Source organism: Caballeronia temeraria (assembly GCF_001544795.2).
Lineage (GTDB): Bacteria > Pseudomonadota > Gammaproteobacteria > Burkholderiales > Burkholderiaceae > Caballeronia > Caballeronia temeraria.
Window position 1 is genome coordinate 114,820 of record NZ_FCOI02000011.1, and the last position, 115,343, is coordinate 230,162.

General features: G+C 63.9%; 103 protein-coding genes and 1 other RNA gene (1 of these 104 running past the window's edge). 58 read left to right on the plus strand and 46 right to left on the minus strand.

Annotation, left to right across the window (positions count from 1 at the left end):
- Together AWB76_RS17665 and AWB76_RS17670 are read right to left on the minus strand one after the other, a co-directional pair.
- Positions 1-49, minus strand: partial view of an MFS transporter gene (locus tag AWB76_RS17665; protein ID WP_061161431.1) — the start only. The gene continues 1,130 nt to the left of window position 1, outside the view; the window shows 49 of its 1,179 coding nt (coding positions 1-49); its start codon is at positions 47-49; its stop codon lies beyond the left edge, outside the window.
- 12 nt (positions 50-61) lie between these two features.
- Positions 62-439, minus strand: coding sequence for a VOC family protein (locus tag AWB76_RS17670; RefSeq protein ID WP_061161432.1), 378 nt, complete (start codon positions 437-439; stop codon positions 62-64).
- 104 nt (positions 440-543) lie between these two features.
- Here AWB76_RS17670 and AWB76_RS17675 point away from each other — a divergent pair, with 104 nt between their 5' ends.
- The 14 genes from AWB76_RS17675 to AWB76_RS17740 all read left to right on the plus strand — a co-directional run bounded on the left by AWB76_RS17675 (position 544) and on the right by AWB76_RS17740 (position 15,405).
- Positions 544-1,515, plus strand: a complete 972-nt coding sequence (locus tag AWB76_RS17675) for a LysR family transcriptional regulator (protein WP_061161523.1) — start codon at positions 544-546, stop codon at positions 1,513-1,515.
- Positions 1,516-1,629: 114 nt separating this feature from the next.
- Entirely contained in the window at positions 1,630-2,991 is a 1,362-nt protein-coding gene (gene miaB / locus AWB76_RS17680; RefSeq protein ID WP_061161433.1) for a tRNA (N6-isopentenyl adenosine(37)-C2)-methylthiotransferase MiaB, read from the plus strand.
- 23 nt (positions 2,992-3,014) lie between these two features.
- Complete coding sequence (locus AWB76_RS17685) at positions 3,015-4,133, plus strand: PhoH family protein (RefSeq protein WP_061161434.1); 1,119 nt, start codon at positions 3,015-3,017, stop codon at positions 4,131-4,133.
- Complete coding sequence (ybeY, locus tag AWB76_RS17690; RefSeq protein WP_061161435.1) at positions 4,133-4,594, plus strand: rRNA maturation RNase YbeY; 462 nt, start codon at positions 4,133-4,135, stop codon at positions 4,592-4,594. The genes AWB76_RS17685 and ybeY overlap by 1 nt, the downstream gene beginning before the upstream one ends.
- A 62-nt stretch (positions 4,595-4,656) precedes the next feature.
- Positions 4,657-5,331 carry a gamma-glutamylcyclotransferase gene (locus AWB76_RS17695; protein WP_061161436.1) on the plus strand — a complete coding sequence of 225 codons (675 nt, stop codon included), beginning with the start codon at positions 4,657-4,659 and terminating at the stop codon, positions 5,329-5,331.
- 199 nt (positions 5,332-5,530) lie between these two features.
- Positions 5,531-6,436: a CorC family transporter gene (locus AWB76_RS17700; protein ID WP_061161437.1), complete on the plus strand. Its 906-nt coding sequence runs from the start codon at positions 5,531-5,533 to the stop codon at positions 6,434-6,436.
- Positions 6,437-6,516: 80 nt separating this feature from the next.
- A complete protein-coding gene (lnt, locus tag AWB76_RS17705) occupies positions 6,517-8,184 on the plus strand; it encodes an apolipoprotein N-acyltransferase (protein WP_061161438.1) in 1,668 nt (555 codons plus the stop codon).
- A 177-nt stretch (positions 8,185-8,361) separates the two neighbouring features.
- Complete coding sequence (gene glyQ, locus AWB76_RS17710; protein ID WP_074171370.1) at positions 8,362-9,381, plus strand: glycine--tRNA ligase subunit alpha; 1,020 nt, start codon at positions 8,362-8,364, stop codon at positions 9,379-9,381.
- Between the two features lie 17 nt (positions 9,382-9,398).
- Positions 9,399-11,498: a glycine--tRNA ligase subunit beta gene (gene glyS / locus AWB76_RS17715; RefSeq protein WP_061161439.1), complete on the plus strand. Its 2,100-nt coding sequence runs from the start codon at positions 9,399-9,401 to the stop codon at positions 11,496-11,498.
- A gap of 7 nt (positions 11,499-11,505) precedes the next feature.
- Complete coding sequence (gene gmhB / locus AWB76_RS17720) at positions 11,506-12,078, plus strand: D-glycero-beta-D-manno-heptose 1,7-bisphosphate 7-phosphatase (protein ID WP_061161440.1); 573 nt, start codon at positions 11,506-11,508, stop codon at positions 12,076-12,078.
- Between the two features lie 12 nt (positions 12,079-12,090).
- Complete coding sequence (locus AWB76_RS17725; protein ID WP_061161441.1) at positions 12,091-12,864, plus strand: lysophospholipid acyltransferase family protein; 774 nt, start codon at positions 12,091-12,093, stop codon at positions 12,862-12,864.
- Between the two features lie 82 nt (positions 12,865-12,946).
- Positions 12,947-13,864, plus strand: coding sequence for a M48 family metallopeptidase (locus AWB76_RS17730; RefSeq protein WP_061161524.1), 918 nt, complete (start codon positions 12,947-12,949; stop codon positions 13,862-13,864).
- Between the two features lie 78 nt (positions 13,865-13,942).
- A complete protein-coding gene (gene gloA, locus AWB76_RS17735) occupies positions 13,943-14,329 on the plus strand; it encodes a lactoylglutathione lyase (protein WP_061161442.1) in 387 nt (128 codons plus the stop codon).
- 146 nt (positions 14,330-14,475) lie between these two features.
- Positions 14,476-15,405, plus strand: coding sequence for a DMT family transporter (locus AWB76_RS17740; protein WP_061161443.1), 930 nt, complete (start codon positions 14,476-14,478; stop codon positions 15,403-15,405).
- Here AWB76_RS17740 and AWB76_RS17745 read toward each other — a convergent pair whose 3' ends face one another.
- Positions 15,406-16,419: a DedA family protein/thiosulfate sulfurtransferase GlpE gene (locus AWB76_RS17745; RefSeq protein ID WP_061161444.1), complete on the minus strand. Its 1,014-nt coding sequence runs from the start codon at positions 16,417-16,419 to the stop codon at positions 15,406-15,408.
- 152 nt (positions 16,420-16,571) lie between these two features.
- Here AWB76_RS17745 and AWB76_RS17750 point away from each other — a divergent pair, with 152 nt between their 5' ends.
- Positions 16,572-17,432, plus strand: coding sequence for an MBL fold metallo-hydrolase (locus AWB76_RS17750; protein WP_061161445.1), 861 nt, complete (start codon positions 16,572-16,574; stop codon positions 17,430-17,432).
- Here AWB76_RS17750 and AWB76_RS17755 read toward each other — a convergent pair.
- Positions 17,429-18,142, minus strand: coding sequence for a FadR/GntR family transcriptional regulator (locus AWB76_RS17755; RefSeq protein WP_061161446.1), 714 nt, complete (start codon positions 18,140-18,142; stop codon positions 17,429-17,431). The genes AWB76_RS17750 and AWB76_RS17755 overlap by 4 nt on opposite strands.
- Before the next feature lie 101 nt (positions 18,143-18,243).
- Between AWB76_RS17755 and dgoD the strand changes: the two genes are divergently transcribed.
- On the plus strand, positions 18,244-19,392 hold the full coding sequence (gene dgoD, locus AWB76_RS17760; RefSeq protein ID WP_061161447.1) for a galactonate dehydratase: 1,149 nt from the start codon (positions 18,244-18,246) through the stop codon (positions 19,390-19,392).
- Here dgoD and pabB read toward each other — a convergent pair whose 3' ends face one another.
- The 4 genes from pabB to grpE form a co-directional block, all read right to left on the minus strand.
- Entirely contained in the window at positions 19,393-21,171 is a 1,779-nt protein-coding gene (gene pabB / locus AWB76_RS17765) for an aminodeoxychorismate synthase component I (RefSeq protein WP_061161525.1), read from the minus strand.
- A gap of 37 nt (positions 21,172-21,208) precedes the next feature.
- Positions 21,209-22,345 (minus strand): molecular chaperone DnaJ, encoded by a 1,137-nt coding sequence (gene dnaJ / locus AWB76_RS17770; RefSeq protein WP_061161448.1) that lies wholly within the window; start codon positions 22,343-22,345, stop codon positions 21,209-21,211.
- A gap of 237 nt (positions 22,346-22,582) precedes the next feature.
- Complete coding sequence (dnaK, locus tag AWB76_RS17775; protein WP_061161449.1) at positions 22,583-24,538, minus strand: molecular chaperone DnaK; 1,956 nt, start codon at positions 24,536-24,538, stop codon at positions 22,583-22,585.
- Between the two features lie 232 nt (positions 24,539-24,770).
- A complete protein-coding gene (gene grpE, locus AWB76_RS17780) occupies positions 24,771-25,361 on the minus strand; it encodes a nucleotide exchange factor GrpE (protein ID WP_061161450.1) in 591 nt (196 codons plus the stop codon).
- 363 nt (positions 25,362-25,724) lie between these two features.
- Here grpE and AWB76_RS41635 point away from each other — a divergent pair, with 363 nt between their 5' ends.
- Complete coding sequence (locus AWB76_RS41635; protein WP_167354124.1) at positions 25,725-25,886, plus strand: hypothetical protein; 162 nt, start codon at positions 25,725-25,727, stop codon at positions 25,884-25,886.
- Here the strand turns inward: AWB76_RS41635 and AWB76_RS17785 are convergent.
- The 3 genes from AWB76_RS17785 to hrcA all read right to left on the minus strand — a co-directional run bounded on the left by AWB76_RS17785 (position 25,858) and on the right by hrcA (position 28,495).
- Positions 25,858-26,265 carry an Hsp15 family ribosome-associated heat shock protein gene (locus AWB76_RS17785; RefSeq protein WP_061161451.1) on the minus strand — a complete coding sequence of 136 codons (408 nt, stop codon included), beginning with the start codon at positions 26,263-26,265 and terminating at the stop codon, positions 25,858-25,860. The genes AWB76_RS41635 and AWB76_RS17785 overlap by 29 nt on opposite strands.
- A 25-nt stretch (positions 26,266-26,290) precedes the next feature.
- The gene (hemH, locus tag AWB76_RS17790; RefSeq protein ID WP_061161452.1) at positions 26,291-27,358 is read right to left on the minus strand and encodes a ferrochelatase; all 1,068 of its coding nucleotides are present in this window, start codon (positions 27,356-27,358) and stop codon (positions 26,291-26,293) included.
- Positions 27,359-27,478: 120 nt separating this feature from the next.
- Positions 27,479-28,495 (minus strand): heat-inducible transcriptional repressor HrcA, encoded by a 1,017-nt coding sequence (hrcA, locus tag AWB76_RS17795; RefSeq protein ID WP_061161453.1) that lies wholly within the window; start codon positions 28,493-28,495, stop codon positions 27,479-27,481.
- Between the two features lie 152 nt (positions 28,496-28,647).
- Here hrcA and AWB76_RS17800 point away from each other — a divergent pair, with 152 nt between their 5' ends.
- Both AWB76_RS17800 and recN read left to right on the plus strand, forming a co-directional pair.
- A complete protein-coding gene (locus AWB76_RS17800; protein WP_061161454.1) occupies positions 28,648-29,544 on the plus strand; it encodes an NAD kinase in 897 nt (298 codons plus the stop codon).
- A 30-nt stretch (positions 29,545-29,574) separates the two neighbouring features.
- Positions 29,575-31,227, plus strand: coding sequence for a DNA repair protein RecN (gene recN, locus AWB76_RS17805; protein WP_061161455.1), 1,653 nt, complete (start codon positions 29,575-29,577; stop codon positions 31,225-31,227).
- A 6-nt stretch (positions 31,228-31,233) separates the two neighbouring features.
- Here the strand turns inward: recN and glnE are convergent, their stop codons facing one another.
- Positions 31,234-34,032 carry a bifunctional [glutamate--ammonia ligase]-adenylyl-L-tyrosine phosphorylase/[glutamate--ammonia-ligase] adenylyltransferase gene (gene glnE / locus AWB76_RS17810; protein ID WP_061161456.1) on the minus strand — a complete coding sequence of 933 codons (2,799 nt, stop codon included), beginning with the start codon at positions 34,030-34,032 and terminating at the stop codon, positions 31,234-31,236.
- 182 nt (positions 34,033-34,214) lie between these two features.
- Between glnE and AWB76_RS17815 the strand changes: the two genes are divergently transcribed.
- From AWB76_RS17815 to aroG, 4 genes are all read left to right on the plus strand, one after another.
- Complete coding sequence (locus AWB76_RS17815; RefSeq protein ID WP_061161457.1) at positions 34,215-38,513, plus strand: YhdP family phospholipid transporter; 4,299 nt, start codon at positions 34,215-34,217, stop codon at positions 38,511-38,513.
- Positions 38,514-38,572: 59 nt separating this feature from the next.
- Positions 38,573-39,403, plus strand: a complete 831-nt coding sequence (locus AWB76_RS17820) for a carbon-nitrogen hydrolase family protein (protein ID WP_061161458.1) — start codon at positions 38,573-38,575, stop codon at positions 39,401-39,403.
- A gap of 127 nt (positions 39,404-39,530) precedes the next feature.
- Positions 39,531-40,997 (plus strand): metalloprotease TldD, encoded by a 1,467-nt coding sequence (gene tldD / locus AWB76_RS17825; protein ID WP_061161459.1) that lies wholly within the window; start codon positions 39,531-39,533, stop codon positions 40,995-40,997.
- A 344-nt stretch (positions 40,998-41,341) separates the two neighbouring features.
- Positions 41,342-42,415: a 3-deoxy-7-phosphoheptulonate synthase AroG gene (aroG, locus tag AWB76_RS17830; RefSeq protein ID WP_061161460.1), complete on the plus strand. Its 1,074-nt coding sequence runs from the start codon at positions 41,342-41,344 to the stop codon at positions 42,413-42,415.
- Positions 42,416-42,656: 241 nt separating this feature from the next.
- On the opposite strand, the gene AWB76_RS17835 is transcribed toward aroG, so the two are convergent.
- Entirely contained in the window at positions 42,657-43,211 is a 555-nt protein-coding gene (locus tag AWB76_RS17835) for a cob(I)yrinic acid a,c-diamide adenosyltransferase (protein WP_061161461.1), read from the minus strand.
- A gap of 246 nt (positions 43,212-43,457) precedes the next feature.
- Between AWB76_RS17835 and AWB76_RS17840 the strand changes: the two genes are divergently transcribed.
- The 6 genes from AWB76_RS17840 (at position 43,458) to proC (ending at position 50,488) form a co-directional block, all read left to right on the plus strand.
- Positions 43,458-44,876 carry an FAD-binding oxidoreductase gene (locus tag AWB76_RS17840; protein WP_061161462.1) on the plus strand — a complete coding sequence of 473 codons (1,419 nt, stop codon included), beginning with the start codon at positions 43,458-43,460 and terminating at the stop codon, positions 44,874-44,876.
- Positions 44,877-44,977: 101 nt separating this feature from the next.
- Positions 44,978-46,489: an FAD-linked oxidase C-terminal domain-containing protein gene (locus tag AWB76_RS17845; RefSeq protein ID WP_061161526.1), complete on the plus strand. Its 1,512-nt coding sequence runs from the start codon at positions 44,978-44,980 to the stop codon at positions 46,487-46,489.
- Positions 46,490-46,597: 108 nt separating this feature from the next.
- Entirely contained in the window at positions 46,598-47,686 is a 1,089-nt protein-coding gene (glcE, locus tag AWB76_RS17850; protein WP_061161463.1) for a glycolate oxidase subunit GlcE, read from the plus strand.
- Between the two features lie 8 nt (positions 47,687-47,694).
- Positions 47,695-48,921: a glycolate oxidase subunit GlcF gene (glcF, locus tag AWB76_RS17855; RefSeq protein WP_061161464.1), complete on the plus strand. Its 1,227-nt coding sequence runs from the start codon at positions 47,695-47,697 to the stop codon at positions 48,919-48,921.
- Positions 48,922-48,965: 44 nt separating this feature from the next.
- Positions 48,966-49,661: a YggS family pyridoxal phosphate-dependent enzyme gene (locus tag AWB76_RS17860; RefSeq protein ID WP_061161465.1), complete on the plus strand. Its 696-nt coding sequence runs from the start codon at positions 48,966-48,968 to the stop codon at positions 49,659-49,661.
- A gap of 14 nt (positions 49,662-49,675) precedes the next feature.
- Positions 49,676-50,488: a pyrroline-5-carboxylate reductase gene (gene proC, locus AWB76_RS17865; RefSeq protein WP_061161466.1), complete on the plus strand. Its 813-nt coding sequence runs from the start codon at positions 49,676-49,678 to the stop codon at positions 50,486-50,488.
- Positions 50,489-50,543: 55 nt separating this feature from the next.
- Here proC and ubiA read toward each other — a convergent pair whose 3' ends face one another.
- The 6 genes from ubiA to recG all read right to left on the minus strand — a co-directional run bounded on the left by ubiA (position 50,544) and on the right by recG (position 57,409).
- Positions 50,544-51,401 carry a 4-hydroxybenzoate octaprenyltransferase gene (gene ubiA, locus AWB76_RS17870; RefSeq protein WP_061161467.1) on the minus strand — a complete coding sequence of 286 codons (858 nt, stop codon included), beginning with the start codon at positions 51,399-51,401 and terminating at the stop codon, positions 50,544-50,546.
- Positions 51,402-51,507: 106 nt separating this feature from the next.
- Positions 51,508-51,996, minus strand: coding sequence for a Dps family protein (locus AWB76_RS17875; protein WP_061161468.1), 489 nt, complete (start codon positions 51,994-51,996; stop codon positions 51,508-51,510).
- 179 nt (positions 51,997-52,175) lie between these two features.
- A complete protein-coding gene (locus tag AWB76_RS40980; protein ID WP_157696158.1) occupies positions 52,176-52,328 on the minus strand; it encodes a hypothetical protein in 153 nt (50 codons plus the stop codon).
- Positions 52,329-52,360: 32 nt separating this feature from the next.
- Entirely contained in the window at positions 52,361-53,833 is a 1,473-nt protein-coding gene (locus tag AWB76_RS17880; protein WP_061161469.1) for a catalase, read from the minus strand.
- Positions 53,834-54,132: 299 nt separating this feature from the next.
- The gene (locus AWB76_RS17885; RefSeq protein WP_061161470.1) at positions 54,133-55,092 is read right to left on the minus strand and encodes a hydrogen peroxide-inducible genes activator; all 960 of its coding nucleotides are present in this window, start codon (positions 55,090-55,092) and stop codon (positions 54,133-54,135) included.
- 130 nt (positions 55,093-55,222) lie between these two features.
- A complete protein-coding gene (gene recG, locus AWB76_RS17890) occupies positions 55,223-57,409 on the minus strand; it encodes an ATP-dependent DNA helicase RecG (RefSeq protein ID WP_061161471.1) in 2,187 nt (728 codons plus the stop codon).
- A gap of 81 nt (positions 57,410-57,490) precedes the next feature.
- Here recG and queA point away from each other — a divergent pair, with 81 nt between their 5' ends.
- The 5 genes from queA to secF all read left to right on the plus strand — a co-directional run bounded on the left by queA (position 57,491) and on the right by secF (position 63,445).
- Entirely contained in the window at positions 57,491-58,525 is a 1,035-nt protein-coding gene (queA, locus tag AWB76_RS17895) for a tRNA preQ1(34) S-adenosylmethionine ribosyltransferase-isomerase QueA (RefSeq protein ID WP_061161472.1), read from the plus strand.
- Positions 58,526-58,572: 47 nt separating this feature from the next.
- A complete protein-coding gene (gene tgt / locus AWB76_RS17900; protein WP_061161473.1) occupies positions 58,573-59,733 on the plus strand; it encodes a tRNA guanosine(34) transglycosylase Tgt in 1,161 nt (386 codons plus the stop codon).
- Between the two features lie 208 nt (positions 59,734-59,941).
- Positions 59,942-60,268, plus strand: coding sequence for a preprotein translocase subunit YajC (gene yajC, locus AWB76_RS17905; RefSeq protein WP_061161474.1), 327 nt, complete (start codon positions 59,942-59,944; stop codon positions 60,266-60,268).
- Positions 60,269-60,389: 121 nt separating this feature from the next.
- Positions 60,390-62,468 carry a protein translocase subunit SecD gene (gene secD / locus AWB76_RS17910; protein ID WP_061161475.1) on the plus strand — a complete coding sequence of 693 codons (2,079 nt, stop codon included), beginning with the start codon at positions 60,390-60,392 and terminating at the stop codon, positions 62,466-62,468.
- A gap of 26 nt (positions 62,469-62,494) precedes the next feature.
- Positions 62,495-63,445: a protein translocase subunit SecF gene (gene secF / locus AWB76_RS17915; RefSeq protein ID WP_061161476.1), complete on the plus strand. Its 951-nt coding sequence runs from the start codon at positions 62,495-62,497 to the stop codon at positions 63,443-63,445.
- Positions 63,446-63,524: 79 nt separating this feature from the next.
- Here secF and AWB76_RS17920 read toward each other — a convergent pair whose 3' ends face one another.
- The 3 genes from AWB76_RS17920 to AWB76_RS17930 form a co-directional block, all read right to left on the minus strand.
- Positions 63,525-64,058: a YceI family protein gene (locus AWB76_RS17920; RefSeq protein WP_374729932.1), complete on the minus strand. Its 534-nt coding sequence runs from the start codon at positions 64,056-64,058 to the stop codon at positions 63,525-63,527.
- Between the two features lie 102 nt (positions 64,059-64,160).
- Positions 64,161-64,718: a YceI family protein gene (locus tag AWB76_RS17925; protein ID WP_061161478.1), complete on the minus strand. Its 558-nt coding sequence runs from the start codon at positions 64,716-64,718 to the stop codon at positions 64,161-64,163.
- A 116-nt stretch (positions 64,719-64,834) separates the two neighbouring features.
- Entirely contained in the window at positions 64,835-65,404 is a 570-nt protein-coding gene (locus tag AWB76_RS17930; RefSeq protein WP_061161527.1) for a cytochrome b, read from the minus strand.
- A gap of 436 nt (positions 65,405-65,840) precedes the next feature.
- Here AWB76_RS17930 and AWB76_RS17935 point away from each other — a divergent pair, with 436 nt between their 5' ends.
- From AWB76_RS17935 to AWB76_RS17955, 5 genes are all read left to right on the plus strand, one after another.
- On the plus strand, positions 65,841-66,500 hold the full coding sequence (locus tag AWB76_RS17935) for a paraquat-inducible protein A (protein ID WP_061161479.1): 660 nt from the start codon (positions 65,841-65,843) through the stop codon (positions 66,498-66,500).
- The gene (locus AWB76_RS17940) at positions 66,497-67,177 is read left to right on the plus strand and encodes a paraquat-inducible protein A (RefSeq protein WP_061161480.1); all 681 of its coding nucleotides are present in this window, start codon (positions 66,497-66,499) and stop codon (positions 67,175-67,177) included. Before AWB76_RS17935 ends, AWB76_RS17940 begins: the two co-directional genes overlap by 4 nt.
- On the plus strand, positions 67,170-68,852 hold the full coding sequence (locus tag AWB76_RS17945; RefSeq protein WP_061161481.1) for a PqiB family protein: 1,683 nt from the start codon (positions 67,170-67,172) through the stop codon (positions 68,850-68,852). Before AWB76_RS17940 ends, AWB76_RS17945 begins: the two co-directional genes overlap by 8 nt.
- Complete coding sequence (locus tag AWB76_RS17950; RefSeq protein WP_061161482.1) at positions 68,849-69,553, plus strand: PqiC family protein; 705 nt, start codon at positions 68,849-68,851, stop codon at positions 69,551-69,553. The genes AWB76_RS17945 and AWB76_RS17950 overlap by 4 nt, the downstream gene beginning before the upstream one ends.
- A gap of 149 nt (positions 69,554-69,702) precedes the next feature.
- Entirely contained in the window at positions 69,703-70,311 is a 609-nt protein-coding gene (locus AWB76_RS17955; RefSeq protein WP_061161528.1) for a glutathione S-transferase N-terminal domain-containing protein, read from the plus strand.
- A gap of 274 nt (positions 70,312-70,585) precedes the next feature.
- Here AWB76_RS17955 and AWB76_RS17960 read toward each other — a convergent pair whose 3' ends face one another.
- The 3 genes from AWB76_RS17960 to AWB76_RS17970 all read right to left on the minus strand — a co-directional run bounded on the left by AWB76_RS17960 (position 70,586) and on the right by AWB76_RS17970 (position 72,900).
- Positions 70,586-71,143, minus strand: a complete 558-nt coding sequence (locus AWB76_RS17960; protein WP_061161483.1) for a TetR/AcrR family transcriptional regulator — start codon at positions 71,141-71,143, stop codon at positions 70,586-70,588.
- Positions 71,144-71,282: 139 nt separating this feature from the next.
- The gene (gene mnmA, locus AWB76_RS17965) at positions 71,283-72,410 is read right to left on the minus strand and encodes a tRNA 2-thiouridine(34) synthase MnmA (protein WP_061161484.1); all 1,128 of its coding nucleotides are present in this window, start codon (positions 72,408-72,410) and stop codon (positions 71,283-71,285) included.
- A gap of 7 nt (positions 72,411-72,417) precedes the next feature.
- Positions 72,418-72,900 carry an NUDIX hydrolase gene (locus AWB76_RS17970; RefSeq protein ID WP_061161529.1) on the minus strand — a complete coding sequence of 161 codons (483 nt, stop codon included), beginning with the start codon at positions 72,898-72,900 and terminating at the stop codon, positions 72,418-72,420.
- A gap of 223 nt (positions 72,901-73,123) precedes the next feature.
- On the opposite strand from AWB76_RS17970, the gene AWB76_RS17975 reads away from it, so the two are divergent.
- From AWB76_RS17975 to ruvB, 12 genes are all read left to right on the plus strand, one after another.
- Complete coding sequence (locus AWB76_RS17975; RefSeq protein WP_061161485.1) at positions 73,124-74,269, plus strand: Re/Si-specific NAD(P)(+) transhydrogenase subunit alpha; 1,146 nt, start codon at positions 73,124-73,126, stop codon at positions 74,267-74,269.
- 14 nt (positions 74,270-74,283) lie between these two features.
- A complete protein-coding gene (locus tag AWB76_RS17980; protein ID WP_061161486.1) occupies positions 74,284-74,604 on the plus strand; it encodes an NAD(P) transhydrogenase subunit alpha part 2 in 321 nt (106 codons plus the stop codon).
- On the plus strand, positions 74,604-76,046 hold the full coding sequence (locus tag AWB76_RS17985; RefSeq protein WP_061161487.1) for an NAD(P)(+) transhydrogenase (Re/Si-specific) subunit beta: 1,443 nt from the start codon (positions 74,604-74,606) through the stop codon (positions 76,044-76,046). The genes AWB76_RS17980 and AWB76_RS17985 overlap by 1 nt, the downstream gene beginning before the upstream one ends.
- Positions 76,047-76,193: 147 nt before the next feature.
- A complete protein-coding gene (locus tag AWB76_RS17990) occupies positions 76,194-77,498 on the plus strand; it encodes a THUMP domain-containing class I SAM-dependent RNA methyltransferase (RefSeq protein ID WP_061161530.1) in 1,305 nt (434 codons plus the stop codon).
- Positions 77,499-77,624: 126 nt separating this feature from the next.
- Positions 77,625-79,022 carry an aminopeptidase P N-terminal domain-containing protein gene (locus tag AWB76_RS17995; protein WP_061161488.1) on the plus strand — a complete coding sequence of 466 codons (1,398 nt, stop codon included), beginning with the start codon at positions 77,625-77,627 and terminating at the stop codon, positions 79,020-79,022.
- A gap of 2 nt (positions 79,023-79,024) precedes the next feature.
- The gene (locus AWB76_RS18000; protein ID WP_061161489.1) at positions 79,025-80,215 is read left to right on the plus strand and encodes a UbiH/UbiF/VisC/COQ6 family ubiquinone biosynthesis hydroxylase; all 1,191 of its coding nucleotides are present in this window, start codon (positions 79,025-79,027) and stop codon (positions 80,213-80,215) included.
- A 213-nt stretch (positions 80,216-80,428) separates the two neighbouring features.
- Positions 80,429-81,523 carry a tRNA dihydrouridine synthase DusB gene (gene dusB, locus AWB76_RS18005; RefSeq protein ID WP_061161531.1) on the plus strand — a complete coding sequence of 365 codons (1,095 nt, stop codon included), beginning with the start codon at positions 80,429-80,431 and terminating at the stop codon, positions 81,521-81,523.
- Positions 81,520-81,753, plus strand: coding sequence for a Fis family transcriptional regulator (locus AWB76_RS18010; RefSeq protein ID WP_040052966.1), 234 nt, complete (start codon positions 81,520-81,522; stop codon positions 81,751-81,753). The genes dusB and AWB76_RS18010 overlap by 4 nt, the downstream gene beginning before the upstream one ends.
- A 64-nt stretch (positions 81,754-81,817) precedes the next feature.
- On the plus strand, positions 81,818-83,383 hold the full coding sequence (gene purH, locus AWB76_RS18015; protein WP_061161532.1) for a bifunctional phosphoribosylaminoimidazolecarboxamide formyltransferase/IMP cyclohydrolase: 1,566 nt from the start codon (positions 81,818-81,820) through the stop codon (positions 83,381-83,383).
- Between the two features lie 91 nt (positions 83,384-83,474).
- Positions 83,475-84,017 (plus strand): crossover junction endodeoxyribonuclease RuvC, encoded by a 543-nt coding sequence (gene ruvC / locus AWB76_RS18020; RefSeq protein ID WP_061161490.1) that lies wholly within the window; start codon positions 83,475-83,477, stop codon positions 84,015-84,017.
- Positions 84,018-84,039: 22 nt separating this feature from the next.
- The gene (ruvA, locus tag AWB76_RS18025; RefSeq protein ID WP_035497690.1) at positions 84,040-84,621 is read left to right on the plus strand and encodes a Holliday junction branch migration protein RuvA; all 582 of its coding nucleotides are present in this window, start codon (positions 84,040-84,042) and stop codon (positions 84,619-84,621) included.
- Positions 84,622-84,688: 67 nt separating this feature from the next.
- The gene (gene ruvB, locus AWB76_RS18030) at positions 84,689-85,750 is read left to right on the plus strand and encodes a Holliday junction branch migration DNA helicase RuvB (RefSeq protein WP_061161491.1); all 1,062 of its coding nucleotides are present in this window, start codon (positions 84,689-84,691) and stop codon (positions 85,748-85,750) included.
- On the opposite strand, the gene AWB76_RS18035 is transcribed toward ruvB, so the two are convergent.
- From AWB76_RS18035 to tyrS, 3 genes are read right to left on the minus strand one after another with little or no spacing between them, the layout of a single operon-like run.
- Positions 85,747-86,397, minus strand: coding sequence for a histidine phosphatase family protein (locus AWB76_RS18035; protein ID WP_061161492.1), 651 nt, complete (start codon positions 86,395-86,397; stop codon positions 85,747-85,749). The two genes, ruvB and AWB76_RS18035, sit on opposite strands and share 4 nt — an antisense overlap.
- Entirely contained in the window at positions 86,394-86,837 is a 444-nt protein-coding gene (gene dtd / locus AWB76_RS18040) for a D-aminoacyl-tRNA deacylase (protein WP_061161493.1), read from the minus strand. Before dtd ends, AWB76_RS18035 begins: the two co-directional genes overlap by 4 nt.
- 4 nt (positions 86,838-86,841) lie before the next feature.
- Positions 86,842-88,080, minus strand: a complete 1,239-nt coding sequence (gene tyrS, locus AWB76_RS18045; protein WP_061161494.1) for a tyrosine--tRNA ligase — start codon at positions 88,078-88,080, stop codon at positions 86,842-86,844.
- A 320-nt stretch (positions 88,081-88,400) separates the two neighbouring features.
- Here tyrS and AWB76_RS18050 point away from each other — a divergent pair, with 320 nt between their 5' ends.
- Positions 88,401-89,531, plus strand: a complete 1,131-nt coding sequence (locus AWB76_RS18050; protein ID WP_082864462.1) for an anhydro-N-acetylmuramic acid kinase — start codon at positions 88,401-88,403, stop codon at positions 89,529-89,531.
- Between the two features lie 54 nt (positions 89,532-89,585).
- Here the strand turns inward: AWB76_RS18050 and erpA are convergent, their stop codons facing one another.
- From erpA to rplM, 3 genes are all read right to left on the minus strand, one after another.
- Positions 89,586-89,951 carry an iron-sulfur cluster insertion protein ErpA gene (gene erpA, locus AWB76_RS18055; RefSeq protein ID WP_061117816.1) on the minus strand — a complete coding sequence of 122 codons (366 nt, stop codon included), beginning with the start codon at positions 89,949-89,951 and terminating at the stop codon, positions 89,586-89,588.
- 194 nt (positions 89,952-90,145) lie between these two features.
- Positions 90,146-90,538 carry a 30S ribosomal protein S9 gene (gene rpsI, locus AWB76_RS18060; RefSeq protein ID WP_061161495.1) on the minus strand — a complete coding sequence of 131 codons (393 nt, stop codon included), beginning with the start codon at positions 90,536-90,538 and terminating at the stop codon, positions 90,146-90,148.
- 11 nt (positions 90,539-90,549) lie between these two features.
- Positions 90,550-90,978: a 50S ribosomal protein L13 gene (gene rplM / locus AWB76_RS18065; protein WP_008351572.1), complete on the minus strand. Its 429-nt coding sequence runs from the start codon at positions 90,976-90,978 to the stop codon at positions 90,550-90,552.
- Positions 90,979-91,561: 583 nt separating this feature from the next.
- Between rplM and AWB76_RS18070 the strand changes: the two genes are divergently transcribed.
- Entirely contained in the window at positions 91,562-91,984 is a 423-nt protein-coding gene (locus AWB76_RS18070; protein WP_061161496.1) for an OsmC family protein, read from the plus strand.
- A gap of 66 nt (positions 91,985-92,050) precedes the next feature.
- On the opposite strand, the gene rnpB is transcribed toward AWB76_RS18070, so the two are convergent.
- From rnpB to pyrC, 3 genes are all read right to left on the minus strand, one after another.
- Positions 92,051-92,464: RNase P RNA component class A (rnpB, locus tag AWB76_RS18075), an RNA gene on the minus strand.
- 19 nt (positions 92,465-92,483) lie between these two features.
- Positions 92,484-93,365, minus strand: a complete 882-nt coding sequence (locus AWB76_RS18080; RefSeq protein WP_374729933.1) for a DUF3025 domain-containing protein — start codon at positions 93,363-93,365, stop codon at positions 92,484-92,486.
- Positions 93,301-94,374 carry a dihydroorotase gene (gene pyrC, locus AWB76_RS18085; RefSeq protein ID WP_061161498.1) on the minus strand — a complete coding sequence of 358 codons (1,074 nt, stop codon included), beginning with the start codon at positions 94,372-94,374 and terminating at the stop codon, positions 93,301-93,303. The genes AWB76_RS18080 and pyrC overlap by 65 nt, the downstream gene beginning before the upstream one ends.
- Before the next feature lie 181 nt (positions 94,375-94,555).
- Here pyrC and AWB76_RS18090 point away from each other — a divergent pair, with 181 nt between their 5' ends.
- A complete protein-coding gene (locus tag AWB76_RS18090) occupies positions 94,556-95,458 on the plus strand; it encodes a class II glutamine amidotransferase (RefSeq protein ID WP_074171372.1) in 903 nt (300 codons plus the stop codon).
- A gap of 84 nt (positions 95,459-95,542) precedes the next feature.
- Positions 95,543-95,875, plus strand: a complete 333-nt coding sequence (locus AWB76_RS18095) for a YegP family protein (RefSeq protein WP_061161500.1) — start codon at positions 95,543-95,545, stop codon at positions 95,873-95,875.
- 74 nt (positions 95,876-95,949) lie between these two features.
- On the opposite strand, the gene AWB76_RS18100 is transcribed toward AWB76_RS18095, so the two are convergent.
- The 6 genes from AWB76_RS18100 to AWB76_RS18125 all read right to left on the minus strand — a co-directional run bounded on the left by AWB76_RS18100 (position 95,950) and on the right by AWB76_RS18125 (position 101,722).
- The gene (locus tag AWB76_RS18100; RefSeq protein ID WP_061161501.1) at positions 95,950-96,675 is read right to left on the minus strand and encodes an amino acid ABC transporter ATP-binding protein; all 726 of its coding nucleotides are present in this window, start codon (positions 96,673-96,675) and stop codon (positions 95,950-95,952) included.
- Complete coding sequence (gltK, locus tag AWB76_RS18105; RefSeq protein ID WP_061161502.1) at positions 96,672-97,349, minus strand: glutamate/aspartate ABC transporter permease GltK; 678 nt, start codon at positions 97,347-97,349, stop codon at positions 96,672-96,674. Before gltK ends, AWB76_RS18100 begins: the two co-directional genes overlap by 4 nt.
- Positions 97,349-98,089 carry an amino acid ABC transporter permease gene (locus AWB76_RS18110; protein ID WP_061161503.1) on the minus strand — a complete coding sequence of 247 codons (741 nt, stop codon included), beginning with the start codon at positions 98,087-98,089 and terminating at the stop codon, positions 97,349-97,351. Before AWB76_RS18110 ends, gltK begins: the two co-directional genes overlap by 1 nt.
- Before the next feature lie 68 nt (positions 98,090-98,157).
- Positions 98,158-99,051, minus strand: a complete 894-nt coding sequence (locus tag AWB76_RS18115) for a glutamate/aspartate ABC transporter substrate-binding protein (RefSeq protein ID WP_061161504.1) — start codon at positions 99,049-99,051, stop codon at positions 98,158-98,160.
- Positions 99,052-99,328: 277 nt separating this feature from the next.
- Positions 99,329-100,642 (minus strand): Glu/Leu/Phe/Val family dehydrogenase, encoded by a 1,314-nt coding sequence (locus AWB76_RS18120; RefSeq protein WP_061161505.1) that lies wholly within the window; start codon positions 100,640-100,642, stop codon positions 99,329-99,331.
- A 108-nt stretch (positions 100,643-100,750) separates the two neighbouring features.
- Positions 100,751-101,722: a LysR substrate-binding domain-containing protein gene (locus AWB76_RS18125; protein ID WP_061161534.1), complete on the minus strand. Its 972-nt coding sequence runs from the start codon at positions 101,720-101,722 to the stop codon at positions 100,751-100,753.
- Between the two features lie 275 nt (positions 101,723-101,997).
- Between AWB76_RS18125 and AWB76_RS18130 the strand changes: the two genes are divergently transcribed.
- Positions 101,998-103,386 (plus strand): MFS transporter, encoded by a 1,389-nt coding sequence (locus AWB76_RS18130; RefSeq protein ID WP_061161506.1) that lies wholly within the window; start codon positions 101,998-102,000, stop codon positions 103,384-103,386.
- A gap of 9 nt (positions 103,387-103,395) precedes the next feature.
- On the opposite strand, the gene AWB76_RS18135 is transcribed toward AWB76_RS18130, so the two are convergent.
- Positions 103,396-105,279 (minus strand): ABCB family ABC transporter ATP-binding protein/permease, encoded by a 1,884-nt coding sequence (locus AWB76_RS18135; protein WP_061161507.1) that lies wholly within the window; start codon positions 105,277-105,279, stop codon positions 103,396-103,398.
- A 245-nt stretch (positions 105,280-105,524) separates the two neighbouring features.
- Here AWB76_RS18135 and AWB76_RS18140 point away from each other — a divergent pair, with 245 nt between their 5' ends.
- On the plus strand, positions 105,525-105,920 hold the full coding sequence (locus AWB76_RS18140) for an acyl-CoA thioesterase (RefSeq protein ID WP_061161508.1): 396 nt from the start codon (positions 105,525-105,527) through the stop codon (positions 105,918-105,920).
- A 90-nt stretch (positions 105,921-106,010) separates the two neighbouring features.
- Here AWB76_RS18140 and AWB76_RS18145 read toward each other — a convergent pair whose 3' ends face one another.
- Complete coding sequence (locus AWB76_RS18145; RefSeq protein ID WP_061161509.1) at positions 106,011-109,133, minus strand: sensor domain-containing protein; 3,123 nt, start codon at positions 109,131-109,133, stop codon at positions 106,011-106,013.
- Between the two features lie 183 nt (positions 109,134-109,316).
- Complete coding sequence (locus tag AWB76_RS18150; protein WP_061161510.1) at positions 109,317-109,796, minus strand: nitrate reductase associated protein; 480 nt, start codon at positions 109,794-109,796, stop codon at positions 109,317-109,319.
- 191 nt (positions 109,797-109,987) lie between these two features.
- On the opposite strand from AWB76_RS18150, the gene fdhD reads away from it, so the two are divergent.
- Positions 109,988-110,815 carry a formate dehydrogenase accessory sulfurtransferase FdhD gene (gene fdhD / locus AWB76_RS18155; RefSeq protein ID WP_061161511.1) on the plus strand — a complete coding sequence of 276 codons (828 nt, stop codon included), beginning with the start codon at positions 109,988-109,990 and terminating at the stop codon, positions 110,813-110,815.
- 6 nt (positions 110,816-110,821) lie between these two features.
- On the opposite strand, the gene AWB76_RS18160 is transcribed toward fdhD, so the two are convergent.
- The 3 genes from AWB76_RS18160 to AWB76_RS18170 are packed head-to-tail and all read right to left on the minus strand — an operon-like array spanning position 110,822 to position 115,282.
- Positions 110,822-111,586 carry an enoyl-CoA hydratase gene (locus AWB76_RS18160; RefSeq protein ID WP_061161512.1) on the minus strand — a complete coding sequence of 255 codons (765 nt, stop codon included), beginning with the start codon at positions 111,584-111,586 and terminating at the stop codon, positions 110,822-110,824.
- A gap of 56 nt (positions 111,587-111,642) precedes the next feature.
- Positions 111,643-112,842 carry an acetyl-CoA C-acyltransferase gene (locus tag AWB76_RS18165; protein ID WP_061161513.1) on the minus strand — a complete coding sequence of 400 codons (1,200 nt, stop codon included), beginning with the start codon at positions 112,840-112,842 and terminating at the stop codon, positions 111,643-111,645.
- A 10-nt stretch (positions 112,843-112,852) separates the two neighbouring features.
- A complete protein-coding gene (locus tag AWB76_RS18170; RefSeq protein WP_061161535.1) occupies positions 112,853-115,282 on the minus strand; it encodes a 3-hydroxyacyl-CoA dehydrogenase/enoyl-CoA hydratase family protein in 2,430 nt (809 codons plus the stop codon).
- Positions 115,283-115,343: the final 61 nt, after the last annotated feature.

Here is a 115,343-nt window from a genome sequence, read left to right on the forward strand (position 1 = left end):
TGCCGATGGCGAACGCGCTGATCGCCAGCGCGAGAAGGGGAAGTGGCATGATGACTCCGGATCAGAATTGAGCAGTCACGAATTCGACGACCACGCTTGAGGCCAGCCGCACGAAGAGCTGACGTTCGCGGGCGAGCGGCACGTCGGCGAGCTGGTAGGCGTAGCCGTGACAATCGAGACGTTCGAGCAACGCGCGCCATTCGGCCTCGTCGTCGGTGCGCAGCGCCAGATGGTCGATGCGCGGCGACGCCGGCTTGTCCACCGGCGAAGCGACGCCCGATGCGATCAGATGCACCGCCGGCCGCGCGCCGAGATACAGCCAGTAGCCGCCGACGCCGAACGGCGGCCGCGGCCCGACGCGCATGCCGGCGATATCGACGAAGAAGCGCATGAACGCATCGCAATCGGGCGCGACGAGGGTGACGTGATCGAGTTGCATGGTTCGAACTCCCGAAACGACTGATCGGCATTTTCCATAGGCGGCAATCTTTTGAGAATTGGTCTACGCTTTGAATCATTATCAAAGCGGATTTGAAAATGACGATGGATCGGCTCGGCGACATGCGCCTTTTCGTGGAAGCGGCGGCGGCGGGCAGTCTGTCGGCGGCGGGGAGAAAGCTCGGACTGTCGCCGGCGGCGGCGAGCGCGCGGCTGATCAAGCTGGAAAAAGCGCTGCACACGCGGCTTTTCGAGCGCACGACGCGTCAGTTGCGCGTCACCGACGAAGGCCGCATGTATCTGCAGCATTGCCGGATCGCGCTGCAGGCCATCGACGACGCGGAAGCCGCGCTGCAGGCGGGTCAGAACGTCGTGCGCGGCAAGGTGCGCATTTCGGCGACATCGAATTTCGGACGTGCGATGCTGCGCGGCTGGCTCGACGAATTCAGCGCGCTGCATCCCGACGTGAAATTCGCACTGACGCTATCGGATTCGGTGTCGAATCTTTTGCAGGAGGAAATCGATCTCGCGATCCGCTTCGGCGCGCCGCCCGACAGCGGGCTCGCCGCCCGCGTGCTCGCGCCGAATCGCCGCGTGCTGTGTGCATCGCCTGGCTATCTCGCGCGCAAAGGCGTGCCGGAAACGCCCGCCGATCTGGTCGGGCACGATTTCCTCGTCGTGGTGACGGCCAACGGCCCGCTCAACGAGTTCGGCTTCGTGCGCGGCGACGAGCGTTACGCGTACACGATTCCGCTCGCCGACGCGTGGGAAACCAACGACGGCGCGCTGTTGCGCGAATGGGCGCTCGCGGGCCACGGCATCGCGCATAAATCGATCTGGGATATCGCCGCCGACGTGCGCGCCGGCACGCTGCAAATGGTGCTGCCCGACTGGTGCACGCACGAAGCTGCCGTGCACGCCCTTTTCCACGCCAACCGCTACATGGCGCCGCGCGTGCGCGTGCTGCTGGACTTTCTGGTCGAGCGCTTCGAAAAGACCACGAACGAGCTGCTCGGCGATCTCGCGTATCCGCCCGACAGGCGCGGGCAGCGTCGGGAATGGCAGCCAGAGCTATAATAATGGGCCAAATACAGTAAAAAGCGGTGCAGATCAGCGTAATTGCGCCGCAATTTCCCTTTTCAATCTCTTAGACAGCGCCCCCAGGTTAACCACTGCGACCGGCGACGATTCATGACCAAGAAAGTTTATGTAAAGACCTTTGGCTGCCAGATGAACGAGTACGACTCCGACAAGATGGTCGACGTGCTCGGTGCAGCCGAAGGACTCGTGAAGACGGACACGCCCGAAGACGCGGACGTCATTCTGTTCAACACGTGCTCGGTGCGCGAAAAAGCCCAGGAGAAAGTGTTCTCCGATCTCGGCCGCGTGCGCGAACTCAAGGAAGCGAACCCGAATCTGCTGATCGGCGTCGGCGGTTGCGTCGCGAGCCAGGAAGGCGCGTCGATCGTGGCGCGCGCGCCGTACGTCGATCTCGTGTTCGGCCCGCAGACGCTGCATCGCCTGCCCGCGATGATCGATCAGCGCCGCGCCACTGGCCGCGCGCAGGTCGACATCACGTTTCCGGAAATCGAAAAGTTCGATCATCTGCCGCCCGCGCGCGTCGATGGTCCGAGCGCGTTCGTGTCGATCATGGAAGGCTGCTCGAAATACTGCAGCTATTGCGTCGTGCCGTACACGCGCGGCGAAGAAGTGTCGCGTCCGCTCGACGACGTGCTCACCGAAATCGCCGGCCTCGCCGATCAGGGCGTGCGCGAAGTCACGCTGCTCGGCCAGAACGTGAATGCTTATCGCGGCGCGCTGACGCTCGGTTCGGGCGAAATCGCGGATTTCGCGACGCTCATCGAGTATGTCGCGGAGGTGCCGGGCATCGAACGTATTCGCTATACCACGTCGCATCCGAAGGAATTCACGCAGCGCCTCATCGATACCTACGCGAAAGTGCCGAAGCTCGTCTCGCATCTGCATTTGCCGGTGCAGCACGGCTCAGATCGCATTCTGATGGCGATGAAGCGCGGCTATACCGTGCTCGAATACAAGTCGGTCATCCGCAAGCTGCGCGCCATTCGCCCGGACTTGTCGCTGTCGACGGACTTCATCGTCGGCTTTCCCGGCGAAACCGAGGACGATTTCAACAAGATGATGGCGCTCGTCGACGAGATGAGCTACGACACGAGCTTTTCGTTCATCTACAGCCCGCGCCCCGGCACGCCGGCCGCGAATCTGCACGACGACACGCCGCGCGAAGTCAAGCTCAGGCGTCTGCAACATCTGCAGGCGACGATCGAGGAAAACGTGCAGCGCATCAGCCAGTCGATGGTCGGAAACGTCGAGCGCATTCTGGTCGAGCGCCCCGCGCGCAAGGACCCGAACGAGCTGGCCGGACGCACGCAGAACAACCGCGTCGTCAACTTCCCGGCGCCGGCGGAATCGCACGCGCGGCTGATCGGCCAGATGATCGACGTGAAGATCGTGCACGCGTATCCGCATTCGCTGCGCGGCGAACTCGTCATGACGCCCGAGCTTGCGCACTAAAGACATAGGAACCCAGGTTCACTTTGAAGAACGCTCCTACGCAGCATCTGGAATTCACCGCACCGCGCGAAGATAACGCGCGGCTCGCCAACCTCTGCGGCCCGCTCGATGAAAACCTGCGGCAGATCGAGCAGGCGCTCGATGTGACGCTTTCGCGGCGTGGCCACAAGATCGCGATTCGAGGCCGTGGCGCGAAGGTCGCGCTCGCGGCGCTCGAAAACTTCTACAACCGCGCGCGCGATCCGATTTCCGTCGACGACATCCAGCTCGCGCTCGTCGAAGCCCGTCATGCGACGCGCCGTGCGAGAGACGCGCGCGAAGCGAACGGCGAGGAAGGCGAAGTCGATCCGCGTTTTCGCGGCGATCCCGATCATCCGTTCGATGAACCGAGCGCGACCATCGATCTCGGCGACGACGAAGATCACGGGCCGAAGCTCTACACGCGCCGCGCGGATCTGCGCGGACGCACGCCGGCGCAGCGCGAGTATCTGAAGCAGATCATCGCGCATGACGTGACGTTCGGCATCGGACCGGCGGGCACGGGCAAGACGTATCTCGCCGTCGCGTGCGCGGTCGATGCGCTCGAGCGCGATCAGGTCAAGCGCATCGTGCTGACGCGTCCGGCTGTGGAGGCGGGCGAGCGGCTCGGCTTTCTGCCGGGCGATCTCGCGCAGAAGGTCGATCCGTATCTGCGCCCGCTTTACGACGCGCTCTACGATCTGCTCGGCTTCGACAAGACCGCGAAGATGTTCGAGCGCCAGATGATCGAAATCGCGCCGCTCGCGTACATGCGCGGGCGCACGCTGAACCACGCGTTCATCATTCTCGACGAGGCGCAGAACACCACGCCCGAGCAGATGAAGATGTTCCTGACGCGTATCGGCTTCGGCTCGAAGGCGGTCGTCACCGGCGACACGACGCAGGTCGACTTGCCGCGCGGCCACAAGAGCGGGCTGATCGAGGCGCAGCACGTGCTGTCGGAAGTGCGCGGCATCGCGATCACGCATTTCACGTCGGCGGACGTGGTGCGGCATCCGCTCGTCGCGCGCATCGTCGAGGCTTACGACGCGCAGTCGCAGAAAGACGCGGCGCTCGCCGAAGCCGCGCGAGTCGCGCAACAGCAATTGCAGAAGCCCGAATAATGCCGCGCCTCACGCTGACCTTGCAGTTTCCCGCGTCGAAGGCGTATCCGTCGCACAAGGCGATCCTGCCGCGCGCGACGGTCGCACGCTGGATCAAGGCGTCGCTTTTCGCCGACGCCGAGCTGACCGTGCGCTTCGTCGACGAAGAAGAAGGCCGCATGCTCAACCGGACGTATCGGCAGAAGGATTACGCGACGAACGTGCTGACCTTCGCCTACGCCGAATCGGAGGACGATCCCGTCGCGGGCGATCTGATTCTGTGCTGTCCGGTCGTCGAGCGCGAGGCCGCCGAACAGGGCAAGCCGCTCGCCGCGCACTACGCGCATCTGATCGTGCACGGCACGCTGCATGCGCAGGGCTACGACCACGAAGTCGAAAGCGAAGCGCAAGAGATGGAATCCATCGAGACGGATATCATGCAGTCTCTGGGATTTTCCGATCCTTACGTGCCTTTGACCTGAAGCCGGCCCGATGTTTTCGATGCCCTCGATGTCCTCGATGTCCTCGATGTCCTGAACGCGCCGTGAACGACAAGCTGCCCGAACCCACGCAACCCGATTCGTTTTCCGAGACCGCATCCGCGCCCTGCGAAGGCTATCCGCCCGCGCTCGGCGAATCGGCGCTGTGGACGGACGCCGAACTCGCGGCATCGCGCGAGGCGGCATTCGCGCATTGGGACGGCCAGTCGGACGTGTGGCTATTCGGCTACGGATCGCTGATCTGGAACCCCGGCCTGCCGACGGTCGAAGCGGTGCGCGGCAAGGTGCACGGCTATCATCGCGGGCTTTATTTGTGGTCGCGCGTGAATCGCGGCACGCCGGAGCAGCCGGGCCTCGTGCTCGCGCTCGATCGCGGCGGCTCGTGCACCGGCATGGCGTTTCGTCTGGAGGGCGCCGGCGCGATCGAACATCTCGATGTTTTATGGCGACGCGAAATGGCGATGGGCTCGTACCGGCCCGCGTGGCTGCCCTGCACGCTCGCGGACGGACGGCGCGTCGATGCGCTCGCGTTCGTCATGCGGCGCGATGCGACGTCGTACACGGGCAAGCTCGCCGATCCGGTCGTGCGCACGGTGCTCGGCTGCGCGAGCGGCCGCTATGGGACGACGCTGGATTATGTGAGCCGGACGGTCGAAGCGCTGCGCGAGAGCGGAATGCCGGACCGGGCGCTGGAGGCGCTGCTGAAGCGCTGTCAGTGATGCGCGGTCTGCGCATCCGTATGACTTTTGCGCCGGGGATCGTCCGTTTGGCTAACGTTTTTGGATGGACATACTTCTCCCACATTAATCGGCTAGCATGGCTGAAGACATGCGCGCCGCGCCACGCAGCCCGCGTTTTTTCATGGTGTATGCTTAACTTTCCGCTAACCTGCGCCCGGGAACTCCCGGGCGCTCCGCTATGAACGAACCCTATCCCAGTCGACGCCACACCGACAAACCGCAAGAAAAGCGCTCGCTTCTCGAACGCTTGACCGATTTCATCTCGCACGAGCCCGAATCGCGCGACGAACTTCTCGAAGTGCTGCAGGATGCGCACGAGCGCAACCTGCTCGACGCCGACTCGCTCTCGATGATCGAAGGCGTCTTCCAGGTGTCCGATCTCTGCGCGCGCGACATCATGGTGCCGCGCGCCCAGATGGACGCCATCAACATCGCGGAAACGCCCGCCGAGTTCATCCCCTTCGTGCTCGAAAAAGCACACTCGCGCTATCCTGTGTACGAAGGCAATCGCGATAACGTCATCGGCGTGCTGCTCGCAAAAGACCTGCTGCGCTATTACGCCGAAGAAGAATTCGACGTGCGCGGCATGCTGCGCCCCGCCGTGTTCATCCCCGAGTCGAAGCGCCTCAACGTGCTGCTGCACGACTTTCGCGTGAACCGCAATCACATTGCGATCGTCGTCGATGAATACGGCGGCGTCGCCGGACTCATCACCATCGAGGACGTGCTCGAGCAGATCGTCGGCGATATCGAGGACGAGTACGACTTCGACGAAGAAGCCGGCAACATCATCGCGACGCCCGACGGCAAGTATCGCGTGCGCGCGCTGACCGGCATCGAACAGTTCAACGAGGAATTCGGCACCGATTTCTCCGACGACGAAGTCGATACCATCGGCGGTCTCGTCACGCATCGCTTCGGGCGCGTGCCGCATCGCGGCGAAAAGGTGCGCATCGACGACTTCGCGTTCGAGATCCTGCGCGGCGACGCCCGGCAGATTCACGTTCTTCTCGTGCGGCGCGTGCCGAATCTCGCGCAGCACCATCACCACGCGGGCGACGACGAAGACGAACTGCGCGACTAAGCGCTTCGCGGGCGTCGGCATCGAACGGCGCCCGCCCTCCTTCCTTCGCCCGCTTCTCCGTTTCATCTCGACCGTCATCAATGGCCGATTCATCGTTCCGCTCGCTCTTCCGTCAACGTGACGCGTCCCTGGCATCCGACGCGCCGCGCGCCTTGCCGTTCTGGCATTACCTCGTCGCCGCCGTGCTCGGCGCCGTCAACACGCTTTCGTTCGCGCCGACGCCGCATGGCGGCTGGATCGAGCTCGTCATCTTCGCGTCGTTCTTCGCGTGGCTCTCGCGCACGAACGGCTGGAAGAGCGCCGCCGCGACCGGCTGGGCATTCGGCTTCGGCAATTTCGTGACGGGCGTGTGGTGGCTGTACGTCAGCATGCATGTCTACGGCGGCATGGCCGCGCCGCTCGCCGCCGCCGCCGTCGCGCTGTTCTCGCTGTATCTCGCGATCTATCCGGCGTTGTCGAGCGTGGCCTGGTCGCTCGTCGCGGGACGCGCGCGCTTCGGCGATGAAGACGCCGCCACCGCACGCGACATCGATGCATCGCCTCGCCATGCGCCGACCTGGCACGGCGCGTTCGCATTCGCGAGCGCGTGGGCGCTCGGCGAATGGCTGCGCGGGCTCGTGTTCACCGGCTTTCCGTGGCTCGCGAGCGGCTACGCGCAAGTCGATGGCCCGCTCAAGGGCTTCGGCGCGATCGCCGGCGTGTACGGCGTCGGCTGGGTGCTCGCGCTCGTCGCCGCGCTGATCGTGCAGGCCGTCTATCACTTGCGCAAGACGCGGCGGCTCGCGTTCGCGCCGGGCATCGTCGCGATGGCGCTGATCGTCGCGGGGATGCTGCTCTCGCTCGTGCAATGGACGACGCCCGCCAACGCGCCGCTCGACGTGCGCCTGTTGCAAGGGAATGTGAAGCAGGAGATGAAGTTCGAGCAGTCGGGCGTCGACGAGTCGCTCGCGCTCTACAAACGGCTCATCACCGAAAAGCCGGCCGATCTGATCGTCACGCCGGAAACGGCGCTGCCGGTGCTGTCGGTGCAGATTCCGCAGGACTTCGCCGTGGCGATCCGCAATTTCTCCGACGACACCAACTCATCGATACTCTTCGGCGCGATCGGCGTCACGATTCTCCCCGATGGCCGCGCCACCGATTTCACCAACAGCCTTTTCGGCGTCACGCCGCATGTGAACGGCGTGTATCGCTACGACAAGCATCATCTCGTGCCCTTCGGCGAATTCGTGCCGCTCGGCTTTCACTGGTTCGTGCGCATGATGGGCATTCCGCTCGGCGATCTCGCGCGCGGGCCGATTGCGCAGAAGGCGTTCGTCGTGCACAACCAGCCGGTCGCCGTCGATATCTGCTACGAGGACATCTTCGGCGAGGAGATCGCGCGCACGATCCGCGAGCAGGAAACGCCCGCGGGCATTCTGGTCAACTCGACGAATCTCGCGTGGTTCGGCAACACCATCGCGCTCGATCAGCACTTGCAGATCGCGCGCATGCGTTCGATCGAAACCGGCCGGCCGATGCTGCGCGCGACCAACACCGGCATGACGGCGGCCATCGCGGCCAACGGCGATGTCATCTCGAAGCTGCCGACATTCACCACGGGCGTGCTCGAAGCGCGCGTGCAAGGCACGTCGGGCGCCACGCCGTATGTGACGAGCGGGAACATGACGGTGATCGCGGTATCGCTGATTTTGCTGGCGTTCGGGTTCGCGTTCGCGCCGAATCGGAAACGTTCGGGCACGCGTTGAACATCGACTGAAACGAAGCCGCGTCGCACCGTGCGACACGGCTCGCGCGCCCCGCCTTCTTCCCAAAAAGCCGCACCCACCCCTCCGTTCGGCTAAAATTCCCCGTTTCAGCACTTCGGCCGCGCCCCCGAGTCATCACGACGATGGCCGCGCCGCGTTCGCCCGCAAAAGGCAATCATGCTCACTTTCCAGCAAATCATTCTGACGCTGCAGTCCTACTGGAACGAGAAGGGCTGCGCGCTCCTCCAGCCGATCGACATGGAAGTCGGCGCAGGCACCTCGCACGTCCACACGTTCCTGCGCGCGATCGGCCCGGAGCCGTGGCGCGCGGCCTACGTTCAACCGTCGCGCCGCCCGAAGGACGGCCGCTACGGCGAGAACCCGAACCGCCTGCAGCACTACTATCAGTATCAGGTCGTGCTGAAGCCGGCGCCGGAAAACATCCTCGATCTGTACCTCGGCTCGCTCGAAGCGCTCGGCTTCGATCTGAAGCAGAACGACGTGCGCTTCGTCGAGGACGACTGGGAAAATCCGACGCTCGGCGCGTGGGGCCTCGGCTGGGAAGTGTGGCTCAACGGCATGGAAGTGACGCAGTTCACGTACTTCCAGCAGGCGGGCGGCATCGATTGCAAGCCGGTGCTCGGCGAAATCACTTACGGTCTCGAACGCCTCGCCATGTACCTTCAAAAGGTCGAGAACGTCTACGACCTCGTCTGGACCGAATGGGAAGAAGACGGCCCGAACGGCAAGGTGCTGCGTCAGCTGAGCTACGGCGACGTCTATCACCAGAACGAAGTCGAGCAGTCCACGTACAACTTCGAGCACGCGAACGTCGAGCTGCTTTTCACGTTCTTCAAGAGCTACGAAGAAGAAGCGAAGAAGATGATCGACGCGAAGCTCGCGCTGCCCGCGTATGAACTCGTGCTGAAGGCCGGCCACACGTTCAATCTGCTCGACGCGCGCGGCGCCATTTCCGTGACGGAGCGCGCGGCGTACATCGGCCGCATTCGTGCGTTGTCGAGACTGGTGGCGCAGGCTTATTACGATTCGCGCGAGGCGCTCGGCTTCCCGATGCTCGGCAATCCGGTCAAGGGCGACCGCGATCTCATCAGCGACGAGCAGGAAGCGCAGCGTCCCGCATGGGCGCCGCCGCTGAAGGTGGAAAGCTCGCCCACGGGCAATAACGAACAGGTTTGACGAGGCTCGACAGAACAATGACGCAATCCAAACACGCTTCCCTGCTCGTCGAGCTGCTCACCGAAGAACTGCCGCCGAAGGCGCTCGCGCGTCTCGGCACCGCTTTCGCCGAAGGCATCGTCGAACGTCTCGCCGCGCGCGATCTGATCGACGGCGCGCCTTCGTTCGACAAGTACGCGACGCCGCGCCGCCTCGCCGTGCTCATCCGCAACGTGCGCGATGTCGCGCCGGAAAAGCAGGTGCGCGAAAAAGTGCTGCCGGTAACGGTCGGGCTCGACAAGGAAGGCAATCCCACGCCGCCGCTCGCAAAGAAGCTCGCGGCGCTCGGCTTTCCTGATTTCCCCATCGCCGAACTCGAACGCGCGCAGGACGGCAAGGCCGAAGCGTTCTTCCTGCGCTATGCCGCGCCCGGCGCAACGCTCGCCGACGGCCTGCAGGCCGCGCTCGACGAAACCCTCGGCAAGCTGCCGATTCCGAAGGTCATGACGTATCAGCGTCCGGACGGCACCAGCGTGCAGTTCGTGCGTCCGGTGCAGCGCCTCGTCGCGATGCACGGCCGCAACGTCGTGCCGGTCAGCGCGCTCGGCATCGATTCGGGCGATACGACCATCGGGCATCGCTTCATGTCGCACGGTTTCGTCGCGATCGCGAATGCCGACGACTACGCCGACACGCTGCGCCACAAAGGCCACGTCGTCGCGAGCTTCGACGATCGCCGCGAATCCATCCGCACGCAATTGCAGGCCTTCGCGGGTGAAGACCGCGTCGTGATGCCCGAAGCGCTGCTCGACGAAGTGAACGCGCTCGTCGAATGGCCGGTCGTCTACGAATGCCGCTTCGACGAAGCGTTCCTGCAAGTGCCGCAGGAATGTCTGATCCTGACGATGCAGACGAACCAGAAATATTTCGCGCTCACGGATCAAAACGGCAAGCTGCGCTCGCGCTTTCTGATCGTCTCGAATATCGATACGAAGACGCCGGGCGAGATCGTCGAAGGCAACGAGCGCGTCGTGCGCCCGCGCCTCGCCGACGCGAAGTTCTTCTTCACGCAAGACAAGAAGAAGCGCCTCGAAGATCGCGTGCCGCTGCTCGCGAACGTCGTCTATCACAACAAGCTCGGCTCGGCCTTGCAGCGCGTCGAGCGCCTCGAAGCGCTCGCGGGCGAGATCGCGCCGATGGTCGGCGTCGATCCCACGCTGACCCGCCGCGCCGCGCGTCTCGCCAAGGCGGACCTGCTGACCGACATGGTCGGCGAATTCCCCGAGCTGCAAGGCACGATGGGCACGTACTACGCGCGTCACGACGGCGAGCCGGAAGAAGTCGCGCTCGCGTGCTCGGAGCACTATCAGCCGCGCTTTTCGGGCGATGACACGCCGTCGACGGGCGTCGGCGCGGCGGTCGCGCTCGCTGACAAGCTGGAAACGATCGTCGGCATCTGGGGCATCGGCCTTGCGCCGACGGGCGAAAAAGATCCGTTCGCGCTGCGCCGTCACGCGCTGGGCGTGCTGCGCATCCTGCTCGAAAAGAAGCTGCCGGTCGATCTGCGCGATCTCGTCGGCGCGGCGCAGCGTCAGTTCGCGGGCATGCCGCAAGTCGCGGATTCGACCGAAGCGGTCTACGCGTTTTTCCTCGATCGCCTGCGCGGTCTGTTGCGCGAGCGCGGCTTCGAAGCGAATGACATCGAAGCGGTGCTGAGCCTGAACCCGACGCGCCTCGACGACATCGTCGCGCGCCTCGATGCCGTGCGCGAGTTCGCGGCGCTGCCGGAAGCCGCGGCGCTCGCGGCGGCCAACAAGCGCATCTCGAACATTCTGAAGAAGTCGGAGCAAGGCGCGCCGTCGACGGTGAACAAGGCACTGCTCGTCGAAACGGCGGAGAAGAACCTGTACGCGCAGATCGAGCACGTGACGCCGCGCGTGCAGAGCCAGCTCGCCGCGCGCAACTATACGGAAGCGCTTTCGGCGCTCGCCGCGTTGCGCGATTCCGTCGATACCTTCTTCAACGACGTCATGGTGAATGCGGAAGATGCCGCGCTGCGAAACAATCGTCTCGCGTTGCTCGGCGCACTGCATCAGCAGATGAACTGCGTCGCCGACATTTCCAAGCTCGCCGCCTGACGCCGCCATGGTCATGAACCGGAAACTCGTCATCCTCGATCGCGACGGCGTGATCAACGTCGATTCCGATGCGTTCATCAAGTCGCCGGACGAATGGGTCGCCATTCCCGGCAGTCTCGAAGCCATCGCGCGGCTGAATCAGTCGGGCTATCGCGTGGCGATCGCATCGAATCAGTCGGGCATCGGGCGCGGTCTCTTCGACATGGCCGCGCTCAACGCGATGCATCAGAAGATGAATCGCGCGGTCGCGGCCGTGGGCGGGCGTATCGACGCGGTGTTCTTCTGCCCGCACACGGCGGAAGATCAGTGCGATTGCCGAAAGCCCAGGCCGGGCATGTTGCAGCAGATCATCGAGCGCTTCGAGATCGATCCCGAGGACACGCCCGTCGTCGGCGACTCGCTGCGCGATCTGCAGGCGGGCGCGGCGCTCGGCTTTCCCGTGCATCTCGTGCTCACCGGCAAAGGCGAAAAGACGCTCAAGGAAGGCCAGTTGCCCGAAGGCACCATCGTTCACAAGGACTTGCGCGCGTTTGCGCTCGACTTCCTCGCGCGCCATCAGGACCGCTCCGCAGCCCAGTAACACCGACACTCCATGCGCTTCATCCGTTCGTTGCTGTTGATGCTTTACTTCATCGTGTACACGGTGCCGTACGCGATCGCCTGCTTCATTGCGTTTCCGTTCATGCGCGCCGACAAGCGTTACTGGATGGCCGCCGGCTGGTGCAAGTCGACGATTGTCGTGCTGCGGCATCTGATCGGCATTCGCTACAGGATCGAAGGCATGGAGAACCTGCCGAATGGTCCGGCCGTGCTGCTGTCGAAGCATCAGTCCGCATGGGAGACGCTCGCGTTTCCCGCGCTGATGCCGCGGCCGCTCTGCTACGTGTTCAAGCGCGAGCTACTGTACGTGCCGTTCTTCGGCTGGGCGCTCGGACTCCTGAAGATGGTGCACATCGACCGCAAGCAGGGCCGCGACGCGTTCGTATCGGTCACGCGCCAGGGCCGCGCGCGCATGGACGAAGGCGCGTGGGTCATCATGTTTCCCGAAGGCACGCGCACGCGCGTCGGCAGCCAGGGCAAGTACAAGACGGGCGGCGCGCGCTTCGCCGTGGCCACCGGCGCGCCGGTCGTGCCGATCGCGCACAACGCCGGCCATGTCTGGCCGCGCAATTCCTTCATCAAATATCCGGGTATAGTCACGGTGTCGGTTGGCAAGCCTATCGATACCGCCGGCCTGACTCCGGAGGAAGTGAACGCGCGCGTCGAAAGCTGGATCGAAACGGAAATGCGCCGTATCGATCCGCACGCGTACGCCGCGCCGGATGCGCAGGCGCATCAAGCCGGCGCCGCGGGCGCGGGCCGCTGACGCGGCCGCGTTCGAATCGAGCCGAGGCGTGCCCTACTCTTTCTTCTCGTCATTCCTGCGCCGTGAGCGCAAAGCGGAGCCGATGCAGAAAGCCCCATCGCGACAGCGCCCCGCCGTCGCGCTCGATACCCTGCAACTCGATCTGCCGTTCGAACATGCGTCGGCATACTCCGGCGCGCCTCCCGCGAACGGACCGGCTCCGCTGCGCGTCGACGTACCCAGCACCGATCCCGTTCCCGTCTTCACACCCGCCGCGCCCGCGGCGCCGCTGCCCGATGGCGTGCGCCTGCGCCGCATCGTGCTCAAGGCGGGCGCGCTCGAATATCGGTTGCGGCGTTCGTCGCGGCGCACGATCGGTTTTTGCATCGACGGAACCGGGCTTGCGATCACCGCGCCGCGCTGGGTGACGATCGCCGATATCGAAAGCGCCATTCTCGACAAGCAGAGCTGGATCGTCAGGAAGCTGACCGAATGGCAGACGCGCGTCGAGCAGCGCGCGCTGCCGCGCATCGAATGGAAGGACGGCGCGCAGTTTCCGTTTCTCGGCAAGACGATCAGCGTGTCGCTCACGGCGGCGAGCGCGCTGTCGTTCGACGACCGAACCAGCGTGCTCACGCTGCCGCTGCCCGCGCTCGCGGACGCGCAGCAGATCAAGGATCGCGTGCAAGGCTGGCTGCAAAGCGAAGCGAAGCGCATCTTCGGCGAACGGCTCGCGGTGTATGCGGCGAAGCTCGGCGTCGAGTATCGCGCGTATGCGCTGTCGTCGGCGGCGACGCGCTGGGGCAGTTGTTCCAGCGACGGCAAGATTCGCCTGAACTGGCGGCTCATCCATTTTCCGATGTCGATCATCGATTACGTCGTCGCGCACGAGCTCGCGCATCTGCGTGAAATGAACCACAGTCCGCGCTTCTGGCAGACGGTCGAGTCGATCTTTCCCGAGTTCCGCGAGGCGCGGCATACGCTCAAGCATCATCCGCCGGACCTGCTGCCGGCGCTGTGACCGTCGTCAGCGCGCAAAAAGCGCCGACGGTACAATTTGCTCCTGTCCCCTCGCAAACACACATACAGGAACCCCACCATGCGACTCCTCCACACGATGCTGCGCGTCGGCGACCTGCAGCGGTCCATCGATTTCTACACGCGCATTCTCGGCATGCACGTGCTGCGCCAGAGTGAAAACACCGAGTACAAGTACACGCTCGCGTTCGTCGGCTACGGCCCGGAAAGCGAGAACAGCGTGCTCGAACTCACCTACAACTGGGGCACCGACAAGTACGATCTCGGCACGGCCTACGGTCATATCGCGCTCGAAGTCGAGGACGCCGCCGACGCGTGCGAGCGCATCCGTCAGGCGGGCGGCAAGGTCACGCGCGAAGCCGGTCCCGTCAAGGGCGGCACAACGGTGATCGCGTTCGTCGAAGATCCGGACGGCTACAAGGTCGAGCTGATCGAAAAGCATTCCTGATTCACGGCTGACTCACGCTCCAATCCGCGCGCCGCGCGCTCGTCGCGGCGCGCAATCTCCACGGGCCCGTCCCGACCTTTCACTCCTCGCAGCGGTTCGCTGGCACAATCGACGCTCCAAATCAGTGCGCGCGTAACCGACCGCCGATGAGCACACCGTCCCTCGCCCTGCGCCGCGCCCCCGACGCCACCGCCATCATCGTGATGATCGCGCTGTGCGGCGCGTGGGGATTCCAGCAAGTCGCGATCAAGGAAGCGAACGCATCGATTCCGCCGATGCTGCAAGCCGGCATCCGCTCGCTGATCGCGACCTTGCTCGTCTGGATCTGGACGCGCACGCGCGGCGTGCCGCTCTTTCAGCGCGACGACACCTTGCCCGCCGGATTGCTCGCGGGCCTGCTGTTCGGCGGCGAATTCGTCTGCATCTTCTTCGGCCTGAGTCTCACCACCGCGACGCGCATGGCCGTGTTTCTCTACACCGCGCCCTGCTTCACCGCGCTCGGGCTGCACTGGTTCGTCGCGGGCGAGCGCCTTTCGCGCACGCAATGGAGCGGCATCGCGCTGGCGTTTTGCGGCATCGCGCTCGCATTCGCCGATGGCTTCCTGCACGGCAATCCGCACAGCGCATCGACGTGGCAAGGCATCGCGGGCGACGCGCTCGGCATCATGGCCGGCATCTTCTGGGCCGCGACGACGGTCGTCGTGCGCGCATCCGCGCTCTCGCATGCGAGCGCGAGCAAGACGCTGTTCTATCAGCTGGCGGTGTCGGCGGTGCTGCTGCTCGTGCTGGCGGCGGGCATCGGACAGACGCACGTCGAAGCCGTGTCGCCGATCGCGATCGCGAGCCTCGCGTATCAGGCGATCGTCGTCGCGTTCATCAGCTATCTGACATGGTTCTGGCTGCTCACGCGCTATATGGCGTCGCGGCTGTCGGTGTTCTCGTTTCTCACGCCGATCTTCGGCGTCACCTTCGGCGTGCTCTTGCTCGGCGAGCATTTCACCGCGCGCTTCATGGTCGCTGCCGCGATGGTGCTCGCGGGCATCGCGCTGGTGAACCGTCCGCCGCGTCAGCGCTAGTCATTCCGGCGCGGTCGCGCGGATCGTCACCATGTCGTGATCGATGTCGTCGTGATCGACCGGCGCGCGCAGATGCTCCGCCGGAATCGGCTCGACCGGATAGCCGTGCTTTTCCCACGCGTCCAGCCCGCCCTTGAGCGGCCGCACGTGCCTGAAACCCTTCGCCCGCAACTGCCGCGCGATGGTCTTCGCCGTCGCCTCGTTCGGGCACACGCAATACACGACGACCTCGTGCTCCGCATACAACTGATCGATGCGATCCGGCGAATCGAGATCCAGCGCGATCGCGCCCGAGATGCGGTACGGCTCGCGACGGCGAATGTCCGCCGGGCGCGCGTCGTAGATCACGGGCGGCGTTTCGGAATGCATCATCGTGTCGAGCTGATCGGGCGTGATGTGATACTTCGCGAGCCACTGGCGAAACTGCTCGCGCCGGATCCATCGATACAGCAGGAAGCCGAGCGCGATCATCACTAGAATGTCGATCAGCGTGGTGCCGTTGGCGCGCACGAGCACGACAATCCGTCCGATCTGTTCCTCCAGCGCCGCGCCGCCGAGCATCCAGAAGCTCGCCCACGCCGTCGCGCCGATGAGATCCCACAGCACGAAGACGCGCACCTCGATCTGCGTGGTGCCGAGCAGCGGCGGCGACACGAGCCCGAGCCCCGGCACGAACTTCGACAGCGCGAGCAGCGGCACGCCGAAGCGTTCGAACCAGCGGCGCGCGGTGCGCAGCGTGGTATCGATCGACAGCGAGAAGCGCACGAGCGAATTGAGAAAGCTGCGGCCATAGAGACGGCCCGCGGTGAACCACAGGGAATCGGCGATGAGCACGGCGAGCACCGCAGCCAGGAGCATGTGCCAGAACGGCACGTTGCCCGCGGCGACGAGCGTGCCGGCGAGAATGAGCATCGGCGCGGCGGGGACCGGCACGCCGAGTTGCGTCGCGAGGACGCTGACGAAGACGGCCCACGCGCCCCATGACGACGCAAGCGCAGTCGGGACGTGCGGCATTCGAACCTCTTGATGAAGCTTTCGTGGAGGCAGCGGCCGGCGCATCGACGCCCGGCGCAAAGGGTTACACTGTATCGCGATCCTGACAAACACGCCCAATCCATCCGGGCGACACAAGCACAGGACAGCGTGACGCAACCGGGGGAATCAACGTGCAAGCGATCATTCAGCCCTTCTTCGATATCAACACCGGCACGATGACGTATGTCGTCTACGAAGCGCCCGGCGCTGCCGCGGCTATCGTCGATCCGGTGCTCGACTACGATCCCAAAGCCGCGCGCACATCGACGAAATCCGCCGATGCGGTCGTCGCGTTCGTGCGGGAACAGCGGCTTTGCGTCGAATGGATTCTGGAGACGCACGCGCATGCCGACCATCTTTCGGCGGCGCCGTACCTGAAGCGCACGCTCGGCGGGATGATCGGCATCGGCGAGTCGATCCGCACGGTGCAGGGCGTGTTCAAGAAAATCTTCGATCTCGAACCGGAGTTTCAGCTCGACGGCTCGCAGTTCGATCATCTCTTCGCCGACGGCGAGCGTTTCAGGATCGGCGATCTCGACGCCACCGCGCTCTTCGTGCCGGGACATACGCCGGCCGACATGGCGTACCGCGTCGGCGATGCGGTGTTCGTCGGCGACACGCTCTTCATGCCGGATGTAGGCACCGCGCGCTGCGATTTTCCCGGCGGCGACGCCCGCGCGATGTATCGCTCGATTCAGCGCCTGCTCGCGCTCGATCCCGACACGCGGCTTTTCGTGTGTCACGACTACCCGCCCGAGACGCGCGCGCCGCAATGGCAAGCCACCGTGCGCGAACAGCGTGAGAAGAACATTCACGTCGGCGGCGGCAAGACCGAGGACGAGTTCGTCGCAATGCGCGAAGCACGCGACGCGACGCTCGGCATGCCGACGCTGATCCTGCCCGCGATTCAGGTGAACATCCGCGCGGGCCACTTTCCAGAAGCAGCGAGCAACGGCACGACGTATCTGAAGATTCCGCTGAACGCGTTCTAGGCTTCGATCCTGCCGCGCGTCACGCCGAGCAGACCGGCCATCGCGCGGCGCGCACCGGCCGCATCGCGCGCGATGATCGCATCGAAGACCGCCGTATGTTCCGCGAGCGACGCGTTGTAGACATCGGCGCGCTTCGCGTTCAGGCGCAACTGGCCTTCGAGCGTGCGCTCGATCAGCGCGCCGAGCGGTATCAGCAATTCGTTGCTGCACGCGGCAAGCACGCCCAAGTGGAAGTCGAGATCGGCGCGCACCCATTCATCGACGTTCTGCGCATCCGTCATGGCCCGATGCGCGCGCGTGAGGCGTTCGCGCGTGAGGTCCTCGTGGTTATCGGCGGCAAGCGCGGCGGCGTACGGCTCGATCATCTCGCGCATTTCCTGGAGCTTGAGCGCGAATTGCAGCGGCGGCGCGACGCGCGAGTACCAGTCGAGCATGTCGGCGTCCAGCAGATTCCACGACTCGCGCCGGCGCACGCGCGTGCCGACTTTCGGACGCGATTCGATCAAGCCTTTCGACGTAAGCGTGCGCAATGCCTCACGCAGCACCGTACGGCTCACGCCGAAGCGTTCCATCAGTTCCGCCTCGCGCGGCAATGGCGAACCCGGCGCGAAGTCGCCGCGCAAGATCGCCATGCCCAGTTCATGCGTTACACGGCCATGCAGATCGCGGTAAATGATGGTCTCCCAATTTTGAGCGTGATTATCGGGTATTCGACTGATGTTTCGTAAGTCCCAATTTCTGTCGAATAGTACTATTAATATGCTCAGTGACGGCTTTTTGCTACCATGTAAAACCCTTCAGGAGACGCTCAATGAAAATCACGAAACTCGAGACCTTCATCGTTCCGCCGCGCTGGTGCTTCCTCAAGATCGAAACCGACGAAGGCATCACCGGCTGGGGCGAGCCTGTCGTCGAAGGCCGCGCGCATACGGTCGCCGCCGCCGTCGATGAACTCGCCGACTATCTCGTCGGCAAAGACCCGCGTCATATCGAAGACCTGTGGCAGGTGATGTACCGCTCGGGTTTCTATCGCGGCGGTCCCATCGGCATGAGCGCGATCGCGGGCGTCGATCAGGCGCTGTGGGACATACTCGGCAAGCATCACGGCGTGCCGGTGCATGCGCTGCTCGGCGGGCAGGTGCGCGACAAGATCAAGGTGTACTCGTGGATCGGCGGCGACCGTCCGAGCGACGTCGCGAACAACGCGCGCGCCGTGGTCGAGCGCGGCTTCAAGGCCGTGAAGATGAACGGCTCGGAAGAGTTGCAGATCATCGATACCTTCGACAAGGTTCAAGGCGTGATCGACAACGTGCGCGCGGTGCGCGAGGCGGTCGGGCCGAACGTGGGCATCGGCGTGGACTTTCACGGACGCGTGCACAAGCCGATGGCGAAAGTGCTCGCGAAAGAGCTCGATCCGTTCAAGCTGATGTTCATCGAAGAGCCGGTGCTTTCGGAGAACGTCGAGGCGCTGCGCGATATCGTCAACCAGACGAGCACGCCGATCGCGCTAGGCGAGCGGCTCTATTCGCGCTGGGATTTCAAGCACATTCTGGCGGGCGGTTACGTCGATATCATTCAGCCGGATGCGTCGCATGCGGGCGGCCTCACCGAATGCCGCAAGATCGCGACGATGGCCGAAGCCTACGATGTCGCGCTCGCGCTGCATTGCCCGCTCGGTCCGATCGCGCTCGCGACCTGCCTGCAGATCGATGCTGTCAGCTACAACGCGTTCATTCAGGAACAGAGCCTCGGCATTCACTACAACAAGGGCAACGACCTGCTCGATTACATCAGGAATCCGGAAGTCTTCAAGTACGACGACGGGATGGTGTCGATTCCGCAAGGGCCGGGGCTCGGGATCGAGGTGAACGAAGAGAAGGTGCGAGAAATGGCGAAGATCGGACACCGCTGGCGCAATCCGGTGTGGCGTCACGCGGATGGCAGCGTCGCCGAGTGGTGATCACCGCCTGAGTCGCGCTTTGACTGCGCCTCGCAGGGCGTTGCTGATCAGCAGGCCCTGCGCGTTGTCGAGTTCGTTCGGCGTCAGCGTGCGCTCGACGGCGCCCAATTTTTCCATCAACACCGCGCGCATCACGCCGGGCAGCACGCCGGCGTCGATGGGCGGCGTGAACCACTTGCCGTCGAGTTTCACGAAGGCGCTCGAACGGCCGCCTTCGGTCAGCTCGCCGCGCTCGTTGACGAAGAGCATGTCGAACGCGCCTTCGGTTTCGGCGGCTTTCCACGCGCGGTCGTAGTCGGCGCGGCGCGTCGTCTTGTGCCTGAGCAAGGCATCGGCGGAATGCTGCGGCGCGAATCCGCGCTCGGATGCCAGCAAAACGTCTACCGTATCCGATTGCAACGGCGCAAGCGGTGCGCTCGTGATCGCGATGCGCCCGCCTTTGTCCAGCGCGATGCGCACGCGATACGGCTTCTCACCTTCGAAGCCCGCGGTATGTTGCGCGGTTTGCTCGTGCAACGAAGCTTCGTCGAGCATGAAACCGAGATACGCCGCGCTCGCCTTCAACCGCGCGACGTGACGGGCGTAATGGCGAATGCCGTCACCGCGCGTGGCGTAGCAGGTTTCGAAGAGCTCGAAACCGGGGTCCGCGCCGGTCAGGAAGCGTGCTTTCAACAGACACTCCTCATATTCGTCGGCGGCGACGCTATCCAGCACGATGCCCGCGCCGATGCCGAGCACGCCGCGCTTCTGCGATGCATCGACGACGAGCGTGCGGATCGCCACCGACATGCAGAAGTCGCCGCTCGCATCGAGCCAGCCGATCGCGCCGGTGTAGAGACCGCGCGGCGTGTTCTCGATTTCGTCGATGAGCTGCATCGTCCGATACTTCGGCGCGCCGGTAATCGAGCCGCACGGAAAGAGCGCGCGCACGATGCTCGCGAACGACGTGCCGGGAATCACGCGCGCTTCGATCGTCGATGTCATCTGCCACACCGACGCGTAAGGCTCGACCGAAAACAGCGCGGGCACGTTCACCGAACCCGTGACCGCGACGCGCGACATGTCGTTGCGCAGCAGATCGACGATCATCACGTTCTCGGCGCGATTCTTCGGGTCGAGGCGCAGCGTTTCGGGATCGGCGTCGCGCGGCGCGGTGCCTTTCATCGGCCGCGCGCGCAGCAGATCGCCGTGTTTTTCGACGAACAACTCCGGCGAGCACGACACGACCGTCCTTCCGTCCGGCAACGCGATGAACGCGCCGAAATGCACGAGCTGCCGGTCACGCAAACGCCGATACAGCGCGAGCGGCGTGCCGAACACGTCGAAATTCAGCCGATACGTATAGTTGATCTGATACGACTCGCCTTCGCGCAACGCGTCCTGCACGGCGCCAATGGCCGCGTCGAACTCGTCGCGCGTGACGCTCGGTTCGATGCCCGCGATGCCTGCCACTTCGTCGTCGGCGAGCCAGGCGCTCGCTTCCTCGCGCGACAGGAACGCACACGAGCGAAACATCAGCACGCGAAACGCATGATCGTCGCCGCGCCCGATCGATCCGAACTGGAGATTGCGCCCGAACTCGTAATCCGCGACGACGAGCGCATGCAGGCCGTCTTGCAGATCGCGCCCGATGTCGGCGCAAACCGAATCGAGATCGCGCGCGTTCACGCACACGCGTTCGCGCACGAAGTCCGTGTACAAACGACTCGACCGCCTTTCGGCGGTCGAGTCGCAATCGTCGAGCAGCGCGAACACCGCGCTGCGCTCTTCGGTTTTCATCGTCATGCTCGCACGACGTACGACTCACTCGACCGCATCAGTCGAAAAAGCTCTTCACGCGGTCGAACCAGCTCTTGCTTTGCGGACTATGCCGCGCGCCGCCCTGCTCCAGCGACTTCTCGAACTGCTTCAGCAGATCGCGCTGAGACTCGGTGAGCTTGACCGGCGTTTCCACTTGCACGTGAACATACAGATCGCCCGCGATGCTCGAACGCAAGCCCTTGATGCCCTTGCCGCGCAGACGGAACGTCTTGCCCGACTGCGTGCCTTCCGGCACCGTGAAGCTCGCGCGGCCCGCGAGCGTAGGCACTTCGATCTCGCCGCCGAGCGCCGCCGTCGTGAACGGAATGGGCATCTGGCAATGCAGGTCGTCGCCGTCGCGCTCGAACACCGAATGCTGCTTGATGTGGATTTCCACATACAAATCGCCGCTCGGACCGCCGTTGATGCCCGGCTCGCCGTTGCCCGCCGAGCGGATGCGCATGCCGTCGTCGATGCCCGCCGGAATCTTCACTTCCAGCGTCTTCGTTTCCTTCACCTTGCCCGCGCCGTGGCAGTTCGCGCACGGATCGGGAATGTAGCTGCCGCTGCCGTGACACTTCGGGCACGTCTGCTGGATGCTGAAAAAGCCCTGCGACATGCGCACCTGGCCCTGACCGTGACAGGTCGGGCAGCTTTCGGGCTTCGTGCCCGGTTTCGCGCCCGAGCCGTGACAGACATTGCAGTTGACCCAGCTCGGCACGCGAATCTGCGTGTCGTAGCCGTGCGCCGCCTGCTCCAGCGTGATTTCCATGCTGTAGCGCAAGTCCGCGCCGCGATACACCTGCGGACCGCTGCGCCCGCGCGCGCCGGCGCCGCCCGCTGCCTGTCCGAAGATATCGCCGAAGATGTCGCCGAAGGCATCGGCGAAACCGCCGAAGCCTTGCGCGCCCGCGCCCGCCATGTTCGGATCCACGCCCGCGTGACCGTACTGATCGTACGCGGCCCGCTTCTGCTGGTCGGAGAGCATTTCGTAGGCTTCCTTCGCCTCCTTGAAATTCTCTTCCGCCTTCTTGTTGTCCGGATTGCGGTCAGGGTGATACTTCATCGCGAGCTTGCGATACGCCTTCTTGATCTCGTCGTCGCTCGCGTTTTTCGCGACGCCCAGAACGTCGTAGTAATCCCGTTTCGCCATGTCGGTTCGATGCCGCCGCGCGTCACGCGGACGGTTCCTGTCAGATGCTGCGGGTATCAGACTGCAACCCGCGCGTAAAACCTTGTGCGCCTCGCCTGAAGCAACGCGCCTCTAAAAACAACGTGCCCGGAGAGCTCGAAAAGCTCGCCAGGCGCGTTCCACGTAAGACGCCAACGCGTCCCGGTGATACCACCGAAAAGGTGCGTGAATGTCGCCATTCACGCGCCCGGTCCGGCGTCAGTCCTTCTTCACTTCCTTGAAGTCGGCGTCGACGACATCGTCGTGCTGCTGGCTCGCGCCCGCATCCGCCGAAGCACCCGCGCCTGCCGCACCCGCGGCTGCGCTCGCCGCGCCTTGCTGCGCCTGCATGTCGGCGTACATCTTTTCGCCGAGCTTCTGCGAAGCCTGAGCCAGCGTCTCGATCTTCGCTTCGATCGTGGCCTTGTCGCTCGCGCCGCTCTTCAGCGTGTCTTCGAGGTCCTTCAGCGCCGCTTCGATCTTTTCCTTCTCCGAAGCGTCGACCTTGTCGCCGTACTCCGCGACGGCCTTCTTCGTGCTGTGAACCAGCGCGTCGCCCTGGTTGCGCGCGTCGGCCAGTTCACGCAGCTTGTGATCTTCCTCGGCGTTGGCTTCGGCGTCCTTCACCATCTTGTCGATTTCCGCGTCCGTCAGACCCGAGTTCGCCTTGATGGTGATCTTGTTTTCCTTGCCCGTTGCCTTGTCCTTCGCGCCTACGTGCAGAATGCCGTTCGCGTCGATGTCGAAGGTCACTTCGATCTGCGGCGTGCCGCGCGGTGCGGGCGGAATGCCTTCGAGGTTGAACTCGCCGAGCAGCTTGTTGCCCACGGCCATTTCGCGTTCGCCCTGGAACACCTTGATCGTCACGGCGCCCTGGTTGTCGTCCGCCGTCGAATACACTTGCGAGTGCTTCGTCGGGATGGTCGTGTTCTTGTTGATCATCTTCGTCATCACGCCGCCGAGCGTCTCGATGCCGAGCGACAGCGGCGTCACGTCGAGCAGCAGAACGTCCTTGCGGTCGCCCGACAGAACCTGACCCTGAATCGCGGCGCCCACGGCGACGGCTTCGTCCGGATTCACGTCACGGCGCGGGTCCTTGCCGAAGAACTCCTTCACCTTTTCCTGCACCTTCGGCATACGCGTCATGCCGCCGACGAGAATCACGTCGTCGATTTCGCCGACCTTCACGCCCGCGTCCTTGATCGCGATGCGGCACGGTTCGATCGTGCGCTCGATCAGCTCTTCGACGAGCGCTTCGAGCTTGGCACGCGTGAACTTGAGGTTCAGGTGCTTCGGACCCGATGCGTCGGCCGTGATGTACGGCAGGTTGATGTCGGTCTGAGCCGTCGACGACAGTTCGATCTTCGCCTTTTCAGCGGCTTCCTTCAGGCGTTGCAGCGCGAGCACGTCCTTGGAAAGGTCGACGCCCTGCTCCTTCTTGAACTCGCCGATGATGTAATCGATGATGCGCTGGTCGAAGTCTTCGCCGCCGAGGAACGTGTCGCCGTTCGTCGAGAGCACTTCGAACTGCATTTCGCCGTCCACGTCCGCGATTTCGATGATCGAGATGTCGAACGTGCCGCCGCCCAGGTCGAACACGGCGATCTTGCGGTCGCCCTTTTCGGCCTTGTCGAGACCGAACGCGAGCGCGGCCGCGGTCGGCTCGTTGATGATGCGCTTGACTTCCAGACCGGCGATGCGGCCCGCGTCCTTCGTTGCCTGACGCTGGCTGTCGTTGAAGTACGCCGGAACCGTGATGACGGCTTCCGTCACCGGCTCGCCGAGGTAGTCTTCAGCGGTCTTCTTCATCTTGCGCAGCACTTCGGCCGAAACCTGCGACGGCGCGAGGCTCTTGCCGTGCGCTTCGACCCATGCGTCGCCGTTGTCGTGCTTGACGATCTTGTAGGGCATCAGGTTGATGTCCTTCTGCACTTCCTTCTCTTCGAAGCGGCGGCCGATCAGGCGCTTGACCGCGTACAGCGTGTTGCGCGGATTGGTGACCGACTGACGCTTCGCCGGCGCGCCGACGAGGATCTCGTTGTCATCCATGTAAGCGATGATCGACGGCGTGGTGCGCGCGCCTTCCGAGTTCTCGATGACCTTGACCTGATTGCCTTCCATCAGCGCCACGCACGAGTTCGTGGTGCCGAGGTCGATACCGATGATTTTGCCCATTTTTTATACTCTCCTAGCTTTGATCGCAGTGGCGTTGCGGCCGGCCTTTCTACGCCGGCTTGTGCCGATTTACCGGGCCGAACGCCCAAAATTCATACCTGTACGCAAGATAAGAGCGTCAGTTTCGATTTCAAGACCCTGCAAACGATGCGGTCTATAGTTTTTTTCGCGGCGGTCCGGCCTGAGACCGCCGTCGAGCGCGCGGATAGGCGCGCTCGCACGCGCGGCGCGCTTACTTCGGCGCGGCAACGGTCACGAGCGCCGGACGCAGCACGCGGTCAGCGATCACATAGCCCTTTTGCAGCACGTTGACGACGGTATTCGGTTCCTGATCGGCCGGGACCATCGAAATGGCCTGATGGCGATGCGGATCGAATTTCTCGCCGACCGGATTCAGCGCGATCACGCGGCCTTTTTCCAGTGCGCCCGTAAGCTGGCGCAGTGTCAGTTCGACGCCTTCGCGGACCTTGGCGAGATCCGTCGACTGATCGGCGAGCGCGGCTTCGAGGCTGTCGAGCACCGGCAGCAGGTTTTCCGCGAAATTTTCGATGGCGAATTTATGCGCCTTCGCGACGTCTTCCTGGCTGCGGCGGCGCACGTTCTCCGTCTCGGCCTTGGCGCGCAGAAATTCTTCCTTCAACGCGGCGATGGTGGCCTGCGCTTCGGCGAGCGCAGCCTCGGCGTCGTTCGGCGCGGCGGCCGCGTCTGCCGGTGCGCCCTGAGGCGCCTGGCTGGCGGCATTGGTGGTGTCGGCGGCCTGGCGCGCGTTATCGTCGGCGGGGGCCGGGTTCTGGCTCGCTGGATTCTCTTGCGTGTTTTCCATGTCGCTGAATAAGTATTGCTGTAGGTTGAACCGGCTGCGAAGACGGCCGGATGAAAGGCCGGGCCGTGTTTTTCGCACTAACGGCCGAAATTGGGGCGCCGGAGACATTTTCAAGCCTTCAAGGCGAATTTTTCGGACTAATTCCAACGCCCGGACGGCGCCGAAATGGCCGGTAACACAGCCTTCGCCGCAGCGCGCAATTTTAAGATTGAGGGGAAGCGCTGAGTCGCCTACACTTCAAAAAAGCAGCGCAGGACGCACGTTTACCCTAATCCTACGAATTGCTACAAACCGCTTTCAGCCCTTGCCCGTTTCCTGATCCGGCCGCTGTCTGACCGGGCAACCCGCTCTTCCGGGGACACCATGAAACTGACCTTTGCTATCGCGGTGGTCGCCCTGGTACTTGTTGCGGGAACGACCACCATCTGCATGTCCGGCGTCGTGACCGACCGAACCACCGAGTACGGCGGCGTTCACGCGACCATCGAAAGCTACTTCAATCCGAACGAGAAAATTTGTCGATAGTGCGCCGGTCGCGCTTCGTCGGCCTGCCCTGCAAGCCCGCCGCGGGCTCGCGGAAATTCTTGCGGCGCTCGGTTTCGGCCATGCGTTTCGCGCGGCCTTCCGCGGTTTCCGCATAGAGCGTCTGCGCGACCGTCGCCGGGCCGCGCACGTCGCAGATTCCGAGCACTTCGATCTGCCACACCAGCCGCTCGATATCGATTTCGACGATATCGCCGACACGCACGTCTTTCGACGGCTTCACGTTCGCGCCGCCGATCTTCACACGGCCCTTCTCGACCGCATCGCTCGCGAGCGAACGCGTCTTGAAGAAACGCGCCGCCCAAAGCCATTTATCGATGCGCAAACGCGCGCCAGGTTCCGTCGAAATGGTGTAGTTCATTGGTGAATGCCTGGAAAAACCGTGCTCAGGCTACTGCTGTGAGCGGCTGCACGGCCTGCACGGGCCAGCCCTGCAAATGCTGCGCGGCGATTTCGCCCAGCGCCCTGATCCACGCGGGCGAGGCGTTCAGGCAGGCGATCCGGTGGAAATGCTTCCCGCCGGCCTTCAGAAATTCGTCGCGCACTTCGATGCCGATTTCCTCAATCGTCTCCAGGCAATCCGCCGTGAAGCCGGGACAGAACACGTCCACGCGCGAGACGCCGCCCGCGCCGAGCTCCGCGACGGTCGGCGCGGTGTACGGCTGAAGCCATTCGGCGCGGCCGAAACGCGACTGGAACGTCACGCGGCATTCGACCGGCGTGAGACCGAGCGCCGACATGAGCAGAGAACCGGTCAACTGGCACTGGTCGTGATACGGATCGCCGAGATCCATCGTGCGCTTCGGCACGCCGTGGAAACTGAGCACGAGTTTGTCGCCGGCGGCGAAATCCGGCTGGCCGTGATGCCGCCAATAATCGCGCACCTGTTCCGCAAGCGCCCCGATATATGCCGGATGATCCGCGTAATGGCGAATCGTGCGGATTTCCGGCTGGCTGCGCACGCGTCTGAGCGCGGCGAATGCGTCGTCGAACGCGGTGGCGGTCGTGGACGACGAGTATTGCGGGTACATCGGCAAAAGCAGGATGCGGTCGGCGCCTTCGAGCTTGAGCTGATTGAGCATTGCGCCGATGCCCGGCGTGCCGTAGCGCATCGCGTAGTCGACGATCACGTGATAGTCGTTCGCCGCGAACAGCCGCCGCAGACCGTCGACCTGCTTTTCGGTGTGCACGCGCAGCGGCGAGCCTTCCGGCATCCACACCTGCGCATATTTCTTCGCCGACGCGCGCCCGCGCAACGGCAGAATCAGCCCGCGCAAGATGAACTGCCACACGAACGAGGGAATTTCGACGACGCGCGGATCGGACAGGAATTGCGCCAGATATTTACGCACTGCCCGCGGCGTGGGCGCGTCCGGCGTGCCGAGATTGATCAGCAGCACCGCGACGCGATGCGAAGCGCTGGGCTGCGAGGGCAACTCGAGGTCGAAACGCATAGAGGAAGCGGGCTAGAAGGGTCGTCGAAAAGGTGAGGACCATTATAGCGGCGCGCCCGAATGCGCATCATTGGCCGAATGGCCGAGTGGCGCGGCCTTGCGCGGCACGTCAGGATGGCGTTACTGATGACTGAGCGACATCGACAGCAAACGCGCGGTGATGTCCACGATCGGAATCACGCGGTTGTATGCCATGCGTGTCGGGCCGATCACGCCGAGCGTGCCGACGATCTTCCCGTTGACCTCGTACGGCGCCGTCACGACGCTCATTTCCTCGATCGGCACGAGATTGCTCTCCCCGCCGATGAAAATCTGCACGCCTTGCGCGTGACTCGACACATCCAGCAATTGCAGGAGGCTCGTCTTTTGGTCGAACAAATCGAAAAGCTTGCGCAGCCGCGCCATGTCGGACGAAAGGTCCGCCACTTCGAGCAGATTGCGCTCGCCGGAAATGAGCACGGTGTCCATGGGATCCGTCTCGGCGGTGCTCGCGACCACGGCGGCCTGCATGAGCGTGGTCATGTCGCCGCGCAACTGGTCGATTTCCTCGCGCAGGCGGCGGCGCACTTCGTCGAAGGACAGGCCCGCGAAATGCGCGTTGATGTAATTGGAGGCTTCCGTGAGCTGCGAAGGCGAATAGTCGCGCTGTGTCGCCATCATGCGGTTCTGCACGTCGCCTTCCGGCGTCACGATGATGAGCAGAATGCGCTTGTCCGACAGCCGCATGAACTCGATCTGCTTGAACATGTGGCTGCGGCGCGGCGTGAGCACGACGCCTGCGAACGACGACAGATTGGACAGCACGCTCGCCGCCGCCGCGACGATCTTTTGCGGTTCCTCGCCCTGCAAACGGGTCTTGACCGCCGTGGTCATGGCTTCGTCTTGCGGCGCTTCTACAGTCAGCATCGTGTCGACGAAGAGCCGGTAGCCGCGCGGCGTGGGAATGCGCCCTGCCGACGTATGCGGACTCGCGACGAGCCCGAGCTCTTCGAGATCCGACATCACGTTGCGGATGGTCGCCGGGCTCAGTTCGAGGCCGGAATGGCGTGATAACGTGCGCGAACCGACCGGCTGACCTTCGGCGATGTAGCGCTCGATCAACGTTTTCAGGAGGGTTTGTGCACGTGGGTCTAGCATGGGGAAATTTTAGCTCAACGTGTCGTATAGCGGCGCGCCGCGCCGGGGGTCTCTCGTTCAACGTCCGCTCCATTCTAGCGATAAACGGCGGGCGCGCCCGGGGGCCATCTTCCACGGTTCTTTTCGCTCTCTGACTATGGTGTAATGCCGGCATGGAAATTGGCCAATTCAAGACCGTCGCGCTCGTGGGGCGCACCAACACGCCAGGCATCGAGGCGCCGCTGAGATCGCTCGCCGATCTCCTGGCGAAGCAGGGCTTCGAGGTCGTGTTCGAGGCGGGCACCGCGAAGGACGTCGGCGTGACGGAGTTCCCCGCGCTCTCCATCGCGGAGATGGGCGCGCGTGCGGACGTCGCGATCGTGCTCGGCGGCGACGGCACGATGCTCGGCATCGGCCGGCAGCTCGCACCGTACAAGACGCCGCTCATCGGCGTGAATCATGGCCGGCTCGGCTTCATCACCGACATTCCGCTCAAGGCGATGCAGGAAATCGTCCCGCAGATGCTCGCCGGCCAGTTCGAGCGCGAGGAGCGCAGCCTGCTCGAAGCGCGCATCGTCCGCAACGACAAGCCGATCTACCACGCGCTCGCGTTCAACGATGTCGTGGTGAATCGCAGCGGTTTTTCCGGCATGGCGGAGCTGCGCGTGTCAGTGGACGGCCACTTCATGTACAACCAGCGCTCGGACGGGCTGATCGTCGCGACGCCTACCGGCTCGACCGCGTATGCGCTGTCGTCGGCGGGGCCGATCCTTCATCCGCAACTGCAAGGCTTCGTGCTCGTGCCGATCGCACCGCACTCGCTCTCGAACCGGCCGATCGTGCTGCCCGACGATTCGAAGGTGACCATTCAGATCATCGGCGGGCGCGACGTCAATGTGAACTTCGACATGCAGTCGTTCACCGCCGTCGAGCTGAACGACGCCATCGAAGTGCGGCGCTCTAAGCACACGGTGCCGGTGCTGCATCCGGTCGGCTACAGCAGTTACGCCACGCTGCGCAAGAAGCTGCACTGGAACGAGCATCCGTCGCAGGACGCCTCGTCTCTCTGAGCTACCGAATACCCCTTCCCCGAAGCGTCCATGCTCCGTCATCTTTCGATTCGAGATTTCGTCATCGTCGCCACGCTGGATATCGATTTCGATCCAGGCTTCACGGTCTTTTCGGGTGAAACCGGCGCGGGCAAGTCGATCCTGATCGACGCCCTCGCGCTCACGCTTGGCGCGCGCGGCGACGCGAGCGTCGTGCGCACCGACCAGGCGCGCGCGGACATCACCGCCGAATTCTCGACGCATCCGCTCGTCGTGCAATGGCTGGACGAGCACGCGCTCACGCAGGACGCCGACTCGGTCATGCTGCGCCGGGTCATCGATTCGAACGGCCGCTCGCGCGCATTCATCAACGGCACGCCCGCGACGCTCGCGCAGTTGCGCGAAGTGGGCGAAATGCTCGTCGATATCCACGGCCAGCACGCGCACCAGTTGCTGATGCGCCCCGACGCGCAACGCGAACTCTTCGATACGCACGCACAATTGCTCGACACCGCCGGCGCCGTGAATCGCCTGTGGCGCGCCATGCGTGACGCGCAGCAGGCCGTCGAGACCGCGCAAACGCGCGACCGCGAACTGCAACTGGAACGCGAGCGTCTCGCGTGGCAACTGAGCGAATTCGACAAGCTCGCGCCGCAACCGGGCGAATGGGAAGAAGTGAGCGCGGAGCATCATCGGCTGTCGCATTCGGCGAGTCTCATCGACGGCGTGCAGGGTGCGCTCGGCGCGCTCTCCGAATCCGACGAGGCGATGATCTCGCAGCTCGGCGCGATCATCTCGAAGGTGCGCGGTCTGGCCGATATCGATCCGGCGTTGAACGACGTGCTCGCCTCACTCGAACCGGCGGAGATTCAGTTGCAGGAAGCGTCGTATTCGCTGTCGCACTACGCGCAGCGGCTGGAGCTCGATCCGGACCGGCTCGCGCAGGTCGAAAGGCGCATGGATCAACTGCATTCGACCGCGCGCAAATTCCGCCTTCAGCCCGAATCGCTGCCCGAGGAACACGACGAGCGCCGCCGCCAGCTCGCCGCGCTGGACGCCGCCGCCGATCTCGACGCGCTCAACGCCGCCGCTGAAAAAGCGCAGGGCGAATATCTCGCGCAGGCCAAGGTGCTGTCGAAGGCGCGCGCGAAGGCTGCGAAAAATCTGTCGAAGGCGGTGACCGAAGGCATGCAGGAACTGTCGATGGCAGGCGGCAGCTTCGACGTCGCGCTCGTGCCGCTCGCCGAAGGCGGCGCGAACGGGCTGGAGCAGATCGAATTTCGCGTCGCGGGCCACGCGGGCGTTGCGCTGCGGCCGCTCGCGAAGGTCGCGTCGGGCGGCGAGCTGGCGCGTATCAGCCTCGCACTCGCGGTGATCGCGAGCACCGCGAGCCCGACGCCCACGCTCATCTTCGACGAAGTGGACACGGGCATCGGCGGCGGCGTCGCGGAAGTGGTCGGACGGCTTTTGCATCAGCTCGGGCGCGACCGTCAGGTGCTGTGCGTCACGCACTTGCCGCAAGTGGCCGCGCGCGGCGATCAGCATTTCCAGGTCGCGAAGTCGTCGGACGATGCCGGGGGCACCGTCAGCACGGTGAAGCAACTGGATCGCGCAAAGCGTGTTGAAGAAGTCGCGCGCATGCTCGGCGGTCTCGAAATCACCGCGACCACGCGCAAGCACGCGAAGGAAATGCTGGCGGCCTGAGCCTTATTACGCCGCGGATGCCACCGCAAACACCCGCTCCCACAACGCCGTCACCGCGTCGCGTTCGGCCTGAACCGCAGCCGGATCGACGCGCGCCTTTTCCATGCCGTCGAGCCGCAACGTGTGCTGGAGCTTGCGGTAATGCCGGTACGCCGCGCCGATCACATCGGCTTCTTCTTCGGCGATCAACCCGCTTTTCGCCGCGAGCTTCAACAGCGTGATATTGCCCGCGTTGCGCAGAAACTCGCTATGCTCACGCGCGTGCAGCAGCACCCAGTACTGCACGATGAACTCGATATCGACCATGCCGCCGCGATCGTGCTTCAGATCGAACAGGTCGCTGCGATTCGGATGCCCGTCGGCGACGCGCTGGCGCATCGACGCGATCTCGCGTGCGAGCGCGGCGGCGTCGCGTTCCATGACGAGCACATCGGCGCGAATCTGCTCGAACGCCGCGCCGATTTCGGCATCGCCCGCGCTGTAACGTGCGCGTGAAAGCGCCTGATGTTCCCAGACCCACGCCGTATTCGCCGCATCGCCCTCGCGGATCTGATAGCGGCGAAACGTTTCGAGGTCGGTCACGAGCAGGCCCGATTCGCCGTTCGGTCGCAAGCGCAAGTCGACATCGAAGAGCGTGCCCGCGCCCGTCGCCGACGTGAGCCACGTGATGAGACGGCGCGTGAACATCGCGTAGATGTCGGAGGCGGCGTCGTCGGGGTCGTCGTAAAGAAAGATGAGATCGAGATCCGACGCATAGCCCAGTTCCTTGCCGCCGAGCTTTCCATAGGCGATGACCGAAAAGCGCGGCGTCTCGCGATGCCGCTTCGGGAACTGCTTCCAGACGGTTCGCACCGTGACGTCGAGCACGGCGTCGGCGAGTTCGGACAGACGGTCGCTCACATGCTCGACGCTCAGATGGCCCGCGAGATCGATCAGCAGAATGCGGAACACTTCGGCCTGATGCGCGTGGCGCAGCAGATCCATCTGATGTTCGGCGTCCTCCGCCGCGTCGAGCCGCGCGATCAGCGACTGCTTGAATCCGGCCCAGTCGAACGGGCTGGCGATGGCTTCGTCGTCGAGCAGTTCATCGAGCAATTGCGGATGGCGAATCAGATAGCCCGCCGCCCAGCGCGATCCCGACAGCACCGACAGCACGCGCTCCAACGCCGCCGGATATTCCGTCAATAACGCCAGATACGCGCCGCGCTTGCCGACGGTTTCGAGCAGATCGAACAGACGCGTGATGGTGTCGACGCGGCGCGGCGCATCGACGGATTGCGCCGCTTCGAGCGCCCGCTGCGCGACGATGTCGAAGCGCTCGCGGCTCTGCGACGGCAAGCCCGCATAACGCGCCGAATTCCACACGCCCGTCAGACGCGACAGCACCGGCGCGGGGTCCGCGAAGCCGAGCTCCACGAGACGCGCGGCGAGTTCTTCCTGCGCGGATTCGTCGGCGAGCGCGCTGCTCCAGATCCACGACGCCGCGGAATCGTCCGCGACGCCGCAGCCGCCCTGCCCGCTCACCTTGTCGGCGAAGATCGCGTCGAACTGCTGCTCGACGCGCTCGCGATGCGCGTCGAGCGTGTCCATCAGCGCCGCATAGTCCGCGAAGCCGAGCGATTTCGCGAGCAACCCGCGCTCATCGTCGGCGACGGGCATCGCGTGCGTCTGCGCATCGTTGCGATATTGCAGCCGATGCTCGACCGTGCGCAAAAACAGATACGCATCGGACAGCGCCTCGCGCACGTTCGGCGCGAGCAGGCCGTGCGCCACGGCGCGTTCGAGCACCGCGAGCGTCGGACGAATGCGAAAATCCGCTGCCTGACCGCCGCGAATCAACTGAAATGCCTGCGCGCTGAACTCGATCTCGCGGATGCCGCCGCGTCCGAGCTTGATGTCGTCGGCCTTGTCGGGGCGCATGGATGCGCGCCGCCGCGCTTCCTGCCGAATTTGCTGATGCAGCGAGCGGATCGCCGCGATCACGCCGTAATCGAGATAACGCCGGTAGATGAACGGCGTCGCGATGGCTTCGAGCTGCTTCACGAGACGCTTCGCGGAATCGCTCTGCGTCTCCGAGACGAGCCGCCCCTTGATCCACGCGTAGCGCTCCCATTCGCGGCCCTGCACGTAAAAATATTCTTCGAGCATGCCCAGACTGCACACGAGCGGACCGGAATCGCCGTTGGGCCGCAGCCGCATGTCGACGCGAAACACGTAGCCGTCCTGCGTGATCTCCGCGAGCGCGCCGATCAGCCGCCGGCCGAGCCGTGTGAAGAATTCCTGCGTCGTGAGCGCGGAACGCGTGCCGCCCGAGGTTTCGCCATCCTCTTCATACACGAAGATCAGATCGATATCCGACGATGCGTTCAGCTCGCGCCCGCCCAGCTTGCCCATGCCGACGACGCCGAGCGTCAGCCGCTCGCCGTCCGGGCCGCGCGGCTCGCCGAAGAGCGCTTCCAGATCCGCCGACAGCACCGCGAGCGCGCGCTGCACCGTGACTTCGGCGAGATCGGTCATCGCGCCGGTGACCTCGGCGACATCCGCCGCGCCCGCCAGATCGCGCTCCATCACCGTGCAGAACACTTCGGTCCGCAGGCGGCGCAACGCGGTCTTGAGCGCGGCTTCGTCGAGGACACCGGTTTCGGTGCACGGCGCGCAGTGCGCGTCGAGCCGTTCTTCGATCCATGCGCGCGTGACGCGCGTGCCCGCCCACTGCGCGACATTCGACGCCAGTTCGGGACGCGCCGAGTACGCGCGCGCCGCATAGTTGGAATAATCGGAACTGAGAAGAGTGGCGTCGGTCATGAAAGGTTGGGTTCGCTCATTGCTTCCGGAAAGACATCGCGATATAAAACCGCGCCGCAAGTCTTGCCGGGCGCGGCTTCGCGAGCGTCCACGAGTGCGCAGGCAGCGGCCGTCGCCGCAGTGCCCGTGTTACATTTCAGCGTCAAACACGCAAAACTACCATATCGCCGAACAGCAGCAGCATGTCCGACAGCAGACGATCCGTCGACCCGACCGAAGTTGGACAAGCCAAGCCCAGCGGCAACGCCGAGCGCGTGCTTTCACGCGTCTTCAAAATCGTTCTCGTCCTCGCGGCCATCGCGTATTTCGTGGTGGCGGGCGTCTATGTCGGCTTGCGCTACATCGTCATGCCGCAGGTCGATTCGTTCCGGCCGCGCATCGAGCAGCTTGTCTCATCGCAGATTCACGCGCAGTTGCACATCGGCAGGATTTCCGCGCGATGGTCCGGGCTTTCGCCGACACTCGATATCGACAATCTGCGCATCGACGCCGCCGACGGTTCGCCGGGCCTCGCCGTGCCGCACGCGAGCGCGAGCATCGCGTGGGCGTCGCTGCTGCATCTGCGGCCGAAGCTCGCGGATCTGACCGTCGACGGGCCGGACATGATCATCGCGCGTAATGCCGACGGCGCGGTTTCCATCGCGGGCGTGCCGATTCCCACGCACCGCACCGGCTCGAACGCCTTCACGACCTGGCTGCTCGGCCAGGACCACATTCTTCTGCGCGACGGCACGCTGCGCTGGCGCGATGCGCAACGCGCCGCGCCCGAGATCGCGTTCAAGCGCCTGCATCTCGCGATCAGGAACGACGGCACGCGGCATCGGCTCGCGCTCAAGGCGCCCGCCGATGGCGACGTGCTGCACGGCCCGCTCGATTTCCGCGCGGATTTCCGTCATCAGCCGTTCTCCGCGATGGGCGCGCCCGTGAACTGGACCGGCCGTCTTTACCTGTCGACCGGGCCGCTCGATCTGCCGACCTTCGGGCGCTACGTGAAGCTGCCGATGCAGATGTACAGCGGCCGCGTCAACAACCAGATCTGGCTGAACTTCGCGGGCGGCGAACTGCAGACAGCGACCGGCGAGCTGACCGGCGCGAACATCGAGTTGCGCGTGCGCGCGACGCAGCCGCGTCTCGAGTTGCCGATCGCGCGCTTCGGCTGGAATCTCGACAGAAAAGACAACGACTACACGCTCGATCTGCGCGACCTGCACGCGGAACTCGGCCAGTTGCCGCTCGACGACGGCACGCCGGTCGCGCGCCTGCTCGTCTCGCGCACGCTGACGGCGACGTACCGGCTGCCTTCCGTCGGCAAGGGGCAATTGCTGCGGATGACGGGCGACACCGTCGACATCGGCATCCTCACGGAATTCGCGCGCGCGCTGCCGCTGCCGGCCAAAGTGCTCAACGAACTCGTGCGCTTCAATCCGCGCGGCCAGATTTCGAACTACACGTTCTTCACCGAACGCGCCGCGCCGAAGACCGAGGAAGAAGCGCTGCAGCAGCGCAAGAAAGGCGACGCGCCGATCCTGCACTACGCGTTCAAGGCCGACCTCAACGGCCTGAGCGTGCAGGCGCAGGAGCCGCCGCCCGGACTCACGATCAACAACCATCCGCGCGCGGGCATTCCGGGCGTCGACAATCTGTGGGGCAGCGTCGACGCGAACGAGAAAGGCGGCAACATCGCGATCGACACGAAGAACGCGGCGGTCATCATTCCCGGCGCGTTTGACGATCCGCGCCTCGCCTTCGATTCCCTGCAAGGCAAGGCGCGCTGGAGCGTCGCGGATGCGGTCGCGCCGGGCGAGCTGCGCCGCGCGTTCACGATCCACCTCGAAACGCTGCGTGTGAAGAACGCGGACGCCGAAGGCGAAGCCACCGCCGACTACTGGAATCAGGGCCACGGGCGCGGCAATCTCGACCTGAAGGCGAAGGTCGCGCATCTGAAGGTGACGAGCCTCGTGCGCTATCTGCCGACGAGCCTCAACGAGCGCGTGCGCGTCTACCTCGGCCACGCGTTGCAGGCGGGCGTCGCGAAGAACGGGACGATCGAAGTGCATGGCGATCTCACGCGCTTCCCGTACGCGAAGTTTCCGGACGCGGGCATCTTCCGCATCAACGCGCCGTTCACCGGCGGCAAGTTCGATCCGACGCCGTTCCCGCCGCGCAAGATGCTCAACGGCCTGCCGAACTTCTGGCCGGCGTTCGAGGGCATCGACGGCACGTTCACGCTCGCGCAGAACAAGCTCGGCTTCGATATCGACCGGGGACATTACCGCGGCGTGAAGGTCTCGAAGGTCGTCGGACGTATCGACGATACGGGCAATCGCGAGACCAAGCTGTGGATCGACGGCAATGCGCGCGGCCCGCTCGCCGACATGCTGCACTATGTCGACGACAGTTCGCTCGGCCTGATGGCGAAGCACGCGACGCGCAAGATCGACGCGAAGGGCGACGCCGCGCTCGCGCTCACGCTCGGCATTCCGCGCTATCGGCCGCCCGCGCCGCAGCCGCCGATCAAGACCGAATACAAAGGCTCGCTCACCTTCGCCGACAACGAAGTCACCTACGGCAATCTGCCGCCGCTTTCGCATCTGCGCGGCCGCGCCGATTTCGCCGCGAAAACCGTCACGCTCGACGGCCTCACCGCGCAACTGCTCGGCGGCGACGTGCGCGCGAAAGGCGGCGTGCAGCCGGACGGCAGCTACGCGATCGACGTGAACGGGCGCATCGGCGCGGACGCCGCCGGGCGGCTCAACCGGAAGATCACGCCGCAGGTCGCCGCGTTCATGAAGCGTATCGAAGGCACCGCGCCTTACGAACTGCACGTGCACGGCCAGAGGAACGCGCTGCCGAACGTGCAGGCGAGTTCCGACCTGACGGGACTCGGCATCGATCTGCCCGCGCCGTTCGGCAAGGCGCAAGGCACGCCGATGCCCTTCTCCCTCACCTTCCAGCCCGCGACCGGCGGCGCAACGGACCTGCATGACGCGCAGCTGAAGTTCGGGCCGGTGACGGCGCATTACGTGTTTCAGCAGATCGGCAAGGCTCAGGTGAAGATCGATCCGCAGGACGCCGCCGAGCCGATGAACATGCGCGCGCGCCTGAAAGTCGTGCGCGGCGTGATCGGCGTGAACAAGACGGCGGATTTGCCGGCCGATGGCGTGAGCGCCGCCGCCGATCTGAACGAGCTCGATGCCGATGCATGGCGCAAGACCATCGCCGACATCAACGCGGCGGCGCCCGAGTCGCCCGCTGCCGGGAACGCGCCGCGCCCGCCGATGAGCGAGAACGTGAAGCAGTTCATCCCGACGCGCGCCGACATCCACTTCACGACGCTCAAGCTGCTCGACCGGCGCTGGGACAACGTCGTGATCGGCGCGCGCGAGTCGGATAACAGCAAGTGGCAGGCGAACATCGCATCGGATCAAATTTCGGGCGATGTCTCGTGGACGCCCGGCGCGACGAAGGAAAGCCCCGGCGCATTGCAGGCGCGCTTCGCGAAGGTCGTGGTTCCCGAGAAAGCGGCGAACGGCGATGCTGCCGCCAAGGTCGTCAGCAGGCCGCCGCGCAACATGCCGACGATCGATCTCATCGTGAACGAGCTCGTGTTTCGCGGACACAGCCTCGGCCGGCTCGAAGTCGACGCGCACAACGAAGTCGTCGCCGACGAGCGGATCTGGACGCTCGACAAGCTCGAACTCACGAATCCGGACGCGACGCTCACCGCGAACGCGATGTGGCGCACGCTGCCGCTCGGCGCCGTGCAGCCGGCCGCCATGTCCAACGCAACGGACGACGGCACCCCGCGCCGCACGTCGCTCGCTTTCAGGCTCGACGTGAAGAACGGCGGCCAGTTGATCGACCGCTTCGGCGCGCCGCACGTCGTCAATTCGGGCAACGGCACGGTGTCGGGTCGCGCGGCGTGGAATGGCGGCCCGACCGCCGTCGACGTCAATACGCTCGACGGCAATGTCGCCGTCGATCTGCGTCACGGGCAGATTCTGCGTGCGCCGGGTGCGGCGAAATGGCTCGGCATTTTCAGCCTGCGCAGTCTCGCGAACCTGCTGACGCTGCATTTCGACGATGTCGTCGGCAAGGGCCTGCCGTTCGAGAAGATCACGGGCAACGCGAAGATCACCGACGGCATCAGCCGCACCGACGACTTCCTGATGGTCACGTCGCCCGCGCGCGTGCAGATGCAGGGCATCGTCGATATGCCGAAAGAGACGCAGGACCTGCACGTGAAGGTAATCCCGACCGTCGGCGCGGGCGCGGTCGCGCTCGGCGCGGCGGTGATCAATCCGCTGCTCGGACTGGGCGCGCTCGCGGCGGACCTCGCGCTGTCGGCATCGATACAAAAGGCGTTTGCGCTCGACTATTCGATCACCGGTTCGTGGAGCAAACCCGTCGTTAAGCGTCTCAATGGCGATCAGGGTAAGATCGAAACACCCGCCGTCGTGGCTCCGGCTGTTGCTCACTGAACACACGGGCGTTCCGGCGGCGCGGTTTTTCGTCCCCTTTTTTGTCGGCACAGAGAGACATGAGCGAAAGATCGAGCGAAAGCGCGTCCCCGTTTCAGGTCGCCGCGCTGCAAATGGTCAGCACGCCGGACCGCGACCGCAATCTGGCCGAGGCTGGCAGCCTGATCGCCCAGGCCGCGCGCGGCGGCGCGCAACTGGTGCTCCTGCCCGAATATTTCTGCTACATGGGCTTCAAGGACACCGACAAGCTTGCGATCCGCGAAACGCCAGGCGAAGGTCCCATCCAGCAATTTCTGTCCGATGCGGCGCGCGAGCATCGCGTGTGGATCATCGGCGGGACGCTGCCGCTGCAGTCGGCGGAACCGGATCGCGTGCTGAACACGACGCTCGTCTTCGATCCTTCCGGCAAGCAGGTCGCGCGCTACGACAAGATTCATCTGTTCAATTTCGAAAAGGGCGAGGAATCGTTCGACGAAGCGCGCACCATTTGCCCCGGCAGCGAAGTGCGGACGTTCGACGCGCCGTTCGGGCGCGTGGGATTGTCGGTGTGCTATGACCTGCGCTTTCCGGAGTTGTATCGGAAGCTCGGGGATTGCGCGCTGATGGTCGTGCCCTCCGCGTTCACCTACACCACCGGCCGCGCGCACTGGCAGACGCTGCTCACGGCGCGCGCCGTCGAAAATCAGTGCTACGTGCTCGCGGCGGCGCAAGGCGGCCATCACGAGAACGGACGCCGCACGTGGGGTCACAGCATGCTGATCGACCCGTGGGGCGAAATTGTGGACGTTAGAGATGAAGGACCGGGCGTCGTGATGGGCGGCATCGATTTGCAGCGCATCGCCGCCGTCCGGCAGAGCTTGCCGGCTTACCGGCATCGCGTGATCGGGTGAATCGCGCGCGAACTTGAAGACGCGGGTTTTTTCCCGCACATGATGTGAGTGGTTCAGAACGTAGAATAGGCTGCAAATCGTCTGAAAATATCATCGAACTCGTCACAGAACACGCAATAGGCACCGCATGAATATCATCGAACCCGGCATTCGTAACCTGGTCACGGCGAAGGACGTTTTGCTCACGCCCTACGGCCTCGACGAAGGCCTGATCACCCGCACGCTGGCGGAAATCTTCACGCATCGCGTCGATTACGCGGACCTCTATTTCCAGTCCACGCGCAGCGAAGCGTGGAGTCTCGAAGAAGGCATCGTCAAATCGGGCAGCTTCAGCATCGATCAGGGCGTGGGCGTGCGCGCCGTGTCCGGCGAGCGCACGGCGTTCGCTTACTCCGATGACCTGTCACCCGAATCCATCCGCCAGGCCGCGATCGCCACGCGCGCGATCGCCAAGGCAGGCGGCGGCAAGCACAAGGTCAAGCCGGCGAGCACGCTCACGGGCGTCTCGGGCCGCGATCTGTATCTCGCCGCCGATCCGCTGCATTCGCTCGATGCCACCGCCAAGGTCAAGTTGCTCGAACGCGTCGAGCAGATGGCGCGCGCCAAGGACCCGCGCATCACGCAAGTGATGGCGGGCATGGCCGGCGAATACGATGTCGTGCTCGTCGCGCGCAGCGACGGCGCGCTCGCCGCCGACGTGCGCCCGCTCGTGCGCGTGTCCGTCACGGTGATCGCCGAGCAGAACGGCCGGCGCGAAATCGGCACGGGCGGCGGCGGCGGACGCTTCGACTACGGCTATTTCACCGACGCGATCCTGCAGAAATACGTCGACGATGCGGTGCACGCCGCGCTCGTCAACCTCGAGGCGCGCCCGGCTCCGGCTGGCGCGATGACCGTCGTGCTCGGGCCGGGCTGGCCGGGCGTGCTGTTGCACGAGGCGGTCGGACACGGGCTGGAGGGCGACTTCAACCGCAAGGGATCGTCGGCGTTCGCGGGAATGATCGGCGAGCAGGTTGCGGCGAAGGGCGTCACCGTCGTCGATGACGGCACGCTGCCGAATCGGCGCGGCTCGCTCAATATCGACGACGAAGGCAACCCGACGCAGTGCACGACGCTCATCGAAGACGGCATTCTCAAGGGCTACATCCAGGATTCGCTCAACGCGCGCCTGATGAAGATGCCGGTCACGGGCAACGCGCGGCGCGAATCGTACGCCGCGCTGCCGATGCCGCGCATGACCAACACGTACATGCTCAACGGCGACAAGGACCCGCAGGAAATTCTGGCGTCGGTGAAGAACGGCTTGTACGCGGTGAATTTCGGCGGCGGCCAGGTCGATATCACCAACGGCAAGTTCGTGTTCTCGGCGTCCGAGGCGTACATGATCGAGAACGGCAAGATCACGTATCCGGTGAAGGGCGCGACGCTGATCGGCAGCGGTCCGGAATCGCTCAAGTACGTGACGATGATCGGCAACGATATGTCGCTCGATAGCGGCGTCGGCGTGTGCGGCAAGGAAGGCCAGAGCGTGCCGGTGGGCGTCGGGCAGCCGACGTTGCGCATCGAGAAGATGACGGTCGGCGGGACGGTGTGATATTTCATGCGGAATTTCCGCATTGATCGGGATGAGATCCAGCGTTCTCGTTCCTTTCGATGCGGATTGTCCGCGTTCTTGCGCGTGCGGGGTTGTCAGCGCTGCACGTTTGAGGTTATAAAAGCAGTCACAATTTTTTTCGACTAACGTTCGAGTCCTTTTCCGATCCATCATGTCCGCCAAGTTTTATTTTTATTTCTTTTGGCATCTCAGACCGCTGGCGGATCGAGAGGGTGAGTCGTACACAGGTTGAACAAACCAAATTCCCGAGAAAACCGCCAGCGAGTCTGGCGGTTTTTTTTCGTCTCATAGTTTGATTAGAACGCTGCCGCTGGAGAACCGACATGCCCCCGCACAATACCGATGACGTTCGTATCCGTGAACTGAAAGAGCTGACCCCGCCCGCGCATCTGATCCGCGAATTCCCTTGTGCCGAGCCGGTTTCGGAGCTGATCTACAACGCGCGTCAGTCGATGCATCGCATTCTTCATGGGATGGATGACCGGTTGATCGTCATCATCGGGCCGTGCTCGATTCATGATCCGAAGGCGGCTATGGAGTATGCGGGACGGTTGATCGAGCAGCGCAAGCGGTTTGCGGGCGAGCTGGAAATCGTGATGCGGGTGTACTTCGAGAAGCCGCGGACGACGGTTGGCTGGAAGGGGCTCATCAACGATCCGTATATGGACAACAGCTTCAAGATCAATGATGGGCTGCGCGCCGCGCGGGAACTCCTCATGCATATCAATGAGCTTGGGCTGCCTGCGGGTACTGAATACCTCGATATGATCAGTCCGCAGTACATCGCCGATCTGATCTCTTGGGGGGCGATCGGGGCTCGAACGACTGAATCGCAGGTTCATCGTGAGCTTGCGTCAGGATTGTCATGTCCGGTCGGGTTCAAGAATGGCACGGATGGCAACGTGAAGATTGCCGTCGATGCGATCAAAGCGGCGTCGCAGCCGCATCATTTTCTTTCGGTTACCAAGGGCGGCCATTCGGCGATTGTTTCCACCGCCGGTAATGAGGATTGCCACATCATTTTGCGAGGTGGTAAAGCGCCGAACTACGATGCCGCGAGTGTCGATGCGGCTTGTTCCGATATCGGGAAAGCGGGTTTGGCGGCGCGGTTAATGATCGATGCGAGTCACGCTAATAGCTCGAAGAAGCACGAGAATCAGATTCCGGTTTGCGAAGATATCGGCAAGCAACTCGCTGCAGGTGATGAGCGGATTGTTGGGGTGATGGTGGAATCGCATCTGGTTGCCGGGCGGCAGGATTTGAAGGAAGGGTGTGAGCTCACCTACGGCCAAAGCGTCACCGATGCTTGTATCGGGTGGGATGAAAGTGTCAAGGTGCTGGAGGGGTTGGCGGAGGCGGTTAAACAGCGGCGGGTTGTGCGGGGCGGGGGTAACTGAAGGAACTGCTCTGCCTCGACTTAGATCACTTGACTATGCTCACCGTGGGATTCCCGATCCACGGTGATTTCGGATTTTGTCTCACTCGCTTAACGGAGCGCTGACCCGCGCCCGTTTGATTATTTTTAATTCACGATCGAGTTCTCTAGATTGTTCTAAAACACGGAATCGGAGGACTATGTTTTTTGTAAGAGTCTCAGCGGCAAAAAACCGGCAAAGCCGGGATGTATCGAACCCTAACTTAGGATTCGTCGCGCTTCCACAAAACATCGGTTCCTCCATCGGCCCGATTAAGCACGCGGGAAATCACAAAGAGAAAATCGGATAGTCGATTCACATACCTCCGCGGCGCCTCATTAACTCCCGCGGTTTGCACACGCCCCAACGCCACAATCGCCCTCTCCGCTCTCCGGCAGACCGTCCGTGCAACGTGAGCCAAAGCCGCCGCCCGCGACCCACCCGGCAAAATAAACTCTTTCAACGGCGGCAACGTAGCGTTGTATTCGGCCAGCCACGCATCCAACTGCGCCAGATGGGATTCCTGAATCATCGAATGCCCCGGAATCGACAACTCGCCGCCAAGATCGAAGAGATCGTTCTGAATCCGAGTTAAAGCATCCCGCACGTCAGAAGGCATCGGCTCACACAGCAGCACGCCGACACACGAATTCAACTCATCGACATCTCCGATCGCGGCGATCCTTGCATCGTCTTTCGATACGCGGCTGCCATCGCCCAACCCGGTCGTTCCATCATCGCCGGTACGTGTGGCGATCTTGCTCAAGCGGTGACCCATCGCTGACTCCCTGAAAAACGAACCAAAAAGCGGACAAAATCCACGGCCCATTATAGGCACGCGCCCCTCCGCAAAAGCCCGCCGCGCCGGCCCGCGCCCCGACGGCGTAAAATGAGATAAGCACCGTACGGTCTTCGCGCCAATCGCAAACTGGCAAGACGCCCCGAGCATCACGCGAACGCCACCAAACGCCAAAGCCAACGCCAAAGCCAAAAACACAAAGCCGCATCGCCCGGAGACACGCACGTGAATCACCCCACCGAACACCCGGCGCTCCAGAAACGCCCCTTCCCCGCCGCGCTTCTCGATGCCCTGAAGCAGCAATTCGCCGACCGCGTCTCGACATCGCAAGCCGTGTGCGAACATCACGGCCGCGACGAATCGCCGTTCGATCCGCAACTTCCCGATGCCGTCGTGTTCGCGCGCAGCACCGATGAAGTGCAGACCATCGTCAAGCTCTGCGCCGAACACGACGTCGCCATCATTCCCTACGGCAACGGGTCGTCGCTCGAAGGGCATCTGCTGGCGGTGCAAGGCGGCGTCTCCATCGACTTGTCGGAGATGAACCAGGTCGTCTCGATCAACGCCGAAGACCTCACCGTCACCGTCCAGCCCGGCATCTCCCGCAAGCAGCTCAACGAAGCGCTGAAAGGCACCGGCCTCTTCTTTCCGATCGATCCCGGCGCGGACGCCAGCATCGGCGGCATGTCCGCGACGCGCGCCTCCGGCACCAACGCCGTGCGCTACGGCTCGATGCGCGAAAACGTGCTCGCGCTCACCGTCGTGCTCGCCGATGGCCGCATCATCAAAACCGGCACGCGCGCGCGCAAATCGTCGGCGGGTTACGACCTCACGCGTCTTTTCGTCGGCTCGGAAGGCACGCTCGGCGTCATCACCGAAATCACCGTGCGCCTCTATCCGCAACCCGAGGCGATCTCGGCGGCCGTGTGCGCATTTCCGTCGATGGGCGACGCCGTGCGCGCCGTCATCGAAACAATCCAGATGGGCGTGCCGATCGCGCGCGTCGAATTTGTCGACAAGCTCGCGGTGCGCGCGATCAATCGTCACTCGAACCTGACGCTGCGCGAATCGCCGATGCTGTTCTTCGAATTCCACGGCACCGAATCCGGCGTCAAGGAACAGGCGCAGACCGTGCAGGACATCGTTGCGGAGAACAAGGGCGAGGACTTCGAATGGGCCACGCGCCCCGAAGACCGCAGCCGTCTCTGGAACGCGCGCCATTCCGCCTACTTCGCGATGCTCCAACTGAAGCCCGGTTGCCGCGCCGTCACGACCGACGTCTGCGTGCCGATCTCGCGCCTCGCCGAATGCGTCGAGGAAACGGAGAAGGATCTGCAAGGCTCGTACTTGCCGAGCCCGATCGTCGGTCACGTCGGCGACGGCAATTTCCACGTCGCGATGCTGCTCGATCCGGGCAGGCCCGAAGAACTGGAAGAAGCCGAGCGCATCAACCGGCTGATCGTCGGGCGCGCGCTGCGGATGGGCGGCACGTGCACCGGCGAACACGGCGTCGGCCTGCACAAGATGGGCTTCATGCTCGACGAGCACGGCGAGGACGCCATCGGCACGATGCGCGCCATCAAACAGGCGCTCGATCCGAAGAATCTGATGAACCCGGGGAAAATCTTCGCTTTCGAAGGCTGACGAACTCGCGCAAGATGCACGCATGACACAGGCGGCACTGACCGCGCAGCATCGAAAAAGGAGGAGACGTGAACGCACCCGACGAGCTCAAGTCCGAGCAGATGTCGCCCAACCTGCCGCACGAGGACGCGCCCGAACTGGGCGAAGATCAGCTCGCCGCGCGTCAGCGTGAAGTCGTGCAGGCGCTGATGGCCGTGCTGCCGACGCACTGCCTGCTCTTTCGCGAGGAAGACACGGCCGCGTATGAATGCGATGGCCTCGCCGCATACCGGCGTCTGCCGCTCGCCGTCGCGTTGCCGGAAACCGAAGCACAGGTGCAGCGCGTCGTGCAGATCTGCGCGCGCCTCGCCATTCCGATCGTCCCGCGCGGCGCGGGCACCGGCCTCTCCGGCGGCGCCATGCCGATCCGCCACGGCATCGTGCTGTCGCTCGCGCGCTTCCGCAAGATCGTCGAAGTCGATCCGTACGCGCGCACCGCGACCGTGCAGCCCGGCGTGCGCAATCTCGCGATATCGGAAGCCGCCGCGCCCTACGGCCTCTACTACGCGCCCGATCCGTCGTCGCAGATCGCGTGCACCATCGGCGGCAATGTCTCCGAAAACTCGGGCGGCGTGCACTGCCTGAAATACGGCCTCACGGTCCACAACGTCCTGCGCGTGCGCGCCGTGACGATGGACGGCGACGTCGTCGAATTCGGCTCGCTCGGCCCCGACGCGCCCGGCCTCGATCTGCTCGCGGTGCTGATCGGCAGCGAAGGCATGTTCGCGATCGTCACCGAAATCACCGTCAAGCTGATCCCGAAGCCGCAGACGGCGCAAGTCATCATGGCGAGCTTCGACGATGTCGTGAAAGGCGGCAACGCTGTCGCGGCGATCATCGCGGCGGGCATCATCCCCGCCGGCCTCGAAATGATGGACAAACCCGCGACGCGCGCCGTCGAAGAATTCGTCAACGCCGGCTACGACCTCGACGCCGCCGCGATCCTGCTCTGCGAATCCGACGGCACGCACGATGAAGTCGCCGAGGAAATCGTCCGCATGACCGCCGTGTTGCGCGAGCACGGCGCGGCGCGCATCCAGATTTCGCGCTCCGAAACCGAACGCCTGAAATTCTGGTCGGGCCGCAAGAACGCGTTCCCGGCGGCAGGCCGCATCTCGCCGGACTATTACTGCATGGACGGCACGGTGCCGCGCCGCTCGATCGGGCCGCTGCTCAAGCGAATCGAGGAGATGGAGAAGAAATACGCGCTGCGCTGCATCAACGTCTTTCACGCCGGCGACGGCAACATGCACCCGCTGATTCTCTTCAACGGCAACGATCTCGACGAATGGCATCGCGCCGAGGCTTTCGGCTGCGACATCCTGGAGTGTTGCGTCGAACTGGGCGGCACGGTGACGGGCGAGCATGGCGTGGGCATCGAAAAGATCAATTCGATGTGCGTGCAATTCTCGCCGGAAGAGCGCGACACGTTCTTCGCCGTGAAGCGCGCGTTCGATCCGCCGGGCCTGCTCAATCCCGACAAGGGCATCCCGACGCGCGCGCGCTGCGCCGAGTACGGGAAGATGCACGTGCGCGGCGGGCTGTTGCCGCATCCCGAATTGCCGCGCTTTTAGCCGGGGGAACGCGTTCCGCTATCCACGTTTCCCCGCGTGTGGCGCCGTTAAGCGGCCGGTACAATCGACCGGACAGCCGTAAAAACAGAATTCGAGAGCGGAACATCCATGGAACAGGACGACATCGTCGCCGGCTGGTCGGAGAGGATCGCCCGGGCCACCGAAACCGGCACGCTGCTGCGCATCCGCGGCGGCGGCACCAAGGACTGGTACGGTCAGACGCTCCAGGGAGAAATCCTCGACACGCGCGCGTATCGCGGCATCATCGCCTACGATCCGGCGGAGCTTGTCATCACCGCGAAGAGCGGCACGCCGCTCGCCGAAATCGAAGCCGCGCTGCGCGAGCACAATCAAATGCTGCCGTTCGAGCCGCCGCACTTCGGTCGGAACGCGACGCTCGGCGGCTGCATCGCCGCGGGGCTCGCGGGCCCGCGCCGGGCGTGGACCGGCGCGCCGCGCGATTTCGTGCTCGGCGCGGTCGTCATGAACGGGCACGGGCAAGTGCTGCATTTCGGCGGTCAGGTCGTGAAGAACGTCGCGGGTTATGACGTGTCGCGGCTGCTCGCCGGATCGCTCGGCACGCTCGGGCTGATTCTCGAACTGTCGATCAAGGTGCTGCCGCGCCCCGTCGCGGAAGCCACGCTGAAATTCGACATGCACGCCACCGACGGCGTGCGCAAGCTCAACGAATGGGGCGGCCACGCGCTGCCGATCTGCGGCTCCGCCTGGCGCGACGGCACGCTCGCGCTGCGTCTCGCGGGCGCGGAAGCCGCCGTGAAGACCGCGCGCAATTCGCTCGGCGGCGAAGTCGTCGATGCGGTCGAAGCCGATCGATTCTGGATCGGCATGCGCGAACAGACCGATCCGTTCTTCGCCGTGATCGAGCCGCGTTCGGCGCTGTGGCGGCTCGCGTTGCCGTCGATCGCCGAGCCGCTGCATCTGCCGGGCGCGCAACTGATGGAATGGGGCGGCGCGCAGCGCTGGTGGATCACCGACACCGATCCGCAAACCGTGCGCATCAGCGCGAAGCAGGCGGGCGGCCACGCGACGATCTTCCGCGCCGGCTCCGCCTACGATCGCAATGCGGGCGTGTTCACGCCGCTGCCCGCGCCGCTCATGAAGATTCATCGTGGATTGAAAGCCGCATTCGATCCGGCGCGCATCTTCAATCGCGCGCGTTTGTATCCCGACTTCTAGGCTCATCGATGCAAACCAATCTCGCCGAATTCATCCGCGGCACGGCCGATGGCGACGAAGCCGACGCCATCCTGCGCAAGTGCGTGCACTGCGGCTTCTGCACGGCGACCTGCCCGACGTATCAGTTGCTCGGCGACGAGCTCGACGGGCCGCGCGGGCGCATCTATCTGATGAAGCAGATGTTCGAAGGCGCGCCGGTGTCGCGCAGCACGCAACTGCATCTGGATCGCTGCCTCACGTGCCGCAATTGCGAGAGCACGTGTCCGTCGGGCGTGCAGTACGGGCGGCTCGTCGAGATCGGACGCAAGGTCGTCGAGGAAAAGGTCGAGCGGCCGATGCGTCAGCGTCTGCAACGGCGCCTGCTCGCGAGCTTCCTGCCGAACAGCACGCTCTTCACGCCCGCGATGAAGCTCGGCCAGCAGTTCCGCGGCATTCTTCCGCGCAAGCTGCGCGCGAAGATTCCGGTGCCCGAGCGGCCGCTCGCCGCGCCCACGAACAAGCACGAACGCAAGATGCTGATGCTCGCCGGATGCGTCCAACCGGCGATGATGCCCAACGTCAACACGGCGACCGCGCGCGTGTTCGACGCGCTCGGCATCGAGATCGTCACGGCGCCGGGCGCGGGCTGCTGCGGCGCGATCCGCCTGCATCTCGGCTACAACGACGACGCGCTCGACGACGTGCGCAACAACATCGACGCATGGTGGCCGTACGTGGAAAGCGGCGTCGAGGCGATCGTGATGAACGCGTCGGGCTGCGGCGCGACCGTCAAGGAATACGCGCATCTGCTGCGCAACGATCCGGCGTACTCGGAGAAGGCGCAAAAGATCGTCGATCTGACGCGCGATCTCGCCGAAATCCTTCCGATGTACGAAGAAGAGCTCGTCGCTCTCGCGCGGCGGCGCGGCGTGCACACCGTCGCGTTTCATCCGCCCTGCACCCTGCAGCATGGGCAGCAGATTCGCGGACGCGTCGAGCATCTGCTCACCGCGCTCGGGCTCGAAGTGCGCCTTCCCGCGGATAGCCACTTGTGCTGCGGATCGGCGGGCACGTATTCGGTGCTGCAGCCGAAGCTCTCGTACACGCTGCGCAATCAGAAGCTCGACCGGCTGGAGAAGCTGGAGCCGCAACTGATCGTGTCGGCGAATGTCGGCTGCATCGCGCATCTTCAGAGCGGCACGTCCACGCCCGTCACGCACTGGATTCAACTGCTGGAGCATCTGCTGTACGGCTGACGCCGCTTCGTATAATGAGTGGCTCGACCGTCCTACGTCCAAGCATGTCCATCGCTCAACATCTCGAAGAAGTCCGGCAGCGCATCGCGAAGGCGGCGCACGACGCGTCGCGCGATGCGTCGTCGGTCTCGCTGCTCGCCGTGTCCAAGACCTTTCCCGCGAACGACGTACGCGCCGCCTTCGAAGCCGGCCAGCGCGCGTTCGGCGAGAACTACGTGCAGGAAGGCGTCGCGAAGATCGCCGAGCTCGCGGATCTGCGCGGCGAGATCGAATGGCATTTCATCGGGCCGCTGCAATCGAACAAGACGAAGGTCGTCGCCGAGCAATTCGACTGGGTGCATTCCATCGACCGGCTGAAGATCGCCGAGCGGCTTTCCGCGCAACGTCCGCAAGGCGCGCCCGCGCTCAACGTCTGCGTGCAGGTGAACGTGAGCGGCGAGGCGTCGAAGAGCGGCGTCGAACCGGATGAAGCCGCCGCGCTCGCGCATGCGGTCGCCGCCCTGCCCGGCTTGCGTCTGCGCGGCCTGATGGCGATTCCCGAACCCGCCGGAACGCTCGACGAACAACGCCGGCCGCACGCGCGTCTGCGCGAACTGATGAACACGCTGCGCGCCGGCGGCCTCGATCTCGACACGCTCTCGATGGGCATGTCCGCCGATCTCGAAGCCGCCGTGCTCGAAGGCGCGACGATGGTGCGCATCGGCACCGCGATTTTCGGCGCGCGCACTTACACCACCTGACCTCACCATCCACCATGAAAATTGCATTCATCGGCGGCGGCAATATGGCCGCGGCGCTCATCGGCGGTCTCATCAAGCGCGGCACGCCGCCGGCCGACATCTACGCCATCGACATCAACGACGAAGCGCGCGCGCGCACGGCGAAGCAGTTCGGCATCACGACGGGCGCGGCCGTCGACGCGACGCTCGCCGGATACGACGCGATCGTGCTCGCCGTGAAGCCGCAGGTGCTCAAGGGCGTGGGCGAAGCGCTCGCGCCGCATCTGTCGAAGCAGACGATCATCAGCATCGCGGCGGGCATTCGCGCGACGGATCTTTCGCGCTGGCTCAACGGCTACACGCAGATCGTGCGCACGATGCCGAACACGCCCGCGCTGATCGGCATGGGCGTGACGGGCCTCGCCGCCTTGCCCGGCGTGTCCGATGCAGCGAAGGCGCTTGCCTCAGAGGTGCTGGAAGCGGTCGGCACGGCCGTCTGGTTCGACGACGAAGCGAAGCTCGATGCCGTCACCGCGATTTCCGGCAGCGGTCCGGCCTACGTGTTCTATTTCATCGAAGCGATGCAGGAAGCCGCGCGCCAGCTCGGCATGGACGAGGCGCAAGGCCGCGCGCTGGCGGTGGCCACGTTCACCGGCGCGGCGCAACTGGCGGCGCAATCGGGCGAACCGGCGAGCGTGCTGCGCGAGCGCGTGACGTCGAAGGGCGGCACGACGGCGGCGGCGCTCGCATCGTTCGATGCGCAAGGCGTGAAGGACGCGATCGTGCGCGGCGCGCTGGCGGCAGAAGCGCGGGCGAAAGAGATGGGGGATGAATTGGGCGGCGCCTGAGCGAACGCGCCCGATTCATGTGAAAACGGCAGCCTCGTGAGGCTGCCGTTTGTTTTTAGCGCACCGCGTAATGCAGCGCGATGCCCGCGAACAGCATGCCGCCGAGCCAGTTGTTGTGCTTGAACGCAGCAAAGCACGCCATGCGTTCGCGATTGCGGATCAGCCCGTAGTGATAGACCGCGCAGCCCGCCGCCGCGAGCCAGCCGAGCCAGTAGAGCCAGCCGTATCCGAGCGCAATGCCGATGCCCACATAAATCCCGAGCGTCGCCGCATAGCACAGCATGACGGCGAGCACGTCATACCGGCCGAAGGTGAGCGCCGACGTGCGGATGCCGATCTTGATGTCGTCGTCGCGATCGACCATCGCGTATTCGGTGTCGTAGGCGACTGACCAGAACACGTTCGCGGCGAGCATGATCCACGCGAGCATCGGCACGTGGTTCTGCACGGCGGCGAAGGCCATCGGAATGCCGAAGCCGAACGCGATGCCGAGATACGCCTGCGGAATCGCGAAGAAGCGCTTGGTGAACGGATACGAGCCCGCCACGAACAGCGCGAACACCGACAGCTCCTTCGTGAGCGTGTTGAGCGGCAGAATCAGCAAAAACGCGACGAGCGCGAGCGCCGCCGCGAGCGCCACGGCTTCCCACGCCTTGATCTTGCCCGACGTAATCGGCCGCTCCGCCGTGCGCTTCACGTAGCGGTCGAAGTCGCGATCGGCGTAATCGTTGATCGCGCAGCCCGCCGAGCGCATCAGAATCGTGCCGATGACGAAGATCACGAGCAGCATCGGCGACGGATGGCCGTCGGATGCGATCCACAACGCATTGAGCGTCGGCCAGAGAAGCAGCAGGCTGCCGATGGGCTTGTCGAGGCGCACGAGGCGCATATAGAGCGGAAGACGGGCGAACATGGCGGACCTGGCGGCGAAAATTCACGACGAGCTATTTTAGAACAGCCCGAAAAGCAAAAACCCCGCGTGAGAGCGGGGTTTCATCAGTTCGCAAACGGCAAAAGCTTTAAGCCAGCATCGCGCGCAGCATCCACGCGGTCTTCTCGTGCGTCTGCATGCGTTGCGTGAGCAGGTCGGCGGTCGGCTCGTCGTTCGCGGCTTCCGTCGCCGGGAAAATCTCGCGCGCGGTGCGCACGACGGCTTCCTGGCCTTCCACCAGTTGACGGATCATGTCTTCGGCAGCCGGCACGCCGTCCGCTTCCGGAATCGACGACAGCTTCGCGAACTCCTTGTAGCTGCCCGGCGCGTGCACGCCCAGCGCGCGAATGCGTTCGGCGATCGAATCGACGGCGAGCGCGAGTTCGGTGTATTGCGTCTCGAACATCAGATGCAGCGTGTTGAACATCGGACCCGTCACGTTCCAGTGGAAGTTGTGGGTCTTCAGATACAGCGTGTACGTGTCGGCCAGCAGACGGGACAGCCCATCGGCGATTTTCTTGCGGTCTTTGTCGCTGATGCCGATATTGACGGCAGGTGCAGTGCCTTTCTTCGCCATGATGACTCCGTGAGAGTTGATTCGAACGATGCGAGCGCCGCGCGCAAACCCTTGCCGCGCGGCGTTTCGAGCGCTCGACAGTGTATCGTAGAAACGGGGATCGATTCATTGCGCCATAAGGGCTTCGAGCGCTTGCCGCTGCGCCCCGATGTCGCATTCCCCGCGCCGCCGGCTCACGTTCAGACGCCAATGACTCCGCTCGCGACGACGAGTCCATACCCCGCCGCGACGATGCCGAACGCGATCGCGACGCGCACGCCGCGCGAAGCCTGAACGCTCGTCGCCTCGATATGCTCGACCGCTTGCGCGATGTGATTCAACGCCTGAGACATGATGTTTTCTCCCGTGTGTCGTGATGCCGCTGTCAGACGGCGGCGGCATGTTCCTCGTCGACGATCTGGCCGAGCTTCGCGAGCGCGTCGATGACGCCCTGCGCGTAAGCGGGATCGATGCGCCGGAAGTGCTCGATCTGCCGCGCGACGATGTCATTCGGCACGCCATGAATGTGCCGCGCGATGTTGCCGAAGAAGCGTTCGCGCTGTCCTTCGTCGAAGAGCCTGAAGAGCGCGGCCGGCTGGCTGTAGTCATCGTCGTCCTCGCGATGGTCGTAGCGAAACACCGCGCCGCCCGCGAGCGGCGGCTCGTTCGCGTTCGCGTCCTGCGCGAATTCGCTGAACCGATTCGGCTCGTAGTTCACGCGGCCGCCGAGATTGCCGTCGATGCGCATCGCGCCATCGCGATGAAACGTATTGGCTACGGCCGCACGCGGCGCATTCACCGGAATCTGATGATGGTTGATGCCGAGCCGATAGCGCTGCGTGTCGCCATACGAGAAGAGACGCCCCTGCAACAGCCGGTCCGGCGAAAAGCCGATGCCCGGCACCACGTTCGCCGGCGTGAACGCGGCCTGCTCCACATCCGCGAAATAGTTCTGCGCGTTTCGATTCAACTCGATCACGCCGACATCGATCAGCGGATAGTCCTTGTGCGGCCAGACTTTCGTGATGTCGAACGGATTCACCGCCGACTTCGCGGCCTCGTCTTCCGTCATCACCTGAATGCGGAAATTCCAGCGCGGGAAATCGCCGTCCTCGATGTGATCGACGAGATCGCGCTGCGCGCTCTCGCGATCGCCCGCGATCACGGCGGCGGCTTCGGCATCGGTGTAGTGATCGAGCGGCTGCTGCGACTTGAAGTGGAATTTCACGTAGAAGCGCTCGCCGTCCTTGTTGATGAACGAGAACGTATGCGAGCCAAAACCGTGCATCTGACGGTAGTTCTTCGGAATGCCGCGATCACTCATGAGGATCGTCACCTGATGCAGCGATTCCGGATGACGCGACCAGAAGTCCCACGCCGCCACGTTGCTGCGCAGGTTCGTGTACGGATCGCGCTTTTGCGTGTGGATGAAGTCGGGGAATTTCAGCGGATCGCGGATGAAGAACACCGGCGTGTTGTTGCCCACGACGTCCCAGTTGCCTTCTTCCGTGTAGAACTTGATCGAGAAGCCGCGCACGTCGCGTTCGGCATCGGCGGCGCCGCGCTCGCCCGCGACCGTCGAGAAGCGGATGAAGATCGGCGTTTCCTTGCCGATGTCCGCGAACAGCTTCGCCTTCGTGTAGCGCGAGATATCGTGCGTCACGCGGAACGTGCCGAACGCGCCGGAACCCTTCGCGTGCACGCGGCGCTCGGGAATCACTTCGCGATCGAAGTGCGCGAGCTTTTCGACGAGCCAGAAGTCCTGCAACGTGACCGGGCCGCGCGGGCCGGCGGTCTGCGAATTCTGGTTGTCGCCGACGGGCGCGCCGGCGGCGGTCGTGAGTCGTTGGGTCGTCATCGTGATGCTCCTGCTTTTGAGATTTGGCGTGAGATGAATCGGATCGGAGCGCGTCAGGCGACGCGGGCGAAATCGGCGAGGATCGAGACCGCGATGTCGCGCAGCGTGTCCCAGCGGTCGAAGAAGGTTGCGGCGGTCATGGAATCCTCCCGGTGAGACAGTGAGAGGATCGTAACTTAGACTATCGATTTATTTAATTCGATTAAATTTATCTATCCGATAGCCGTGATGCGGCACCACAAACGACAACGCCGCGCTCCGTTGCCAGAGCGCGGCGTTTGCAAAGGGAAAGCATGGGATCAGTTCACGGCGACAGGCATATCCAGCTTCTTCACGCCCGGCAGATCGCAATTGGCGATCGCATCGGAAATGGCGTCGATCGCGGGCATGCGCGTGAAGCTCTTGCGCCACGCGAGCACGACGCGCCGGTCCGGCACGGGTTCATCGAAGGGCACGTAACTGAGCAGGCCCGAGTCGATGCCCGCCGCGTGCGGCTTCACCTCGCTCACCGACATGCGCGGCAGCACCGTGATCCCGACGCCGCTCGCGACCATATGGCGGATCGTCTCCAGCGACGAACCTTCGAACGTTTTCTGGATGCCGTCCGCGTTCTGCGAGAAACGCATGAGTTCCGGGCACACGCCGAGCACGTGATCGCGGAAGCAATGGCCGCTGCCGAGCAGCAGCATGGTTTCCTGCTTGAGATCGTCCGGATCGATCTTCGGACGGTTCTCCCACGCGTGGCCCGACGGCATCGCGACGACGAACGGCTCGTCGTAGAGCGCGCGCACCATCAGACCGGTTTCGGGAAACGGCAGCGCCATGATCGCGACATCGATTTCGCCCTGCTTCAACAATTCGATGAGCTTGAGCGTGTAGTTCTCCTGCAGCATGAGCGGCATCTGCGGAACCGCCTTGATCATCTGCTTGACCAGCGTGGGCAGCAGATACGGTCCGATCGTGTAGATCACGCCCAGACGCAGGGGCCCGACGAGCGGATCCTTGCCCTGCTTGGCGATTTCCTTGATGGCGAGCGTCTGTTCGAGCACGCGCTGCGCCTGCGTCACGATCTGCTCGCCGATGGGCGTCACGCTGACTTCGCTCGTACCGCGCTCGAAGATCTGCACGTTGAGTTCGTCTTCGAGCTTCTTGATGGCCACCGACAAAGTCGGCTGGCTGACGAAGCACGCCTCGGCCGCGCGGCCGAAATGCCGTTCACGCGCGACCGCGACGATGTACTTCAGTTCAGTGAGGGTCATTGGAGGCCAATGAAATACATTGATTCGATAGGTTTGAGTTATACACCCGCCGGACGCCGTTCGACAACTTCTGCCGAGTCGCCGGTCCGCACAGGTTAAATAGGGACCGACATAGCCCGCGCGAGTTCAGTCACGCCTTCAAATAGTGCTCCCGCGCGCCGAGCCAGCGCGCGAGATGGCGCGTCACGGCGTCGGGAAAGCGCGCGAGCATCTGATCGGCGGCTTCCCGCGCCGGTTCGATCAGCCAGCCATCGTTTTCGAGACTGGCGAAACGCAGCATCGCTTCGCCCGATTGCCGCGCGCCGAGAAATTCGCCGGGACCGCGGATTTCGAGGTCGCGCCGGGCGATCTCGAAGCCATCGGTGGTTTCGCGCATCGTTGAGAGGCGCGCGCGCGCCGTCTGCGACAGCGGATTCGCGTACATCAGCACGCACACCGACGCCGTGCTGCCCCGCCCCACGCGCCCGCGCAACTGATGCAGCTGCGCGAGGCCGAAGCGCTCGGCATGCTCGATCACCATCAGCGATGCGTTCGGCACATCGACGCCGACTTCGATCACCGTCGTCGCGACGAGCAGTTGCACTTCGTTGCGCGAGAACGCGTCCATCACGGCGGCTTTCTCGGCAGGCGCGAGCCGGCCATGAACCAGCCCGACGCGCAATTCCGGCAGCGCCGCGACGAGCGTCTCGTACGTTTCGACGGCGGTCTGAAGCTGAAGTGTCTCGCTTTCTTCGATCAACGGGCACACCCAATACACCTGCCTTCCGGTCAGCGCCGCCTCGCGCACGCGGCCGATGATCTCGTCGCGCCGTCCGTCCGAGACGACTTTGGTGAGAATCGGCGTGCGGCCGGGCGGGAGTTCGTCGATGGTCGAGACGTCGAGATCGGCGTAATAGGTCATCGCGAGCGTGCGCGGGATCGGCGTCGCGGACATCATCAGTTGATGCGGCTGGAAGTCCTGCTTTCCGTCCGCCGCGTTCAGCGCCTTCGCGCGCAACGCGAGCCGCTGCGCAACGCCGAAGCGATGCTGCTCGTCGACGATGACGAGCCCGAGGCGCGCGAACTCCACCGCGTCCTGGATGATCGCGTGCGTGCCGATGATGAGCTTCGCCGTGCCGAGCGCCGCCGCTTCGAGCGCGGCGCGTTTCTCCTTCGCCTTCAGACTGCCCGCGAGCCACGCGACCGTGACGCCGAGCGGCTCCAGCCAGCCGCGCAGCTTGCGCGCGTGCTGCTCGGCGAGAATTTCGGTCGGCGCCATGAGCGCGGCCTGATAACCGGCGTCGATGGCCTGCGCCGCCGCGAGCGCCGCGACGATCGTCTTGCCGCTGCCGACATCGCCTTGCAGCAGACGCTGCATCGGATGCGCGAGCGTCAGTTCGCCCGCGATTTCCGCGACCACGCGTTGCTGCGCGCCGGTCAACGCGAACGGCAGCGCGCGCAAAAGACGCACGACGAGCGACGCGTCGTCGTCGGGCGCGCGGCGCGGCATCGCGGGCGCGGCGCGCGTGCGCCGCTCTTCGTGCGCGCGTTTGAGCGACAACTGCTGCGCGAGCAACTCCTCGAACTTGATGCGCGTCCAAGCCGGATGCGTGCCGTCGATGAGCGCGGATTCGTCGGAATCGGCGTGCGGATGGTGCAGCGTCCTGACGGCATCGAGCAAGCCGGGCACGTTCAGCGGCTTCAGATGCGTTTCAGCAATCGGCGCCGGCAGCAGTTCCGGCAAATCGACGCGCGTGATCGCGTTGTCGATCGCCTTGCGCAAATACGCCTGCGAAATGCCCGCCGTCGACGGATAAACCGGCGTCAGCGCTTGCGGCAGCGGCGTGCCGTCATCGACGGGTCGCACCGCCGGATGCACCATCTCCAATCCGAAGAAACCGCCGCGCACGTCGCCGCGCACGCGCAGACGCACGCCGATCGCCATTTGCTTGACCTGCGAGCCGTAGAAATTGAGAAAGCGCAGCGTGAGCTCGTCGCCGGCGTCGTCATGGATTTTCACGAGCAACTGGCGGCGCGGCCGATACGCGATTTCGTTGTCGAACACGACGCCTTCGGTCTGCGCGATATCGCCCGGAATCAGCTCGCCGATGGGCGTGAGCTGCGTTTCGTCCTCGTAGCGCATCGGCAGATGAAGCACGAGATCGATGTCGGATTTCAGGCCGAGCCTGGCGAGCTTGTCCGCTGTCTTGACGACCGGTTTCGGCTTTGCATCCGCCTTCGCCTTCTTTTTCGCCGGCGCGGCGGCGCGCGGCGCTTCGCTATCCTCCACGGTCAGCGGATCGGTCGAGGCGGCTACGCGGCGGTCGGACAAGGGCATTGACTCTCTTCGCAAGTACAATATGGGGTTTGTTCAGCGCGATTGCACTTCGTTCGCGCCTGATCGCGCTACGTTCAAGCCATGTTCACGCTTTCTGATTTCGATTTTAATCTGCCGCCCGAGCTGATCGCGCAGAGCGCGCTCGCCGAGCGCAGCGCCAGCCGTCTGCTCGAAGTGACCGGCGGCACGCTCGTCGACCGCCGTTTCTCCGAGCTGCCGGGTCTCATCGACGCCGGCGATCTGCTGGTGTTCAACGATACCAAAGTCCTGAAGGCGCGCTTCTTCGGCCAGAAGGCCAGCGGTGGACGCGTCGAGGTGCTGGTCGAACGGCTGACCGGCGCGACCACGGCGCTCGCGCAGATCCGCGCGAGTAAAAGTCCCGTCGAAGGCACCACGATCCGTCTCGCCGATGCGTTCGACGTGACCGTGGGCGAGCGCGTCGAGCCGTTCTACACGCTGCACTTTCCGGCCGAATGCCTGACGCTGATCGAGCAGTACGGCCGCCTGCCGCTGCCGCCGTACATCGAGCACGACGCCGACGCCTACGACGAAACGCGCTATCAGACCGTCTATGCGGCGAATCCGGGCGCAGTGGCCGCGCCGACCGCCGGCCTGCATTTCGACGACGCGCTCTTCGCGGAACTGGAAAAGCGCGGCGTGGAGCGCGCGACGCTCACGCTGCATGTCGGCGCGGGCACGTTCCAGCCGGTGCGCGTCGAGAACATCGCCGAGCACAAGATGCACAGCGAGTGGTACGACCTGCCGCAATCGCTCGTCGACCGCATCGCCGCGGTGAAGGCGCGCGGCAACAAGGTGATCGCGGTCGGCACGACGTCGATGCGCGCGCTCGAAGCCGCCGCCCGCGACGCCGCCGAAGCGGGCCGGCCGCTCTCCGCGACACAAGCCGAAACCGATATCTTCATCACGCCGGGATACGCGTTTCGCGTCGTCGACCGGCTCGTGACGAACTTCCATCTGCCGAAGTCGACGTTGCTGATGCTCGTCTCCGCGTTCGCCGGCATGGACACGATCCGCGACGCGTATCGTCACGCGATCGAGCAAAAATACCGTTTCTTCAGTTACGGCGACGCCATGTTGCTGACGCGCCGCGACTAGTTTTTTCAACCGATGCGCTGGACTGTTTTCCAGTGGCAGGAACTCACATGACAACGACCCACACTCCGCCCGACAACGGGCTCAAGTTCGAACTGCTGACGACCGACGGCCAAGCGCGCCGCGGCCGCCTCACGCTCAATCACGGCGTCGTCGAAACGCCGATCTTCATGCCGGTCGGCACTTACGGCACCGTCAAGGCGATCCAGCCGCGCGAGCTGGAAGAGGTTCGCGCGCAGATCATCCTCGGCAACACGTTTCACCTTTGGCTGCGGCCTGGGCTGGAAGTCATCGGCGCGCATGGCGGTCTGCACAAGTTCATGGGCTGGAACCGGCCGATTCTGACCGACTCGGGCGGCTTTCAGGTGTTTTCGCTCGGAGAACTGCGCAAGATCACGGAAGAAGGCGTCACGTTCGCATCGCCGATCAATGGCGACCGGCTTTTCCTGTCGCCCGAAGTGTCGATGCAGATTCAGAAAGTGCTGAATTCCGACATCGTCATGCAGTTCGACGAATGCACGCCCTACTCGACCAACGGCATCCCGACCTCGCACAAGGACGCCGCCGATTCCATGCGCATGTCGATGCGCTGGGCGAAGCGTTCCATCGACGAATTCAACGGGCTCGGCAATCCGAATGCGCTGTTCGGCATCGTGCAGGGCGGCATGTTCGAAGACCTGCGCGACGAGTCGCTCGCGGGACTTTCGGAGATCGGTTTTCATGGCCTCGCGATCGGCGGCCTGTCGGTCGGCGAACCGAAGGAAGACATGATGCGCGTGCTGAATCACATCGGCCCGAAGCTGCCCGCCGACAAGCCGCATTACCTGATGGGCGTCGGCACGCCGGAGGATCTCGTCGCGGGCGTGGCGGCGGGCGTCGACATGTTCGACTGCGTGATGCCCACGCGCAACGCGCGCAACGGCTGGCTCTTCACGCGTTTCGGCGATCTCAAGATCAAGAACGCGACGCACAAGAACTCGATGAAACCGCTCGACGGATCCTGCACCTGCTACACGTGCCAGAACTTCACGCGCGGCTATTTGCATCACCTGCATCGCGTGGGCGAGATTCTCGGCGCGCAGCTGAATACGATCCACAACCTGCACTACTACCTGCAACTGATCGGCGAAGTGCGCGAATCGATCGAAACGCACACGTTCGAAGCGTTCCGCAAGACTTTTGCGGAGAATCGCGCGCGCGGCGTCGATTGATTTCGGCGTCGAAACAGCCGATCCAGCATTACAATCGCCTTTCTATCGCTTCGCGAAATGCTGCCGGAATTTGGGAATGTGCGTCGTAACGGCTTGATGACAAAGCGCATTCCCGGAGTCTCGCGGCATGGGCGAGTGGTAGAATAGCGGGCTAATTTCTATTCGAGTTTTTCGAACGTATTTGTGACGTTTTAACGGAGAGACCAACGTGTCGTTCATTTCCAATGCCTTTGCACAAGGCACAACCGGTGGCGCGGAATCGAGCCTGATGAGCTTCCTGCCGCTGATCCTGATGTTCGCGGTGCTGTACTTCATCATGATCCGTCCGCAGATGAAGCGTCAGAAGGAGCATCGCAACATGCTCGCCGCCATGGCCAAGGGCGATGAAGTGGTGACGAACGGCGGCATCGTCGGCAAGATCACGAAGGTGACGGACGCATACGTGGGCGTGGAAATCGCCGAAGGCACGGAAATCACCATCCAGAAGGCAGCCGTGACGACCATTCTCCCGAAGGGCACCATCAAGTCGCTGTAAGGCCACGCGTTCCATCGCGTCCGGCGCGGCCTCGCTCACCGAGCCATCCGTGTCCACTCCTCGGCGCGCTTGACGCCGGACGCTCTCTCCTCCGAAGCCAACTTTCCGGTCGGCCATCCCCATGAATCGTTATCCCCTCTGGAAGTATGTCGTGATGCTGGTGGCGCTCGTCATCGGCCTCGTGTACACGCTCCCCAACTTCTTCGGCGAGGCGCCCGCAGTTCAGGTGTCGAGCGGCAAGGCAACGGTCAAGCTCGACTCGACCACGCTCTCGAATGTCGAAGCCGCGCTCGCCGCGAGCAATATCAAGGCCGACGAAGTCACCTTCGACAACTCGCAGCTGAACGCGAACATCCGTGTGCGCCTGAAGGACACCGACACGCAGCTGCACGTGAAGGACCTGTTGTCGAAGACGCTGAACACCGATCCGGGCGATCCGCAGTACATCGTCGCGCTGAATCTGCAGAGCGCCTCGCCGCGCTGGCTGACGGCCCTGCACGCGCTGCCGATGTACCTCGGTCTCGACCTGCGCGGCGGCGTGCACTTCCTGCTGCAGGTCGACATGGCCGGCGCGCTCAACAAGAAGCTCGACTCCGACGCCGCCGACGCGCGCACCTATCTGCGCGACCGCAATATCCGCGACGGCGGCGTGAACCGCGTCGGGCAATCGGTCGTCGTCAGCTTCTCCGATCAGTCGAGCGCGGACAACGCGCGTACCCTGCTCCAGACGGGCGTGTCCGAACTGCAATGGACCACGCGCCAGAGCGGGGACGGCGTCCAGGTCGTCGGCACGTTCTCGCCGTCCGCGCAGAAAATCGTCGAAGACGGCGCGCTCAAGCAGAACATCACCACGCTGCATAACCGCGTGAACGAACTCGGCGTCGCGGAGCCGGTGATCCAGCAGCAAGGCTCCGACCGTATCGTGGTCGAGCTGCCGGGCGTGCAGGACACGGCGAAGGCGAAGGACATCATCGGCCGCACGGCGACGCTCGAAGCGCGCCTCGCCGATCCGGTCAACACCTATATCGGCCCGAACGACGCCGTGCCTCCGGGCGACGAAGCGTTCAAGCAGGGCGACCGCCTCGTGCTGGTGCGCAAGCAGGTGATCTTCACCGGCGACCGCATCATCGACGCGTCGGCGGGCTTCGACGATCATCAGCGTCCGTCGGTCAACATCCGTCTGGATTCGGCGGGCGGCCGCTCGGTGTCGGCGGTGTCGCGCGACAACATCGGCAAGCCGATGGCGATGGTCCTGTTCGAAAAGGGCAAGGGCGAAGTGCTGACGGTCGCGACCATTCAGTCCGAACTCGGCGACCGCTTCTCGATCACCGGCCAGCCGACGCCGCAGGCCGCAACCGATCTCGCGCTGCTCCTGCGCGCCGGTTCGCTCGCGGCGCCGATGGACATCATCGAGGAACGCACGGTCGGCCCGAGCCTCGGCGCGGACAACATCAAGAAGGGCTTCGATTCGGTGCAGTACGGTTTCGCCGCGATCGCCGTCTTCATGATCGCGTACTACCTGCTGTTCGGCGTGTTCTCCATGCTGGCGCTGTCGGTGAACCTGCTGTTGCTGGTCGCCGTGCTCTCGCTCCTGCAGGCGACGCTGACCTTGCCGGGTATTGCGGCTATCGCGCTCGCGCTCGGTATGGCGATCGACGCGAACGTGCTGATCAACGAACGTATCCGCGAAGAACTGCGTAACGGCGCGCCGCCGCAGACCGCGATCCAGGAAGGCTTCAAGCACGCCTGGGCGACGATTCTCGACTCGAACGTCACGACGCTGATCGCCGGTCTGGCGCTGCTCGCGTTCGGTTCGGGCCCGGTGCGCGGCTTCGCGGTCGTGCACTGTATCGGCATTCTGACGTCGATGTTCTCGGCGGTGTTCTTCTCGCGCGGTCTCGTGAACCTTTGGTACGGCGGCAAGAAGAAGCTGAAGTCGCTGGCGATCGGTCAGGTGTGGCGTCCGGAAGGCACGAACGCCGAAGCGGCGGCAGCGGCGTATCTCGCGGCGCAGCGCGGCGACGAATCGCCCGTCGACGAAATCGTGAAGACCGCGAAGGGCAAGACGAAGACCGCCGCGCCCGCGCCCGCAGCCGCGCCGCGCGCCGCGAATCAGGCGCAAGCGCGCACGGGCAAGCCGACGGTGCGCCGTCGTTCGGGCCCGGGCGTCGATCAACAGAAACCGGGCGAGTCCCGCTGAATCCGCTGAGTCCGGAGAAATAGACTATGGAATTCTTCCGCATTCGCCGCGATTTGCCGTTCATGGAACGCGCGTTGATATTCAACGTGATTTCGTTCGTGACGTTCCTCGTGGCTGTGTTCTTCCTGGTGCATCGCGGCCTGCATCTGTCGGTGGAGTTCACCGGCGGCACGGTCGTCGAGGTGCAGTATCCGCAAGCCGCGCAGCTCGAGCCGGTGCGCGCGTCGATGTCGCGACTCGGCTATGCCGACGCGCAGGTGCAGAACTTCGGCACGTCGCAGGACGTGCTGATTCGCCTGCCGCTCAAGCAGGGTCTGACGTCCGCGCAGCAGAGCGATCAGGTGATGACCGCGCTCAAGGCCGACAACGCCGACGTGAAGCTGCAACGCGTCGAGTTCGTCGGTCCGCAGGTCGGCAAGGAGCTCGTGACCAATGGCCTGCTCGCGCTCGCGTGCGTGGTGATCGGCATCGTGATCTATCTGTCGTTCCGCTTCGAGTGGAAGTACGCGGTGGCGGGCATCATCGCGAACTTGCACGACGTGGTGATCATTCTCGGCTTCTTCGCGTTCTTCCAGTGGGAGTTCTCGCTGTCCGTGCTGGCGGCGATTCTCGCGGTGCTCGGCTATTCGGTGAACGAGTCGGTGGTTATCTTCGACCGGATTCGCGAAACCTTCCGCAAGCAACGCAAGATGAGCGTGAAGGAAGTGATCGACCACGCAATCACGAGCACGATGTCGCGAACCATCATCACGCACGGCTGTACCGAAATGATGGTGCTGTCGATGTTCTTCTTCGGCGGACCGACGCTGCATTACTTCGCGCTGGCGCTGACCGTCGGTATTCTGTTCGGTATCTATTCGTCGGTGTTCGTCGCGGCGGCGCTCGCCATGTGGTTCGGCGTGAAGCGCGAGGATCTCGTGAAGGACAAGAAAGACAAGTTCGATCCGAACGATCCGAACGCGGGCGCGCAGGTTTGAGCGTCACGCGCATCGCAAGGGCGTAAAAAAAGCGGCCGGTCTTCAGAGACCGGCCGCTTTGCTTTTGAGGCGTCGAGACTTACTGCTTCACGCCCTCAGCCTGGATATGCAGCACCGTCTTCAGGCTGAAACCATACGACTTGCCGTAGTCCATGCCGAAGTCGCCGCGATCGAAGGTCGTCGTCGCTTCAACGCCGCACACTTCCTTCTTCATCATCGGGTTCATGAAGCACTTGAAGCTGTCGATCTTCAGGTTGATCGGCTTCGTCACGCCGTGCATCGTCAGCGTGCCGATCACTTCCGAGGGCTTGTCGCCGTCGAACTTGATCGACGTGCCCTTGTACTCCGCCGTCGGATACTTCGCGACATCGAAGAACTCGGCCTTTTGCAGATGCTCGTCCAGCTTCGCATTGCCGGTGTTGACCGAAGCGATGTCGATCGTCACGTTCACCGTGCCGGTCTTCGCCGCGCGATCGAGCGTCACTTCGCCGCTGCTCTTGTTGAACTTGCCGCGCCACGTCGACACGCCACCGAAGTGATCGGCCTCGAAGCTCGGATAGGTGTGGTTCGGGTCAAGCTTGTACGTGTCGGCGGCCATCGCGCCGAACGACATACCCAATGCGAGCGCGCCCGCAGCGATGATCGAAAGCTTTTTCAAGTTCTTCTCCTACTCATTAAAAACGCTGATATGCGTCGTGTATAACAAAAATACCGCTCACTTCTTCGCGGCAACGATGTGAAACTTGATGACGACATCGTCCGCGACGATCGACGTATCCTTCCATTCGCCCGTCCCGACATCGAACTGGGTGCGCTTGATCGGCAGCGCGCCGTCGAAGGTTTCCGTCGCGCCCTGCTGCGTGACCGTCACCGGAACCGTGACCGTCTGCGACTTGCCCTTGATCGTGATCTTGCCGGTCACGTTGTACTTGTTGCCGCCCGCCGGCGCGATCGCGCTCGAGACGAACGTCGCGGTCGGATACTTTCCCGCATCGAACCATTCGGCGCCGCGCACCTGCTTGTTGTAGTCGTCGTCGCCGAGGTCGTAGCTGCCGGTGTCGATCGTGATGTTCGCCGTGCCCGCCGTCGGCTTGGCCGGATCGAACGCGATCTGCGCGCTGAACTTGTTGAACTTGCCGTCGGTCGGCACATTCATCTGCTTCGACGTGGCGGTCACCGTGCTCTTGCTCGTGTCCACCTGCGCATGCGCGAGCGCGACGAAGGCGAGCGATGCCGCCCCGGCCAGCATCCAACGATTGAGTTTCACTTTCATGTGTGCCCTATTCAAACGGTTCGATCGAACAAACCGGTATTGGAAATCATAAGAACGCGATAACAATCAGCCGCCGGGAAACGCCCTGCCAACGGCGAAGAAACAATGCGACGCGCTTATCTGAGAAACGGCAGCATGCGTGCGAGCAAGCCGTCGCGATCGACGAAATGGTGCTTCAGCGCAGCGAGCACGTGCATGACGACGAAGAACAGCAAGGTGTAATTCAACGCGACATGCACGATGCGCAGCGTCGCCTTCAGCGCCTTGTCCGGCCCGATGATCGTCGGCAGCGGCAGCACGCCGAGATACACCACCTGAATGCCCGCCGCCGAGCTGTAGAGATAACCGGAAGCGGGAATGACCAGCATCAGCACATAGAGCAGGACATGCGTGAGATGCGCGGCGCCCTGCTGCCAGCGCGGCATGCCTTCGGGCATCGACGGCGCCGGGTGCGTCGCGCGCCAGACGAGGCGCAAGAGCGCGAGCGCGAACACCGTCACGCCGATCCACTTGTGCCACGAGAAGTACTTGAGCTTGGTCGGCGTGATGCCCGGGATATCGGTCATGATCCAGCCGAGCCAGAAGCCGCCCACGATCAGCAACGCGATCAGCCAGTGCAGGCCGATCGCCGTTGCGCTGTAACGTTGCGCCGGTACTGTCGCCGCGATGCGAGCGGTACTTTCCATATTGCTTTCACCCATGTTTTCGATGTTGCCCGGCCGGTCGCCAACGACGACAAGCATTCACGGCCGCCATGCTACCTCAACAATAACGAAACGCCAGCGCGCGAGGCGCTCCGCGCGACAGCCGCAAACCCAATCCGGGCATGACTTTGCGGGGTTTCGAGCCGCGCGCGTGCAACGAACTATTTCACGCGTGCAACGGTCGATGAAGACGCGAACAAGCGGCGCGAACCCCGGCGGATTCCGGCATCAACGCATTAACGAACGACCCGGCGGATTAATTCCGCGCCTGAAGAGGCTTTCCGGCCAAATGTGACTGCTCGTCGCCATTTGATACCATGCTGCTACCAATTTCGCTGGCCCGCTGTTTGCTATGCCCTCTCGGAGCCGGTCCTCGCGGCGCCCGACCATAACGCTCGACACGCCTCGGGCCTCGACCATGAACGCGAACGAACCGGATGATCTGATCGCGTGTCACGAATGCGACGCGCTCTTTCATAAACGTGCCCTGCCTCATCGCACTTCGGCGAAATGTCCGCGCTGCGGATCGCTGCTGTATCGGAGCATCTCGTCGAACCTCGACAAGATCTGCGCAATGACGCTCGCCGCGCTCGTCACGTTCGTGATCGCGCAGGGCTTTCCCATCGTCGAGCTGGACGCGAACGGGCTCACGTCGGAGACGACGCTCATCGGCGCAATCATCGCGTTGTGGAACGAGCAGATGGAAATCATGGCCGTGCTCGTCTTCTGCTCGACCATCCTGTTTCCGCTGTGCGAACTGCTCGCGCTGTTATATGTGCTGCTCCCGCTGCGTTCCGGCTACGTTCCGCCGGGCTTCAACGCACTTCTGCGCGGCATTCAGCTCGTGCGTCCGTGGGGCATGATCGAAGTCTTCATGCTCGGCGTGCTCGTCACGCTCGTGAAGATGGTAAGCATCGCGCGCGTGATTCCCGAAGCGGCGCTCTTCGCGTTCGGCGCACTGACGCTCATGTTCGCGGTCGTCGTGAGCTTCGATCCGCGCGCGCTGTGGGACATCGCGAGCCGGCTCGGCACGCGCGAACCGAAGCGCATCGCAACCGAAGCGAGGCAGAAATCGTGAGTGATTCCATCGATCCGAACACGGGCGAAGCCGCGCGCGAAACGCTCTACACCACGGCGTCGGAGGCGAAGGTCGTCGGCTGTCATGCGTGCGGGCTCGTGCAGCCGCTCGCGCATACCATCGAGAAGCAACGCTGCACGCGCTGCGATGCGGTCGTGCACCGGCGTCATCCGGATAGCATCGCGCGCACGTGGGCGCTTCTGATCAGCGCGGCGATCCTCTATATCCCCGCGAACCTGTTTCCGATCATGCATACGTCGTCGATTCTCGGTTCCGAAGACGACACCATCATGAGCGGCGTCGCGCTCTTCTGGAACGACGGCGACTATCCGCTCGCGGCGGTGATCTTCGTCGCCAGCATTCTCGTGCCGATGCTGAAGCTCGTCACGCTCGGCTTTCTCACCATCAGCGTGCAGCGGCGCTCCACATGGCAGCCGCGTCAGCGCACGACGCTCTTTCGCATCGTCGAGGGCATCGGCCGCTGGTCGATGCTCGATGTCTTCGTGATCACGCTCACCGTCGCGCTCGTGCGCTTCAAGTCGCTCGCCGTCATCACGCCGGGGCCGGGCGCGCTCGCGTTCGCGTCGGTCGTCGTGCTGACGATGATCGCCTCTATGCAATTCGACCCGCGCCTCATCTGGGACAACATCGACCCGTCAGGAAAGAGACATGACTAGTGCCCAAGGTCCGAACGACCCGAAGCAGCCCGCGCCGCCCGCCGATGACAGCCGCAACGGCGGCCCGGGCAAAGGCGGCGGCCTGCCGCCGAACCTGCCCGATCCCGTGATCGAGCCGCGCAGCCGCTGGCTGCCGTCGCTCGTGTGGGTCATTCCGCTCGTCGCGGCGCTGATCGGCGTGATTCTCGTCGTGAAGACGGTGTCGAGCCGCGGGCCGACCGTGACCATCAGCTTCGTGTCGGCGGAAGGTCTCGAACCGGGCAAGACGAAGGTGAAGTTCAAGGATGTCGATATCGGCACGGTCAAGACCATCACGTTGTCGAAGGATCATTCGCGCGTGCTCGTCGATGTGCAGCTCACCAAGGAAGCCACCGATTTCGCCGTCAAAGACACGCGCTTCTGGGTCGTGCGTCCGCGCGTCGCGGCAAGCGGCGTGACCGGGCTGTCCACTCTGCTGTCGGGCGCGTATATCGGCGTCGATGCAGGCAAATCCACCGACGATCAGTCGTATTTCGTCGGACTCGAAACGCCGCCCGCCGTCACCGGCGACCAGAAAGGCCACACCTTCACGCTGCACGGCGAATCGCTCGGCTCGCTCGATATCGGCTCGCCCGTCTACTACCGGCGCGTGCAGGTCGGGCAAGTGGTCGCGTTTTCGCTCGACAAGGACGGCACCGGCGTCACGCTGCAGGTGTTCGTGACTGCGCCCTACGATCAGTACGTCGGCACCAATTCGCGCTGGTGGCATGCGAGCGGCGTCGATCTGCGGCTCGATTCGAGCGGCTTCACGCTCAACACGCAATCGCTCGCGACGGTCGTGCTCGGCGGCATCGCGTTCCAGACGCCGCCGAACCAGCAGTCCGGCCCGCAGGCGCAGAACAACGCGACCTTCCGTCTGGCCGGCGATCAGTCCGACGCGATGCGCGATCCCGACGGTCAGGCCGTGCACGTCGTGATGAACTTCAACCAGTCGCTGCGGGGCTTGTCGGTCGGCGCGCCGGTCGATTTCCGCGGCATCGTGCTGGGGCAGGTGACGGGCATCGGGGTGCAATACGATCAGAAATCGCATTCGTTCATGATGCCGGTCACGATCGATCTCTACCCCGACCGCCTCGGCCGGCGCGCGAAGCAGGCGCTGCCCGAACAAGGTTCGACGGCGAGCCAGGACATGCTGCAACTGCTCGTGAAGCGCGGCCTGCGCGGCCAGTTGCGCACCGGCAACCTGCTGACGAGCCAGTTGTACGTCGCGCTCGACTTCTTCCCGAAGGCGGCGCCTGCGCAAGTGAATGCCAACAACGATCCGATCGAGCTGCCTACCGTGCCGAACACGCTCGACGAGCTGCAATTGCAGATCGCGGACATCGCGCGCAAGGTCGACAAGATTCCGTTCGACGAGATCGGCACGAATCTGAACGGCTCGCTCAAGAACGCCAACGCGCTCTTCGACAAGCTCGACAAGGAGGTGCTGCCGGAAATGCGCGACACGCTCACGCAGGCAAAGAACACCTTCGGCCAGGCGCAATCGACGTTGCAATCGGACTCGCCGCTCCAGTCGGACGTGCATCAGGCGTTGCAGGAACTCACGCGCACGCTTCAATCGCTCAACTCGCTCGCGGATTATCTGGAGCGCCATCCGGAATCGCTCGTGCGCGGAAAATCGGGAGACAAACCATGAAGGTCGGCTCGTTGATGTTGACTCTGGGCGCAGCGGCGCTGCTCGCCGCCTGCGCCTCGCCGACGAGCCGTTTCTACACGCTCGGCGGCAGCGGCGCGCGGCCCGTGCCGTCGACGCAGGCGTCGTTCTACTTCGAGCTTGCGCCCGTCGACATGCCGCAGCAGGTCGCGAAGAATCAGTTGGTGGTGCAGACGAGTCCCGCGCAGGTGCGCGTGCTGGAGGAAGAACGCTGGGCCTCGCTGCCCGGCGACGAAGTGCGCCGCGCGCTCTCCTCCGATCTCACGCAGCAGCTCGGCGCGATCGACGTCTACGGCACGCCGCATCCGGAGTCCGTGCCGGTGTACCGCGTGAAGGTGAACGTGCAGCGCTTCGAATCGTGGCCGGGCTCGCAGGCCGTCATCGACGCCGTGTGGAGCGTGCGCGCCGCCGGTTCCGATACCGTCCTGACGTGCCGGACGGTCGCGCAGGAGCAGGTGGACGCGGGTTACGACGCGCTCGTCGAAGGTCATCGCAAGGCGGTCGGCGAACTCGCCTCCGCGATCTCCGCGGGCATGCGCAGCCTCGGTTCGTTGCCGCGCGCGACGGCCGGCGCGCCTTCCGCTTCGGCAAAGGGCAAAGGCGTCGTGACCACGAAACCCGCTGCCCCGCCGGTTCTGCCGTGCCCGTCGGCGAGCGCGGCGGCGACTGCCAGCGCGCAGTGATTCGTCCGGCCAGCAGCGCGCGGGGCGCGCTTCCTGTTGTCGGCAGGCGACAAGTCGGCGGGCGTTCATCTCGAATTTGCCGATCGATCACGTTCGCCCGGTTAAGATCGTCGACGCCCGTATTCCGGATCCACCGTGAACATTAGATGATGAAACTGATCGGTTCGCACCCCAGCCCATTCGTCCGCAAGGTGCGGATCGTCATGGCGGAAAAGAAGATCGACTGCGAACTGGTGCTCGAAGACGTCTGGGCATCCGATTCGAAGATCCACGATTTCAATCCGCTCGGCAAAGTGCCGTGCCTCATTCTCGACGACGGCGAAGCGGTATTCGATTCGCGCGTCATCTGCGAGTACGTGGACACGCTCACGCCCGTCGGCAAGCTGTTGCCGCAGGAGCGCCGCGAACGCACCGAAGTGCGCTGCTGGGAAGCGCTCGCCGACGGCATGCTCGATGCCGCCGTGCTCGTGCGGCTCGAAGGCGTGTTGCGCGAGGAAGAGCATCGCAGCGAGAAGTGGGTTGCGCGTCAGCGTCACAAGATCGAAGACGGTTTGCGCGCGATGGCGCGCGGCCTCGGCTCGAAGCAATGGTGCTCGGCGAATCGCTTCACGCTCGCGGATATCGCGTGCTGCTGCGCGCTCGGCTACCTCGATTTCCGCATGCCCGATCTGAACTGGCGCGAGGCGCATCCGAATCTCGACAAGTACTACGCGCGCGTCTCGCAGCGGCAGTCGTTCATCGACACTGCACCAGTTTGATTCGCGTCCGCTGGCGCTCCCGCTCGTGCGGGAGCGTTTTGATGCCACGTCGAGAGTTTATCTATCGCTAGATAGAAACGCTCGAGCGATGACATCTCGTGAAGTCCAATGCCGGCGCCAGATTCCCGGAAATCGGCCGGTCTCTCACCCTATGAACCGATGTACGCGCGACACGGGTCAAAACGCCGACATATGCCGCCAAAATCTATCTACTCGACGGTAGATAATCGAACGTCAATTCACGCGTTTTTCACAAGGTTATCCACAGGCTTATCTACCGCCGGAATGCGTCCGTGACTTCTTCCAGCCGCGCGCGCGTCTGAAACAGGCGGCACGCGAGCAGACTGCCCTGGAACGCGGCGTACAAAGTGCGCGCGGCGGCTTCGGGCTTGCCGCCGGCATCGAGCGTATCCTGTGCCTCGCCTTCGGCAAGCACCTTCATCAGCCAGTTCTCGTTTGCCTTGTAGAACGATTGCACCGCATGGCGAACCTTCTCCGGCAGCGACTCGATGTCCGATGCGAGCATCCCGCACAGGCAGATCTGCCTGCCGTCGCCGATGATCCGCCCGAACAGCTTCGTATAGCGGTCGAGCTTCTTGTCGGCCGGGGCGGAACTGTCGATTGCGTAGATCGACGACATCACGTCCGCGCTGTACGCATTCACGGCTTCGAGCGCGAGATCTTCCTTGGTCGGAAAGTAGTAGTGGATGCTCGACGTCTTCACGCCGACCAGCGCCGACAGATCGCGGTAGCTGAAACCGTTGTAGCCGCGCGTCATCAGGAGCGTCTGGGCGTGGTCCAGCAGCGCTTCGCGCACCGTGTTCTTGTCCATTCGGCCAATGGTCCGATTATCCCTGCATGCGATGTGCGTAATTTATCTATCACTAGATAGACGGTCAAGCGCCTGTTTCAAAAAAGTTTTTGTCGGATCGATATGAAAAAGCCCTGACCGGAGTCAGGGCTCGTCGGTACTAACGCGCCGCCGCGAGCACCGCGGCTTGCGGCGACTCCTGCGCCGCCGCCTGCTCGATGATGCCGCCGCCCAGACACACATCGCCCTGATACAGCACGGCGGATTGGCCCGGCGTCACGGCCCATTGCGCATCGTCGAAATGGAGCGCGAAGCGGCCATCGTGCGCATCGGCGAAACGGCAAGCCGCATCCTGTTGCCGATAGCGCGTCTTCGCACCGCACGCCGCGCCCTCGTCCGGCGCGAATCCGGCGACCCAGCTCGTATTGCCCGCGACGAGTGTCGCCGACAGCAGCCACGGATGATCGTGCCCCTGCACGACATAGAGCGTGTTCGTCGCCATGTCCTTGCCGGCGACGAACCACGGCTCGCCGCTGCCGTCCTTCGCCCCGCCGATGCCGATGCCCTTTCTCTGCCCGAACGTATAGAACGCGAGCCCGATATGCTCGCCGACGATCTTGCCTTCGGCCGTTTTCATCGGACCGGGCTTGGTTGGCAGATAGCGGTTGAGGAACTCGCGGAACGGCCGTTCGCCGATGAAGCAGATGCCGGTCGAATCCTTCTTCTTCGCGTTCGGCAGACCGATCTGCGCGGCGATCTCGCGCACTTTCGTCTTCGGAATCTCGCCGAGCGGAAAGAGCGTCTTCGACAACTGCGCCTGGTTCAGCCGATGCAGGAAGTACGACTGATCCTTGGTCGAATCCGTCGCCTTGAGCAACTGGAACAGCCCGTCCTGCTCGCGCACGCGCGCGTAATGGCCCGTCGCGATGGTTTCCGCACCGAGCGACATCGCATGATCGAGAAACGCCTTGAACTTGATTTCGGCGTTGCAGAGCACGTCGGGATTGGGCGTGCGGCCCGCCGAATACTCGCGCAGGAATTCCGCGAACACGCGGTCCTTGTATTCGGCGGCGAAATTGACCGCCTCGACATCGATGCCGATCAGATCCGCGACCGACACCACGTCGATCCAGTCCTGCCGGGTCGAGCAGTATTCGCCGTCGTCGTCGTCTTCCCAGTTCTTCATGAAAAGGCCCACGACGTCGTAGCCCTGTTCCTTCAGGAGCCATGCCGTCACGGACGAATCCACGCCACCCGACATGCCCACCACCACTTTCTGCTTGCTCATAGGGATATCACGCCCGCACCACCGGCGCGACCGAATGCGTATGAATGAAATCGAGCGGCACGCGCCGCCCGGATAAATAATCGTCGACACATTTCATCACGAGCGGCGTTCTGTGCCGGTCGACGGATGCACGAAGCTCGTCGGCGCTGAGCCACATCGCGCGCACGATGCCTTCGTCGAGCGAACGGCCGGTCTCTTCGCCGAGCGACTTGCCGCAAAACGTGAAGCGCAGATACGTGACATCGCGTCCCGGCCGCGCGAAGTGCGTCATATAGGCGCCGACGAGCGCCTCCGGCTCGAAGCGATGCGCCGTTTCCTCGAAGGTTTCGCGGATCACCGCTTCGACGAGCGTTTCGCCCGCTTCGAGGTGACCGGCCGGTTGGTTGATTCGCAGCCCTGCGGATGTGTGCTCTTCGATGACGAGGAAACGACCGTCTCTTTCGACGATCGCAGCCACCGTAACGTGGGGGGCCCAAGTATCTGATTTCATGGTGAGATATTTTACCGCCCCGGCCGCGATCGCGCGCGAGCGTCCTAAGGGTAAGCGCTGACGGCCGGCATGCATAACGAGTGCCTGATCGGATTCTTGCGCGCGCAATCTTCGGTTACAGTTGCGATAGCCGTCGGTTCCAGCATTTGAAATAAAACTCAGCCTTAAGCCTTCCTAATCCTTCCCCAGGTGACGGAGGCAACAAAGACAGGAGGATTGCAAGATGCACATTGGAGTGCCTGCAGAAACGCGGGCGAACGAGGCGCGCGTCGCCGCCACGCCCGAAACGGTCAAAAAGCTCGTCACGCAAGGACATCGCGTTTCCGTCCAGAGCGGCGCGGGCTTGCCGGCAAGCTATATCGACGATGCGTTCGCCCAGGCGGGCGCCGATCTCGTCGATGCCGCCACGGCCTTTTCCGCCGAGATCGTCCTCAAGGTCCAGTCGCCGAGCGAAAGCGAATTGGCGATGCTCAAACCGGGCGCCGTGCTGATCGGCATGCTCGATCCTTTCAACACCGAGAACACCGCGCGGCTCGCGTCGGCGGGCGTGACGGCGTTCGCGCTCGAAGCCGCGCCGCGCACGACGCGCGCGCAAAGTCTCGACGTGCTGTCGTCGCAGGCGAACATCGCCGGATACAAGGCGGTGCTCATGGCCTGCCAGTATTACCAGCGCTTCATGCCGATGCTCATGACCGCCGCGGGCACCGTGAAAGCCGCGCGCGTGCTGGTGCTGGGCGCGGGCGTCGCCGGTTTGCAGGCGATCGCAACGGCCAAGCGTCTGGGCGCCGTCGTCGAAGCGTCCGATGTGCGTCCTGCGGTCAAGGAGCAGATCGAATCGCTCGGCGGGAAGTTCGTCGACGTGCCGTTCGAAACCGACGAGGAACGCGAGGCCGCGGTCGGCGTCGGCGGTTACGCCCGCCCGATGCCGCCGAGCTGGCTCGCGCGGCAGGCGGCGCAGGTGCACGAGCGTGCGAAGGCGGCGGACATCGTCATCTCGACGGCGCTGATTCCAGGCCGTCCCGCACCGACGCTGATTTCCGTCGAAACGGTCAAGCACATGAAGCCCGGCTCCGTGATCGTCGATCTCGCCGCCGGCCGCGGTCCCGAGTTCGAGGGCAAGAAAGGCGGCAACTGCCCGTTGACGGAAGTCGACACGGTGGTGATGAAGCACGGCGTGCATATCGTCGGCCATACGAATCTCGCGTCGATGGTCGGCGCCGATGCCTCCGCGCTCTACGCCCGCAATCTCCTCGACTTCCTGAAACTCATCATCACCAAGGAAGGGACGCTCAACATCGATCTCGCGGACGATATCGTCGCGGCCACGCTCCAGTGCCGCGACGGACAGCTTGCCCGCGCCACGGCCTGAACACGGAGACGCACATGGATGTCATCAATCACACGGTGATCAACCTCATCATCTTCGTGCTGGCCATCTACGTTGGCTACCACGTGGTGTGGAACGTCACGCCTGCGCTGCATACGCCGCTCATGGCCGTGACCAACGCGATTTCGGCGATCGTGATCGTCGGCGCGATGCTCGCGGTCGGCCTGACCGTCGGTGTCGCGGGCAAGTTTTTCGGCACGCTCGCCGTGCTGCTCGCGGCGGTGAACGTGTTCGGCGGCTTTCTCGTCACGCGGCGAATGCTGGAAATGTTCAAGAAGAAAGAGCCGAAGAAGCTGCCGGTCAAGGAGGGTGCGTAATGAGCCTGAACGTCGTTACTCTCCTGTATCTCGTCGCCTCGGTGTGCTTCATCCAGGCGCTGAAGGGCTTGTCGAATCCGAAGACCGCGCGCATCGGCAACACGTTCGGCATGGCGGGCATGGCAATCGCCATTCTCACCACGCTCGCGCTGATCGTTAAGCAGGCCGCGTATCTCGAAGCGAATCTCGCGCTCGGGCTGTCGCTGCTGTTCGTCGCGCTGATCATCGGCGGCGGCGCGGGCGCGTACATCGCGGCGAAAGTCGAGATGACGAAGATGCCCGAGCTCGTCGCGGCGATGCACTCGCTGATCGGTCTCGCGGCGGTGTGTATCGCCTACGGCGTGGTCGCGGAACCGGCGGCGTTCGGGCTCGCGCCGCTCGGCGAGCCGATTCCGTACGGCAATCGCGTCGAGTTGTTCATCGGCACGTTCGTCGGCGCGATCACGTTTTCGGGTTCGGTCATCGCGTTCGGGAAACTGTCGGGCAAGTACAAGTTCCGGCTGTTTCAGGGCGCGCCGGTCACGTACTCGGGCCAGCATCTGATCAACCTCCTGCTGGCGATTGCGATGGTCGGCTTCGGCGTGATCTTCATGCTCACCGAATCGTGGCTGCCGTTCATCATCATGACGATCATCGCGTTCGCGCTGGGCGTGCTGATCATCATTCCGATCGGCGGCGCCGACATGCCGGTGGTCGTGTCGATGCTGAACTCGTACTCGGGCTGGGCGGCGGCGGGCATCGGCTTCTCGCTGAACAATCCGATGCTGATCATCGCCGGTTCGCTCGTGGGCTCGTCGGGTGCGATTCTGTCGTACATCATGTGCAAGGCGATGAACCGGTCGTTCTTCAACGTGATTCTCGGCGGCTTCGGCGGCGAAGCGGGCGGCGCGGCGGCGGGAGGCGCGACGGAGCAGCGTCCCGTCAAATCCGGTTCCGCCGATGACGCCGCGTTCATGCTCGGCAATGCCGAAAGCGTGGTGATCGTGCCGGGCTATGGGCTGGCCGTCGCGCGCGCGCAGCATGCGTTGAAGGAGCTGACGGACAAGCTCGTGGAGAAAGGCATCGACGTGCGGTACGCGATTCATCCCGTCGCGGGGCGCATGCCTGGGCATATGAACGTGCTGCTGGCTGAAGCGGAAGTGCCGTACGAGATGGTTCAGGAGATGGAGGACATCAACAGCGAGTTCGGCCAGACGGACGTGGTGCTCGTGCTCGGCGCCAACGACGTCGTGAATCCGGCCGCGAAGACCGATCCGAAATCGCCGATCGCGGGTATGCCGATTCTGGAGGCGTACAAGGCGCGGACGATCATCGTGAACAAGCGCTCGATGGCGGCGGGTTATGCCGGGCTCGACAACGAACTGTTCTATATGGACAAGACGATGATGGTGTTCGGGGACGCGAAGAAGGTCGTCGAGGAGATGATGAAGGCGGTGGAGTAAGCGTCACACCGGCTCGAACGCGGTGCACCGTAGCGCCGGCCTCCCTCGGAGCGCCGGCGCTTTCTTTTTCTGGCGGCGAACGTGCGCCGCATGCCGGACGGACCGCCCGCGTACAATACCGCCTTTACTCGTCCGAAAAAGCAGCTCATGTCCTCCCCTCTCTTCGACTGGTTTGTCCCCTGCCCGCGCGGTCTCGAAGCGCCGCTCGCCGCCGAGCTCACGGAGATCGGGGAGCGGCACGTGGAAAGCGCGCCTCTTTCAGGCGGCGGATCACTCGTCGTCGGCGCGCAAGTGCCCGGCGGCGTGCACTTTCGAGGCGGCTGGGTCGCGGGCATGGGGGCGAACCTGCATTCGCGCATCGCGAGCCGCGTGCTGCTGAAGGTCGCGCAAGGCCCGTATCGCAACGAGCAAGATATCTACGAACTCACGCATCGGCAACGCTGGGAGCAATGGTTCACGCCGAGCCAGACGATGCGCGTCGACCTCACCGCGATCAAATCGCCGGTGAAGAGCCTCGAATTCACGACGCTGCGCGTGAAGGACGCCGTCTGCGACCGCCTGCGCGACGTCGCCGGCGCGCGCCCCAGCATCGACACCGCCCAGCCCGATGTGCGCGTGTTCGCGTTCCTCACGATGAACGAATGCACGCTCTATCTCGATACATCCGGCGAACCGCTCTTCAAGCGCGGCTGGCGTCTGGATAAAGGCGCCGCGCCGCTGCGCGAAAATCTCGCGGCGGGCATTCTGCGCCTCACCGGCTGGACGCCCGGCACGCCGCTTTTCGATCCGATGTGCGGCAGCGGCACCTTCCTCGCCGAAGCGGCGCAAACGGCGCTCAACATCGCGCCGGGCAACGATCGGCGTTTCGGCTTCGAAAAGCTGAAGCCGTTTCATGCGGGCATGTGGCAGAAGCTCAAGACGGCCGCGCTCGAACAGCGCCGCGCCGCGCGCGCGTCGCAGGCCGAGCTGAGCATCTTCGGCAGCGACATTTCCGGCGACATGCTCGAAAAAGCGCGCGCGAACCTGACCCGCGCGGGCATCACCGATCTCTCGCTCAAACAGGTCGACGCCCGCAACATGGTGCCGCCGACCGACGCGCCCGGCATCCTGCTCGCCAATCCACCGTACGGCGAACGTATCGAAGTGCGCGGACGCGGCCCGCGCGGCGAGAGTCGCGATACGCCACGCTCGCGCCGCGAGGACGACGACGCCTTCGCCCGCGCCCAGCCCGATCCGGCCGACACCGAGTTCTTCATCTCCTTCGGCAACGCGCTCAAGCAACGCTTTCCCGGATGGCGCGCCTACGTGCTCACGTCCGACCGCAAGCTGCCGGGCCTGCTGCGGCTGCGCGAATCGACGAAAACGCCGCTCTTCAACGGCGCGCTGGAATGCCGCCTGTTCCGTTTCGACCTGATCGCGGGCAGCGTGCGCAATCGTCCCGCTGACGAATGAGTATCCGGCGCGGTCGCGTACCGCGCCACTAGGCCGAATGGCATAGGCCAAATCGCCTCGCTGTCGTTTCGGCCTATGCCGAATGGCCGAGTGCCGGCATCGCGAAGCCGGCGCTACAATCGGCGCATGAACTCACCGACCGAACTCGCCAGTCCCATCGCCGTCGACATCTACCGTGCGCGTCGCGAGCGCGTGCTCGCCGCGCTGCGTGCGCAAGGCGGCGGCGTCGCCATCGTGCCGACCGCGCCGGAAGTCATGCGCAACCGCGACACGGACTACCCTTTCCGTCACGACAGCTACTTCTACTATCTGACGGGCTTCAACGAACCCGAGGCAACGCTCGTGCTGAACGCGAGCGCGAAGGACGGCGAGGCCGCGTCGATCCTCTTCTGCCGCGAAAAAAACGCGGATCGCGAAACGTGGGAAGGCTTTCGCTTCGGCCCCGACGCCGCGCGCGACGCGTTCGGTTTCGACGCCGCGCTGCCCATCGACGCGCTTGACGAAGAAATGCCGCGCCTGATCGCCGACAAACCCGCGCTGCATTACGCGCTCGGCACGTCTGCGGACCTCGATGGCCGCGTGCGCGACTGGCTCGCCGCCGTGCGCGCGCAAAGCCGCACCGGCGTGCGCGCGCCAACGAAAGCGGAGAATCTGCTGCCCGTTCTGGACGAGATGCGCCTCGTGAAAGACGCGCACGAAATCTCGATCATGCGCCGCGCGGCATCGATTTCCGCCGAAGCGCACCGTCGCGCCATGCGCGCGTGCCGCCCCGGCATGCGCGAGTACGAGATCGAAGCCGAACTGCTCTACACGTTCCGTCGCCACGGCGCGCAGGCGCCGGCGTACGGATCGATCGTCGCGGCGGGCGCGAACGCGTGCGTGCTGCACTACCCGGCCGGCAACGCAATCGCGCGAGACGGCGACCTGATTCTCATCGACGCCGCGTGCGAGCTCGACGGCTACGCATCCGACATCACGCGCACCTTTCCCGCAAGCGGCCGCTTCACGCCGGCGCAGCGCGAACTCTACGACATCGTGCTTGCCGCGCAAGCCGCCGCCGTCGATGCAACGCGCGCAGGCGTCAGCTTCGACGCGCCGCATCAGGCCGCGTTGAAAGTGCTGTCGCAGGGCTTGCTCGACACCGGAATCCTCGATAAAGCCAAGTTCGGCAGCGTCGACGACGTTCTCGCGCAACGCGCCTACGCGCGCTTCTACATGCATCGCACGGGACACTGGATCGGCATGGACGTGCACGACGCGGGCGAATATCGCGAAGCCGGCGGCCCGCTCGACGAGCAAGGCGCGCGCGCCTGGCGCAACCTGGTTCCCGGCATGGCGCTCACCATTGAGCCGGGTCTCTACGTGCGCGCCGCCGAAGACGTGCCGGAACAGTATTGGAACATCGGCATTCGCATCGAAGACGACGCCATCGTCACGGAAAACGGCTGCGAGCTGATCACGCGGGAAGTGCCCGTCGCCGCCGATGAAATCGAAGCGCTGATGCGCGAATCAAACGCAAACTGATCATGAGCGACGTTCCAGGCATCGAACCGCATTTCGATTACGACATCGCCATCGTCGGCGCGGGGCCGGTCGGGCTGGCGCTCGCCGGCTGGCTCGCACGCCGCAGCGCGACGTCGCGGCTGTCCATCGCGCTGATCGACGCGCGCACGCCCGAAGCCGCCAGCAACGATCCGCGCTCGCTCGCGCTGTCGCACGGCAGCCGCGTGATGCTCCAGCCGCTCGGCTTTCCCGGTGACGCCACCCCGATCCGCCGCATCCACGTCTCGCAGCGCGGGCACTTCGGCCGCACGCTGATCGAGCACGACGAGCACGAGCTGCCCGAACTGGGCTATGTGGTGCGCTACGGCTCGCTCGTCGGCACGCTCGCCGATGCGGTGCGCGCAACGAAGGTCGACTGGCTCACCGACACGTCCGCGCTCGCGCCGTTGCAGGATAACGACGGCGTCACCTTGCCGCTGCAATCCGCGAGCGGCGAGCGCACGATCCGCGCGAAAGTGCTCGTGAATGCGGAAGGCGGCCTGTATCAGAAGGGCGATCCGTCCGATGAGCGCCGCGCACGCGATTACGGCCAGACGGCGATCGTCGGGACGGTGAGCGTGTCCGATCCGCGCGCGAACGTCGCGTGGGAGCGCTTCACGAAAGAGGGGCCAATCGCCCTGTTGCCCTGCGGCGGCCCGCGCCATGCAGATTATTCGCTCGTCTGGTGCTGCTCGCCCGACGAAGCCGCGCGCCGCGTGCAACTCGACGACGACGCTTTCCTCGCCGAACTCGGCGCCGCGTTCGGCACGCGCATGGGCCGGTTCACGAAGATCGCGTCGCGGGCTGCGTTCCCGCTCGGGCTGACCGCGCTCGACGTGCTCGTCGACAGACGCACGGTCGCGATCGGCAACGCGGCGCAGACGCTGCATCCCGTGGCGGGCCAAGGCCTGAATCTCGGCCTGCGCGACGCGCTCGCGCTCACCGACGCGCTTTCCGCCGACGGCCCGCGCCCGCTCGCGCTCGCTCGCTTCGCGCAACGACGCGCGCTCGACCGGCGTCTGACGATCGGCGCGACCGACACGCTCGCGCGCATTTTCACCGTCGATTTCCCGCCGCTCGCAGCGATGCGCGGCCTCGCGCTGACCGCGCTCGAGTTCCTTCCACCGGTGAAAACCGCCCTCGCCCGTCAGATGATGTTCGGCCAGCGGCGCTGACCAGGCACGAAAAAAGGGCAATCGTCTACGCAGAGCTCAGGCACTTATCCTCTATGAACGCCCGTTCTTTCATAGAAGATTTAATGACTTGCACGCGATTGCTCTTAATTTCAGCACGCGCTTCGCGTTAAAATAGGCGTTTCCCCTTCAGCAACGTTGCATCCGCCTGACGCGGCTTTTGCCGAGATCGACAGCGCGGATCGTTTAGCCTTCATGCCCACCATCGGTTCACACGTCCTGCGCAATAACCTGTTCGTCGCCCCGATGGCAGGTGTCACCGACCGCCCGTTCCGGCAGCTCTGCAAGCGCATGGGCGCGGGCTACGCGGTGTCGGAGATGGTCGCGTCGAACGCGCAGTTGTGGAAAAGCGAGAAGACCATGCGCCGCGCCAACCACGCGGGCGAAGTCGAGCCGATCTCGGTGCAGATCGCGGGCGCCGATCCGCAGATGCTCGCGGAAGCCGCGCGCCACAACGTCGCGAACGGCGCGCAGATCATCGACATCAATATGGGCTGCCCGGCGAAGAAAGTGTGCAACGTGGCCGCCGGGTCCGCGCTGCTGCAGAACGAACCACTGGTCGCGCGCATTGTGGAAGCCGTGGTGCAGGCGGTCGGCGTGGGTCCGGACGCGGTGCCGGTCACGCTCAAGATTCGCACGGGGTGGAATCGTGAGAACAAGAACGCGCTGACTATCGCGCGGATCGCGCAGGAAGCCGGCATTTCCATGCTCACCGTCCACGGCCGCACGCGCGCCGATCTCTACAAGGGCGACGCGGAATACGAAACCATCGCGGCGGTGAAGGCGTCGGCGAAGATTCCGGTGGTCGCGAACGGCGACATCACCACGCCCGAAAAAGCCCGCGACGTGCTCGCCGCAACCGGCGCCGACGCCATCATGATCGGCCGCGCGGCGCAGGGCCGTCCGTGGCTCTTTCGCGAGATCGAACATTTTCTGACGACCGGCGAGAAACTGCCGCCGCCGCGCATCGACGAGATCCAGCAGGTGATGAACGAGCACCTCGAAGATCACTACGCCTTTTACGGGGAATTCACGGGCGTTCGGACTGCGCGCAAGCATATCGGCTGGTACACTCGCGGCCTTTCCGGCGCCAACACCTTCCGGCACCGGATGAATACGCTGGACACGACCAAAGAACAATTGCTCGCTGTCAACGAATTCTTCGACGCGCAAAAGGCGTTGTCCGACCGTCTCGTCTATGTCGACGAGGCCGGCGACGCAGACGACGCGGCCGAAGAAGAATCGTGTGGCGGGCTCAACAATACGAAAGACCGACTGATTGCCGCATGAGCAGACATAACATCGAACAATGCGTCCGCCAGAGCCTCGACAACTATTTTCAGGATCTGGACGGCTCGAACCCACACGACGTCTACGACATGGTGATTTCATGCGTGGAAAAACCCCTGCTCGAAGTGGTGCTCGAGCAGGCGGGCGGTAACCAATCGCTCGCTGCCGAGTATCTCGGCATCAACCGCAACACCTTACGCAAGAAGCTTCAGCAGCACGGATTGATTTGATTCATCGGACTGAGGCGAGCGCCTTGGTCCGGCCTGGTTTCCCTCTTCGGTTTCAGTGTTCATCATGATCAAGCAAGCGCTCCTCTCAGTCTCCGATAAATCCGGCATCGTCGATTTCGCGAAATCGCTGTCGGAACTCGGCGTCAAGCTCCTCTCGACCGGCGGCACGGCGAAACTGCTCGCCGACGCGGGCCTGCCCGTGACCGAGGTCGCCGACTACACCGGCTTTCCGGAAATGCTCGACGGGCGCGTGAAGACGCTGCATCCGAAGGTTCACGGCGGCATTCTCGCGCGCCGTGACCTGCCCGAGCACATGGCGGCGCTCGAGAAGCACGACATTCCGACCATCGATCTGCTGGTCGTGAATCTGTATCCGTTCGTGCAGACGGTCTCGAAGGAAGAGTGCTCGCTGGAAGACGCGATCGAGAACATCGATATCGGCGGCCCGACCATGCTGCGTTCGGCGGCGAAGAATCATCGCGATGTGACGGTCGTCGTCGATCCGGCCGACTACGCCGCCGTGCTCGACGAAATGCGCGCGAACGGCAACAGCGTCGGCTACAAGACGAACTTCCGTCTCGCGACGAAGGTTTTCGCGCACACCGCGCAGTACGACGGCGCGATCACGAACTATCTGACGAGCCTGACCGAAGAGTTGCAGCATTCGAGCCGCAAGACGTATCCGGCAACATTCAACCTCGCGTTCGAGAAGGTGCAGGGTCTGCGCTATGGCGAGAATCCGCATCAGAGCGCGGCGTTCTACCGCGATCTGTCCGTGCCGGCCGGCGCGCTCGCGAACTACGAGCAGTTGCAGGGCAAGGAACTGTCGTACAACAACATCGCCGATTCGGATGCCGCGTGGGAATGCGTGAAGACGTTCGACGCGCCCGCCTGCGTCATCATCAAGCACGCGAATCCGTGCGGCGTGGCGGTCGGCGCGAACGCGGCCGAAGCGTATGCGAAGGCATTCCAGACTGACCCGACGTCGGCGTTCGGCGGCATCATCGCGTTCAATCGTGAAGTCGACGAAGCCGCGGCGCAGGCCGTCGCGAAGCAGTTCGTCGAAGTGCTGATCGCGCCTTCGTTCAGCGAAGCGGCGCGCGCCGTGTTCGCGGCGAAGCAGAACGTGCGTCTCCTGGAGATCGCGCTCGGCAACGGTCACAACACGTTCGATCTGAAGCGCGTCGGCGGCGGTCTGCTCGTGCAATCGCTCGATGCAAAGAACGTGCAGCCGCACGAACTGCGCGTCGTGACGAAGCGCCATCCGACGCCGAAGGAAATGGACGATCTGATGTTCGCGTGGCGCGTGGCGAAGTACGTGAAGTCGAACGCGATCGTGTTCTGCGCGAACGGCATGACGATGGGCGTCGGCGCGGGCCAGATGAGCCGCGTGGATTCGGCGCGCATCGCGGGCATCAAGGCGCAGAACGCCGGCCTGACGCTGAACGGCTCGGCCGTGGCATCGGATGCGTTCTTCCCGTTCCGCGACGGTCTCGACGTCGTCGTGAACGCGGGCGCGACCTGCGTGATCCAGCCGGGCGGCTCGATGCGCGACGACGAAGTGATCGCCGCCGCCGACGAGCACAATATCGCGATGATCTTCACCGGCACGCGTCATTTCCGCCATTAAGCATCACGGCTTCATTTAAGATTGGCCTGTTTGCGCAATGAACGGCGCAGGCAGGCCTTTTTAGTTTCAACGAGCCGCAGAACGCGAACGAATGAGAATCCTTGGCATCGACCCCGGCCTGCGCGTGACGGGCTTCGGCATCATCGACAAGACGGGGCACACGCTCAACTACGTGACGAGCGGCGTCATCAAGACGGCCGATGCGGATCTGCCTTCGCGTCTCAACACCATATTCAGCGGCATCTCGACGCTCATCGCGCAGCACCACCCGGATCAGGCGGCGATCGAAAAGGTCTTCGTCAACGTGAATCCGCAATCGACGCTGCTGCTCGGGCAGGCGCGCGGCGCCGCGATATGCGGGCTCGTCGCGAGCGGCGTGCCGGTTGCCGAATACACCGCGCTGCAACTGAAGCAGGCCGTTGTCGGCTATGGACGCGCGACCAAGGAACAGATGCAGCAGATGGTCGTGCGACTTCTGAGCCTGTCAGGCGTGCCCAGCACCGACGCCGCCGACGCGCTCGGCATGGCGATCTGTCACGCGCACGGCGGCACGGGCCTCGCAACGCTGGGCGGCATCGCGCCGGGGCTTGCGAAGAAGGGCCTGCGCGTGCGGCGCGGCCGGCTTATCGGCTAATTTTCTCTACGAATACTCAAACATGATCGGTCGCATCGCCGGCGTTCTGCTGGAAAAAAATCCGCCGCATTTGCTCGTCGACTGCAATGGCGTCGGCTACGAAATCGACGTGCCGATGAGCACGTTCTACAACCTGCCGAATGCGGGCGAAAAAGTCGTGCTGCTCACGCAGTTGATCGTGCGCGAGGACGCGCATCTGCTGTACGGCTTTCTCACCGCGCAGGAGCGCTCGACGTTCCGCGAACTGCTGAAGATCAGCGGGATCGGCGCGCGGATGGCGCTGGCGGTGCTCTCGGGCATGAGCGTGCACGAACTCTCGCAGACCGTGACGACGCAGGATGCGGCGCGGCTCACGCGCGTGCCGGGCATCGGCAAGAAGACGGCGGAGCGTTTGCTGCTGGAACTGAAGGGCAAGCTCGGCGCGGATCTCGGAGCGATCGCGGGCACAGTGTCGCAGTCGGATCACGCGTCCGATATTCTCAATGCGCTGCTCGCGCTCGGCTATTCCGAGAAGGAAGCGCTCGCCGCGGTCAAGAACGTGCCGGCGGGAACGGGCGTGTCCGAGGGCATCAAGCTGGCGCTGAAGGCGCTGTCGAAGGCGTGATCGTTGAGAATCGGCTTATCCCGTTCGGCCAGATTCGCCGCGGAATCGCTCGCTGTACAATCGAAAAATGATCGAAACCGACAAACTCGCCGCCGAACGCGTCATCTCGGCCTCGCCCGTCTCGCCGAACGAGGAAGCGTTCGAGCGCGCGCTGCGTCCGCATAAGCTCGATGAATACATCGGGCAGGAAAAGGCGCGCGGCCAGCTCGAAATTTTCATCGAAGCGGCCAAGCGGCGTTCCGAAGCGCTCGATCACGTGCTGCTGTTCGGACCGCCGGGTCTCGGCAAGACGACGCTCGCGCATATCATCGCGCGGGAAATGGGCGTGAATCTGCGGCAGACGTCGGGACCGGTGCTCGAACGCGCGGGCGACCTCGCCGCGCTGCTCACCAATCTCGAAGCGAACGACGTGTTGTTCATCGACGAGATTCATCGGCTTTCGCCGGTCGTCGAAGAAATTCTGTATCCGGCGCTGGAGGATTATCAGATCGACATCATGATCGGCGAAGGACCGGCCGCGCGCAGCGTGAAACTGGATCTGCAGCCGTTCACGCTCGTCGGCGCGACCACGCGCGCGGGCATGCTGACGAATCCGCTGCGCGATCGCTTCGGTATCGTGTCGCGGCTGGAGTTTTATAACGCGAGCGAACTGGCGCGCATCGTGGCGCGCTCGGCGTCGCTATTGAAGGCGGATATCGTGAACGAGGGCGCGCTGGAGATCGCGAAGCGCGCGCGCGGCACGCCGCGTATCGCGAACCGCTTGCTGCGGCGTGTGCGCGATTACGCCGAGGTGAAAGCGGACGGCATGATCACCGCCGATGTCGCCGATAAAGCGCTGAAGATGCTCGACGTCGATCCCGTGGGCTTCGATCTGATGGACCGCAAGCTGCTCGAAGCAATTCTGCACAAGTTCGACGGCGGGCCGGTCGGCGTGGACAATCTCGCTGCGGCCATCGGTGAGGAGCGCGATACGATTGAAGACGTGCTGGAGCCGTATCTGATTCAGCAGGGTTTCCTGCAGCGCACGCCGCGCGGCCGGGTGGCGACGATGCTGACGTATCGGCACTTCGGCATTGCAGCGCCGGATGGCGGGCCGATACGGGATCTTTGGGATGCGAACAACGGCTAGGCGCGCTTGCGGAGATTATCGTCGTCGGTATCGGTCGAAAGATGCGCGATATCGCCCCACGACACGACCTTCGCGCCACCATCCCCATAATCCACCACATTGACGCTGCAATTGAGCAGCGGCCAGTTGCGCGGCTCCTGCAGCGACCGCTTCATCGCGAACCTATAGACGCAATCCAGCACGCCGCCATGCGCGACAACCGCGATACGGCCGCCCGCGTGCGCGGCGACGATCGGCTCCATCGCATGCACGACGCGGTGATAGAACACGCGCTGCGATTCGCCGTCGCCGGGCGGCGCGAAGCCGGGATCGCGCGTCTGCCATTCGACGTATTCGGCAGGAAACTTGTCGTTGATCTCGTCGCTGTCGTGGCCTTGAAACGCGCCGTAAAAGCGCTCGCGCAATCTCTCCGACAAGCGCACGTCCAACCGGAGCGCCTCCGCGAAAGGACGCGCCGTCTGCTGTGCCCGCAGCAGATCGCTCGAATAGACCGCATCGATGCGCCCGTCGCGCGCGAGACGCTGCCCGAGCTGTTCCGCTTGTAGAAAACCGTGCTCGGACAAGGGAATGTCGATATGCCCCTGGATGCGCTTGATGCGGTTCCAGTCAGTTTCGCCGTGCCGGATAAAGAGAACCTGAGTCGTCATGGACGCACCTGAAGCCAAAAGGTCACCGGCCCGTCGTTCACGAGCGACACCTGCATTTCCGCGCCGAACTCACCCGTCTCGACGACCGGATGCTTCGCGCGCGCCTGCGCCACGAAATAATCGAAGAGCCGTTTGCCTTCGTCGGGCGGCGCGGCGGGCGTGAAGCTTGGGCGCAGACCGCTGTTCGTGTCGGCGGCGAGCGTGAATTGCGACACGAGCAGCAGACCGCCGTCGACGCCCTGCACCGAGAGATTCATCTTGCCCGCGGCATCGCTGAACACGCGATAACCGAGCATCTTCGCGAGCAGTTTGTCGGCGGCGGCTTCGTTGTCGCCGCGCTCGGCACAGACCAGCGCGAGCAGGCCCGCATCGATCGCGCCGGTCACGCGCTCGCCTACGCGCACGTCGGCGCGCTTCACACGCTGGATGAGCGCGATCATCGGCTCAGGCGGTCAGCGTGACGCGCGCGAAGCGGCGCTTGCCCACCTGCACGACGAACTCGCCCGCTTCGACCTTCAGCGCCTTGTCGGAGACCGTCGCGCCGTCGATCTTCACGCCGCCCTGCTCGATGTTGCGCAGCGCTTCGCTCGTCGACGGCACGAGGCCCGCCTGCTTGAGCAACTGGCCGATCGCGATCGGCGCGCCCGCCAGCGTCACCGACGGAATGTCGTCCGGCACACCGCCCTTCGCACGATGGTTGAAGTCGTCGAGCGCGCGCTCCGCATCCGCCGGCGAGTGGAAGCGCGCGACGATTTCCTGCGCGAGCATGACCTTGAAGTCGCGCGGATTGCGGCCGGCTTCGGCTTCGCGCCGGTAGCCTTCGACTTCGCTCATCGGACGGAAGGAAAGCAGTTCGAAGTAACGCCACATGAGCACGTCGGAGATGCTCATCAGCTTGCCGAACATGTCGGTCGGCTTCTCACTGATGCCGACGTAGTTGTTCTTCGACTTCGACATCTTCTCGACGCCGTCGAGGCCTTCGAGCAGCGGCATCGTCAAAATGCACTGCTGTTCCTGGCCGTACTGCTTCTGCAGTTCCCGGCCGACGAGCAAGTTGAACTTCTGGTCGGTGCCGCCGAGTTCGAGATCCGCGTTCAGTGCGACGGAGTCGTAGCCCTGCATCAGCGGGTAGAGGAACTCGTGAATCGAAATGGGTACGCCGCCCTGGAAGCGCTTGGTGAAGTCCTCGCGCTCCAGAATGCGCGCGACCGTGTAGCGCGATGCGAGCTTGATCATGCCGTCGGCGCCGAGCGGCATCGACCATTCGCTGTTGTAGCGGATTTCGGTCTTTTCGCGATCGAGCACGAGCGCCGCCTGCTCGAAATACGTCTTCGCGTTGGTTTCGATCTGCTCGCGCGTGAGCGGCGGACGCGTCGCGTTGCGGCCGGACGGATCGCCGATCAACGAAGTGAAATCGCCGATCAGGAAGATGACCTGATGGCCGAGGTCCTGCAACTGGCGCATCTTGTTCAGCACGACCGTATGGCCGATGTGAATGTCCGGCGCTGTCGGATCGAGACCCAGTTTGATGCGCAGCGGCTTGCCCGTCGCGGCGCTCCGCGCGAGCTTCTGCGCGAATTCGTCTTCGATCAGCAATTCGTCGCAGCCGCGCTTGGCGATGGCGAGCGCGCTTTTCACATCGTCGGTGATCGGAAAGGTGGGCGCGTTGGAATCAGTGGTCATGCTTGCGGCTTGTGGAATCAAAAGGGTTCGATGACTGGCGGCGCGGCGGCGTGGCCGGTGCAGATGCCGCGTCGAGAAGTGGCGCGCGAAAAATGACGAAATCGCGCGCAATTGCCTGTTCAGACTGAGGATTTTACGCGATGACAGGGCCGCTCGCGCCGTTTCGTGTCTGATCGCGCTGTTTTACGCGGCTTTCGGCCGGCCGCGCGGCGAGCGTGGGGACCACACGCAGCTTAACGATTCGGTCCGTAACGCGGATAATCGCGGCTTATCGAGCGAGCATCGACGAGGAGAGCAGCGTGGGAAAGAAGACCGAAGCAATCGAAACCGGCAAGGCGGACGGCGTGTACTTCGGTTTGATGTCCGGAACCAGCATGGACGGCGTCGATGGCGTCGCCGTGCAGTTCGCGACGGGCAAGCCGCCGGTCGTGATCGGCGAAGCGCACGTGTCCTTTTCGAAAGGCTTGCGCGATGCGCTCTTCGAACTGCAATCGCCCGGCGACAACGAACTCGAACGCGAGGCGCTCGCGGCGAACGCGCTCGCGACGCGTTACGCCGTCTGCTGCCACGAACTGCAGAGCATGAGCGGCTGCTCGGCCACGAAGGTTCGCGCGATCGGCGTGCACGGGCAGACGGTGCGGCATCGGCCGGAGAAGGGTTATACGCGGCAGATCAACAATCCGGCGCTGCTCGCGGAGATGACCAATATCGATGTGATCGCCGATTTCCGCAGCCGCGATGTCGCCGCGGGCGGCCAGGGCGCGCCGCTCGTGCCGGCGTTTCACGCCACCGTATTCGGCGAGAAGAACGAGACGCGCGTCGTGTGCAATCTCGGCGGCATCAGCAACATCACGATTCTCGCGGCGAACGGCGAAGTGCGCGGATTCGATTGCGGCCCGGCCAACGCGCTGATCGACGAATGGGCTTTGCGCCACACGCAGCGCGCCTACGACGATGGCGGCCAGTTCGCGGCTCAAGGCCGGATCGACTCGCTGCTCCTGAACGCGCTGCTCGACGAACCGTTCTTCGATCTCGCGCCGCCCAAGAGCACGGGCCGCGATCTGTTCAATCCGGCGTGGATGGACGCGAAACTCGCCGCCTTCGCGAGCCTCGCTCCCGCCGATGTCCAGGCAACACTGACCGCGCTCACCGCGACGACCGTCGCGCGCGAGATCGCGCGGCATGCGCCGGATACGCGCGCCGTGTACGTATGCGGCGGCGGCGCGCGCAATCCCGTCCTGATGAAGATGCTTCAGCAGGCGCTCGATGACGGTGGCGTGGCAGGCGTGCCGGTCATGACGACCGAAGCGCTCGGCGTGCCGCCCCAGCAAGTGGAAGCGCTCGCGTTCGCGTGGCTCGCGATGCGCTGTGTCGCGCGCGAACCGGGCAATCTGCCCGCGGTCACGGGCGCGGCGGGCGAACGCGTGCTCGGCGCGATCTATCCGCGTTAACGAAAAACGGAGCCGCTGCGGCTCCGTTTTTTCTTCAGCGCCAGAAACGCGCGCTTAAACCGAGAACGACGAACCGCAACCGCACGTCGTGGTGGCGTTCGGATTCTTGATGACGAACTGGGCGCCGTTGATATCGTCCTTGTAGTCGATTTCCGCGCCGACGAGATACTGATAGCTCATCGAGTCGACGAGCAACTGCACGCCCGCCTTGTCCATCACGGTGTCGTCTTCGTTCACTTCTTCGTCGAACGTGAAACCGTACTGGAAACCCGAGCATCCGCCGCCTTGCACGAACACGCGCAGCTTCAGATCCGGATTGCCTTCTTCGTCGATCAATTGCTTGACCTTGTCCGCAGCCGCGTCGGTGAAGACGAACGGCATCGGCATTTCGGTCGTGGGGGTATCGCTGACAGCGCTCATTCGAACTCTCCAATTAGGCTTCTAACCGCTATTGTAGGGCTGATCTCAATATCGTGCCGAATGTCCATGGAATCAATGGGCTATATGGAAATTCGACATGTTTGCGCCAGCGCGCGCCAAAAACAAGAAAGCCGCCGGCACCAGAGTGCGGGCGGCTTTCGCAGCTTCGCCGGAACGAGTCCGGCGAGAAGCGCTTAACGCTTCGAGAACTGCTTCCGGCGGCGTGCCTTGTGGAAACCGACCTTCTTACGTTCCACTTCACGCGCGTCACGGGTGACGAAGCCTGCGTTCGACAGTTGCGACTTCAGCGTTGCGTCGTAGTCCATCAGCGCGCGGGTGATGCCGTGGCGAACCGCACCGGCCTGACCCGTCTCGCCGCCGCCCGTCACGTTGACCTTGATGTCGAACGTGGTGGCGTGGTTCGTGAGTTCGAGCGGCTGGCGCACGATCATCAGCGACGTTTCACGCGAGAAGTAGTCGGCGATGGGCTTGCCGTTGACGACGATCTCGCCCTTGCCCGACTTGATGAAGACGCGAGCGACGGCGCTCTTGCGGCGGCCCGTACCGTAGTTCCAGTTACCGATCATGTGGGCTCCCCTTAGATCTCGAGCGCTTTAGGCTGTTGAGCCGTGTGCGGATGCGTTGCTTCGGCGTAGACCTTCAGCTTCTTGATCATCGCGTAGCCGAGCGGACCCTTCGGAAGCATGCCCTTGACAGCCTTCTCGAGCGCGCGGCCCGGGAAACGCTCTTGCATCTTGCCGAACGTCGTTTCGTAGATGCCGCCCGGGTAACCCGAGTGACGATAGTACTTCTTGTCCGTGGTCTTGTTGCCGGTGACCTTCAGCTTGCCGGCATTGACGACGATGATGAAATCACCGGTGTCGACGTGCGGAGTGAATTCAGGCTTGTGCTTGCCGCGAAGACGGCGTGCCACTTCGCTGGCGACACGGCCGAGAACCTTATCCGTCGCGTCAATCACGTACCATTCGCGCGTCACCTCTTCGGCTTTTGCGGAAAACGTCTTCATGATCGATCCAAAAAATTGATCTGCCCTTGAACTGTGTTCTTGTTCGGCCCTGCTTATATGTGAGCGCTCAGGCGTTGAAACCCGGCGCGTGCAGGCTCTCACAAGCCTCTCTCCGCGGGCGTGTGGCGAAGAGAACTTTGAATTATAAAGGGAATTCGGCTGCCGCGTCAAAGATTTGCGTCGGGCGGCGTGAGGACGAAAAAAAACCCGAGCAGCTTGGGCTCGGGTTTAATCCACCAAGGAGGAGGTGGAGGAGACAGAAACGAGTATAGGCACGGTCATGCTGCAAAGCAAGAAGATTTGCATTGTGAAAATGAATTTCATAATTCGAAATTCAGATAAGGCGTGCGAGAAGAAATGTTTATCAATCAATTCATGCACTTATGGAATCTCGCTTCAAGCGCCAGAGCTAAAACGCGATTTAGAGTCCATCCTCGATCGAAGCCGCTGCCGCCGACGACAGAGCCGAAGCAAGAATTTGCCCCTCGTCAACCGGTAGATGCTCCTAAGCAGCGGCCTGTTGGAATTCACTGAACCGCTACAATGTAGCCTTTGTAACAACGCGCGCGGCTGGAGTCAGAGCATGGAATGCAAAGTTAGCTGGATGGGACTGGACGGCATGGCCTTCGCCGCCGAAACGGGAAGCGGCCATCTCGTGAACATGGATGGCGCGCCGGAAGGCGGCGGCCGCAATCTCGCGCCGCGCCCGATGGAAATGGTGCTGCTCGGCACCGGCGGCTGCACCGCCTATGACGTCGTGATGATCCTCAAGAAGAGCCGCCAGGAAATCCAGGGCTGCTCGGTCACGCTCAAGGCCGACCGCGCGAGCGAAGACCCGAAAGTCTTCACGAAGATCCACTTCCACTTCACCGTCACGGGCAAGAACCTGAATCCGGCGACCGTCGAGCGCGCGATCAACCTGTCGCACGACAAGTACTGCTCGGCGTCGATCATGCTGGCGAAGTCGGCGGAGCTCACGCATTCGTTCGAGATCGTCGAAGCGTAAGTCTCATCGGACGCAGAAACGAAAAGAGCCGGCGTCGCGAGACGCCGGCTCTTCTCTTTTGAATGACGACAAAGCGGGCCGATAAGCCGGATTCTGTGCACACGCCGCCCGAAGGCAGACGCGCGTGGCAATCATTCCTCTAGACGCGCCATTGCTGACGCGCTCAAGCTTCCTACCCGCAGACGAACGGGGGCCCCGTCCTGCATCGCGAAGATGCTTGCCTGCCTATTTGGAATTGCTCCGGGTGGAGGTTACCGTGCCGGAACGTCTCGCGACGCCCGCGGTGCGCTCTTACCGCACCGTTTCACCCTTACCTGATCTCCGGACTTGCGCCCGGAGCCATCGGCGGTTTGCTTTCTGTTGCCCTGTTCCGCGTGTTGCCACGGATGGCCGTTAGCCATCACCCTGCCCTGTGGAGTCCGGACTTTCCTCGCCCTCTTCGGCCGAAACCGTCGAGGCCGCGATTGCCTGGCCCGCTTTGCAGTTGTTGATTTTAACATCAGCGGGAACGTCGGCCCGGGCGGAATACGGAAACGTCATCGTAGAAAGCGGGCGATGTATTCGCGTCCCACCAGCCCGGCACGCCCAGCACCGGCAACGGCGCGAATGCGCGGCTGTCGAGCGGGCCGGCGTTCAGGCGCTGCGCCACGCGTTCGTCGACGAGCGCGCGGCGAGCGGCATCGTCGAGCGAGAAATAGCCGGCGGGGACGTCGACGATCCACGCGTGTCCCGTGCACGCCTTGTACGGCGCGACGAGCTTTTCCAGCAACGCATGCCCGAAGATGCGCGCCTCGCAGCGCGTGCCCCACGCGGCGCGCTCGCCGGCGAAAAGCGTGCGCCAGCCGAAGCCGCGCAGGGCATTGGCGAGCGAGGCATCGGCGCAGACGAAAAGCACGGCGTTTTCATCGAAGAGCGTGAGTGCGTCGCGCACGCCGCCGCGCGTCGGACCGATGCCGAGCGCATCGATCTGTTCCGCCTGCCGCGCGTTCAGCGCCGCCTTGATGCGCGGATACGCGAACCACATCGAAGCGTTGAAGAAATCGTGGAGATTGTGGCGCGTCGGCACGCAGCCCGTCTCGGCGATGTGACCTTCGTAGGACGCGCCGTCCGGCAACTCGTCCTGCGCGATGAACGCCAACGGCTTGCCGCGGCCCGTGACGCACGAGGCCGCCGCCGCGTCTTCGTTCAGCGTCGCGAGATATTCGCCGTAGCCGGCGAGCGCCGCCGTCTGCCAGCGCCTGCCGCGCGCTTCGATAGACGCGAGCCAGGGCCGCGCCCAGTCGATATCGGCGAAACCCGTGCTCACGTTCTGCTGCTTAATGCGCGTCCACGAAGCGCCAGCCGATCGACTCGCCGCCGCGCAAAGGCACGACGGTCGAATCGCCGACGGTGAATTCGGCGGGCAGCGTCCACGATCCGCGTTCGATCGTCACCGTTTCCTTGCTGCGCGGCAGACCGTAGAAGTCCGCGCCGTGGAAGCTCGCGAAGCCTTCGAGCTTGTCGAGCGCGCCGGCCTTGTCGAAAGATTCAGCGTACAGCTCGAGCGCGTGCAACGCCGTGTAACAGCCCGCGCAGCCGCACGCGTGCTCCTTCAGGCCCTTCGGATGCGGCGCGCTGTCCGTGCCGAGGAAAAAGCGCGGATTGCCCGACGTCGCCGCTTCGACCAGCGCCACCCGATGCGTCTCGCGCTTCAGCACCGGCAGACAGTAATAGTGCGGCCGCATCCCGCCGACCAGCATGATGTTGCGGTTGAACAGCAAGTGATGCGCGGTGATCGTCGCACCGATCTGGCCTTCCGCGTCGCGCACGTACTCGGCGGCGTCCTTCGTCGTGATGTGCTCGAACACGACCTTCAGCGCCGGAAAATCGCGGCGCAGCGGCGTCATCACGCGATCGATGAACACCTTCTCGCGATCGAACACGTCGATGTCGCTATCGGTCACTTCGCCGTGCGTCAGCAAGGGCATGCCGACTTCCTGCATCGCTTCGAGCGTTTTCGCGCATTTGCCGAGCAGATCCGTCACGCCCGCGTCGGAATTGGTCGTCGCGCCCGCCGGATACAGCTTCACGCCGTGCACGAAGCCGCTTTCCTTCGCGCGGCGGATTTCGTCGGGCGGTGTGTTGTCGGTGAGATAGAGCGTCATCAGTGGCTCGAAGCGCGCGCCCGCGCCCTCTTTCGGCAGCGCGGCCAGGATGCGCTCGCGGTATGCCGCGGCCATTTCCGTCGTCGTCACGGGCGGCTTCAGGTTCGGCATGATGATCGCGCGGCCGAACTGGCGCGCGGTGTGCGGCAGGACGGCGGCGAGCGTCGCGCCGTCGCGCACGTGCAGATGCCAGTCGTCGGGACGCGCGATCGTAAGCGAATTGGGCGAGGATGAGGTAGCGGACATGGCGTGATGACGGGGAACGTTGGAATGGCGCACGTCCACGCAAGGACAGGAAAAAAACGCCGTGGAAAATCCACAACGCGCGCATTCGCGAGCGCTTGCGCGATTTTTTCGGCTCGACCTCGGTGATATGCTTGTCGGACGTATTGTAACAACAGGCTCAAAGCCGCCCGCCTCAAGCATCATGTGCCAACTTCTCGGAATGAACTGCGCTGAACCGACCGACGTGACGTTCTCGTTCACCGGTTTCGCGGCGCGCGGCGGCGTCACGGATCATCATGCCGACGGCTGGGGCATCGCGTTCTTCGAGGACAAGGCCTGTCGGCTGTTCATCGATCATCAGTCGTCCGCCAGCTCGCCGCTCGCGGACATGGTGAAGCGCTATCCGATCAAGTCGAAGAACACCATCGCGCATATCCGCAAGGCGACGCAGGGGCATATCCTGCTCGAAAACTGCCATCCGTTCATGCGCGAACTGTGGGGCCGGCACTGGATCTTCGCGCACAACGGCGATCTCAAAGGCCACGCGCCTGAACTCACCGGCGTGTATCAGCCGGTCGGCACGACGGACAGCGAGCTCGCGTTCTGCGCGCTGCTGCAAGGCCTGCGGCGCGCGTTTCCGTGCTCGCAGCCGCCGCTCGACGAACTCTTCGACGCGCTCGCCGTGCTCACCCGCGACATCACGCAATACGGCGTCTTCAACTTCCTGATGTCGAACGGACAGGCGCTCTTCTCGCACTGCTCGACGCATTTGTACTATCTGGTGCGCAGCTGGCCGTTCTCGACGGCGCATCTGATCGACGCGGACATGTCGATCGACTTCGCCAAGTACACGACGCCGGAAGACCGCGTCGCCGTCATCGCCACGTCGCCGCTCACCGACAACGAAGTCTGGACGCGCTTCGCCCCCGGCGATCTCGCGATGTTCCAGTGCGGCGCGCTGTCCCGCACGGTGAATATTCCCGTGCCGGAGGAAGTCGCGAAGAAAGCGGCGGAGCCGCTTGCGAAGGCGTGCGTCGGGTCGGCGCTCAGGATCGACGAGATCCGGTCGACGGCGGCGATGGAATCGGAACTCGGGATCGAATAAACGTAATAATTCGCCGCATCCGTTTTGCGCGCTCGCGCGAACTCTAGACTGGCCTCTCCTTCAACAATAACGAGAGAAAGGGCCATGAGTGGAAAATTCGTCATCGACCGTGCGCGCGACGGCCAGTACTACTTCAACCTTCGCGCCGGAAACGGCGAAATCATCCTGACGAGCGAGATGTACAAGGCGAAGGCGTCGGCGGAAAACGGCATCGAATCCGTGCGCAAGAACGCGCCGCACGACGAGCGCTACGAGCGCAAATCCAACAGGAAAGGCGAACCGATGTTCACGCTGAAGGCCGCGAATCACGAAGTGATCGGCGTGAGCGAAGGCTACAGCGGCATCGCGGCGCGCGATCACGGGATCGAATCGGTGAAGCACAACGCGCCGGATGCGACGGTCGTCGACAATACCTGAAACCGCTTCGCACAAAAAAACGCGGCGCTCCTTGCGGAAGCGCCGCGTTTCTTTTTACTAAAGCGGTGAAGCGATCAGTGCAGGATTTTCGCGAGGAAGTCCTTTGCACGATCCGACTTCGGATTCGCGAAGAACGCTTCCTTCTGATCGTCCTCGACGATGAGCCCGCGATCCATGAAGATCACGCGGTTCGCCACCTTCTTCGCGAAGCCCATTTCGTGCGTCACGCACATCATGGTCATGCCTTCCTGCGCGAGTTCGACCATCACGTCGAGCACTTCGTTGATCATCTCCGGGTCGAGCGCGGAAGTCGGCTCGTCGAAGAGCATCGCGATCGGGTCCATCGACAGCGCGCGCGCAATCGCCACGCGCTGCTGCTGACCGCCCGACAACTGGCCCGGAAACTTGTCCGCATGCGCGCGCAGGCCGACGCGATCCAGCAGCTTCAAACCCTTTTGCATGGCTTCGTCGTTCGAGCGGCCGAGCACCTTGATCTGCGCGAGCGTCAGGTTCTGCGTGATGGTCAGATGCGGAAACAGCTCGAAGTGCTGGAACACCATGCCGACCTTCGAACGCAGCTTCGACAGATTCGTCTTCTTGTCCGTCAGCGACTGGCCGTTGATCGAGATCTCGCCCTTCTGGAACGGTTCGAGGCCGTTCACGGTCTTGATGAGCGTCGACTTGCCCGAGCCCGACGGGCCGCACACCACGACGACCTCGCCCTTCTTCACTTCGGTCGTGCAGTCGGTGAGCACCTGGAACTGCCCGTACCACTTGGAAACATTCTTGATAGAGATCATCTTGCGACCTTTTTCTGAAGACTTTTGACGAGGGCCGACGCCACCACGCAAATCACGAAATAGCATGCGCCCGCGAACAGGACCATTTCGACGGTCGTGCCGTCGCGATCCCCGATATTCGTCGCCGTGCGGAAGAAGTCCGCGAGACTGATGACGTAGACGAGCGACGTATCCTGAAACAGGACGATCGCCTGCGTGAGCAAGAGCGGCACCATCGCGCGAAACGCCTGCGGCAGCACGACGAGCTTCATCGCCTGCGCGTAGGTCATGCCGAGCGCGAACGCCGCGTTCACCTGCCCGCGCGGCACCGCCTGAATGCCGGCGCGGATGATTTCCGAATAGTACGCGGCTTCGAAGAGCGAGAACGCGACCATCGCCGAGGCGAGACGAATGTCGATATCCGCCGACAGCCCGAGCACGTTCTGCAGCACCTGCGGCACGATCAGGAAGAACCACAGCAGCACCATCACGAGCGGGATCGAGCGGAACAGCGTGACGTACGTGCTCGCGAACCATTGGAGCGGCTTCACGCCCGAGAGGCGGAACAGCGCGAGAATGGTGCCCCAGATGATGCCGACCACGATGGCGAGCACGGTGATCTGCAGCGTGATCTTCGCGCCCGTCATCAACGTGGGCCACGACGCGAGCACACCACTCCAGTTGAACTGATGCATTACTTGCCTCCGATGTAGCCAGGCAGCCGCGTCTTCGCTTCGACCCAGCGCATCAACTGCATCACGACGAGGTTGATGAGCATGTAGGCGAGCGTCACCGCGATGAACGATTCATACGTCTGCGCCGTGTAGTCGACGAGCTGGCGCGCCTGAGCGGACAGATCCAGCAGACCGATGGTCGACGCCACCGCCGAGTTCTTGAACACGTTCAGAAACTCCGACGTGAGCGGCGGCACGATGATCCGGTACGCGACCGGCATCAGCACATAGCGGTACGTCTGCCATTGCGTGAAGCCCATCGCGAGACCCGCGTTGCGCTGTCCGCGCGGCAGCGCGTTGATGCCCGAGCGCACCTGCTCGCACACGCGCGCGCCGGTGAAAAGCCCGAGACAGATGATCGACGACGAAAAGAACTGCGCCGAGGGCGGCAGTTGCTTGAACCAGTTGCCCAAGGAAGGCGGCAGCAGCTCCGGTATCACGAGATACCAGACGAAGAACTGCACGATCAGCGGGATGTTGCGGAAGATCGCGACATAGACGGTGCCGATGCCCGCCAGCGTGCGATTCGGGACCGTGCGCAAGATGCCGAACAACGAGCCGACCACGAGCGCGATCACCCAGGCCGCGAGCGACACGGTGATCGTCACCCAGAAGCCGGAGATCAGCCAGCCGAGATAGGTGGTGGGCTCGCCGGTCGAAACCGGACTCAGCAGGATGCCCCAGTTCCAGTGATAAGACATAGACTCACTCCAAAAAGAAACGGAAGAAGCAAGCTCCTTCCGTTTCGTTCGTTCGAGACTCGAACCGGTTAGTCGATTGCCTTGTCATTCGGGCTCTTGTAGAGAGCCTTGATGTCGTCACTTTCCGGGAAGTTGAGGTTGAGACCCTTCGGCGGGATCGGGCTTTCGAACCACTTCTTGTAGATCTTGTCCGCATCGCCCGACGTTTCGACCTTGGCGATCGCGTCGTCGACGACCTTCTTGAACTCGGGGTCGTTCTTGCGCATCATGCAGCCGTACGCTTCATGCGACTGCGGCGCCCCGACGATCACGAAATCGTTCGGGTTGTTCGACTTGGCGCGCTCGCCGGCGAGCAGTGCGTCGTCCATCATGAACGCGACGGCGCGGCCCGTCGACAGCGTCAGGAACGACTCGCCGTGGTCCTTCGCGCTGATGATGTTCATGCCCATGTTCTTTTCCTGATTCATCTTGCGAAGCAGGCGCTCGGAGGTCGTGCCGGCGGTCGTCACGACAGTCTTGCCCTTCAGGTCGGCCCAGTCCTTCACGCCCGAATCCTTCTTGGTCATGAGACGCGTGCCGATCACGAAGATCGTGTTCGAGAAGGCCACTTGCTGCTGGCGTTCGGCGTTGTTCGTGGTCGAGCCGCATTCGAGGTCGACGGTGCCGTTCTGCACGAGCGGAATACGGTTCTGCGACGTGACCGGCGTGAGCTTCACCTTCAGGTCCTGCATGCCGAGCTTCTGCTTGACCGCTTCCACGACCTTCAGCGCGAATTCGTGCGAGTAGCCGACGACGTTCTGCTTGTCGTCATAGTAGGAAAACGGAATGGACGATTCGCGATGCCCCAGCGAGATCACGCCCGTGTCCTTGATTTTCTTCAGCGTGCCCGCGTCCTGAGCGTACGCGCCGGTGGCGAGAAACCCGAGCGCGGCGACGAGCAGCGCAGCCTTTTTAACCTTCATGTGTTCGATCTCCTGTGGCGAAAAACCGGGGCAAGTTTAGCAGGGTAATTATTCTGAAAGAATGATTGTTAACCCACGACCGTCTTATTTCCGAGACGCCGTCCGAGCCGCAGCGCAACCCGGTTGCGACCGCGCATATTACTGGCGTTTTCGGGCAGATGCTTGACCGAATACAACTACTCGGCCGACTTGTAGTTTTCATGCAAATGCGGGCGGCATTTCCGAAGAAATGCCGCCCGCAGTCATTCAAACGGCACTCGCGCGCCGTCGCCGCCGATCAGGGATACAGCCCGCGCATTTCGCGCGCCTGCAGAATCCGCGTACACGCGACGATGAACGCCGCCGTGCGCACCGACACCTGATGCTCGCTCGCGACCTGCCAGACGCCCGCGAACGCTTCGCGCATCACGCGCTCCAGTCGCTGGTTGATTTCGTCCTCGGTCCAGAAGAAGCTCGAGAAGTCCTGCACCCATTCGAAGTACGACACGGTCACGCCGCCCGCGTTGGCGATCACGTCGGGAATCACGAGGATGCCCTTGTCCGTCAGGATGTCGTCCGCCGCGGTCGTGGTCGGGCCGTTCGCGCCTTCGACGACGATCTTCGTGCGGATCTTGGCCGCGTTCTTCTCGGTGATCTGGTTTTCCAGCGCGGCCGGAATCAGGATGTCGCTTTCGATCATCCAGAATTCTTCCGCCTGCACCGGGTCCGCGCCCGCGAAGCCGCCCACGCCGCCGTTCTTCGCGACGTGATCGAGCAGCGCAACGGTGTCGAGACCCTTCGAGTTATGAATCGTGCCCGTGTGATCCTGCACGGCGATGACCTTCGCGCCCGCTTCCTGGAACAGCTTGGCCGCGATGCCGCCCACGTTGCCGAAGCCCTGCACCGCGATACGTGCGCCTTCGATCTCCATGCCGATGCGCCGCGCCGCTTCCGTGCCGACGACGAACACGCCGCGCCCCGTCGCTTCCTTGCGGCCGAGCGAGCCGCCGAGCGAGATCGGCTTGCCGGTCACGACGCCGGTCGCCGTCTGGCCCTGGTTCATGGAGTAGGTGTCCATCATCCACGCCATGATCTGCTCGTTCGTGTTCACGTCCGGCGCGGGAATGTCCGTGTTCGGCCCGATGATGATGCCGATTTCGCTGGTATAGCGACGCGTCACGCGCTCCAGTTCGCCGCGCGACAACGTGCGCGGATCCACGCGGATGCCGCCCTTCGCGCCGCCGTACGGCACGTTCACCGCCGCGTTCTTCACCGACATCCACGCGGACAGCGCCATCACTTCGGAGAGCGTCACGTCCTGGTGATAACGCACGCCGCCCTTGCCGGGACCGCGCGACGTGTTGTGCTGCACGCGATAGCCTTCAAAGTGCGCGACGGTGCCGTTATCGAGTTCGATCGGGCAGTCGACGATGAGAATGCGCTTCGGGCGCTTGAGGGTTTCGAGCCAGCGGGAGAGAGAACCGAGATACGGGGCAACACGATCGACCTGCTGCAGATAGTTTCCCCAGGGACCGAGATCATCGGCATGGAGATACGACGGGATAGCGTGTTTTGCGTCCGGCGCTTGCACAGGTTGCTTCGAGGCAGACATTGATGCTCCAGCGGTGAAGGAATGCGCTCATTGTCGAAAAACGCCGTTTCCAAATCCAATGCCGTTTCCTTATCCCATCATGCAAATCTTGCATAACGTTGGGGAGCGTTAAGCGGCGGGCTTCCCCGTCGATGCCTTCAGCAACTCTTCGCTGACCGCGTCCCAGAGCGCGCGCATCAATGCCTGACGCGGCTCTTCGCCTTGCGCGGCGAGCTTGTCGCGATAGAGGCGGATTTCCATTGTCAGCGTGAACTGGCCGGCGGGCGTGCCCCGCGTGCCGCGATCGAGGCGCACGAGCCGCCCTTCCTCCACCGCATCCTCGACGGCGCTGTGCGGCAGGAACGCGATGCCATGACCGGCGAGCGCCATCGCCTTCAGTCCTTCGGCCATGTCGGTTTCATAGACCTTGTCGAGATGCAGGCGCGCCGGCGCGGTCGCGATGATGACTTCCGTCATGCGCCCGAGATACGCATTAGGCGTGTACGACAGATACGGCACCGGCGACTCGGCCGTCGCGGACAACGAAAAGCGCGCGCGTCCGCCTTTGGTGACGGCGGAGAACGGGCTGATCGGCTCGGCGCCGAGCGTGAGCATGTCGTAGCGCGCGGGATCGAGCGCGACCGGATGACTCGGATGGTGATAGCCCATCACGAGATCGACACCGCCTTCGACGAGCGAGAGCACCGCATCGTGCACATTGAGCGCGCGCAGCCGCGTGCGGATGCGCCCGAGCCGCGCCTCGATGTGTTCGAGCCAGCGCGGAAAGTATGTGAGCGAGAGCGTATGCGGCACCGCGAACTCGATGGTCGCCGACGGCACGCCGCCCTGCCCGCGCAACAGCGTGCGCGCTTCGTGGAACTGCGAGAGCATCGCGAGCGCCTGCTCGTAGAACACATTGCCGGCTTGCGTGAGCCGCGTCGGATAGACGGACCGGTCGATAAGCTCCGTGCCGAGCCACGCTTCGAGCGCCTGAATGCGGCGCGAAAACGCGGGCTGCGTGATGTGCCTCAGTTCAGCCGAGCGACTGAAGCTGCGCGTCTCCGCGAGCGACACGAAGTCTTCCAGCCATTTCAGTTCCATGCGATGTCGGGCGCGCGCGGCGCTTTTCGGCAAAGAACGCATTCTAGCGGGCGCATGAACCCCGCGAAGGCGCGCCGCACCATTCGCATGCGAAACGCGCACGGGCGCGGTGCCGGCGCTTTCGGGGACGGCGGACGTCACGCGCGCTCGAATCCCGCGTCCACGCGCGCTCTACGCGATGCATCGAATAAACATGCATTCCATTGGCATGATGCTTGCAGTTTTCCGGGCCGTCGCGCGCTCATCGAGGACGCGTGCCTAAAACGGAACCCACAATGTCCAATCTGATCGCATCGCTCAAGAGCGGGAACTGGCGCTCGCTGCTGGCCTGTTTCCTTTACTTCGATACGGGGTTCACCGTCTGGGTGCTGTACGGGCCGCTCGCGCCGTTCATCGGGCGCGACGTGACGATGTCGGCCGCGCAGCAAGGCTTTCTCGTCGCGGTGCCGGTGCTGGCGGCGGCGATCCTGCGCGTGACGCTCGGCAACCTGTATCAATCGACCGATGGACGGCGCGTCGCGTTGATGGGCGTCGTGCTCTCGTCGATTCCGTCGATCGTGCTGCCGCTTCTGCCCGGCGTGCCGTCGTATGCGTTGCTGCTCGTGCTCGGCGTGTTCCTCGGCATGGGCGGCGCGAGCTTCGCGGTCGCGCTGCCGATGGCCGGCAGCAACTATCCGCCGAAGGTGCAGGGCCTCGTGCTGGGTCTGGCTGCGGCGGGCAACATCGGCGCGGTGCTCGACGGCTTCCTGTTCCCGCATCTCGCCGATGCCTTCGGCTGGCAGATGTCGACCGCCGCCGCGCTGCCCTTGCTCGCGATCACGGGCGTCGCGCTCTTTGCGTGGGCCTCCGATGCGGGCGAGAAAACCGGCAGCGCGATGCGCGCGCTGTCGAGCTTCGTGGTGACGCTCGCGAGCCTGATCGTGCTCGTGCTCGCGGTGAATGCCGGCCTGTTCGGCGGCGGCAAGGCGGGCGTGCTGCTCTTGCCGGTGATCGGCGCGCTGATCGCGATCGCGGTGCTGCCGCGGCGCTATCGGTCGGTGCTCGGCGAGCGCGATACGTGGGTCATCATGCTGATCTACAGCATCACGTTCGGCGGCTTCGTCGGCATGTCGTCGTATGTGACGCTGCTGCTCACGTCGCTGTATCAGATGCCGAAGCTCGAAGCGGGTCTCTTCATGTCGCTGCTCGCGTTTCTCGGCGCGATCGTGCGGCCGTTCGGCGGTTATGTCGCCGATCGCATCACTGGCGTGCGGGCGCTGCTCGTGCTGCTCGCGGTGATCGCCATCGGCGACTTCGCGTTCGCGATCTGGATGCCGCCGGTCGCCGGCGGCGTCGCGATTCTGGTTTGCCTCTATCTCGCGTTCGGCCTCGGCAATGGCTCGACGTTCCAGCTCGTGCCGCATCGCTGGAAGGGCAAGACGGGACTGCTGTCGGGAATCGTGGGTGCTGCGGGCGGCATTGGCGGGTTCTATCTGCCGGTGATCATGGGCATTGCGAAGGAAAGCACCGGCAGCTATCAGATGGGCTTCGCGACCTTCGGCGTGCTCGCGACCTGCGCGTTTGGCGCGTTGTTCGTGCTGCGCGGACAGTGGCTGAGCTGGTCGTCGACGGCTTCGCAATCGCATGATGGCGTCGCGATCGGCGGCGCGCACGCGATGGAGTGAGGCGGCGCGTCATTCGCCCAGTGCCGCCAGCGCCGTCTCACCCTCGCTGGAACTGGCGGCCCGCTGCTGCTGCAACGCCCACATCTGCGAGAACAACCCGCCCGCGCGCAGCAGCTCCGCATGCGTGCCGCGCTCCACGATGCGCCCGTGATCCATCACGATGATCTGCTGCGCATGCACGACGGTCGACAGCCGATGCGCGATGATGAGCGTCGTCCTCTCGCGCGCGATCGAATCCAGCTCGTGCTGAATGGCGCGTTCGGATTTCGAATCGAGCGCGGACGTGGCTTCGTCGAAGATCAGGATCGGCGGGTTCTTCAACAGCGTGCGCGCGATCGCGACGCGCTGCTTCTCGCCGCCCGACAACTTCAGCCCGCGCTCGCCGACCGGCGTGTCATAGCCCGCCGGCAACGCCTCGATGAAGTCGTGAATATGCGCCGCGCGTGCCGCCGCGATCACTTCCTCGCGGCTCGCGGAAGGACGGCCGTACGCGATGTTGTAGTAGATCGAATCGTTGAAGAGCACGGTGTCCTGCGGCACGATGCCGATCGCCGCGCGCAACGAATCCTGCGTCACATCGCGAATGTCCTGCCCGTCGATGCGAATGCCGCCGCCCTGCGCGCGATCGAGATCGTAGAAGCGAAAGAGCAGACGGCCGAGCGTCGACTTGCCCGAACCGCTATGCCCGACGACCGCCGTCGTCGTGCCCGCGGGAATCGTGAAATCGACGCCGTGGAGAATCTGCCGCGCCTTCTCGTACGAGAAGCTCACGTTCTCGAAGCGCACTTCGCCGCCGCGCACCGCGAGCGCCGGCGCATTCGGCGCATCGGGCACTTCGCGGCCCGCGCCGAGCAGCGTGAACATGCGGTCCATGTCGGTGAGCGCCTGCTTCAGCTCCCGATACACCACGCCCAGAAAATTCAGCGGAATGTAGAGCTGCAGCATGAACGTATTGATGAGCACGAGATCGCCGAGCGTGAGACGCCCCGCCATCACGCCCTGCGTCGCGCGCCACAGAATGAAAACGAGCCCGACGCCGATGATCGTCTGCTGCCCGAAGTTCAGCATCGACAACGAGCGCTGCGACTTGATCGCGGCCGCGCGATATCGCTTGAGGTTTTCATCGTAACGGCGCGTTTCCCACTCTTCGTTGCCGAAGTACTTCACGGTCTCGTAGTTGAGCAGCGAATCGATCGCGCGCGAATTCGCCTTCGAATCGAGCTCGTTCATCGTGCGGCGAAAGTGCGTGCGCCACTCCGTCACCTTCACCGTGAACACGATATACGTGACGAGCGCAACGAACGTGACGATCGCGTAATACGCCTCGTACCTGGTCACGAAGAACGCAAGCACGAGCCCGACCTCGACGAGCGTCGGCAGGATGCTGTAGAGCGAATACGACACGAGCTGCTGGATGCCGCGCGTGCCGCGTTCGATATCGCGCGACATGCCGCCCGTCTGCCGCTCCAGATGAAAGCGCAGCGACAGCGAATGCAGATGCCGGAACACTTGCAGCGCGAGTTGCCGCACCGCGCTCTCGGTGACCTTCGCGAAAAGCAGCTCGCGCAATTCGGTGAAGAGCGATGTCGACAGCCGCACGACCGCATACGCGACGACGAGCAGCCCGATGCCGCCGATCAGCACGACGCCCGGCGCATCGTTGGCGCGTCCGAGCGCGGTGAGATGCTGCACGGAGGCGAGTCCGTCGACGATGCGCTTCATCACGATCGGCACGCCGAGATTCGCCACCTTCGCGCCGATGAGACACGTCAGCGCGAACGCGACGCGCCATTTGTACGTGGTGAGATAAGGCAGCAGCGAGCGGATCGTCTGCCAGTCGTTGCGCGGGCCGTGCTGCGCGGGCCCGGGCTCTGCATTGGGGAAGCGGCGCATGAGTTCGTATCGTTCGAGCGCGTCGCGCGAACGGAGTCGGGCGCGGCGTGGGGATGTTTTTATCGTGGACACGGGCGCAGGTCTGCGTGCCTGCTTTCCCGTACAATTTACTGCAAGCCCCGGCGTGATCGAGGTCTTTGCCTCGCGCGACTGGGCTCATTCATAAATATGCATTGTCGCAGAAGGTTCAAGGGGCCGCTCGCGCCCGCCAGCCTTCCGCCGCCTTGCGAACCGGAACGCCTCCCATGACAGACCATCCCAATCTTCCCGAGAAACACGTCGCGCTGCGCGTCGTGCCGCAGCCCGCCGACGCCAACGTCCACGGCGACGTCTTCGGCGGATGGATCATGGCGCAGGTCGATATCGCCGGCTCCATTCCTGCGAGCCGCCGCGCGAACGGCCGCGTCGCGACCGTCGCGGTGAATTCGTTCCTGTTCAAGCATCCGGTGTTCGTCGGCGACCTGCTGAGTTTTTACGCCGATATCGTCAAGACGGGCAATACGTCCGTCACCGTCGCGGTCGAAGTCTGGGCGCAGCGCATGAACCTCGCCGAAGAAGTCGTCAAGGTGACGGAAGCGACGCTCACCTATGTCGCGACCGACCGCGACCGCCGCCCGCGCGTGCTGCCGTCGATCGACTGACGGCGCGCGTTCATCGGCTCATTCATCGGCTCATTCATCGGCTCATTCATCGGCTCATTCATCGGCTCATTCATCGGCTCATTCATCGGCTCAGTGAGGCAGCACGCCCTGCTGCAGGAGGCCGGGGATCGCCTCGTGCGGCATCGGGCGCGAGAAGAGATAGCCCTGCATTTCGTCGCAGTCGCGCTCGCGCAGGAAGTCGTGCTGCGCGTGCGTTTCGACGCCCTCGGCGATCACCTGCAACTCCAGCGAATGCGCGAGCGCGATGATCGCCGACGTGATGGTTTCATCGTCGCCCGATGAACCGATATCCGCCACGAACGAGCGATCGATCTTCAGCCGATGCACCGGAAAGCGCTTGAGATACGACAGGCTCGAATAGCCGGTGCCGAAGTCGTCGATCGCAATGCCGATGCCGAGCGCCGATAGCTCCGAGAGCATCGTGATCGCTTCCTCGGCGTTGCGCATGATCGCGCTTTCGGTGAGTTCGAGTTCGAGATAGCGCGGCGCAAGCCCGGTCTCGTCGAGCACGGACGTCACGAGCCGGGCGATGTCGCGCTGCTGGAAATGCCGCGCCGACAGATTCACCGACACGCGCGCCGGCGGCAGTCCGGCATCCTGCCACGCCTTGTTCTGCCGGCACGCTTCGCGCAGCACCCACTCCGACAGCGGCCCGATCAGCCCGCTCTCCTCCGCCACCGGAATGAACGACGCCGGTGACACGAGTCCTTGCTCCGGATCGTGCCAGCGCACGAGCGCCTCGATGCCGACGATCTGGCGCGTCGACATGTCGACCTGCGGCTGATAGTGCAGCAGGAATTCGCCGTCGCGCAGCGCGCGCCGCAAACGCCGCTCGAGATTCATGCGCGCGCCGACGCTCGCGTTCATCTCCGGCTGATAGAACTGATAGTTGTTGCGGCCCATGTCCTTCGCGCGATACATCGCGAGGTCGGCCTTCTTCATCACGGTTTCGGCATCGTCGCCGTCTTGCGGATAGAGACTCGCGCCCATGCTGCACCCGACGTACAACTCGGTATCGTCGAGCCATACGGGTTCGGAGATCGCCGCGCGCGTGCGCTCCATCCACACGATGAGACCGGCTTCGTCGGTGATATCCGTCAGCACGACGACGAACTCGTCGCCGCCGTGACGCGCGACCGTATCGCTCGAACGCGCCGAACGCGCGAGCCGCTCGCCGATCACCGCGAGCAGACGGTCGCCGACGCTGTGGCCGAGACTGTCGTTGACGTTCTTGAAGCCGTCGAGATCCATGAACACGACGGCGATCTTCGACTCGCGCCGCCGCGCCGTCTCGATCGCATGTTGCAGACGGTCCTTCAGCAGATTGCGGTTCGGCAGGCGCGTGAGCGTGTCGTAATTCGCCTGATATTCGAGCTCTTCCTGATACCGCATGAGATCGGTCACGTCATTGATGATACCGATGTGATGCGTCGTCATGCCTTGCGCGTCCGGCACCGGCGCGACGAAAAGCTGGTTCCAGAAGAGCGCGCCGTCCTTGCGATAGTTGCGCACCACGACGCTCGCCTCCATGTTCGCGGCGAGCGCGCGGCGGATCGACGTGAGCCCTTCCTGATCGCCGTCCGGGCCGTGCAGGAAGCGGCAATCCTGGCCGATCACCTCGCTCGGGTCGTAACCCGTGATGCGCTTGAACGCCGCATTCGCGTACTCGATCACGTTCGCGCCATCGACCACGCCGGTGATCAGAATCGCGTTCACGCTCGCGTCGAGCGCGCGGCTTTGCAGACGCAGCGCGAGTTCGGCGCGCTTGCGATCGGTGACGTCGTGATACGAACCCAGCACGCCGATGGTCTGCCCTTCGCCGTCGAGCAACGGCAGCTTGCTCGTGACGACGGTGCGCAACTGGTCGCCCATCACGATGTCGCGTTCGTAGTGCATCTTCGGCACGGTCGTGACGATGACCTCTTCGTCGTCCGCGCGCACGACATCCGCGAGCCCGCCCCACGGCAGCTCATAGTCCGTCTTGCCGATCACCTGTTCGTTGTACGCGAGACCCGCATCGCGCGCGAACGCGTTGTTGCAGCCGAGATAGCGCAGCTCGCGGTCCTTCCAGAACACGCGCTGCGGAATGTTGTCGATGACCGCTTCGAGCATCTCGTTCGACCGGCGCGCTTCGGCTTCGGCGTGGATGCGGTCGGTCACGTCGTTCGCCAGCATGAAGATGCCTGGCCGGTTCGAATAGTTGAGCGAGTGATGCGACACGTCCGCGCCGACGATCGATCCGTCCTTGCAGCGATAGCGCCACACGCCCGCCGATCCCTGCCGCGACGCCGCACGCTCGCCCCGCTCGCCGCCTTCGCCTCCGCTGCGCGCGAGCCGCGCCGCGAAGCTGTCGAAGTCGTCGGCATGGTGCAGATCGCGCAGCGTCATGTTCATGAACTCCGGCTCGTTGAAGCCGAAGTGCTCGATCGCGGCCTGATTCACCGCGACGAAGCGCATCGTCTCGCGATCGACGATCCACATCGGCACCGGATGCGCCTCGAACATGCCGCGAAAGCGCTCGTTGCTGCGCTGTCTCGCGCGCACGACGCCGAGCTTCTCGCGCGATTGCCGCTCGTGGCTCGCGAACAGATAGATCAGCACGGCGCTGCCGGCGAGCATCGTGAAGACGAGCAGCAGCATCGCGCCGCTCGATGCCTGCGCGGACTGGTCGAGCGCGCCGATCGTCGCGTTGTCGATGCGCGCGCGCATGGCCGCAAGCTCTTCGTCGACGCCCTGCTGGTCTTCGCCGAGCGTGACGAACGTGGCGTCGGCCCAGGCGCGGGATTCGCCGGGACGCGCGTTCTTCGTGCGGGCGAAGGCAAGATCGGCGTCGTGGCGCATCACGGCGGCGCGGGCGGCAAGCGCATCGAACGAGCCGGTCATGCCGGGCTCCATCGCGAATTGCGCGCGCAGGCCGCTTTCGAGCGCGTCGAGATGCGCCACGCGTTCCTGATGCCCCGCGTCGGTATCCGCGACGCCGGTCGCTTCGAAGCGGCTCAGTTGCGTCAGCGATTCACCGAGCGTGCTGCGATACGCCGCGAGATCGCGCAGCAGGCTCATCGAGCGCAGCGTGCGCGCGTCGCTTTCGCGCAGCCCGCCGATCCGCTCGCAGGCGACGAACGCGTTCGCGCCGAGTGCGGCCAGTACCACGGCAATATTGACGAGCAGACCTCTGGAGAGGAGTCGAGTCATGAGCGGCGGGCTTATCCCTTTGATGCGCGCTGGGCGCACATCGGAGCGAGGCGCGGCGTGGCAAAACGGCTCCACGCCCGATTAATGGATAACGCCCATTAACGGCACCGCTCGCCCCACATTTAGGGCTAACCCGCAAATAATCCGACTAAAGCGCCCGCTTAACGTTTGCGGGCCACCCGCTCACTCCGCGAGGCCGAACTCTTTCATGGCCGGGAGGAAGTCGTGATTGACCTTGTCCGTGTTGCGCGAGAGCTTCGCGAGCGCGTAACGCTGAAAGCGATCGAGCTTGCCCCAGCGGTCCAGACTCGGCGCGCTGACGCCGGACAGGCTGCTCTGCCGGATCACGGTTTCGGGCACGGCGTCCGCGTGCATCCAGACCGGATCGGGGTCGCGTTCGATCTTCTCGGGCGCGGCATTCGCGTGCGTCTTCAGCATCTCTTCGAGCGCGAGATCGAAGTTCTTTTCGAGCTCGGCTTCTTCTTCGATCGGAAAACGCGCCAGCAACGCGCGATCTTCGTAAGGAAGCTGCTGCCACTCGTCAAGCGAGATGCGCATGCCGAAACGGTCGAGATTGAAGCGCACGGCAAGCGGGATGAAGCGCAGATTGTCAGAGGATTCGACTTCGAATCCGAAGAGACGCGCGGCGTCGTAAAGTCCCATAGCGAAGCCTCGTTGGATTGAAGAGGGAGTGCGCGACGCGCATCGCCCGCTTAAGTTATTGTAGGGCCTTGGATCTGGCTGGAACCATTGCAATCTAGCCGCTGTTCGCGCCGCGAAGCGTGCGAACAGCAACGATAGGCAGCAAATCACATACCCGACTTTACTCGAAGTGAGCGGTCAGGAGCATTGAAGTGGATCAACTCGAAACCGACGATCAACCCGGCTTCGTCGAGCGACACGTACGCCGGCATCGCAGGAACGAAGTCGCGATCGCCGCGGATAACGTCGGTCAGGAATGGCCCGTCGCGCTCGTGTTCAACGGCATCTCGCACGCGGTGATGATGTGCACGCCCCGCGATCTCGAAGCGTTCGCGGTGGGCTTCTCGCTGACGGAAGGCATCGTCGGGCGTGGCAGCGATATCCACGATATCGAAGTCTATTTCCGCGATGACGGCGTCGCGCTGCCGCATGCCGAAGTGCATCTGCAGGTCGTGCAGCAGGCGTTCATGGCGCTGAAGGGCAAGCGGCGCGCGCTCGCCGGGCGCACGGGTTGCGGCGTGTGCGGCATCGAAAGCATCGACTTGCTGGATCTTCAGCCCGAACGCGTGCCGGACACGGGCTTTCTGAATCGCCTCGCGCCCGATGCGATCGAGCGCGCCGCGCGCGAACTGCCCGCGCATCAGCAATTGACGAAGCTCACGGGCGGCCTGCACGCTGCCGCATGGTGCGACGAAACCGGCGCCGTGCGCTACGCCTTTGAGGATGTCGGACGGCATAACGCGCTCGACAAACTCATCGGCCAGTTGATTCTGCGCCGCGAAGACACGACGCAAGGCTTCGTGTTCCTGTCGAGCCGCGCGAGCTATGAACTCGTGCGCAAGTCCGCGCGCGTCGGCGTGCCGATGATCGCGACGATCTCCGCGCCGACCTCGCTCGCCATCGCGATCGCGAAGCAGGCGGCCTTGCGGCTCGTCAGCTTCGCGCGCGAAAACAGCTTCGTCGAATACGACGTCGATTGACGCCGCTCATTCGAACTTGCTGAAGTCCGGCTTGCGCTTCTCGAAGAACGCCTGAAACGCCTCGCGCGCTTCGGGCGCGACGAGCATCCGAGAAAAGTGCGCGGCTTCGTCTTCCATCCGCGCGCCCACTTCATGCGCCTCTCCGCCCTTCATCAGCGACTTGGTCACGCGCAGCGACGACGCCGGCAGAAGCGCGAGCCGTTTCGCCTTGTCGAACGCGTGGGCGTCGAGTTCGGCGGCATCGATCGCGCCGTTGACGAAGCCCATGCCGATCGCTTCGGTCACGTCGAACGCTTCGCCGAGCAGCAGCTTTTCCGCCGCGCGCTGATAACCCGCCGTGCGCGGCAGCAGCAAACTCGATGCCGCTTCCGGACACAAGCCCAGCTGCGAGAACGGCAGCGAGAACTTCGCGTTCGGGCTCGCGTAGACGATGTCGCAATGCAGGAGCATGGTCGTGCCGATGCCGACCGCCGTGCCCGCGACCGCCGCGACGATCGGCTTCGGAAACGCGCTGATGCGCCGCAGAAACTGGAACACGGGCGCGTCGAGTCCCTTTGGCGGATCGTTCAGGAAGTCCTCGAGATCGTTGCCTGCGCTGAACGTCGTGCCGACGGCGCGAATCAGCACCGCGCGCACGGTCGCGTCCATCTCGGCTTCGTAGAGGCCGTCGGCCATTTCCTGATACATCGCCGCGGTGATCGCGTTCTTCTTTTCCGGACGATTGAGCACGATGCTCAACACGCCGTCCGCGCGTTCGATCTGAATCTCCATCCGCTGTCTCCTTGTGTTCGCGTCCGCACGCCGTCACGACGCGCGGACGCGTTCGATCAAAGCCGCTCGATGATGCCCGCCGCGCCCATGCCTGTGCCGACGCACATCGTGACCATGCCGTACTTGAGATTGCGACGACGCAAGCCGTGCACGACCGTCGATGCGCGGATCGCGCCCGTCGCGCCGAGCGGATGGCCGAGCGCGATCGCGCCGCCGAGCGGATTGACCTTGGACGTATCGAGTCCGAGATCGCCGATCACCGCGAGCGCTTGCGCCGCGAACGCTTCGTTCAGCTCGATCCAGTCGAGATCGTCCTGCTTCAGCCCGGCGGCTTTCAACGCGGCCGGAATCGCTTCCTTCGGCCCGATGCCCATGATTTCCGGCGGCACGCCGCGCACCGCGAAGCTCACGAAGCGCGCGAGCGGCGTGAGGTTGAACTGCTTCAGGATCTTTTCCGACACGACGATCAACGCGCCCGCGCCGTCCGACGTCTGCGAGCTGTTGCCCGCCGTCACCGAGCCTTTGTTCGCGAACACGGGACGCAGCTTCGCGAGACCTTCGACGGACGTCTCCGCGCGCGGACCTTCGTCGAACGCGATCTCGCGCGCATTCACGCGCACTTCGCCCGATGCGAGATCGGGAAAGCGCTCGTTGAGCGTGAACGCCGCGATTTCATCGGCGAATTCGCCCGCCTGTTGCGCCGCGAGCGCACGGCGATGCGATTCCGCCGCGAACGCGTCCTGCGCCTCGCGGCTCACTTTCCAGCGCTCCGCGACGCGCTCCGCCGTCAGCCCCATGCCGTATGCGATGCCGACATCCTCATTGCGATCGAAGATGTGCGGCGACAGCGACGGCTTGTTGCCCATCATCGGCACCATGCTCATCGATTCGCAGCCGCCCGCGATCATCGCATCGGCTTCACCGACGCGGATGCGGTCCGCCGCCATCGCGAGCGCCGTCAGTCCCGATGCGCAGAAGCGGTTCACCGTGACGCCGCCGACGGTATTCGGCAAGCCCGCGAGCAACGCGCCCATGCGCGCGACGTTCAGCCCTTGCTCGGCTTCGGGGATCGCGCAGCCGACGATCGCGTCTTCGATCACGCTCGTGTCGAGTCCCGGCACTTGCGCGACCGCCGATCTAATCGCGTGGACGAGCAGTTCGTCCGGGCGCGTGTTCCTGAAGACACCGCGCGGCGCCTTGCCGATCGGCGCGCGGCTCGCGGCGACGATGTATGCGTCTTGAAGTTGCTTTGTCATTTGATGGTCCTCAGTTGCGCACCGGTTTGCCCGTTTGCAGCATGCCCATGATCCGTTCCTGCGTCTTTTGCGTGCCGAGCAGTTCGACGAACGCGCGGCGCTCGAGGGCGAGCAGCCATTCTTCATCGACGAGACTGCCTGCTTCGACATCCCCGCCGCACACTGCTTCGGCGATACGGCTCGCGATCAGGAAATCGTGATCGCTGATGAAGCGACCGTCGCGCATGTTGACGAGCGACGCCTTGATCGTCGAGATCGCCGAGCGGCCCGCGACCGGCACCTGCTTCACGCGCAACGGCGGCCGATATCCCGATGCGGCGAGCGCGCGCGCTTCCTTCTTCGCGATGTCGAGCAGTTCGTGCACGTTGAAGACGATCGTGTCGGATGGCTTCAGATAGCCCATCGCGCGGGCATCGAATGCGGAGGACGAGACTTTCGCCATCGCCGCGTTTTCGAACGGTTTCTGCAGGAACTTGAGCAGATCGCTGGTGGCGTTGACGGCGCTCGCCGCTTCCGCCGCGCGCAGTGCCGCTTCCTTAAGACCGCCGCCCGCCGGCACGAGACCGACGCCCACTTCGACGAGACCGATATAGCTCTCGACATGCGCGACGCGTTTGGCCGAATGCAGCAGCAATTCGCAGCCGCCGCCGAGCGCGATGCCCGACACCGCCGACACGACCGGCACGTTCGCGTACTTCACGCGCATCATGCCTTGCTGGAATGTCTTCACGAACGGCTCGATGCCTTTCGCCCCGCCCATCATGAAGGCGGGCATGGCTTCTTCGAGATTCGCGCCCGCCGAGAACGGGCCGCCCGGCGCGCCGAGTTGCAGCGAGGTCGGCTGCCAGATCACGACGCCGCGGTATTCCTTCTCCGCGAGCTCGATGGCTTGCGTGAGGCCGTCGATGACACCCGGACCGATGGTGTTCATCTTCGACTTGAACGAGACGATCACGACATCGCCTTGATCGTCGTCGAGCCACGCGCGCACGTTCTCGGTTTCGAAGAGCGTCTTGCCGTAGGTCTTGGGATCGGCGCCCGTCTCACCGACGAGCGGCGCGCGGAACACCTGCTTCTGATACACGGGCAACGTCGAGCGCGGTTCGAAGCGGCGCGCGGAAGGCGACCACGAGCCTTCGTTCGTGTGCACGCCGTTCTTCTCGGCGACGGGACCGTCGAGCACCCACGCGGGCAGCGGCGCGTTCGAGAGCGTCTTGCCTGCATCGATATCTTCCTGCACCCACTTTGCGATCTGTTGCCAGCCCGCGGCCTGCCAGCTCTCGAACGGACCCTGATTCCAGCCGAAGCCCCAGCGGATAGCGAGATCGACGTCGCGCGCGTTGTCCGCGATCGATTCGAGATGCACCGCGATGTAATGGAACACGTCGCGGAAGATTGCCCAGAGGAACTGCGCCTGTTTGTTATCGGTTTCGCGCAGCAGCTTGAAGCGCTCGGCGGGCGGACGCTTCAGAATGCGGCCGATGAGTTCGTCGGCCTTCGCGCCGCCATCGACATAGGAAGCGGTCTTCGCATCGAGAACCTTGATCGCCTTGCCTTCCTTGCGATAAAAGCCCGCGCCCGTCTTCTGGCCCAGCGCGCCGTTCTTGACCAGTGCTTCGAGCACCGGGGGCGTCTTGTAGACGGAGAAGAACGGATCGTCGGGCAGGTTGTCCTGCATCGTCTTGATGACGTGCGCCATGGTGTCGAGACCGACGACATCGGCTGTGCGGAACGTCGCCGACTTGGCGCGGCCGAGACGCGCGCCGGTGAGATCGTCGACTTCGTCGAAGCGCAGGCCGAACTTTTCGGCTTCGGCGATCACGGCGAGAATCGAAAACACGCCGACGCGATTCGCGATGAAGTTGGGCGTGTCTTTCGCCCGCACGACGCCTTTGCCGATCACGCTCGTCAGGAACGTTTCGAGTTGATCGAGGATTTCGGGCTTCGTGGCCGAGGTCGGGATCAGTTCGACCAGATGCATGTAGCGCGGCGGATTGAAGAAGTGCACGCCGCAGAAGCGCGACTTCAGTTCATCGGAGAAGCCGTTCGACAGTTCCGTGATCGACAGACCCGACGTGTTGCTGGCGAAGATCGCGTGCGGCGCGATGTGCGGCGAGACTTTTTTGTAGAGATCGTGCTTCCAGTCCATGCGCTCGGCGATGGCTTCGATGACGAGATCGCATTCCTTCAGCTTCTCGATGTCGTCGTCGTAGTTCGCGGGCTCGATGAATTGCGCGTCGTCCTTCACGCCGAACGGTGCGGGCGACAGCTTCTTCAGGTTCTCGATGGCCTTCAGCGCGATGCCGTTCTTCGGACCTTCCTTGGCTGGAAGGTCGAAGAGCATGACCGGGACGCGGGCGTTGATCAGATGCGCGGCGATCTGCGCGCCCATCACGCCCGCGCCGAGCACGGCGACTTTCTTGATGTTCAGGGTGCTCACGGTTTGGTTCACTCCGGGGTTTGTTTCGTTTTTGGGTTTTTTTGCGGGAAGCTTGAATTCG

Coding starts and splice junctions, on each gene's coding strand:
- dgoD (WP_061161447.1), top strand. CDS start 18,244: ATGAAAATCACGAAACTCGAGACCTTCATCGTTCCGCCGCGCTGGTGC.
- AWB76_RS17800 (WP_061161454.1), top strand. CDS start 28,648: ATGGAAATTGGCCAATTCAAGACCGTCGCGCTCGTGGGGCGCACCAAC.
- AWB76_RS18000 (WP_061161489.1), top strand. CDS start 79,025: ATGAGCGACGTTCCAGGCATCGAACCGCATTTCGATTACGACATCGCC.
- AWB76_RS18100 (WP_061161501.1), bottom strand. CDS start 96,675: ATGATCTCTATCAAGAATGTTTCCAAGTGGTACGGGCAGTTCCAGGTG.
- aroG (WP_061161460.1), top strand. CDS start 41,342: ATGCCCCCGCACAATACCGATGACGTTCGTATCCGTGAACTGAAAGAG.
- AWB76_RS17935 (WP_061161479.1), top strand. CDS start 65,841: ATGAACGCGAACGAACCGGATGATCTGATCGCGTGTCACGAATGCGAC.
- glcE (WP_061161463.1), top strand. CDS start 46,598: ATGGAACAGGACGACATCGTCGCCGGCTGGTCGGAGAGGATCGCCCGG.
- AWB76_RS17960 (WP_061161483.1), bottom strand. CDS start 71,143: ATGGACAAGAACACGGTGCGCGAAGCGCTGCTGGACCACGCCCAGACG.
- glyQ (WP_074171370.1), top strand. CDS start 8,362: ATGCTCACTTTCCAGCAAATCATTCTGACGCTGCAGTCCTACTGGAAC.
- AWB76_RS17930 (WP_061161527.1), bottom strand. CDS start 65,404: ATGGAAAGTACCGCTCGCATCGCGGCGACAGTACCGGCGCAACGTTAC.
- ruvB (WP_061161491.1), top strand. CDS start 84,689: ATGATCGAAACCGACAAACTCGCCGCCGAACGCGTCATCTCGGCCTCG.
- mnmA (WP_061161484.1), bottom strand. CDS start 72,410: ATGAGCAAGCAGAAAGTGGTGGTGGGCATGTCGGGTGGCGTGGATTCG.
- ubiA (WP_061161467.1), bottom strand. CDS start 51,401: ATGTTCGCCCGTCTTCCGCTCTATATGCGCCTCGTGCGCCTCGACAAG.
- AWB76_RS17730 (WP_061161524.1), top strand. CDS start 12,947: ATGCAGAAAGCCCCATCGCGACAGCGCCCCGCCGTCGCGCTCGATACC.
- ybeY (WP_061161435.1), top strand. CDS start 4,133: ATGCCGCGCCTCACGCTGACCTTGCAGTTTCCCGCGTCGAAGGCGTAT.
- AWB76_RS17970 (WP_061161529.1), bottom strand. CDS start 72,900: ATGAAATCAGATACTTGGGCCCCCCACGTTACGGTGGCTGCGATCGTC.
- AWB76_RS40980 (WP_157696158.1), bottom strand. CDS start 52,328: ATGTCTCAGGCGTTGAATCACATCGCGCAAGCGGTCGAGCATATCGAG.
- AWB76_RS17985 (WP_061161487.1), top strand. CDS start 74,604: ATGAGCCTGAACGTCGTTACTCTCCTGTATCTCGTCGCCTCGGTGTGC.
- AWB76_RS18115 (WP_061161504.1), bottom strand. CDS start 99,051: ATGAAGGTTAAAAAGGCTGCGCTGCTCGTCGCCGCGCTCGGGTTTCTC.
- glcF (WP_061161464.1), top strand. CDS start 47,695: ATGCAAACCAATCTCGCCGAATTCATCCGCGGCACGGCCGATGGCGAC.
- gloA (WP_061161442.1), top strand. CDS start 13,943: ATGCGACTCCTCCACACGATGCTGCGCGTCGGCGACCTGCAGCGGTCC.
- AWB76_RS17700 (WP_061161437.1), top strand. CDS start 5,531: ATGAACGAACCCTATCCCAGTCGACGCCACACCGACAAACCGCAAGAA.
- queA (WP_061161472.1), top strand. CDS start 57,491: ATGTTCACGCTTTCTGATTTCGATTTTAATCTGCCGCCCGAGCTGATC.
- AWB76_RS18090 (WP_074171372.1), top strand. CDS start 94,556: ATGTGCCAACTTCTCGGAATGAACTGCGCTGAACCGACCGACGTGACG.
- glyS (WP_061161439.1), top strand. CDS start 9,399: ATGACGCAATCCAAACACGCTTCCCTGCTCGTCGAGCTGCTCACCGAA.
- pyrC (WP_061161498.1), bottom strand. CDS start 94,374: ATGTCCGCTACCTCATCCTCGCCCAATTCGCTTACGATCGCGCGTCCC.
- AWB76_RS17820 (WP_061161458.1), top strand. CDS start 38,573: ATGAGCGAAAGATCGAGCGAAAGCGCGTCCCCGTTTCAGGTCGCCGCG.
- AWB76_RS17990 (WP_061161530.1), top strand. CDS start 76,194: ATGTCCTCCCCTCTCTTCGACTGGTTTGTCCCCTGCCCGCGCGGTCTC.
- AWB76_RS17975 (WP_061161485.1), top strand. CDS start 73,124: ATGCACATTGGAGTGCCTGCAGAAACGCGGGCGAACGAGGCGCGCGTC.
- AWB76_RS18135 (WP_061161507.1), bottom strand. CDS start 105,279: ATGCGCCGCTTCCCCAATGCAGAGCCCGGGCCCGCGCAGCACGGCCCG.
- dnaJ (WP_061161448.1), bottom strand. CDS start 22,345: ATGGCGAAACGGGATTACTACGACGTTCTGGGCGTCGCGAAAAACGCG.
- AWB76_RS18035 (WP_061161492.1), bottom strand. CDS start 86,397: ATGACGACTCAGGTTCTCTTTATCCGGCACGGCGAAACTGACTGGAAC.
- AWB76_RS18010 (WP_040052966.1), top strand. CDS start 81,520: ATGAGCAGACATAACATCGAACAATGCGTCCGCCAGAGCCTCGACAAC.
- AWB76_RS18130 (WP_061161506.1), top strand. CDS start 101,998: ATGTCCAATCTGATCGCATCGCTCAAGAGCGGGAACTGGCGCTCGCTG.
- AWB76_RS17815 (WP_061161457.1), top strand. CDS start 34,215: ATGTCCGACAGCAGACGATCCGTCGACCCGACCGAAGTTGGACAAGCC.
- hemH (WP_061161452.1), bottom strand. CDS start 27,358: ATGCGTTTCGACCTCGAGTTGCCCTCGCAGCCCAGCGCTTCGCATCGC.
- AWB76_RS18150 (WP_061161510.1), bottom strand. CDS start 109,796: ATGGGACTTTACGACGCCGCGCGTCTCTTCGGATTCGAAGTCGAATCC.
- AWB76_RS18140 (WP_061161508.1), top strand. CDS start 105,525: ATGACAGACCATCCCAATCTTCCCGAGAAACACGTCGCGCTGCGCGTC.
- ruvA (WP_035497690.1), top strand. CDS start 84,040: ATGATCGGTCGCATCGCCGGCGTTCTGCTGGAAAAAAATCCGCCGCAT.
- proC (WP_061161466.1), top strand. CDS start 49,676: ATGAAAATTGCATTCATCGGCGGCGGCAATATGGCCGCGGCGCTCATC.
- AWB76_RS17995 (WP_061161488.1), top strand. CDS start 77,625: ATGAACTCACCGACCGAACTCGCCAGTCCCATCGCCGTCGACATCTAC.
- tldD (WP_061161459.1), top strand. CDS start 39,531: ATGAATATCATCGAACCCGGCATTCGTAACCTGGTCACGGCGAAGGAC.
- AWB76_RS17745 (WP_061161444.1), bottom strand. CDS start 16,419: ATGCCGCACGTCCCGACTGCGCTTGCGTCGTCATGGGGCGCGTGGGCC.
- AWB76_RS17880 (WP_061161469.1), bottom strand. CDS start 53,833: ATGACGACCCAACGACTCACGACCGCCGCCGGCGCGCCCGTCGGCGAC.
- AWB76_RS18165 (WP_061161513.1), bottom strand. CDS start 112,842: ATGACAAAGCAACTTCAAGACGCATACATCGTCGCCGCGAGCCGCGCG.
- secF (WP_061161476.1), top strand. CDS start 62,495: ATGGAATTCTTCCGCATTCGCCGCGATTTGCCGTTCATGGAACGCGCG.
- AWB76_RS17875 (WP_061161468.1), bottom strand. CDS start 51,996: ATGGCGAAGAAAGGCACTGCACCTGCCGTCAATATCGGCATCAGCGAC.
- AWB76_RS17945 (WP_061161481.1), top strand. CDS start 67,170: ATGACTAGTGCCCAAGGTCCGAACGACCCGAAGCAGCCCGCGCCGCCC.
- AWB76_RS17925 (WP_061161478.1), bottom strand. CDS start 64,718: ATGAAAGTGAAACTCAATCGTTGGATGCTGGCCGGGGCGGCATCGCTC.
- rpsI (WP_061161495.1), bottom strand. CDS start 90,538: ATGATCGGTAACTGGAACTACGGTACGGGCCGCCGCAAGAGCGCCGTC.
- AWB76_RS18120 (WP_061161505.1), bottom strand. CDS start 100,642: ATGTCTGCCTCGAAGCAACCTGTGCAAGCGCCGGACGCAAAACACGCT.
- gltK (WP_061161502.1), bottom strand. CDS start 97,349: ATGCATCAGTTCAACTGGAGTGGTGTGCTCGCGTCGTGGCCCACGTTG.
- AWB76_RS18095 (WP_061161500.1), top strand. CDS start 95,543: ATGAGTGGAAAATTCGTCATCGACCGTGCGCGCGACGGCCAGTACTAC.
- lnt (WP_061161438.1), top strand. CDS start 6,517: ATGGCCGATTCATCGTTCCGCTCGCTCTTCCGTCAACGTGACGCGTCC.
- AWB76_RS41635 (WP_167354124.1), top strand. CDS start 25,725: ATGAAACTGACCTTTGCTATCGCGGTGGTCGCCCTGGTACTTGTTGCG.
- AWB76_RS17835 (WP_061161461.1), bottom strand. CDS start 43,211: ATGGGTCACCGCTTGAGCAAGATCGCCACACGTACCGGCGATGATGGA.
- AWB76_RS17980 (WP_061161486.1), top strand. CDS start 74,284: ATGGATGTCATCAATCACACGGTGATCAACCTCATCATCTTCGTGCTG.
- AWB76_RS17955 (WP_061161528.1), top strand. CDS start 69,703: ATGAAACTGATCGGTTCGCACCCCAGCCCATTCGTCCGCAAGGTGCGG.
- AWB76_RS17675 (WP_061161523.1), top strand. CDS start 544: ATGGATCGGCTCGGCGACATGCGCCTTTTCGTGGAAGCGGCGGCGGCG.
- tyrS (WP_061161494.1), bottom strand. CDS start 88,080: ATGACCACTGATTCCAACGCGCCCACCTTTCCGATCACCGACGATGTG.
- AWB76_RS17725 (WP_061161441.1), top strand. CDS start 12,091: ATGCGCTTCATCCGTTCGTTGCTGTTGATGCTTTACTTCATCGTGTAC.
- rplM (WP_008351572.1), bottom strand. CDS start 90,978: ATGAAGACGTTTTCCGCAAAAGCCGAAGAGGTGACGCGCGAATGGTAC.
- AWB76_RS17670 (WP_061161432.1), bottom strand. CDS start 439: ATGCAACTCGATCACGTCACCCTCGTCGCGCCCGATTGCGATGCGTTC.
- dtd (WP_061161493.1), bottom strand. CDS start 86,837: ATGATCGCGCTCATCCAGCGTGTGAAGCGCGCCGACGTGCGCGTAGGC.
- AWB76_RS17845 (WP_061161526.1), top strand. CDS start 44,978: ATGTCGCCCAACCTGCCGCACGAGGACGCGCCCGAACTGGGCGAAGAT.
- AWB76_RS17860 (WP_061161465.1), top strand. CDS start 48,966: ATGTCCATCGCTCAACATCTCGAAGAAGTCCGGCAGCGCATCGCGAAG.
- AWB76_RS17920 (WP_374729932.1), bottom strand. CDS start 64,058: ATGTCGTTCGGCGCGATGGCCGCCGACACGTACAAGCTTGACCCGAAC.
- miaB (WP_061161433.1), top strand. CDS start 1,630: ATGACCAAGAAAGTTTATGTAAAGACCTTTGGCTGCCAGATGAACGAG.
- AWB76_RS17950 (WP_061161482.1), top strand. CDS start 68,849: ATGAAGGTCGGCTCGTTGATGTTGACTCTGGGCGCAGCGGCGCTGCTC.
- ruvC (WP_061161490.1), top strand. CDS start 83,475: ATGAGAATCCTTGGCATCGACCCCGGCCTGCGCGTGACGGGCTTCGGC.
- purH (WP_061161532.1), top strand. CDS start 81,818: ATGATCAAGCAAGCGCTCCTCTCAGTCTCCGATAAATCCGGCATCGTC.
- glnE (WP_061161456.1), bottom strand. CDS start 34,032: ATGACCGACGCCACTCTTCTCAGTTCCGATTATTCCAACTATGCGGCG.
- grpE (WP_061161450.1), bottom strand. CDS start 25,361: ATGGAAAACACGCAAGAGAATCCAGCGAGCCAGAACCCGGCCCCCGCC.
- AWB76_RS17785 (WP_061161451.1), bottom strand. CDS start 26,265: ATGAACTACACCATTTCGACGGAACCTGGCGCGCGTTTGCGCATCGAT.
- AWB76_RS18125 (WP_061161534.1), bottom strand. CDS start 101,722: ATGGAACTGAAATGGCTGGAAGACTTCGTGTCGCTCGCGGAGACGCGC.
- tgt (WP_061161473.1), top strand. CDS start 58,573: ATGACAACGACCCACACTCCGCCCGACAACGGGCTCAAGTTCGAACTG.
- hrcA (WP_061161453.1), bottom strand. CDS start 28,495: ATGCTAGACCCACGTGCACAAACCCTCCTGAAAACGTTGATCGAGCGC.
- dusB (WP_061161531.1), top strand. CDS start 80,429: ATGCCCACCATCGGTTCACACGTCCTGCGCAATAACCTGTTCGTCGCC.
- AWB76_RS18160 (WP_061161512.1), bottom strand. CDS start 111,586: ATGGAGATTCAGATCGAACGCGCGGACGGCGTGTTGAGCATCGTGCTC.
- AWB76_RS18070 (WP_061161496.1), top strand. CDS start 91,562: ATGGAATGCAAAGTTAGCTGGATGGGACTGGACGGCATGGCCTTCGCC.
- AWB76_RS18110 (WP_061161503.1), bottom strand. CDS start 98,089: ATGTCTTATCACTGGAACTGGGGCATCCTGCTGAGTCCGGTTTCGACC.
- dnaK (WP_061161449.1), bottom strand. CDS start 24,538: ATGGGCAAAATCATCGGTATCGACCTCGGCACCACGAACTCGTGCGTG.
- AWB76_RS17740 (WP_061161443.1), top strand. CDS start 14,476: ATGAGCACACCGTCCCTCGCCCTGCGCCGCGCCCCCGACGCCACCGCC.
- recN (WP_061161455.1), top strand. CDS start 29,575: ATGCTCCGTCATCTTTCGATTCGAGATTTCGTCATCGTCGCCACGCTG.
- pabB (WP_061161525.1), bottom strand. CDS start 21,171: ATGAAAACCGAAGAGCGCAGCGCGGTGTTCGCGCTGCTCGACGATTGC.
- AWB76_RS17885 (WP_061161470.1), bottom strand. CDS start 55,092: ATGACCCTCACTGAACTGAAGTACATCGTCGCGGTCGCGCGTGAACGG.
- erpA (WP_061117816.1), bottom strand. CDS start 89,951: ATGAGCGCTGTCAGCGATACCCCCACGACCGAAATGCCGATGCCGTTC.
- AWB76_RS18145 (WP_061161509.1), bottom strand. CDS start 109,133: ATGACTCGACTCCTCTCCAGAGGTCTGCTCGTCAATATTGCCGTGGTA.
- secD (WP_061161475.1), top strand. CDS start 60,390: ATGAATCGTTATCCCCTCTGGAAGTATGTCGTGATGCTGGTGGCGCTC.
- gmhB (WP_061161440.1), top strand. CDS start 11,506: ATGGTCATGAACCGGAAACTCGTCATCCTCGATCGCGACGGCGTGATC.
- recG (WP_061161471.1), bottom strand. CDS start 57,409: ATGCCCTTGTCCGACCGCCGCGTAGCCGCCTCGACCGATCCGCTGACC.